Raw genomic sequence first — 111,482 nt, 5'->3', positions numbered from 1 at the left:
AGGGCCGGGCGCAGGACGGATGTGAGCGTCCGCATCATGGGTGCACTCCTTTCGCGAATCCTGCCTCTCCGGCGCGGCCGGCGCCGCGCGTCTCGACCGGATCGACGGGGCGCCAGGCGCGCGGCGCCGGACCGTGCGGCGTCACTTCGTGCTGCGTCCTGCCCTGGGCAGCAGCGTGTCCAGCAGGCTCGGCGGCCCCTCCTGATAATCGGGCGGGAACAGGTTGAAGCGGCGCCAGAGCTCGTACCACAGCGGGACCCGGTTCAGGATGACCCAGCCCATGACCTTGGTGCCCTGGCGGACATGCGCCTGGTCCGGCCACGGCCGCTCGTTCGGGTCGGGCACGACCCAGAAGCGGAAATTCCCCTTCCCGTCGTCCACCTGGTCCACGACCTTGATGACGCCGCCGAAGGTGCCCGCCATCAGCTCCGGCCAGGCCGGCAGCGGAATGGCCGGGATGCCGTAGAAGAGCAGGCGCACCTTGCGGCCGGGGTTCAGCAGGGGCGCGTCGAGGCCGTCCGCGACGAGCTCGACCGCCTTGTCCGCGCTGGTGGGCGACACGCGCACCAGACGATCGCCCTGCCGCACGGTCTCCCCCGCGCCCACCTGGGCCATGCGCACGACGGTCCCGTCGATGGGCGCCAGCACGCGGCTGGCGATCCGGCGCTGGGTCGCGTTGGACAGGCGCAGCGAGACGTCGGCGAGCTGGTCCGCCGCGCGCGCGGCTTCCGCAAACGCCCCCGCCCGCGCGGCCTCGGCGTCGAGGAGCCGCTGCAGCACTTCGGCCTTGACCTGGTCGCGGCCGAAGCTCAAGGCCCGCATGGACTGGTGCGCCGCTTTCAGATTCGCCTCCGCCGCCTGTAACTCGGCCTTGGTCCCGATCGCCGCCTGGATCGACAGCTCCAGCTCGCGCTGGGAGACGAGCCCGTGCTCCGCGAGTTGGCGGTTCCGGTCCACGTTGAGGTTGGCCGTGTCCACGGCGATCCGCGCGGCGGAGACCTTCTGTTCGGCCTCGCGGACCTTGTTCTCGGCTTCCTGCACCCGGGCGCCGGCGGAGGGGACGGCGGCCTTGACGAGGTTCTGCATCTCCGCGATCCGTTTTTCCAATTGATCGGCGCGGTCCAGGGCCGCCTTGCGGGTCTGCTCCAGGGCGAGCTTGCGCTGCTCCAACTGGACGAGCAGGTCTGGCGCCATGTACATGGGGTCCACGTCGTCCAGCTCCAGTATGAGGTCGCCCTGCTTGACCCGCGCGCCCTCGTAGACGTGCCATTTCTTGAGGCGGCCGGTGATCTGGGCCTCGATGTCCTGGGGGCGCTCGTAGGGCGTGTAGGCCGAGAGCTGGCCGGTGGCGGTGATGGTCTGGGTCCAGGGCACGAAGGCAACGAGCAGGAAGAAGAACAGCAGCAGCTTGACGGCCGTCCGGCCGTAGGTGCGCAGATACTGAGGGATGCGCACCAACTCCCAGGCTCGGAGCTGCATCGAGGCGGCGAAATCGTCCACCTCGATATCCTCCATTCCCGTGGGATGGAAGACCAGCGACCGGACCTTCCCCTTGATGGTCTCCTGGATACGCTGCGGCACCGGTGCCTCCGCGCGGACGTGCGCTTCCCCGCATGATAGAAGATTTTGACAACGTGGTCAAATTCGTCCGGGACCGCCGGGGCGTCCGGCCGCGGCCTTGACGCTCCGGGGGAGACCGACTACAGTGGGCGCGCCGGGGCGGGGGGCGACCAGGAGAGCGGGAGGCGGCATGGGGGGAAGACGGGCGACGAGGGCGGGGAAGCTCGCGGCTTCAAACCCGCCGCTGGTGGGGGTGGTGGGCGGCAGCCGGACGGACTTCCCGGTCTTGGAGAAGGCCGTGGCGGTCCTGACGGAGCTGGGCGTGCGCAGCGAGCTGTTGGTCGTCTCCGCCCACCGCACGCCGGACCGGCTGTTCCAGTACGCCGAGGAGGCGCCGGACCGCGGGATCGAGGTCATCATCGCCGGGGCCGGGGGCGCCGCCCATCTGCCGGGGATGCTGGCCGCCAAGACGCACCTGCCGGTCATCGGCGTGCCCATCCCGACCGAGAACCTTCGGGGGCTGGATTCCCTCCTCTCGATCGTCCAGATGCCGCGCGGCGTGCCGGTGGCGACCGTGGCGATCGGCGGCGGCGAAAACGCGGGGCTCCTCGCGGCGCAGATCCTCGCCGGCCGGTTCCCGCTCGTCCGCGATCGGTTGATCGCCTTCCGCCGCGCCCAGACCGAGGCGGCCGTCGCCTCCTCCCCGGAGCGGCAGCGGGCGTCGGGCCGCCGGGGCCGACGAGGCGGCTAGCATGGCGGATCGGATCGAGCCCGGCGCGATGGTGGCCGTGCTGGGCGGCGGCCAGCTCGGCGCCATGTTCGCGGCGGCCGCCAAGCGGCTCGGGTATCGCGTCGCCGTGTGGGACCCGGACCCCGACGCGCCGGCGCTCCGGCTCGCGGATCGGGCGGTCTGCGCGGCCTTCACCGACCCGGAGCCCGTCCGGCTGCTGACCGCCGCGGCGCGGGCCGTCACCTACGAATGGGAGAACGTCCCGGTCGCGGCCCCCGAGGCCCTGGAGCGGGTCCTGCCCGTCAGGCCCTCCGCCAGGGTGCTGCAGCTCCTCCAGAATCGCCTGACCCAGAAGACCTTCCTCGCCGGACGGGGCATTCCCGTCGCGCCCTTCCGTCCCCTCCGAGAGCCGCCCGACCTGCGCGCCGTCGAGGAATTGGGGTTCCCCTGCCTCTGCAAGACCGCGACCTCCGGCTACGACGGCAAGGGACAGTGGCGACTGGACGGGGCGGACGACGTGGCGGCGTTGGCGGACCGGCTGTTCGTTCAGCCGCGAAGCCCGGGGCACAGCGAGTGGGTGCTGGAGCGATTCCTCCCGTTCCAGCAGGAGCTGTCCGTCCTGGTCGCGCGGGGCGTGGACGGGGGCCATCGCGTCTATCCCGCCGTGAGCAACCTCCATGAAGGGGGCATCCTGCGGCTGACGCGCGTCCCCGCCGCCGTGGAGGCGGGGACGGCGGGGCGGGCGGAGGCGCTGGCCCTCTCCGTGGTCGAGGCCCTGGATGCGGTGGGCGTGCTGTGCGTCGAGCTGTTCTTGATGGCCGACGGCCGGCTGTTCGTCAACGAGGTCGCGCCGCGCCCGCACAACTCGGGGCACTACACGCTGGACGCCTGCACCGTCTCCCAGTTCGAGCAGCAGGTGCGCGCGGTCTGCGGCCTGCCGCTCGGCGAGGTCCGCCTGCTCAGCTCCGCCGTCATGCTGAACTTGCTGGGGGAGGACCTCACGCGCGCCACGACCGGCGAGGGCCTGGCGGCGCTCCTGGGCCGGCCGGGCGCCGCGCTGCACGTGTACGGCAAGGCCGCGATCCGGCCCGGCCGCAAGATGGGGCACGTGACCTTCCTCGCCGAGAAGGCCGACGAGGCCTGGGAGGCGGCGACCGCCTTCCGCAGGGTGCTCGGCCATCGACCGGCTTGAAGGGGCGTCGGGGGAGCCTCAGGTCTTCGGCGGGCTCGGCTCGTCGCGCGGCAGGTACTCGTCCTGGTAGATCTGCACGGCCGTCAGGAGCAGGGCGACGAAGATCGGGCCGAGGAACATGCCGATCACGCCGTACACCGCGAGCCCGCCCAGGATGCTGAAGAACAGCGCGAGGACCGGGATCTGCGCCTCCTTGCCGATCAGCATGGGCTTGAGGATGTTGTCCGCCAGCGTGACCACGCCCACGCCCCAGGCCGCCATCGCCAATGCCTGCCACAGCGGCGCGGCCCAGTAGAGGTAGAGCGAGACGGGCACCCAGACGAGCGCGGTGCCGCCGAAGGGCAGGGGAGCGAGCGCCATGGTGACGGCCGTAAGGAATCCCGGGAAGGGCACGTCCAGCATGGCGTAGGCGGCGCCGGCGAGCAACCCCTGCACCACGGCCGTCAGCAGCACGCCCTTGACCACCGCCCGCAGCGTCTGGTCCAGCTTGGTGAAGATCCGTGCCTTGTGGCCGTCCTCCAGCGGGATCACCGCGTACAGCGACTCGTAGAGCCGCGGGCCGTCCCGGAACAGGAAGAAGAGGGTGAAGATCATGACGAGGAAGTCCGCTCCGAGGCGGAAGGCGTTCGTGACGAAGCCCGCGACCTCCGCCACGACGAACTCGCTGAGCGTCCTGGCGCTCTGGAGCAGGAAGGCCTCCAGCTTGTCCTGCGCCAGCGCGGCCTGGGCCAGGGGCTTGGGGATCCTGATGCCGGCGATCGAGCCGGTCCCGAGCTCCGCCATCAGCCGCTGGACGCCGCCCGCCCGGATCCATTCGTCCATCGCCGCGTAGGCCGAACCGGCCTCGCGGACGAGCATCAGGCTGAGGACGGCCACCGGCACCACGCCCAGGGCCATGATCGCCGCGGTCAGCAGCCCAGCCGCGGCCGACTCGCGGCCGCCCAGGGCGTGCGCGAGCCGCCGGTGCACGGGCAGGGCCAGGTGCGCGAGGAGCAGAGCCCAGAGGACGGGGAGCACGAAGGGTTGGAAGATCAGCCCGATCTGCGACAGCAGCAGGGCGAAGGCGGCGAAGAAGCAGAAGGTGAAGAGCTGGCGGCGGGTCATTGGTCGGAGAAGACCGCCTTGCGTTTCTCCAGGAAGGCCGCGGTGCCTTCCTTCTTGTCCGCCGTCTCGCAGAGCTCGCCGAACAGCTCGGCCTCCCGCGCGAGCCCCTCGGCCAGCGGGCTGTCGAGGCCGGTGCGGATCGCCCGCAGCGCCGCCTGCGTGGCGAGCCGGCCCTTGCTCGTGATGATCGCGGCCAGGGCCCGCGCCTGCGCCGTGACCTGGTCGGCCGGGACGACCCGGTTCACCAGCCCCAGCGCCCGCGCCTCCTCCGACGTGACGCTGGCGCCGGTCAGGATCATCTCGGCGGCGCGGGAGGGGCCGATGATCCGCTGAAGCCGCTGGGTGCCGCCGAAGCCGGGGATCAGCCCCAGGTTGATCTCCGGGAGCCCCAGCGCGATCCCCGAGGCGGCCACGCGCATGTGGCAGGCCATCGCCAGCTCCAGCCCCCCGCCGAAGCAGGAGCCGTTGAGCGCCGCGATGACCGGCTTGTCGAACCGCTCGATCCGGTTGAGCAGGGCCTGGCCGTGCATGGAGAACTCGAAGCCCTGGTAGGTGGCCTCCAGCGCGGCGAGGTCCTTGATGTCCGCGCCCGGGCAGAAGAACCGCCCCACGGCCGTCAGGATGACGACCCGCACCTCGGAGTCTCCCTCCAGCTCGCTGAACAGCCGATCCAGCTCGGCCAGCACGGCCGTGCCGAGCAGGTTGACCGGCGGGTTGTCCAACGTGACCGTCGCGATCCGCTCCTCGGTCGAAACCTTGACGAACGCATATCGCCGGTACGGCATGGGCTGTTCCCCCCTGGTTCGAATGCGCGGGGGCATCCTAGCAGAATTGCATTCCCCCGTCATGGCGGGAATGGTAGAATTTTCGCGTCGAGGTGCCCCGCCGTGATCGCTCACCGTCTGGCCGACTACGCACAGGGGCTCTCCTTCGCGCGGCTACCCGCGGACGTCGCCCACGAGGTCAAGCGCCGGGTGCTGGACAGCCTGGGCTGCGCCCTCGCCGCCTGGGACGCGCCGCCCTGCCGCATCGCCCGCCGCCTGGCGGCCTCCGTGCGGACGGCCAGCGGCGCGACGCTCTGGGGCACGTCCGACCGGACGACGCCGGACCTGGCCGCCTTCGCCAACGGCGCGCTCGTCCGGTACCTGGACTTCAACGACACCTACCTCTCGAAGGAGCCCGCCCATCCCTCGGACAACCTCGCCGCGGTGCTGGCGGCGGCCGAGGCGGCCCGCGCCTCCGGCCGGCGGGCGATCGAGGCCCTGGTGCTCGCCTACGAGGCGCACTGCCGGCTCTGCGACGCGGCGGCGCTGCGGCCGCGCGGGTGGGACCACGTCACCTACGGACCGATCAGCGCGGCGCTCGGCGCGGCGAAGGTCTGGGGGCTCCCGCGCGCGCAGACCGTCCAGGCCGTGAACCTGGCGGCCGTCGCGAACGTGGCGCTCCGGCAGACGCGGGTGGGCGAGGTGTCCATGTGGAAGGCGTGCGCCTTCTCGAACGCCGCCCGCAACGGCCTCTTCGCCGCGATGCTCGCCCGCGAGGGCATGACCGGCCCCTCGCCCGTCTTCGAGGGCGAGAAGGGCTTCATGAGGTTGGTCTCCGGCCCCTTCGAGCTGCCGGCCTTCGGCGGCGAGCGCGCCGGTCCCGGACGCGCCGCCGTGCCGTTCAAGGTCCTCGACACCTACATCAAGCACTATCCGGTCGAGTACCACGCCCAGACCGCGGTCGAGGCGGCGCTCGTCGTCCGCGACGAGCTGCTCAAGGCCGAGGGGAAGGGGGCGTTGACGGAGATCGTCGACATCGAGGTCGGGAGCTACGACGTGGCGATCGAGATCATCGGGCGCGACCCCGAGAAGTGGCGTCCGGCCACGCGGGAGACCGCCGACCACAGCTTTCCCTACTGCGTCGCGACGACGCTCCTGGACGGGGCCGTGACGGCGGCGTCCTTCGCGCCGGCGCGGCTCCGCCGCGCGGCGGTCCGGGACCTCATGGAGAAGGTGCGGGTCGTGGAGCTGCCGGATTTCGCCGGCTGGTACCCGCAGGCCATGCCGACGCGGGTCGCCGTCCGGACCGCGGCGGGCAAGGAATACGTCAAGCAGGTGGACTATCCCCTCGGCCACCCGCGCAATCCGATGTCGGACCGCGAGGTGGAGGAAAAATTCCGGGCGCTCGCCGCCGGCAGGCTGGACCGCCGGCGGGCCGGCCGGGTGATCGAGTGGGTCTGGCGGATGGAGCGATCCAAGGATGTCGGCGAACTGGCCGGGCTGCTCAAGATTGCAGGTCGAACCATCTGAGGCGGCTGGTACGGTCCCTCCCCCGCGAGGGGGAGGGTGAGGCGTTCGGGCACGTGACACGCGACACGTCGGCGAGCAAACCGCGGCGGTTGCGGGAGCTGATCGCCCGGGGGACGGTCGTCCTGCCCGGCGCGTTCAACGCCCTGACCGCGCTCCAGGTCGAGCGCGCGGGGTTCGACGCGGTCTACGTCTCCGGCGCGGCGCTGGCCGCGGCCCGCGGCCTGCCGGACATCGGGCTGCTCTCGCCGAGCGAGGTGGTGGCGGACGCGGGCACCATCGCGCGGGCCGTGGCGCTGCCGGCGCTGGCCGACGCGGACACGGGCTACGGCGGGCCGCTCGCCGTCATGCGGACCGTGCGGGAGTTCGAGCGGGCGGGGCTCGCGGGCCTGCACCTCGAGGACCAGGAGATGCCGAAGAAGTGCGGCCACCTGCCCGGCAAGCGGCTGATCCCCGCCGGCGAGATGGCCGCCAAGGTCGCCGCTGCGGTCCGGGCCCGCGAGGACCCGGATTTTCTCATCGTCGCCCGGACCGACGCGCGGGCCGTCGAGGGGCTGGACGCCGCCGTCCGACGCGCGCGCCGCTACGTCGAGGCGGGGGCCGACGCGGTCTTTCCCGAGGCGCTGGAATCGAAGGAGGAGTTCCGGGCCTTCGCCCGGGCCCTGGCGAAGGAGGGGCTCACGGTCCCGCTCCTGGCCAACCTGACCGAGTTCGGCAAGACCCCGAGCCTGACCGTGGCGGAGCTGGAAGACCTGGGCTATCGCCTCGTGATCTTCCCGGTCACGGCGCTGCGGGTCGCCGCCAAGGCGGTCGAGCGGCTGCTCGCCGAGCTGAAAGCGCTCGGCACGTCGCGCGAGTCGCTCGGGGCCATGCAGACGAGGGCCCAGCTCTCCGACCTGCTCCGCTACGAGGAGTACAAGCGGCTGGACGAAGAGCTCAAGGAACGTCATGGACGAGACGACCACGGGTGACCGGCCGGCCTATTCGCCGGGGCTGGAGGGCGTGATCGCGGGGGAGACCGCGCTCTGCCAGCTCGACGAGGGCGGGGCGGGGCTGCGCTATCGCGGCTACGCGATCGGCGACCTGGCCGAGGGGGCGGACTTCGAGGAGGTGGCCTACCTCCTCCTCTTCGGCCGGCTCCCGACCGGGAAGGAGCTGGAGGACTTCCGCGTCCAGCTCCTGCGCGAGGCGGTCCTGCCCGGCCCGGTGGAGGCCTTCATCGGCGTCGTGCCGCCGACCGCCCATCCGATGGATGTGCTCCGCACCGGGGTTTCGCTGCTCGGCATGACGGACCCGGAGGCGGCCGACGGCTCGCGCGAGGCGAGCCTCCGCAAGTCCGTCCGCCTGCTGGCCCAGATTCCCCTCATGATCGCCGAGGCCTACCGGCTGGCCCAGGGCAAGCGGCAGATGCGGCCGGCGCCGGGGCTGCGGTTCAGCGAAAACCTGCTCCTCCTCCTGACGGACCGGCGGGGCGACGACGCGGCGCGGGCCATGGCTCGCGCGCTGGACGTCTCCCTGATCCTCTACGCGGAGCACGAGTTCAACGCCTCGACCTTCGCCGCGCGGGTGGCCGCTTCCACGCTCACGGACCTGCACGGGGCCGTGACGGCGGCCGTGGCCGCGCTCAAGGGCCCGCTCCATGGGGGCGCGAACGAGGCAGTCGCGGCGATGCTCCTGGAAATCCGGACGCGCGACCGGGCCGAGCGCTGGGTGCGGGACGCCCTGGCGGCGAAGCGGCGCGTGATGGGCTTCGGACACCGGGTGCTCAAGCGGGGCGACCCGCGGTCGGCGATCATCCAGCGGCAGGCGGAGGCGCTGAGCCGCCGCTGCGGCGACCGCCGCTGGTACGAGATCGCGACGATCCTCGACCGGATCATGCGGGAGGAGAAGGGGCTCCATCCCAATCTGGACTTCTACACCGCCGTCGCCTACCTCCTGATCGGCGTCCCGCGCGAGCTGTACACGCCGCTGTTCGTCTGCTCGCGCGTCGCGGGCTGGTGCGCGCACATCATCGAGCAGCAGGACCACAACCGCCTCATCCGTCCCCGCAGCTTCTACAGCGGCCCGCCGCCGCAGGCCTTCGTGCCCATCGAGCGCCGGACATGACCGCGGTCTGGCATCCCGGCCCCGAGGTCGTCCAGCGCAGCCGGCTCCACCGATTCCTGCGGCGGCACGGCCTCGCCGACTACGCCGCGCTCCACGCCCGCTCGATCGCCGAGCCGGAGTGGTACTGGCCGGCGGCGCTCCAGGAGATGGGCATCGCCTGGGCGCGGCCCTACGGCCGCGTGCTGGACGTGAGTCGCGGCATCCCGTGGGCCCGCTGGTTCGCGGGCGGGCGGCTGAACCTCTCGGACAACTGCGTGCACAAGCGCCGGGCCGGTCCCTCGGCCGAGCGGGTCGCGATCCGCTGGGAGGGGGAGGACGGCGCGCGGCGGACGCTCACCTATCGGGAGCTGGACGCGGAGGTGCGCCGCGCCGCCGCCGCGCTGCGCGGGCTGGGCGTGGGGCGGGGCGATCGGGTGGCGGTCTTCCTCCCGATGATCCCCGAAACGGCGGTCGTCACGCTGGCCTGCTCGCGGGTCGGGGCGATCTACACGCCGATCTTCTCCGGCTACGGCGCGGAGGCCGTGGCCGCCCGCGCGCGGGACTGCGAGGCAAAGCTGCTGGTGACGGCCGACGGCGGCTTCCGGCGGGGCGCGGTCGTGCCGATGAAGCCCGCCGCCGACGAGGCGGCGGCGCGCTGTCCGACCGTCGAGCACCTGCTGGTCGTGCGACGGGTGGGCTGTCCGGTGTCCTGGACGCCGGACCGCGACCGCTGGTGGCACCGGGAACTGGGCGAGGGCGAGGGCGGGCCACCGGCGGAGACGGAGGCCGACGAGCCCTTCATGATCCTCTACACCTCCGGCACGACGGGGCGGCCCAAGGGCACGGTGCATGTCCACGCCGGCTTTCCGATCAAGGCGGCGCACGACCTCGCCTTCCACTTCGACCTGCAGGAGGAGGACTGTCTCTTCTGGCTCAGCGACCTCGGCTGGATGATGGGGCCCTGGGCCATCATGGGCGCGCTCACCCTTGGCGCGACCTGCCTCCTGTACGAGGGCGCGCCGGATTGGCCCCACGCGGGCCGGCTCTGGGAGCTGGTCGAGCGGCATCGGGTGACGGTCCTGGGCCTGGCGCCGACGGCGGTCCGGGCGCTCATGAGGCACGGCGAGGCGCCGCTTGCGGGGCGCGACCTCGGCAGTCTGCGCGTCCTGGGCTCGACCGGCGAGCCCTGGACGCCGGAGGCCTACCATTGGTACTTCCGGCAGGTCGGGCGGGGACGCTGCCCGATCATCAACTACTCGGGCGGCACGGAGGTGTCGGGGGGCATCGTTGCGGGAACGGTCCTGCATCCGAGCAAGGCCTGCGCCTTCACCGGCCCCTGCCTCGGCATGGCGGCGGAGATCCTCGATACCGAGGGACGGCCGGTGCGGGGGCAGGTGGGCGAGCTGGTCGTCACGAAGCCCTGGCCGGGAATGACCCGGGGATTCTGGCGCGACCCGCAACGGTATCTCGAGGCCTACTGGTCGCGCTGGCCGGGAGTCTGGGTGCACGGCGATTGGGCGACCACCGACGAGGAGGGGTTCTGGTACATCCTCGGCCGGTCGGACGACACGATCAAGGTGGCCGGCAAGCGCCTGGGCCCGGCCGAGGTCGAGGCGGTCCTCACCGGCCATCCGGCCGTGAGCGAGGCCGCGGCGGTGGGCGTGCCCGATCCGCTCAAGGGGGAGAAGCTGGTCTGCTTCGTCGTGCTGAAGCCGGGCCGGGAAGCGAGCGGCGCGCTGGCCGACGAGCTGACGGGCCGCGTGGCCGAGCATCTGGGGAAGGCGCTCAAGCCGGCCGCCGTCCACGTCGTGCCCGAGCTGCCCAGGACGAGGAACGGCAAGATCTTGCGCCGGGTGGCCCGCGCGGCCTACCTCGGCCGGGACCCCGGCGACCTCTCCGGCCTGGAAAATCCCCGGGCGGTCGAGACGATCGCGCAACTCCGTCCGCCGGTGCGCTCGTCGTAGATCCGGCGCGGCCGAGCGGCGCCCTGTCAAGCCATCTGAAAATCTAACCGGAGCCTCAGACGCCCCGGGCTGCCGTGCTCCCCCCTACCTCTCCCTTGGAACGGCACGGCCCCGGTCGGCCTCCCCTGGGCGAGCCTGCTCGCGTTCCTGAGGCTCCTGACCAATCCTCGGGTGTTCGAGCATCCGGAACCGATCGGCTGCTTCGTCCGAGGCCTGGGAACGGCGGGGGCGCGGCGCCCCCGCCGCGCGTTCGGTTACACCTTCTTCCCCGGCGCGTGCTGCTTGATGAAGGTGACGAGCGGCTCGATGTCCGCCTGGCTGTAATAACGCTTCGTCACCCCCGCCTCCAACACGTCGATGGCCTCGCGGACGAACTGCTCGCCCAGCGCCTCGTTCTTCTCGTTGAAGGCCATGGCCGCCTGGTTGAGTCGCTGGAGGACGGCGGCCTGCGGAGTCCGGGGATCGTTCAAGAACATCGCCCGGTAATCCTGCTTGGACAGCTCCTGCTCGACCTCCCTCACCCAGGCCGCGGCGAAGGAGTCGGTCTGGGAAATCCAGCCAGCCGCCCCTGCCGAGGTGGGTACGAGGGCCATCCCGCCCAGGAGCAGGGCGAGGGCACCCGTCATCGCGACGAACGGCTTGAACATGGTTCGTCCCTCCTTTCTCCGTTGGTTGGGATTTGTGGGACCGGCCGGAGGCCCTGCCTCGGGGGCGGGCTCGGCCGGACGCAGTGACCGCTCGACTGACGGCTGATTCAGTAATCCAGAATCGGCGGGAGTCAAGCCCGGCCGAGGGGGGCCGCGCGGCGCGGCGGCGCTTCCAGGCGGCGCAGGGCCTCCCGGCCCTCCGGCGCGCCGTTCTCGACCAGCGTGACGAGGCGGGACACCGCCCGCCCCCGCCGGGCCCGGCCTACTCCGGCGGGTCGGCCACGAACCGGTAGCCCACGCCGGGGTCCGTGAGGATATAGCGGGGACGGGCCGGGTCTCGTTCCAGCTTTTTCCGCAGGTGACCGACGAAGACGCGAAGGTACTGGGCATGCGCCGCCTGGGAGTTGCCCCAGACCGCCGTCAGCAGCATCTGGTGCGTCAGCACCTTGCCGGCGTGCTCGATCATGAACTTGAGCAGGTCGTACTCGGTCGGCGTGAGCTTGACCGGCTCGCCGGCGAGTCGGACCTCGCGGCTCGCGTAGTTGACGGATAGCTCGCCGGTCGTGAACAGGGGCAGCGCGCTCTTGGCACCGGCGGCCCGCCGCAGCACGGACTTGATCCGGGCGAGCAGCTCGACCGTGCTGAAGGGCTTGGTGATGTAGTCGTCCGCCCCCAGCTCGAGCGCCTCCACCTTCTTGGCCTCCGAGGAGACGGCCGACAGGACGATGATCGGGACGGGCGAAAGCGCCCGGATGCGGCGGGTCGTTTCCACGCCGTCCAGGCCGGGCATCAGCAGGTCGAGCAGGATCAGGTCTGGCATGCGGGCCCCGACCTCCGCCAGCGCCTCCTCCCCCGTCGACACGGGCGTGACCGCGTAGCCCTGGGCCTCAAGGTTGACCTGGAGCGACCGTCGGATCTGGCGCTCGTCGTCCACGACGAGGATGCGGGCGCCGTGGCTCATGCGCGATCTCCCGGAGCGGGGGCGGCCGGGAACAAGGGCTCGGGGTCGGGCGTCGGGATGCGGAACGCGACCGTCGTCCCGCGTCGGGGTGCGGACTCCACCCAGATGCGGCCTCCGTGCGCGGTCACCAGGCCCCGGCAGATCGCGAGCCCCAGTCCGCAGCCGCGGACCGAGCGCTCGCGGTGCGTCTGGAGCCGGTAGAAGCGATCGAAGACCCGCTCGGCGTCCGTCGCCGGGATGCCGTCCCCTTCGTTGGCCACGGCGATCTCGAATTCCCCGCCCGCGGTCCGGGCCGTCAACCGGATCGTCGACCCGGGCGGCGAATATTTCGCGGCGTTGTCGAGGAGGTTCACGAGCACCTGCTGGATCTCCACGGCGTCGACGTAGACCGGCGTGACGCCGTCCGGCAGGTGAATCTCCAGCGGGCGGCCCTGCAGGGCCGCCGTCGTGCGGCGCACGGCCCCCTCCACCAAGTCCTCCAGCGGCTGCCATTGCCGGCTCGGGATCAGCGTGCCGGCTTCGATGCGCGACATGTCCAGCAGATTGCTGACGAGCCGGTCCAGGTAGTCCACCTCCTGGTCGAGGCCGCGGAGCAGCTCGATCCGCACCGCCTCCGGGAGGGGGTCCGAGGACCGCATCAGGCCGACCACCGTCGACTTGATGGCCGTCAGCGGCGTGCGCAGCTCGTGCGAGACCGAGGAGAGCAGGGCCGACTTCAACTCGTCGCTCTGGCGAAAGGCCTCGACCCGCTGCGCCTCGCTGCGGCGCAGCTCCTCCTCGGCCTGCTTGCGCTGGGCCACCTCCTCCTCCAGCTTGCGGCTGGTGCGGACGACCTGGCCGCTCAGGAGCATGCCCAGGACCGCCACGCAGAGGCCGAGCGACACCTCCCAGCGGAGCATGCTGGCGACCCGTGCCTCCGAGTTGACAAAGTACAGGCGAGCCGCGGTCAGGGTCACGTCGTTGAGCCGGTCGTTCAAGGCCAGCAGCTCCTGGAGCCCGGCCGCCGCGCCGGGGTCGTCCGGCGGCAGGGCGGCGAAGGCCTCTCCCTTGCGCACCAGCTCGTCGATGAGGCGATGCTGGTCCATCAGGCGCGCTCGGACGTCGACGTTCTCGGTCCGCGGCAACTCGACGGTCTCGGTCTTGCCGAGCAGCACCGCCCGGCCGCCATCGAGCAGCGCCTTGAGCGAGCTTTTCCAGACCTCCGCCGTGTACCGGTAGTTCGCCGGGTGACCCTGCGCGGCCAGCAGCACCTCCTTCAGAAACATCTGGTTCAGCATGCGCTGCCGCCCCGCGATGTTGATCACGACGGCGTCGGACTGCCGGCTGTTCATGGTGAGGATCGTGTAGACCAGAATGCCCGTGATGGCGACGATGAAGAGCAGGGTGATGATGATCAGCGTCTGGCCGATGGTGAGACGTCCGCCCGTCGCGCTCATGGCCGGTCCTCCCTGGCGGGCCGGCCCCCGCGGTGGGGCCGGGCCGCCCCCAGCATAAAGCGATCCGATCGGCGACGGCAAATGGTCTCGGCGGAGGGGAGACGCCGGCATCGAGGGCCGGGGCCCGGAGGAGGGCGGAGGACGATGGGCGGGGGCGTCTCGGCGGGGGAGGCCCGGACCGGGGCGGGCGTCGGGTCAGGTGTTCCGCAGGACGATATCCCGGACGAAGGCGGAAGCCTGTTCTTTCGACGCGCCGACGTCCGGATACCGGCCCAGGAACTCCGCTTCGATTTCGCAGAGGGACTTGGTGCCGTCCAAGAGGCTCAGGAGGAAGCGCTCCGCCTCCCCCTTCCTGGAGAGCTTCGGCATTCGACCGGCCGACAACTTGTGCGCCTCCCCGGGGAGCTGCTCGAACCCCCAGGGCGTCTCTTGGTCGAACCGGCGGCCGTTCACGGCGACCTGCCAGCGCCACAGGCTTCCGTTGCCGGTCGCGAGGACCCGGACGGCGATGCGGTTGCCCCGCTCCACCGGCACCGGCTGATCGAGCGGGAAGAAGGCCACCCCCCAGTGCGACGCGCGTTCCGGCTCGTTCGTCAGGCTCGTGCCGTCGGAGAGCTCCGCCGCGAACCAGCCCGCCAAGCCGTGCAGCCGCCCGCGGCGGGTCGCGTAGAACGAGCACTCGAACGCGAGGTCGGAGCTCTTCGCCTCGTGGAGCGCAACCTGCAGCACCTGAGCGGGGGCGCTGAGAAAGACGTCCGCATGGATCTTGATCGGGTGAAAGTTGTTGGCCGCCAGGTGCCGAACCGGCGAGAAGTCGACCCCCTGGCAGTTGGTGCTCCAGAACTCGACCATGTGCTGGTAGAAGCCGGGTAGCTCGATCGGGACGACGGACAGGGCCAGGGCGCGGGGGATGACGGCGCCGGACGGCTTGAGGAACCGGTCGCGGATGTCGAGGACGGAGCCGACCAGGCCCTCGTCCACGCCGAAGGTCCCCATGGTTTCCGTGACGATCACGTCCACCTGTTCGGGCAGCTCGGCGCGGAAGGACTGGTCGTGGATGAACACGACCCGGTCCTCCAGGCCGTTCTTGGCGCAGACCTGCCGGGCCATCTCGATCACGTCCTCGGCCTCGATGGCGTACACGCGCCCGGCGCCGGCCCGGCAGGCGAGGAAGGCCAGGATGCCCGACCCGCTGCCGACGTCCGCCACCACGTCGCCCGGGCGCACCGTCCGCCCCAGGGCTTGACGATAGGCCTGGATTCGGACCGAGTCGGTCAGCATGGAGAGGTTGTAATTGACGAAATCGGTGTACTTGGTCATGCGACCAACCGGTCGGGTGGGCCATCAAGGCGGAGTGCGGGCGTCCGGGAGGAGCGCAACCCCGCCGTATCAGGGGGAGATTGTATGCGGCGCGCCGGCGGGAGAAGCGTAAATTATTGGTAGCGATTCTGCCGATTTGTATAAACGGAAGATAAACATCAAGCGGGGTCCCGGCGCGCGTCGAGGGCCGCCAGGAGCTCGGGGAGACCCTCGCCCTTGGGGGCGACGGTGCGGAGGACCAGCGGGACCCAGTCTTGTAGGGCGCGGACGGCGGCCTCCGCGCCCTCGTGGTCGGCCTTGTTGACCACGACGAGGTCGGCGACCTCCAGCAGGCCGGCCTTCATCGCCTGCACCTCGTCGCCCAGGCCGGGCGCGACGACGGCCACGACGACCCGCGCGAGGCCGCGCACCTCCACCTCGTCCTGCCCCACGCCGACGGTCTCGACGAGGATGGGGTCGTAGCCCGCGGCGTCGAGCACGAGGATCGCCTCGCCCGTCGCCCGCGCGAGCCCGCCGTGGTGCCCGCGCGTCGCCATGCTGCGGATGAACACGCCCTCGTCCGCCGCGTGCGCCTGCATGCGGATGCGGTCGCCCAGGATCGCGCCGCCCGTGAGCGGGCTGCTCGTGTCCACGGCCAGGATGCCGACCTTCCGGTGTTGCCGCCGGTAGGCCGCGGCGAGCTGATCGAGCAGCGTGCTCTTGCCGGCGCCGGGGTAGCCGGTCACGCCGACGACGAGCGCGCGGCGCGGCGTCGCCTCCAGGCGGCGCAGGGCCTCCCGGCCCTCCGGCGCGCCGTTCTCGACCAGCGTGATGAGGCGGGACACCGCCCGCACGTCGCCGGCCCGAACGCGCTCGGCGAGTCTGGCCGGGGCCTCGTTCATGCGGGCTCCGCCGGCTCGAACCAGACGTCCGTCACCTTGAAGGCGGGCGTGGGGGAGAAACGGGCCACGACCGGGAGGCCGATCCGCACGTCGTCCGGCGCGAGTCCCTTGAGGCGGGAGAGGAACAGCGTGTCGGCCCCCTCGAACTCGACCAGGATGAGCGTGAAGGGCGTCTCCTTGAGGAAGGCCTCGCCGCCGTAGTGGCAGGTGGTGAAGGTGTGGATGCGGCCGCGGAGCGGCAGCTCGTGCCAGGCGGTCGGTCGGCCGCATTCCATGCAGTGGGCCCGGGGCGTCGCGTAGGTGTAGCCGCAGCCCGTGCAGCGGGAGCCGAGCAGCCGGCCCTGGCTCAAGCCGAGGAAGAAGGGCGAGTCCTGGGCGTAGCTGTGCCGGTAGTCGATCTCGTAGTGGTCCTGGATGATCAGGGGCTCGGAGTGTTGAGCGTTGAGTGGTGAGTTATCGGTGTCCAAGGAGGTTCCCCCGCACTCCCCAATCACACAGCGTCAATCAACACGCCGCACTCCTCACACCGCCTCCAGGATCGAGACCGTGATGTAGGTGCCCGTGCCGGCGTGGCTGTGGATCAAGCCGCGCCGGGCGTTGGGGACCTGCAGCCGGTCGTTGCCCAGGTGCTTGGCGATCGTCCCCTGCAGTTGCCAGAAGGCAAAGACCGCCTGCATCAACCCCGTCGCTCCGACCGGGTGCCCGCAGGCCAGCAGCCCGCCGGAGGGGTTCACGGGCAGGCGGCCCTGTCGCGGCAGCTCCAGCCCGTAGTCCAGGCCGGGCATGAAGGGCATCCCGCTCTCGACGAACCTGCCGCCCTCGCCGTAGCGGCAGAGGCCCAGGTCCTCATAGGTCTGGATCTCCGAGGAGGTGTAGGCGTCGTGCAGCTCGACGAAGCTCAGGTCCTCCAGCGGGTTGCCGATGCCGGCCATCCGGTAGGCCAGCTTGGCCGCCATCCGTCCCCCGCGGAACGAATGCACGCCGGGGTAGCGCAGGTGGGCGTAGTCCGACTCCTGCTCGTGCGGCAGGAGGATGACCTTGCCGTGCGGGCGGTCGGCCATCCGCATCGCGTCGGAGCCGGAGCCGACGCCCGTGACCTTCACCGGCCGGTCGCAGACCTTCTCCGCCACCTCCTCGGAGGCCAGGAGGCAGACGGCCGCGCCGTCCGACATGGTGCAGATGTCCTCCATCGTCAGCGGCGTCGCGACCATGGGCGACTCGCGCACCTGCTTGATCGTGAGGCGCTTGGCCTTCTGCGCGTAGGGGTTGTGCAGGGCGTTGAGGTGGTTCTTGACCGAGACCATGGCCATCTGCTCGACCGTCGTGCCGAACTCGTGCATGTGGCGCCGGACCATCATCGCGTAGTAGCCCGAGTAGAAACCGCCGACGGGGAAGTCGAAGTTGGTGTCCGAGGCCAGCGCGATGAACTCGTTGCCCTTCCAGGTGTTCACGCGCGACATGGTCTCGAAGCCGAAGGCGAGGCAGCAGTCCATGCGGCCGGAGGCCACGGCCTCCCAGGCGGACTGAAAGCACAGGCCCCCGGTCGCGCCGCCGCCCTCGACGCGCTTGGAGGGCTTGGGGCAGAGGCCCAGGTAGTCCTGGACCATGCTGGCGGCCTTGAGCTGGCGGGTGAAGTGGTCCGAGAAGTAGGAGCCGACCGCGCCGTCGATCCGGTCCTTCGACAGGCGCGGCACGTCGGCCAGGGCTGCCTCGTAGGCCTCCTTGACCATCAGCCGGAAGTCCTTGTCACGGTGGGCCTTGGCGAACTTGGTGATGCCGCCGCCGATCAGGTAGACGGGGCGCATGGGCGGAGTCCTTTCACGAAGTCCACGATCTCGCTCATCGGCGTGCCGGGCCCGAAGAGCGCCTTGACGCCGGCGGCCTTGAGCCGCGGCGCGTCCTCGTCGGGGACGATCCCGCCGCCGAAGACCGCGATGTCCTCCGCGCCCTGCTCGCGCAGCAGCTCGATCACGCGGGGCAGCAGGTAGTCGTGCGCGCCGGAATGGACGCTGAGCCCGATCGCCCGCACGTCCTCCTGGATGGCCGTCGCGACGACCTGCTCGGGCGTCTGGTGCAGGCCGGTGTAGATGACCTCGACACCCGCGTCGCGCAGGGCGCGGGCGACGAGCTTGATGCCCCGGTCGTGCCCGTCGAGCCCGACCTTGCCGAGGAGGACGCGGATGGGTTTGTCGGCGATGGTCATCGGCTGCCCTCGGCGTCGCTCAGAATTTGTCGCGCGTGACGCGTCTGTCGCGGTTGGAGACCCCACGAACGACGCTTCACGAAGGACGAGCGACGAGTGCTTCCAGACGGTACGTCCCCTCACCGTCCCGACGGACGCGGCCCATCGGCACCTCCGGGTCGTGCTCGAAGATCAGCAGCCACCGCTCGTCGCTCGCCTGCTCCAGGACCCGGCGCTTGGCCTCCAGCGTCTGCAGGGGGTGCAGGTCGTAGCCCATGATGTAGGGCAGGGGCAGGTGGGCGACGGTCGGGATCAGGTCGCCGAGGTAGAAGGCCGTCAGGCCCTCGGACTCGATCTTCACCGCCTGGTGGTGCGCCGTGTGGCCGTGGGTCACGACCACCGACAGCCCCGGCAGGATCTCGGTGTCGCCTTCGACGAACTCCCAGCGGTGGGCCTGGGCGATCGGGACGAAGGTCTCGGCCCGATAGCTGGCCCTGGTGCGTTCGTTGGGCAGCACCGCGTCCTCGTATTCGCCGCGCTGGACGACGTAGCGGGCCCGGGGAAAGGCGGGAACCGGACGCCCGGCCTCGTCCCGCGTGCCGTTGCCGCCAGCATGGTCGAAATGCAGGTGCGTGTTGATCACGAGGTGGATGTCCTCCGGCCCGAGGCCGTGGGCCTTCAGCGACTCGATCAGCGTCGGCCGTCGCTCGACCGCGAAGCGGTCCCGGAACGTCGCGTCCCAGCCCTCCCCGATGCCCGTGTCCACCAGGATGGGCTTGCCGTGGGCCCGGATCAGGAGGGGCCTGAGCGCCAGCGGGATGCGGTTCTGCTCGTCGGCGTGGCAGCAACGCGCCCAGAGCGCCTTCGGCACGACGCCGAACATCGCGCCCCCGTCCAGCCGGAACCGGCCGTCGGACAGGGGGAAAATTTCAAAGGCGCCGAGCTTCACGGGACGTGCCTCGTCGCTCGTGGTTCGTTCGTCGGTCTTGCCGGCCGAGGCGCGGCCGCCTGCTCAGCGGCTCCGTCGCGACCGCCGCGCGTTCTCCATGCTCCCCGCCCGGCAGGAACGGATGCGCGGCGAAGCGATGCGGCATGGCGGGCATGGCCCATCGGTGGCCGCATGGGCGCCGCGAGCCGTTCCGGTGGTCCGAGGGGGCGAGCGGCCAACAGTAGGGTTCTGAACCGCCACCCGACGGCAACGCATCGGGCCGCCAGCGAGCCCGCGCGCCGTTCGTCTGCCGGGACCCCTTCGCCCCAGCCTCGCAAGGGCCGTGGCGGGGCTCGGAGCGACTTTGCCGGAGCGACGGGGCCCCGCCCGGCGTCCGGAGAAGGAAAGCCGGTACTGACCAAGGCACTGCGGTCGCAGACCGCAGCCGCGGGAATACCGGCAGGCTTCCGCTCCGGAGCGCCGTGGAAGGGGCGCTGCGGGAGGCGCGGAAGCGACTGGGTTCCGCCACGGCCCTCACAGCACCACCGGCTCCCGATAGGTCCCGAACACTTCCTTCAACGCCGCGCAGATTTCGCCCAGCGTCGCCTTCGCCTTCACCGCCTCGATCAGCGCCGGCATCAGGTTCTCGTCGGTCGCCGCCGACTCCTGCAGCGCCTCCAGCGCGCCCGCCATCTTGAAGGGATCGCGCGACTTCCGCAGGTCCGACAGGCGCGCGACCTGCTCCTGCTCCACCTCCCGGCCGATCTTCAGGATGGGAATGTGCCGAGTAGCCGGCTCCACGAACTCGTTCACCCCGACGATCACCCGGTCCTTGCGCTCCACCTCCCGCTGGTAGCGCTGGGAGGCCTCCAGGATCTCCCGCTGCGGATAGCCCCGCTCGATCGCGGCCACCATTCCGCCCATGGCGTCCAGCTTGCGGATGTAGTCCAGCGCCGCCTCCTCCAAGCGGTTCGTGAGCGCCTCGACGTAGTAGGAGCCGCCGAGCGGGTCCACGGTGTTCGTCACCTCGCTCTCGTGGGCGATGATCTGCTGGGTGCGGAGCGCGAGCGTGACGGCCTCCTCGGTGGGCAGGGCGAGCGTCTCGTCCATCGAGTTCGTGTGCAGCGACTGCGTGCCGCCCAGCACCGCCGCCAGCGCCTGGAGCGTCGTGCGGACGACGTTGTTCAAGGGCTGCTGCGCGGTCAGCGAGCAACCGGCCGTCTGCGCGTGGCAACGCAGCCGGAGCGAGCGGGGGTCCTTCGGCCGGTGCCGCCGCTCCATCTCGCGCGCCCAGAGGCGGCGCGCCGCGCGGAACTTGGCGATCTCCTCGAAGAAGTCGTTGTGCACGTTGAAGAAGAAGGACAGGCGCGGCGCGAAGGCGTCCACGTCGAGGCCGGCCTGCACGGCGCGCGCCACGTAGGTGAGCCCGTCGTAGAGCGTGAAGGCCAGCTCCTGCACCGCCGTCGAGCCGGCCTCGCGGATGTGGTAGCCGCTGATGCTGATCGGGTTCCAGGCGGGCACGCGCGCCGCGCAGTAGGCGATCGTGTCCGTGATCAGCCGCAGCGAGGGCTCCGGGGGGAAGAGCCATTCCTTCTGGGCGATGTACTCCTTGAGGATGTCGTTCTGCAGCGTGCCGCCGAGGCGGTCGAAGGGGATACCGCGCCGCTCCGCCGCCGCGAGGTACATGGCGAAGAGGACCGCCGCCGGGCCGTTGATCGTCATCGAGGTCGTGATGCGGTCGAGCGGGATGCCCTCGAACAGCCGCTCCATGTCGGCGAGCGAGGAGACGGCGACGCCGCAGCGGCCGACCTCGCCGCGGGCGCGGGGATCGTCGGAGTCCAGCCCCATCAGCGTCGGCATGTCGAAGGCGACGCTGAGGCCCGTCTGGCCCCGGGCCAGCAGGTACGCGAAGCGGCGGTTCGTGTCCTCGGCCGACCCGAAGCCGGCGAACTGGCGCATCGTCCAGAGCCGGCCCCGGTACATCGTGGGGTGGATGCCGCGGGTGTAGGGAAATTCCCCGGGCGCGCCGAGGTCGCGCTCGGGGCTCCAGCCCTTGAGGTCGTCCGGCCGGTAGACGCGCTGGATGTCCAGGCCGGACAGCGAGGTGAACCGCGGCTTGCGCTCGGGCCTGTCGAGGGACTGCGGCAAGGGCACCTCCCGGCCGTCGGCGGTCAGCCGGCCGACCGCTGATGGCTCTCGTACTCGTAGAAGCCCCGCCCGCTCTTGCGTCCCAGCCGGCCGGCCGCGACGTACTGCCGGAGCAGGGGGCAGGGGCGGAACTTGGGATCGCCCAGGTCCTCGTGCAGGACGGTCAGGATCGCCAGCACGGTGTCCAGCCCGACCCGGTCGGCCAGGGCGAGGGGGCCGACCGGCTGGTTCGTGCCGGCGGTCATCGCCAGGTCGATCTGCACCGGCGTCAGCTCCGGCTGCTCCTGGTGCAGGAAGATCGCCTCGTTGATCATCGGCATCAGGAGCCGGTTCACGATGAAGCCGGGGCTGTCGCGGCAAACCACCGCCGTCTTGTCCAGGCGTCGCGCGACCTTAAGCGCCAGGGCCGTCGTCTCCTCGGACGTGTCCAGGCCCCGCACGACCTCCACGAGCCGCATGACCGGCACCGGGTTCATGAAATGGATGCCGATGACGCGATCGGGCCGGCCGGACGCCGCTCCCAGCGCCGTGATCGAGATGGACGAAGTGTTGCTCGCCAGGACCGTCTCGGGCTTACAGAGCTCGCCGAGCCGCCGGAAGAGGGCGGTCTTCAGGGCGGCCTCCTCCGGCGCCGCCTCGAAGATCAGCGGCGAGTCGGCCAGGTCTTCGATCCGGCCGGCCGGCCGCACCCGGCCCAGGGCGGGACCCACCTGGTCCGGCGCGAGGGCGCCCTTCTCCCTGGCCCGGTTCAGGCCCTCCCTGATGCGGTCCAGCGCCTTCCGGAGCGCCGGCTCGGCGACGTCGTGCAGCCGGACCTCCCAGCCGCTCGCCGCGGCGACCTGAGCGATGCCGGCGCCCATCTGTCCCGCGCCGATCACCCCGACGACCTTGATGTGGTCGAGCGTCATGGTCCTAGCCCCGCTCCACCAGCACCGCCAGCGCCTCGCCGCCGCCGATGCAGAGGCTCGCGATGCCGCGCCCGCCCCCGCGTGTCTCCAGCGCGTACAGGAGCGTCGTGAGAATGCGCGCGCCCGTCGCTCCGATCGGATGGCCGAGCGCCACGGCCCCGCCGTTGACGTTCACCCTCGCCGGGTCCAGACCCAGCTCGCGCTGGACGGCCAGGGACACGGAGGAGAAGGCCTCGTTGATCTCGAAGAGGTCGATGTCGCCGATCGAGAGGCCGGTCTGCTTCAAGAGCCGCCGGATCGCCTCGACCGGCGCGATCGTGAACCATTCCGGGGCGACCGCCGCGCCTGCGTAGCCGGCGATCCGGCCCATGGGCGCGAGGCCCAGCGCCCGCGCCTCTTCCTCCGCCATCAGGACCAGCGCCGCCGCCCCGTCGTTACAGGAGGGCGAGTTGCCGACCGTCAGCACCCCATCCGGCTGGAAGACCGGCTTGAGGCCGCGGAGCTTGCCGAGGTCCGCGCGGCCCGGCTCCTCGTCCTCGCTCACGACCAGCGCCCCGCCCTTCCGCTGCGGCACCTCGACGGGGACGATCTCGCGCTTGAAGGCGCCGGAGGCGATCGCCTCGCGGGCGCGGCGATAGCTCTCCAGGGCGAAGTCGTCCAGCTCGGCGCGCGAGAGGCGGTACTTGGCCGCGCAGAGCTCGCCCCCGTTGCCCATGTGAAAATTGTTGTACACGTCCCAGAGCCCGTCCTTGACGAGGCTGTCCAGCAATTCGGCGTGGCCGAGCCGGTAGCCCTGCCGGGCCTTCTCCAACAGATAGGGAGCGCGAGTCATGCTCTCCATGCCGCCGGCCACGACGGTCCGCGCGTCGCCCAGCCCGATCGCCCGGGCGGCCATGATGACGGTCATCAGGCTGGAGCCGCAGACCTTGTTCACGGTCGTCGCGCCGACCGACACGGGCAGGCCCGCCCCGATGGCGGCCTGGCGCGCCGGTGCCTGGCCCAGGCCCGCCGCGAGCACGCAGCCCATGGAGACCTCGTCCACGCGGTCGCCGGGGAGCCCGATGCGCGTGAGGGCCTCGGCGATCGCGAGGCTGCCCAGCTTCGTGGCGGGCACGGCGCTGAAGACCCCGTTGAAGCTGCCCAGCGGCGTGCGGACCGCGCTGACGATGACGGTCCGGGTCCTCGCGCTCACAGGAACGCCTCCCAGTCGCTCTGCTCGATGAAGGCCTTGACCTTGCTCATGAAGCGGTCAGCGGTGGCGCCGTCGATGACCCGGTGGTCGAACGACAGGCTCAGGTAGGCCATCGGCCGGACGGCGATCGCGTCGTTGATGACGAGGGCGCGCTTCTGCACCGCGCCGACGCCCAGGATGGCGACCTGCGGCTGGTGGATGATCGGCGTGCTGAAGAGGCTCCCGCCGCCCCCGTGGTTGGTGATGGTGAACGTGCCGCCCTGCACCTCCTCCGGGGCCAGCCGCTTGCCGCGGGCCCGCTCGGCCAGGTCGGCGATCTCCTTGCCGAGCTGGCCGAGCCCCTTGCGGTCGGCCTGCCGGACGACCGGGACGAGCAGGCCCTCCTCCAGCGCGACGGCGATGCCGAGGTTGATCGCTTTCTTCAGGACGATGCCCTGGTCGCTCCAGGAGGCGTTCAGGATCGGCACCTCGCGCAGCGCGCGCGCGACCGCGTGGACGACGAAGGGCAGGAAGGTCAGGTCCAGCCCCTCGCGGGCCTTCACGACCCGCGAGAAGTCCGCTTCGAAGAAGGTGGCGACGTGGGCGGAGGTCTGCCGGCTCTTGACCATTCGTTCGGCGATGGTCCGCCGCATGGTGGTGAGGGGCAACAGCTCCTCCTGCGGCGTGAGGGGCGAGACGCGAGGCGAGGGGGCCTCCCCCGAGGCCTCCTGCCCGGCCCCCGACGGTTCGCGCTTCGCGAGGAAGTCGAGGACGTCCTTGCGGGTCACGCGGCCGCCCGCCCCCGTGCCCGCGACGAGCGCGAGGTCCACGCCCCGCTCCTTCGCCAGTTGGCGGACCGCGGGGCTGTGGTGCTGGGCGCCCTCGCCCGGCGGGGCCTCGGGCATCGGCTTGACCACGACGCCGCCGACGCGGTTCACGACGCCGGCCGCGGGCCGGGATTCCTCCAGCCGTGCGAGGAGCGCGCCGACCGGGACCGTCTGTCCTTCCTGGACGAGCACCTCGGCCAGGAAGCCGCCGGCGGGGGAGGGGATCTCCAGCGACACCTTGTCCGTCTCCACCTCGACGAGCGGCTGGTCCTTCTCCACCCGGCCGCCGAGCGGGACGAGCCACTTGAGGAGCGTCCCCTCCGCGATGCTCTCCCCGAGCTGGGGCATGATGATGTCGGTCGCCATGCTTCCTCGTGAGACGTGAGACCTGAAACGTGAGGGAAGGGCTAGCGCTCGAGGCCGGCTCCGTTCCCTGCGGCTAACGTTTCACCGCTCACGTCTTCAATACGCCGCCAGCTTCCGCGCGGCGGCGATCACGTCGGCCGCCTTCGGGAGGAAGAACTCCTCCAGCGGCGTGCTGAACGGCACCGGCGTGTCCGGCGCGGCGATCCGGAGCACCGGCCCGTCGAGGTGCTCGAAGCACTCCTCCGCGAGCAGCGCCGCGATCTCGGCGCCGATCCCGCCCGTCTTGTTGTCCTCGTGGAGCAGGATCGCTTTGCTGGTCTTCCGCACGGACTGAAAGATCGTCTCCTTGTCCAGCGGCGCCAGCGTGCGCAGGTCCACGACCTCCAGCTCGACGCCCTCCTTCGACAGGGCCTGCGCCGCCTCCAAGGCGACGTGGACCATGGCTCCGTAGGTGATCACCGAGATGTCGCGCCCCGGCCGCTTCACGTCGGCGAGGCCGATCGGCACGAGGCCGTCCCCCGCCGGCAGCACCGCCTTGATCCGTCGGTAGAGGAACTTGTGCTCGAAGTAGAGGACCGGGTTCGGGTCGCGGACGGCGGCCTTGAGCAGCCCCCGGGCGTCGGCGGGGGTCGAGGGCGCGACGATCTTCAGGCCCGGCGAATGGAAGAACCAGCCCTCCGGGCACTCCGAGTGGAAGGGTCCGCCGTGGACGCCGCCGCCGAAGGGGGCGCGGATCACGAGCGGCACCGGCGCGCCCCAGCGGTAGTGGTTCTTGGCGGCGACCTCGGTGATCTGGTCGAAGGCGCAGGAGATGAAGTCCGCGAACTGCATCTCGACGATCGGCCGCAGGCCCATCATCGCCGCGCCGATGGCGGCCCCGACGAAGCCCGACTCGGCCAGCGGCGTGTCGAGCACGCGCCATTCGCCGTACTTCTCCAGGAAGCCCTCGGTGATCCGGAAGGCGCCGCCGTAGGTGCCGATGTCCTCGCCCATCAGGAAGACCCGCTCGTCGCGGGTCATCTCCTCGTCCAGGGCCAGGGAGATCGCCTCCAGGTAGGTGAGCTCCCGCCCGGTCTCGGGCCGGACGGCCGCCGTCGTCATGGCTGCACCTCCTCGTCGGTCGCGAAGACGCCGGTGAGGGTCTCCGGTCCCTCGGGCAGCGGGCTCCGCTCGGCGAAGTCCACCGCTTCCTCGATCTCCTTGGCGACGCGCTCGCCGACCTGGCGCAGGGCGTCGTCGTCGGCGTGGCCCAGCTCGCGCAGGAGCCGCTCGGCCCGCAGGATCGGGTCCTTGGCCTTCCAGGTCTCCAACAGCTCGCGGGGGACGTACTTCGCCGAGTCGTGCTCCGAGTGGCCGTGCATCCGCATGGTCTTACACTCGACGAAGCTCGGGCCCTCGCCAGCCCTCGCCCGCGCCACCGCCCGCTTCGCCGCCAGGTAGACGGCGGCCACGTCGTTCCCGTCCACGATCTCGACCGGCATGCCGTAGCCGCCGGCTCGGATCGCGACGTCGGGGACGGCCATCTGGTACTTCACCGGCGTCGAGTAGGCGTACTGGTTGTTGTTGCAGAAGAAGACGACGGGCAGCCTGCGGACCGCCGCGAAGTTCATCGCCTCGTGGAAGTCGCCCCGGCTCGTGCCCCCGTCGCCCGTGTTGGTCACGACGACGCGGGGCTCGCGTCGGATCTTGAAGGCGAGGGCCGCACCCGTCGCGACGGGCAGGTTGTCGGCCAGGTGGCTCACGAAGCCGATGACGCCGCGCTTGAGGTCGCCGATGTGGACGTTCCCGTCCTTGCCCCTGGCGGGGCCGTCGCGCTTGCCGAGGTACTGGGCGATGACCTCCCCGGGCGTGATGCCGCGGATCAGGAAGGCGCCCATGTCCCGGTGGTAGGGGGCGATCACGTCGTCCCGCTCCAGCGCGGAGGCGTAGCCGACGGCGATGGCCTCCATGCCGTTGCTGGTGTAGACGCCGCCCACGATCCGGCCCTGCCGGTAGAGGGCCGTGACCCGGTCCTCCAGCGCCCGCGTCAGGCGCAGGTGGTAGTACATCTGCAGCAGCTCGGCGCGCTTGATCGTCGCGGCGTCCTTGCCCGTCTCGCCCATGGAGCCTCCTCCTCTTCAGATCTCCGGCACGTCCTTCCACGACACCAGGGGCTGCCCGGCGCGGCAGAGGGGGCAGTGCGCCGGCTCCCACTGCGGCATCGAGAGGTCCGCCGTCCAGTAGAAGAGGTGGGCCGCGGCCAGCTCGTCCACCAACGGGAACTGCCCGCTGTCCCGCCGCGCGAAGACCAGCATGCCGGCCACGACGCCGCCGTGGTCCGTGACGACCGTGCCGAGCTTGCGCACGCAGTGACCGCGCGTCGTCACGTCGTTCAGGACCAGGAAGCGCTCGCCGCGCCGGATCGCCCCGGTGGCGACCTCCGTGCCGATCCGTCCCGTCTCCCGGTCGTAGGGCGTGAACACGAGCCGGAGCCGCATCTTCTGATGGAGCAGGTCGGCCACGCGCTCGGCGAGCTGGAGCGCATCCGAGGCGGTGGCGACGAGGCCGGTGACCGGGTCCTTGTCGTAGTGCGACCGGATCCAGTCGGCCATGTCCCGCGCGATGAGCGTGACGAGCTGCGGGAAGCGGGCGATGGACTCGAACCGCAGGTAGGTCGCCGTGTGGTGGCCGGACACGACCTCCACGTGCGTGTCGAAGTACACCGACCGCGAGCTGCGCAGGAGGCGGTGCACGTCCCAGTCCGAGAGCTTGGACTGCGGGGCGTCCTTGATGATCGCCCGGAGCTTCGCCTCCACCTCCGGCCCCTCGTACAGGCGCCGGTGCCGCGCGACCAGATCGGCGATCTTCGTCCCCTGCTCGACGGACACGCTCATGAGGCCTTCTCCCGTGCGGCGATCGTGGTGCGCAGGACGCCGATGGGCTGGATCTCCAGCTCCACGACGTCGCCCGGCTTCAGGAAGCGATCCAGCTCCAGCCCGCAGCCGCCGCCGACCGTGCCGGAGCCGAGGAGGTCGCCCGGATGGACGGCCTCGTCCCGCGAGACGTGCGCGATCATCTGCGGGAAGGTCCAGTGGATCGTCCCGAACCGCCCCTCGGACCAGACCGCGCCGTTCACGCGCGCGACCATGCGCAGGGCGGCGAGGTCGGCGATCTCGTCCGGCGTGACGAGGCAGGGGCCGATCGCGGTGCCGAAGTCCTTACCCTTGGCCGGGCCGAGCCGGCAGGCCATCTCCTGGAACTGGACGTCGCGCGCGCTGAAGTCGTTCATGATCGTGTAGCCGGCGATGTAGGCCGGCGCCTCGCGCTCGGGGATGTTGATCCCCTCGCGCCCGATGACGCAGCAGAGCTCCAGCTCGTAGTCCAGCTTCGTCGTCTCCAGCGGCCAACGCAGCTCCTCGTCCGGTCCGAAGACCGTCCGGGGGTTGCCCTTGTAGTAGGCCGGCGCCTTGTACCACTCGGGCGGGATGGGCTGGCCCCGCTTCCGCGAGGTGGCGGCGACGTGGGCCTCGAAGGCGATGAAGTCCCGCAGCGAAGGCGGGTCGGGCAGGGGCGCCCGGAGCCGGACCTGGTCGCGGCGGTACACGATCGTCTCGCCGTCCGGCCCCTCCAGGCGGCCGCCGGCGCGGAGCACGAAGTCCAGGGCCTCGCGGGCCGCGGCCATGGCGGAGGCGCCGCCGCGGAGCAGGTCGAGCATGGACGGCGGCACCAGCGCGTCCGCCAGCCGGCGCGGCCGAGGCTCACCACGGTCGGCCAGGCGGCGGGCCGCGGCCATGTTGAGGTCCACGATCCGCTCGCCGTCGAGCGCGCCGACCCGCAGGAACCGGCCGACCGGCGTGCGCACCTCGAACGTCACGAGCTTCATCAACGGCTCCAGCTCATCGCGTAGTCCTTCAGCTCGGCCGGCTCGAATTCCGGCAGGACGGCGAAGGGACTGCGGGACTCGATCATCACGGCCACCTCGTCGGTCTGCGTCTTGCCCTTGCTCGCCTCGACCGCCTGCGGCTGCGGGCCGTGGTGGATGCCCTGGGGGTGGAGCGTCAGCATGCCGGGCCCGATGCCGGCGCGGCTGAAGAAGCTCCCCGCGTGGTAGAAGAGCACCTCGTCGAAGTCCACGTTGCGGTGGTAGAAGGGCACGCGCAGCGCCCTCGGGTCGCTCTCCAGCGGCCGCGGCGCGAAGGTGGACAGGAGCAGCCCGCCCGCCTGGAACGTCGCATGGACGCTCGGCGGCAGGTGGTAGCCGGGGCTCGTGACGGGCCGGAAGTCGCGCACGTTGAGCTTCGCCGGCCAGAGGTCGCCCTTCCAGCCGGCCACGTCCAGCGGCCAGAAGGGGTAGACGACGCGGGTGAACTCGCCGCGGCGCTTGATCCGGACCTCCCACTCGCGGCCGTCCGCGCCCGCGTCCGGAGAGGCCGGCAGCTCCGGCGCGACGAGCACGCCGGGGTCGAAGAGGGCGTGGCGGCCCAGCAGTCCGCGCTCGGGCAGGACGACCGGCTCGGGCGATTCCACGATGAGGAAGAGCGAGGGACCGGTCTCGACGACGATCCGGTAGGTCGTGCCCTTGGGCAGGAGCAGGTAGTCACCCGGCTCGTAGGGGAGCGTCCCGTAGTCGGTCTCGAGCCGGCCCCGGCCGTCGTGGACGAAGTGCACCTCGTCCCCGTCGGCGTTCCGGGCGAAGCCGGGCATGGTCTCGGTCCGCCGGGAGAGGAAGACGCGCGCGTCCGCGCTGCGGAGCACTTCGAGGGGCGGGGCCTCGGCCGACCGCAGGTCGGGCGTGGGCAGCGACGAGCAGGAGAACGCGCGGGGCCGCAGGGGGCCGTCGATTCGCACCCACCGCGTGGGGGGATGGCGCCGGTAGAGGTGCGACGACGGTCCGGAAAACCCGCGGCGGCCGTGCTCTTCTTCACAGAGGCCGTCGGGAATGTCCACGTGGGCCTGAGCCGGAGCCTGACCACGTTTCAGCAGATACATCTGGCGCCTCCTCCATCCGTCTGGCGTCCGCGGCCTACGCTCAGGAGGCCCGCCGGAACCGCCGGCCCTCGGCCAGGAGCCTGTCGTAGTCGATGATGGTCTGCCGGACCCCCTGAATCTGATCCCTTTCGATGTCCTTGTAAAGGGCCTCGACCGTCTCCCGGACGAAGGTCTTCGACTGCTCGCCGGCCTGCTCGCGCTGGGTCAATTCGAGGAAGACGCCGCTGCCGGGAAAGAGGGGATAGGTGAACCGCTGCTTGAGCGGGCCGAAGCCGTCCCGGCCCTCCTTGAGGGGGCCGCTGAACCGCACGCCCTTCGCCTCCCATTCGGCGCAGAGCGCCTCGATGTCGTCCACCTCGATCGCGACGTGCTGGACGCCCTGGCCGTAGCGTTCGATGAACTCCGTGATCTGGGACTTCACCACCTTGTCCCGCCCCTGGATCAGGGCGATCTTGGCGGCGCCGCGCTGCACGACCACCGTGTCCATGCAGGACTGCTCCGTGCCGACGTTCTTGGCGGACCAGATCGTCTCGAAGCCGAGGATCGTCGTGAAGAGGTGCTCGGCGGCGTCGAGGTTCTCGACGAGGAGGGTGATGTGGTCGATGCCCTTCGCGGTGCTCATGGCGCCTCCTCCCGGGGTGGTTCGTGGTGGACCGGTCTGTCGCTGGTGCGGGAGCGCATGCGCCCCAGTATAACAGGAGAACTGCATTGTGCAATATGAAAATTCTATCGACCGGCGACATGCCAAAATTATCCAGATTCTAGAGTCTGTTATGTCTTCAGAGGCCGGTCTTTTAAGGGAGGAGGACGCGGCGTAGAAGAAAATGTGTTGCGCGGATCATATGAACGCTCTATCATCGGCGCATACGGTGGTCGGCGGGGCGCTCGCCCCCGCCGGGGACTTGGCGAGGAGGTGGGCCATGTCGTTCTATCGCGAGATGCGGGAATTCGTCCTCCGCCACGGGGCTGTCAACAACCCCTACCTGGCCCGGTTCCGGGCCGGCGATCTCGGCGACGAAGACTTCCGGACCTTCGCCGTCGAGTTCTACAACTTCGCCCGCTTTTTCCCGAAGATTCTCGTCTCGCAGCTCGTCAACACCGAGGACGAGGCCGTGGCCGAGGAGCTGACGCGCGTGCTCTACTCGGAGCTGGGCGAGGGGCGTGCGCGGAACCGCCACGAGCTGCTCTACCGGGACTTCCTGCGCTCCGTGGGGGTGGACGTCCACGAGGCGCTGACGCGGCCCATGCTGCCCTCGACGCGGACCTACATCGAGGGCATGGAGCGGCTCTACGGCGGCGGCAACCACCATCTCGCGCTGGGCGCCTCGTTCGGGCTGGAGAACATGGCCATCACCATGTGGGATCATCTGATCCCCGGCCTAAAGCGCCTGCGCGAAACCCGGTACCCGGCCATGGACCCGACCTACTTCACCTACCATCGGGAGCTGGAGGCGACGCACGAGGATGCGATGCTGAGGGCGGTCGAGGCGGTGGACGGGGGCGCGGCGGGCGGCCGGATGACCGAGGCGGAACGGATGGACTTCCGCCGCGGGACGGCCGCCGTGCTGGACTACCTGGAGGGGTTCTGGATGGGGTTGGAGGCGCGCCGCGCGGCGTCGCGGACGGATGCCGGAAAGGTCGCCCTTGTCTGACCTGCCCCGTTACTTGGAGGAAGTCAAGCGTCGCTACAGCTTGACGAGCGACTACGCGCTCGCGGCGAAGCTCGGCATCGCCCAGCCCGAGGCCAACCTCATGCGACGCGGCCGCAAGGTGCCCAAGCCGGAGGTCTGCATCCGCCTCGCCAAGCTCCTGGACCGCAGCCCCGTCGAGCTGCTCCTCGTCGCCCAGCGCGACAAGGCTCCGCCCGCCGAGAAGGAGTACTGGACCCTCGCCCTGACCGCCGTGGACGTGATGCTCCACGTCCCGCGCAGGCCCCGCTACTTGCCCAGGAAGGTCGAGGCGATCGGCCGCGAATTGCGCCAGCTCGAATCCCAGACGCTCGTGTACGAGGGCGCCGCGGCCAGCGCCGAGGCGGTCCGTCTGATGGAATCGGCCGAGCGCTCCGTGGACGCGATCATGGAGCGGTGGAATATCTGGAAGAAGGGCGAGGCGCTCTACCCCAACTACCTGCTCGCGAACCAGGCGGCCGTCGCGCGAAAGGTGACGATCCGGCGGCTGCTCATCCTCTCCCGCGCGCAGATGCGGCGACCGGCCCTGGTCGCCGACGCGGTCCAGGTCATGGACGACCAGCAGCGGGCGGGCATCCGGATCTTCTACGCCTTTCGCGAGGAGCTGGAGCGCTCGCCGGCGTTTCAGCGCATGGCCGAGGACTTCAAGAAGCAGGGCGCCGCCCAGGACATCAACGCCGCGATATTCGACGGGGAGATCCTGATCTTCTCCCGCTCCTACGGGCAGGTGCCGCTCGGCGTGGTCGGCAAGCCGACGCCGATCACGATGATCAACCAGCTTGAGATCACCTGGAAGCCGGAGCTGATCCGCGACCTGGACCCCGCGCCGCTGTTCGACATGACGCGCTACGTCTTCGCGTACGAGGGCGCCAGGCCCTTCAAGGCGCAGGCGGCCCGCTTTCTCAAGGAGGCGCCGTGAGGTTCCCGTCCGAGCCGTTCAAGATCAAGGTGGTCGAGCCCATCAAGCGCACGACGCGCGAGGAGCGCGACCGGCTGCTCCGCGAGGCCGGCTACAACCTGTTCAAGGTGCCGGCGGAGAGCGTCTACGTGGACCTCCTGACCGACAGCGGCACCTCGGCCATGAGCGACGATCAGTGGGCGGGGCTCATGCTGGGCGACGAGTCCTACGCGGGGAGCAAGAACTACTATCACTTCGAGGAGACGGTCCGCTCCATCTTTGGCTACCGCGAGGTCATCCCGACCCACCAGGGGCGGATGGCGGAGAACCTCCTGTTCACCACCGTCGTCAAGCCCGGCATGGTCGTGCCCAACAACATCCACTTCGACACGACGCGCGCGAACGTCGAGCACCAACGGGCCGAGGCGGTGGACTGCGTCGTCAAGGAGGCCTACGACCCGCACTGCGAGCTGCCCTTCAAGGGCAACATGGACCTGGTGCAGCTGGAGGAGACGATCCGGCGGGTGGGGCGCGAGCGCATTCCGCTGGCCATGATCACGATCACGAACAACAGCGGCGGCGGGCAGCCCGTCTCGATGGAAAATATCCGCCAGACCCGCGCGCTCCTGAACCGCCACGGCATCCCGCTCTTCTTCGACGCCTGCCGTTTCGCGGAGAACTGCTTCTTCATCAAGGAGCGCGAGCCGGGCTACGCGCACGTGCCGATCATCGAGATCGCCCGCGAGCTGTTCGGCTACGGCGACGGCTGCACCATGTCGGCCAAGAAGGACGGGCTCGTCAACATCGGCGGTTTCCTGAGCCTGAACGACGAGCGATGGGCCCGGGAGATCACCAACCTGCTGATCCTCGTCGAGGGGTTCCCCACCTACGGCGGGCTCGCGGGCCGAGACCTGGAGGCGATGGCGCGGGGGCTCAAGGAGGTACTGGACGAGGAGTACCTGCGGTTTCGGATCGGCCAGGTGCGCTACCTCGGCGAGCTGCTCGACCAGGCGGGGGTGCCGATCCTCAAGCCCGTGGGCGGCCACGCGGTCTATCTCAACGCCCGCGAGTTCCTCCCCCACATCCCGCGCGAGGCCTTTCCCGCCCAGACGCTGGCCGTCGCGCTCTACCGCGAGCACGGCATCCGCGGCGTCGAGATCGGGACCGTCATGTTCGGGAAGAAGGACGCGGCGACCGGCCGGCCGATTCACCCCGAGCTGGAGCTGGTGCGCCTGGCCGTTCCCCGCCGGGTGTACACCAACATGCAGATCACCTACGTCGCGGAATCCATCGCCGACATCTTCCAGCGCCGCGACCGCCTCACCGGTCTCCGCCTGACCTACGAAGCGCCCGTCCTCCGCCACTTCACCGCGCGGTTCGAGGAGCTGGGGTCGCCTCTCGTCAATCCCTTGCGTCATTCCGGCCAAGGCCGCTGAGCGGCCGCGAGCCGGAATCCAGGGTCGTGGCAAGATCCTGGATGCCGGCCCCGGATCGAACAGGTCCGGGGTAAACCTTCGCCGGCATGACGATGCAACGAATGTGCGGGACGCGACGCTGCTGAGCCGTCCCGAAAGGCCCTTCGCGCTGTCGCGGTGCGTTCCGATCGCACGGAAAGGTAAAGCGCCTCAAGCGGGCGCCGGCCCCCTCGCCACAACCCTCTCCCTCCTTCGGCCTGCGTGCGCCCTCAGTGCGGCGCCATGGGCATCGGGGCGGGGGAGGGGCTCGATGGGGGCTCGGCGGGCCGTCCGACGAGGGTGATCCGGCCGTCGGCGGCGGCGGCGAGCGGGCGGGCGCGCAGCGCGTTCAGGAGCAGGTCGCGCAGGGGGGTCTGGCGCTCGACCCGGTCCTGCGCCTCGGCGAACATTCCATAGCCGTCCCCGCCGTCGGCGAGGAAGGCGTCGGTGGCCACGCTGTAGCGCCGCGCCGGCTCCAGCGGCTTGCCGCCGATCCGCACCTCGCGCACCCGCGCGCCGGGCGGCCGGGAGAGGTCGTAGGCGACCGTGAGCCCGGAGACCTGGAGAAACCGCCCCTCGGCCTTCGGCAGGTGCGCGGCGCTGTGCTCCAGGGCGGCGAGGAGCTGCGCGCCCGTGAGCGAGACGGTGACGGCCGGCGAGTCGAACGGCAGCACCTGGAGGACGCGCGCGACGTCCACCGGCCCGGCCGGGATGCCGTCGCGGATCTGCCCGCCGTTGATCAACGCCACGTCGGACCCGTACTCCCCGCGCAGCAGGTCGGCGAGCAAGTCGCCCAGGTTGGTTTCCCTCGTCCGCACCTCCGTAGTCGTCCCCTCGAGCGCCACCGCCGCCTGGCCGACGACGGTCCCGGTCAGGCTCTCCAGCCGCTTCGCGTAGCCGTCGAGCAGCGCCGCGACCTGCCGGTGCGCCTCGACCTCGGGCGCGACCGGGAGATTGGCCGCCTGCGCGCGGACGACCCGCCAGCCGCCCCCCTCCCGCCGCTCCAGCGTCAGGTCCAGCCGCCCGAGCGTCCGGCCCAGCCGGTGCGTCTTGACGAGGACCGGCCCGGCCGTCGCGGCCTCGGCCACGGGCGCGGCGGCGCCCGGCGTGTAGAGCCCGTCGAAGCCCTCCGTGTGCCCGCCGACGATCGCGGCCAGCTCCGGCGCCTGGGCGAGGAGTGCGAGGTCCTCCTCCGTGCCTTCGTGGGTGACGGCGATGACGAGGTCGGCCCCCTGCTCGGCGCGCAGGCGCCGGGCGAGGCGGCGCACGGTCTCGACCGCGTCGCGGTACTCCAGCAGCTTGACGACCTCGCGGTTGACGCTGTCGGGAAAGTTGCTGCGGCCGAGCAGGCCGATCACGCCGATCGTCAGCGGCCCCGCGCGGACGACCGCGACCTCCCGACAGGGCAGCTCGACGGTCTTGCCGGCGATGTTCGAGCAGAGGATCGGAAACCGGGCCTGCTCCTGGAGCCGCTGGAGATGGTCCAGGCCGAAGTCGAAATCGTGGTTCCCGGCGGCCATGGCCTGGTAGCGCATCAGGTTCATCGCCTGGATGTCCGGCTCGCCGCGAAAGAAGGAGGACAGGGCCGTGCCGATGAGGATGTCGCCGGAGTCCACGAGCAGCAGGGCGTCGGTCTCATGCCGGATGCGCTCGACCAGCGTCGCGCGGCGCGCCAGGCCGCCGAGCTTCGGCTGCCCGCGCGGCCCGAAGGGGAGCGCCGAGCCGTGGTGTTCGCTGCTGTGCAGGATGGTGAGGGTCCGCCGCGCGTCCTCGCCCGCGCCGGCCGGGGCGGAGGGCCATGCGAGCAGGAGCGCGAGCGCGGCGAGGGCCGCGAGGCGGACCGCCCGGAGCCCTGCGGGGGAGGGGGGCGACGGGGCCGGCATGGCTCAGCCCAGCACCCGGTCCATGGGCGGCAGGGCGACGCGGCGTGGGTCCAGGGTCTGGAGCCGCCGGAGGCCCTCCGCCAGGTGGAACAGGCTCTCGCCGGCGAGGGCGCCGTCGGTGAGCAGGGCGTCGATGCGGGCGCGGTCCTTCGTCGAGAGGAAGGTCAGGCCGTCCGCCTCCCAGGCCCGCGCCATCGTCGGGCCGAAGGTCGCCCAGTAGCCCGGGTCGTGGATCGCCAGCAGCATGGCGAACTCATAGCCGCCGCCCAACGCGTTGAGGCCGAAGGCGGTGATCTCCAGGTCGAAGGCCTCCGGATGCGTTCGGAAATAGTCGAGCGCCGGACTGGCGTCGAAGTACCAGTCGAAGCGCCGGCGGCGGTCGTGGGGCGCGACCTCTTCGCCGCCGAACAGCTCCTCGAACAGCTCCCGGTACACCGTCCATTGCAGGTGCACCTCCTCCTCGGCGCCGGCGGTCGGCTGGTGATAGGCCTTCGGCAGGGTCGTGCAGAGGCCGTGACCCTCGCTGACGTGGCCGGACCGCGTCTGGATCGGGATGACGAAGTCGTCCGCCCGGGCCATTGCGACGACGGCGCCGATCCCGCCCGCGCAGACGCGGGCGTCGAGGCTCGCGAGGGCGTCGGCGGTCGGCAGCAGGCGCGCGCGCAGGGGCAGCTCCTCCTCGCGCCGGGCGAGCACCGCCTCCACGTCTCCCTGGCGCCGGACGAGCGCTTCGAGCACCTCGTCGGTCAGGAGGCCGCCGGTGAACCGGTAGTCGAAGAAGTGCGCCGGGGCGAAGCGGGCGGCGACCGGCGGCCGGTCCGGCGGCAAGCCGACCAGCCGATAGATCGGGGCGTTCCAGATGCGCACGTCGAGGGCCGCCAGGCGGGCCGCGGCCCGGCCGGCCCAGGCGCCGCCGACCTGCGGCGTCGGCGGCAGGGGATGGGGGGCGAGCGTCGCGGCCAGGGCCGACGCCGGCTGGGGTGCGCCGGTCCAGGCGTCCCTCGTGAAGATGTAGGTGGACTGCCGGCGGTCGCCCCGGTCCAGCCCGTAGCGCCGGAGGAGGCCGTCGGCCGTCGCGGCGGGATAGTAGCCCTCGAGCAGGGCCCGGACGGCGCCGCTCCGGTACAGCCGGGCCTCCGCCGCGCGCAGGCGGGCGGCGTCGCCGTTCGGCTCCGGCCGCCGGCGCCGGGCCTCCGCCTCGATCCGGTCGCGCCGCTCGCCCGACACGCGGGCGAGGGCGGCCACGATCTCCTCCGGCATGGCGATGGGAGGGGTCACGAATTGCCTTCCCGCCGGGCCCTGTGTTAGAAATCCCGCCATGACCGCGTGGAGTCGCCGTTCCGATGATTACGCCTGACGCGCTGACGAGCTACATCCGCCGGGCCATGCCCGACGCGCGCGTGACGGTGGCGGACCGAACCGGCACGATGGACCATCTCACGGTCCGCGTCGTGTCGGCCGCCTTTGCGGGCAAGACCCTGCTCGACCGGCACCGGATGATCTACCAGGCGCTGGACGAGCCGATGAAGGACGGGCGCATCCACGCGCTGGAACTGACCGCCGCCACTCCCGACGAATGATCCCTCACGAGGAGGCCGGACCATGGCTGACCCGATTGAAGAGGAAATCCAGCAGGAAATCAAGCAGCACAAGATCCTGATCTACGGCAAGGGCACCAAGCAGATGCCCATGTGCGGGTTCACCCGCGAGACCATGCAGTTCTTCGACAAGTACGGCTACCCCTACGAGGTTATCGACGTGCTGCAGAACCCGGCCAAGCGGGAGACGCTGAGCAAGATGACCAACTGGCCGACGCTCCCCAAGGTCTTCATCAACGGCCAGTTCTACGGCGACACCGACATCCTCGACCCGATGGAGAAAAAGGGCGAGGTCGAACCCCTCCTGAGGGCGGCCTTCGGCAAGTAGCGCGGCGTCGGGCGCCGCCGACCCGCCCGGTCGTGGTCGGGCGCTCTCGCCGGTCCCGCCATTCGATGTCCGTCGCCGTGACGACGAGGCTCCTCGGCGGGGCGGCGGTCTTCGTGCTCCGCGCCGCGGCGAACCCGATCGGGCGGCGCGTCAAGCTGGCCGACCTCGAGGACAACTGCGATCTGCCCCGCCTCGCCGACCCGACGGCACGCGACCATGTGCGTGTCGCCAAGTATCGTCGGGCCATCGCAACCCTGCGCCGCCTCCCCCCGTCGTGAAGGGGCCGAACGCCGTGCCGCTGCGGTCAAATCCCCCATCCCCCGCTGACATGGATGTTGGTGCCGGTCACGTAGCGGGCCTCGTCCGACAGGAGAAAGCGCACGGCGGCGACCGTGTCGGCCACCTGGCCGATGTAGCCGGCCGGGATGCGCTTGACGACGCCCGCCAGCTCGCCCGGCGGCGCGCTGCCCGAGTCGATGAACCCCGGCGAGATGGCGTTGACGGTGATCCCGTGCGGCGCGAGCATCTTGGCGAGCGTGCGCGTCAGGATCAGGACGCCGGCCTTCGCGATGTAGTGGGCGGTCACGTCCGGCTGCGCGACCATCTGGTCGGCGTTGGCCATGCTGAAGCTGACGATGCGGCCGTAGCCGCGGCGCTTCATCCCCGGCGCCGCCGCCTGGCCCAGGTAGAAGAGGGGATGGAGGTTGTTCGCGAACATCTCCGCCCAGCCCTCCGGCGTTTCCTCCATCAGATTGACCCGATGGTAGGGGCCGGCGCCGTTGATCAGCGCGTCGAGCCGCCCCCAGGCCTGCTCGACCTGCCGGACGAGGTCGCGGGCCTGGGCGGGGTCGGACACGTCGCAACGGATCGCCAGCGCGCGGGCGCCGCGTTCCTCGGCCGCGTTCCGCGTCTTCTCCGCCTCAGCCTGGCTGGTCCGGTAGCAGATCGCCACGGCCCAGTCGGGCGAGGCCAGGTCCAGGGCGATGGCGCGCCCGATCCCGCGCGCCCCGCCGGTGATGAGGGCTACCCGTTCCGCCATGAGAGCTGTCCTCCCGTCATGAGTCCTTGCCGAGCCGCTCGGGCACCCGTTCCGCGAGCAACGCCAGCACGCCGGCCGTGCGCTTGGTGAGGGCGGGGTTCGCGGGCGGGCGGCGCCCCTTCCGCGCGCCCGACGCCTTGTCCAGCCCGGCCTCCCGGGTGATCGCCAGGAGGTCTTCGATCGTGTCCAGGTCGCGCATCGCCGGCAACAGGGCGGTCTTGAGCCCCAGGGCCTCGGCCTTCGCCCGGGTCATCGCGCACACCCGGTCGGTGGACCAGGGGATGTCCGTGAAGAGCGGGGGCACGGCTCTGGTGAGGCCGATCAGGTAGTAGCCGCCGTCCAGCGCCGGACCGAGCACGAGGTCGTGCGAGCCGAGGAGCCCGTTCGCCTGCGCGAAGATCGAGGTCGGCAGGAGCGGCACGTCGGTTCCCACGAGCACCACCCGCCGGTAGCCCCGCTCGAAGAGCGTCCGAAAGGCCCCCTCCATCCGCTCGCCCAGGTCCCGGCCGGCCTGATCGAGCAGGCGCACGCCGTACCGCTCCTCCATGATCTTGAAGAAGACGTGGTCGGCCGCCGGCAGGCAGGCGAGGTGGCGGTCCATCCCGGCCGCGCCGCGGGCCTTCTCCAGCACGTCGAGCACGAGGCTCCCGTGCAGGCTGGAGGCCTCGTCGGGTGTGAGCGGCGGGCAGAGCCGCGTCTTGACCTCGCCGGGCACCGGCGCCTTGGCGAAGATCACCAACGCGGCCGGAGTGTTGAGCGGTGAGTGGTGAGGGTTGAGTTGATGGACCACACTGAACACTCCGCCCTCACGACTCAAAACGTGTCACCATCATCTCACCTGCGCGTAGAACCGCGCGAGCGACACAGGACTGACCCCCGCCCAGTAGAGGAACCGCAGGAGCCACATCAGGAGGATCGTGCGCACGGGGCCGCAGGCCTCCCACCGACGGAAGGAGGTGACGACCTGTTGGGGCAGGGCCGCGACCCTGCCGGCGCGCTTCAGCCGGCGCGAGAACTCCACGTCCTCCATCAGGGGCAGGGCGGGGAAACCGCCGAGCCGGTCGAACACGACGCGCCGGACGAAGATCGCCTGGTCCCCGGTCGCGATGCCCGTCCAGCGTGAGCGCAGGTTCATCATCCGGCTGACCAGCCGCGCGAGGCCCGTGCTCCGGTCGAAGCGGACGTCGAAGCGGCCGCCGGCGCAGGCCGGGTCGGCCAGGGCCCGCTCGATCGCCTCGCGGGCGCCCTCCGGCAGCGCCGTGTCGGCGTGCAGAAACAGGATCACGTCGCCGCGGCTGGCCGCCGCGCCGGCGTTCATCTGGACGGCGCGGCCGGGCGGAGCCGAAAACAGCCTGACGCGGGGCTCGCCGGCTCCGGCCGCGGCGACCACCTCCCATGTGCCGTCGTGGCTCCCGCCGTCCACGACGATCACCTCGTCGAAGCCGAGCGTGAGCGCGCGCGCGAGCGTCGTCCCCAGGGTCCGTTCCTCGTTCAGCGCCGGAACGACGACGGAGATGCGCATGGGCGGGTTACTTGCTCGAGGCTCCCTTGAACATGAAGAAGCTGACCAGGAGGACCGTCGTCCAGAAGATGACCTGCTTGTGCCAGAAATGGACTTCGCCGTAGTGGAAGAAGGCCAGGCCCAGGACGATCGCCACGGTGATGACCGCGTAGCGGGCCGTGGGGTTGTCGATGGCCGAGTGGGCCCAGATGGCCAGGCCCGCGAAGTAGAGGATGAGCGGGAAGACGTTGATCTCGAACCCCCCGCTGATCGAGAGCAGCACGTTCAGGAAGCCGATGAACATCATCGCCGTCCCGACGAGCTTCTCGGCGGTGGCGAACTGGCGGTCCTCGCTCGACTCCGAGTCGGGGTCGTGCGGGGGCGGCGCCTTGGGCGCGATGGCGGGGTCCCGGCGGCGCGGCTCGTCCATGGGTCCGCTCAGGCCTTGAAGTGCTTGCTCAGGGTCAGGCCCTGACGCTGGTAGGAGGAGCCCAGGGAGGCGCCGTAGAGCTGCGTGGGCGTCGCGAGCATGCTGTCATATACAACCTTGAAGAAGGTTTGTCCATCGTAGATCAGGAAGGGCACGTCGTGGGGCCGCACTTCCAGCACGACCTGCGTGCCCGCGAGCTCCCCGCGCCCGTAGCCGAAGCCGGGGTCGAAGAAGCCGGCGTAGTGCGTCCGCAGCTCGCCGCAGGCCGCCTCGTAGGCGACCATCTCCGCGGCGTAGCCGGGCGGCACGCGGAGGCGTTCCTTGGAGGCGAGGATGTAGAACTCCTCCGGTTCCAGCAGCAGGCTCCCGTTGCGATGCCGGGGGATGGGCTCCCAGAAGTCCCGCGCGGTGTAGTGGCCGATCTTCGAGAGGTCGATGACGTGGCTGTTCTTCTTGGCCCGGTAGCCGACGATGCCGTCCTCGCGGTCCGTCCCCGTCAGGTCGATCCGCAGGAAGAGCCCGCGGTCGGCGCGCAGGTCGCGGGCCGCCACCGGCCGCGCCCCCGGCTGGTTGTGGAAGAGCACGGGCGTCTCGCGGTGCAGGGCGCGCAGCTCGGCGTCGCCCACCGCCGGGGCGCCGCGGACGAGGCGGATCTGGTTCAGCGACATCCCCGTGCGCACCTTGATCGTGAAGGAGCGGGGCACGATTTCCAGGTACAGGGGCCCCCGGTAGCCCGCGCGGATCTCGTCGAAGCCCGCGTTCAGGTCCGTGATGACCCGCGTGAAGACGTCCAGCCGCCCCGTGGTGCTCTTGGGGTTCGCCCGGGCGCGCAGCCCCGTCGGCAGGCGCAGGCTCTCCATCAGCGGCACGAGGTACACGTGGCCGCGCTCCAGGATCGCGCCGTGTCGCAGGTCCATCTCGTACATGACGAGGTCGGACTGGTAGAAGTCGAGCACGTCCGGCGCCGAGCCCGACGCCGCAGCCCGTCCCGAGCCTGCCGCAGGGCCGAGCCGGCTGCGGATCTCCGACTGCTCGGGGAGGAAGCTGCTGATGAGCCGGTAGGCCTTGGCGCCCAGCCGCAGGTCGAGGCTCGCCGGCTGGACCTGGCGGGGCTCGATGGGCGCCTCCGCGCGGATCACGCCCTTCGCGATCAGGCTCCGCAACTGCTGGTAGGGCAGGATGCCCCCCCGCCCCGCGTGGCGCGTCACAGGTCGTCGAGGCCTCCCTCGCAGCAGTCGCTCGCCCGGGAGTGCGCGCCGACCATCGGCAGCTCGCGCGGGCCGGCGGTCCCGTGGCCGCCGGGCGGCTGCGGATAGTGGAAGGTCTGGCGCTCGTAGTTGCGCAACACGGCCCCGTCCCGGTCGAGGCTGACCAGGTAGTCCTGCGGCAGCAGCGGGATCTTGCCGCCGCCGCCCGGCGCGTCGATGACGAAGTGCGGGACCGCCATGCCGCTCGTGTGGCCCTGCAGGGCGCGGATGATGTTCAGCCCGGTCTCCACGCTCGTCCGGAAGTGGTTCGTGCCCTTGGTCAGGTCGGCCTGGTAGAGGTAGTAGGGCTTCACGCGGGCGAGCAGGAGCTGGTGCACGAGCCGCTTCATCACCTCCGGGTCGTCGTTCACGCCCTTGAGCAGGACGGTCTGGGCTCCGAGCGGCACGCCGGCGTCCGCGAGCCGGCCGCAGGCCTCCTTGACCTCCGGCGTCAGCTCGTCCGGATGGTTGAAGTGCAGGTTCATGTAGATGGGATGGTAGCGCCGGACGATCTCGCAGAGCTTCGGGGTGATCCGCTGCGGCAGCGTGCCGGGGACCCGCGAGCCGATCCGGATCAGCTCCAGGTGCGGGATCGTCCGCAGCGCCTTGAGCACCCGCTCCAGCAGGTGGTCGGGCAGCAGCAGCGGGTCGCCGCCGGAGAGGATCACGTCGCGCACCTCCGTGTGCTCGCGCAGGTAGGCGATGGCGCGGTCCAGCTCGCCCTTCTTGAGGAAGCCGGGCTTGCCGACGAGCCGTTTGCGGGTGCAGAAGCGGCAGTAGATCGGGCACTGGTTCGTGACCATGAGCAGGACGCGGTCGGGGTACCGGTGCACGAGATGCGGCACCGGGCTCATGGTGTCCTCCTCCAGCGGATCGTGCGGGGCGTCGAAGTCCTCCATCTCGGCGGGGTCCGGCACGACCTGCTTCCAGATCGCGTCGCCCCGCGCCTTGATCATCCCCAGCACCGTCGGCGTGATGCGCACGGGGTACTCACCGGCGATTTCCTCGACCTCCTTGGGGTCTAGCCCCAGCCGTTCGGCGAGGTCGCTCGGCTTGACCAGACTCTCGGCCAGAATGCGTCTCCAGTCCTCCATGGTCGCTCCCGCTGGGGTGAACGGCTACTGGTTTCCGGCCCCCGGCCGGCTGCCGCCTGCGTACTGCTCCTCCAGGTAGTCCAGGATCTCCTGCGTCTCGGTCAGGACCCTGTCCCCGTCCTTGAGCACCGGCACGAAATACTGGCCCGACACCTCGAAGACCTGCTTGCGGAGGGGCCGGAAGTCCGGGACGACGACGTCCTCGTAGGGCACGCGGAGGTCGGCGAGCTTCCGCCGCACCAGCTCGCACTCGGGACACCAGCTCACGTGGTAGAGGGTCATCATCGGGGTGATCGATCGGATGAGCGATGATCGTTGATCGGGGATGGTCGGGTGAACGCACACCGTTCGACCATCACAATTCTACGGTCGTCAATCAGCCTCCAACTGGTCGGGGGCTACGGCGCAAGGCGCCAGGATCGCGTCGCGCATGCCGTGGATCAGCTTCTTCTCCGGCGAGCAGACGGTCGCCAGGATGCCGGCCAGCTCCGCCCGGTCGCCCCGCACGAAGTAGTAGGGCGAGAGCCGGGCCCGGCCGGCCATCGGCACGATCCGGTCGGCCGTGGGATCGTGGTACGAAAGCTCGAACTGCCGGCCCTTGTGGAACTCCTGCAGGATGTAGGGCGTGGTCGGGAAGGACGCAAGCGCCCGCTCCAATGCCTGGGCCCATTCGGTCTGCGGCAGGTCGTGCCCGACCGACACCCCGCGGCTGCCCCAGGCCAGCTCGGAGAAGCCCGAGGGCTTGATGACGAACCGGCGCGCCTTCTGCGAGACCGAGGCCAGGGCGCGCCAGTCGGTGACCGGGACGCCTCCGACCTCCAAGCCGGGGACGACCGCCGACGGCGGGATCGGGCTCGGGTCGAGGACCCAGGTGCGGGGCAGGAGGCCGGTCAGGACCGCGAAGGCGTCCTCGCCCAGCTCCTCCCGCCAGAAGGGCGCGAGCACCGGATGGTGCAGCAGGGCGAAGGCCAGCTTCTCCTCCAGCCAGGGCTTGAAGGGCGGCGTGACCACGACCCGCTCCTTCTTGGCGGCGTACATGACCAGCTCCGCCTTCGGCACGTTCATGAGGTCGAACAGCTCGAAGAAGCGGTAGAGCACCGCGACGGGCCGCTCGCCCCCCTCGGCGCCCACGAACAGGGCCTCTTCCGTGAAGCGCAGGTCGCGCGGCTCGACGCACCGGGCCTCCAGGCCCGACTCGCGGAGCCGCGCGGCGAGCCAGGCCATCTCGGGCCGGTAGTCGCGGCCCTCCTCGGAGACGACGATCGCGACGCCGCCGGGCCGGCCCTCGGCCTGGTGGCGGAGCATCGCGGCGAAGCCGCGGACCATCCCGTCCGCGCCGCCGACGATCTCGTGCGCGTCGCCGTAGGCCGCGGCGAGCGCGCCGGTCAGCCCCAGGCCCCCCGGCACCGAGTCCAATTCGGTGATCGCCCAGCCCGCCTCGGTCGGGAGGATGTCCGGCCGGATCACGGCGGGCAGCAGGTCGCGGAACCGCTTCATGCGGGCGAAGGCGACGAGGGATTCGGGCTTGCCCCGGTCGAGGTAGGCCGCCACCCAGGCCGGCTGCCGGCCGCGCACGCTCGCCTGGTACAGGCGGTTCAGCGCGCGGGAGAAGGCGAGCAGGCGGCCGCCGAGGCTCTCGAAGAACGCGAGGTCGTCGCGGGAGAGGAGGAAGGGCTCGGGGGCGATGCGCCAGCGCGTGGCGACCCCCTGCGGCGCGTCGGGCGACCCGGGGGAGCGGTCGGCGGCCTCCGGCTCGTAAAGACCGTCCCGGATCAACCGGGCCCTGATCTCGGCGCAGCGGCGGGCGCGCGTCTCCGGTGCGGCGGCGTTCGCGACTGCCAAGGGGCCCCCCATCAGCAGGCCCGGACGCCCGGGGCCGGCGGCGGCGTCCGGTGGGGAGGTCTCGCGGGATGGAGCTGGTCGGTCGGCTGCATGTGGCCCTGGCCGGAGCGCGGAGCGATACCCCCGTCGAATGGCCGGGATCGTAACATGCGATCTCGCGCGGAGACAAGAGAGCGGGCGCCGAGGGACGCAGGCCGACCGTCGCGGCGCGTCCAGGGCCGCGTTCCTTGCCTTGCCCGCGCGCGGGGGGGTATGCTTCCACGTATGGACGCCGGGGCGCAGGCCGGGGCGGCGGAGCGGGCCCGACTCAGGGTGCTCCCGCAGATCGTGCCCAGCCACGTCTGCCTGCGCTGCGACGTCTGCTGCCGGTTTCCCGAGCCGGACAGCGGTCTTCGCCCCTACTTCACCGACGACGAAATCCGCCGCGCCGTCGAGGCGGGGCTGCCGCCCGCCGCCTTCGCCGACGCGAGCGGCGGCCAGGTCCGCGTCGTCCCGAACCCCTTGGGCGAGGGCTACCTGTGTCCCGCGTTCGACCCCGCCACCTCCCACTGCCGGATCTACGAGGCCCGGCCGCTGGACTGCCGGCTCTATCCCTTCGCGCTCATGTGGAGCGCCGACGGGCGTGAGGTTCTGTTGGGCTGGGACGCGAAATGCCCCTTCCTGCGCGAGGGCGGCGGCCACGAGGCCGAGGTTCGGGCCGCGGAGGTCGCGGCGCTGCTGGAGGCCGAGGACTCGCTGGACGAGCTGGCGGCCCATCCGCGACTGATCGGCCGGTTCCAGGAGGACGTCGTCGTGCTCCGGTCGCTGCCGCGGCTCACCGCGCGGCTGCGCCCCGCCGCGTCCTCTGCGCCCCGCGTCCCCGCGTCGCCGTCGTCCGTCGTCCTGGCGCCCCTGGCCCTCGACGACCGCGCCCGCTTCGAGCGGGCGGTCGCCGCCATCGAGACGCCCCTCGGGGCCTACGCCTTTCCCTACCATTTCATCTGGCGGCGGGTCCTGGCCTATTCGTCGGCGGAGCTGCACGGCCACCTCTGCCTCTTCGCCGAGTCGCCGGACGGCCTCTTCATGCCGCTTCCGCCCTTGCCGATCGGGGAGGGCACGGAGACTTTCCCGGCGGCGATCGAGGCCTGTTTCGCCGTCATGCGGGCCAGGAACGGCGACTCGGCCGTCAGCCGCATCGAGAACGTCGCCGAGGAGCTGGTCCCCCGATTTCTGGCCGCCGGCTGTCAAGTCGCGCCCAAGGATGCCGATTACCTCTACAGGGCCGAGGACCTCGTGCGTCTGGCCGGGGACCGCTACAAGTCCCAGCGCGCGGCCTGCAACCGCTTTGCGCGCGGCGGCCGGTTTGCGGTCGCCCCCTATCGCGAGCGGGACCGGGAGGCCTGCCTGGCCCTCTACCGGCGGTGGGCGGCCCAGCGGGAGGCGCGGGGGCTGTCGGCGGCGGCGCGCCACATGCTGGAGGACTCGGCCTCGGCCCATGACGAGGCGCTCACCCACGCGGAGGCGCTCGGGCTCACGGGGCTCGTCATCCGGGTGGAGGGGGCGATCGCGGCCTACACGGCGGGCTACCGGCGCGCGCCCGCGGTGTTCTGCGTGCTGCTGGAGGTGGCGGACCGGAGCCTCCCGGGCCTGGCCTCATTCCTCTTCCGGGAGTGCTGCCGCGAGGCGGCCGCGCACGGCGCGGCGCTCATCAACACGCTGGACGATGCGGGACTGCCCGGCCTCGCCGCCTCGAAGCGGGCCTATCACCCCCTGCGGCTGGCTTCCAGCTTCATCGCCACGAGGCCCGGACCATGAGTCTCTCCCCGCCGGCGGAGTCGCCGGGCGGCAAGCCCTACGGCTGGCTGCCCGGGCTCATCATCGCGATGACCCTCGTCGCGCTCCTGGCGGCCGGCCTGGCGTTGCACTCCATCGAGGCCCGGCTCGTCGCCACCACCGGGGAGAGCCTCTCGCTCGCGGCGGCGGAGATCGCGGACAAGCTGGACCGCTTCCTGCTCGAGCGGGCGGGCGACGCCCGGATGATGGCGCTCGCCTGCGGCGGGCACCTGGACGACGCGGCCTACCTGACCGATTACCTCCTCTGGATGAAGCAGGCCTCCGGCGTCTATCTCTGGCTGGGGGTCGCCGACGCGGACGGGCGCCTGGTCGCCGCGACCGATCCCGCCACCCTCGCCCTGGACGTCGGGCGGCGGGAATGGTTCCTGGCCGCGCGCGGCGGGGCCGCGGTCGTACTGGGCGATGTCGGGCCCTACGAGGCGGCCGGCGGCGTGGACTCCGTGGCGGTCACGGCGGCGATCGCCGGGCCGGATGGGGCCTTCGCCGGCGTCGTGATGAGCCTCGCGGGGCTGCCGGCCGTGGAGGGCGTCGTGACCCGGACGATCAGGGCCTTCCAGGCGCGCGAGGGCTTCTTGGGGACCTTGGAATATCAATTCCTCAACCGTGACGGCCTGGCCTTCGTGGACTCGGACCTGGCGCACAAGGGCAACGTCAACCTGTTGGCGATGGGCCTGCCCTCGGCCCGGCTCGCCCTGGCCGGTGCCGGCGAGCCCGGCTACGTCGAGGAAGAGCATCTCCGCCGCCGCGTGCGGGTGCTGACGGGCTACGCCCGCGTCCGGGGGGAGGACGCGGCCGGCGGCCTGGGCTGGGGCGTGCTGGTCCGCATGGACGAGGCCGACATCCTCGAGCCGATCCGCGACGTCCTGCTCAAGCTGCTCGTGGCCGGCGCGGTGGTCTGGGGGCCGATGTTCACGTTGCTGCTCTGGGCCGTCCCGCGCTTGCGGCGCGAGTACGCGCAGGCGCGGCGGGAGAGCGCGCGGGCCCGCGAGGCCGAGGCGACGGTGCGGGAAGGGGCCCGGCGCCTGCGCGCGCAGTACGTGACCACCGAGGTGCTGGCCGAGGCCCGGACGGTGCAGGAGGCGGGCGGCCGCATCCTGCAGACGATCTGCGAGAGCCTGGGGTGGGAGCTGGGCGCGCTCTGGTTGGTGGAGGAGCGGGCGCGGGTGCTCCGCTGCGTCGCGCTCTGGTGCGCCCCCTCGCGGGAGGCCGGGGAATTCGAGGCGGTGACCCGCCGGGGCACGTTCGCCCCCGGGGTCGGGCTGCCGGGCCGGGTCTGGCAGAGCGGGGAGGCCGTCTGGATTCCGGACGTGGTCACCGACCGCAACTTCCCCCGCGCGCCGGCCGCCGCGCGCGCCGGTCTGCACGCCGCCTTCGCATGCCCCATCCGCGTGCGCGGCCGCGTGCGGGGCGTCTTCGAGTTCTTCAGCCACGAGATCCGGCCGCCCGACGAGGACCTGCTGCTCATGCTGGCCGACATCGGGGACAAGACCGGCCAGTTCATCGAGCACCGGCAGCTCGAGGAGCAGTTCCGGCAGGTCCAGAAAATGGAGGCGATCGGCCACCTCGCCGGCGGTATCGCGCACGACTTCAACAACCTGCTCACGGTCATCAACGGCTACGCCCAGATCATCCTCAGCCGGCTGCCGCCGGGCGATCCCGTGGCGGCGGACGTCGGGGAGATCCAGAAGGCGGGCGGCCGGGCGGCCGCGCTCACGCAGCAACTCCTCGCCTTCAGCCGGCGGCAGGTCCTGCAGCCGAAGGTGCTGGACCTCAACGGGGTCGTGACCGGCCTGGAATCCATGCTGCGCCGCCTGATCGGCGAGCACATCACGTTGATCACCGACCTGGCGCCGGGGCTCGGTCGCGTCAGGGCCGACCCGGGCCAGATCGAGCAAGTCCTGCTGAACTTGGTGGTCAACGCCCGGGACGCGATGCCCGGGGGCGGCCGGCTCACGATCAAGACCGCCGACGTGGAGCCGGCCGGCCAGGGCTTCCTGTTCTCGGACCTCGGCGCCGACGCTGCGCCCGGTTCCCCTGACGCGCCCGCCGGCACCCCCCCGGTCCGTGCCTACGTGGCGCTGGCCGTCTCGGACACCGGCCGAGGCATCGAGCCGCAGGTGCGGGCCCACATCTTCGAGCCCTTCTTCACGACCAAGGAGCGCGGCAGGGGCACCGGCCTGGGGCTCTCGACGGTGTACGGGATCGTGCAGCAGAGCGGCGGCCACATTTGGGTGGAGAGCGAGCCGGGCGAGGGCGCGACCTTCACGGTCTATCTCCCGCGGGTCGCGGCCGAGACGGCGACCGAGGCCCCCGGCGGACGGGCGCCGGACGCCATGCCGTGCGGCCGCGAGACGATCCTGCTCGCCGAGGACGAGGACATGATCCGGACGATGGTGAGCGAGCAGCTCCAAGCCCGGGGATACCGCGTGTTGGCGGCGTCGGACGGCCTCGAGGCCTTCCGCCTGGGCGTGGACACCCGCGAGCCGATCCACCTGCTGCTCACCGACGTGGTCATGCCGGGCATGAGCGGCCGGGAGGTGGCGGAGCGGCTGGCGGCGGCGCATCCGGAGATGCGCGTGCTCTACATGTCCGGCTACACGGACGACGCCGCCGTGCGGGGCGACGGCGACTTGCTGACGAAGCCCTTCGCGCCCCAGGAGTTGGCGCGACGGGTCCGCGAGATCCTCGACCGCCGGGCCGCGTGAGGGGCGGCGGCTCCGCCGCGCGGCTTGTGGGGGCGCGCGACGGGGGCATATAATGCGGCTCGCGGCCGGCGGACGGGTTTGGCATCCCGCCTCAAGGAGGGCGCGTGGCGATGGGGAAGGGACAGGAACAGGAGATCGATCGGTTCCGATTGCGGGAGGAACCCTACTACCAGGAGGTGAACGGGGAGATCGGCCTGTTCACGCTCGCGGCCAAGAACCGGATGCCGGTCATGCTGAAGGGCCCGACCGGCTGCGGGAAGACGCGCTTCGTCCAGCACATGGCCTACCGGCTCGGCCGCCCGCTCGTCACCGTGGCCTGCCACGAGGACTTGACCGCCTCCGACCTGGTCGGCCGCTACCTGCTCAAGGGCGACGAGACGGTCTGGGTGGACGGCCCGCTGACGCTGGGGGTGAAGCACGGCGCGATCGTCTACCTCGACGAGATCGTCGAGGCGCGCAAGGACACGACGGTCGTCATCCATCCGCTGAGCGACGACCGGCGTCTGTTGCCGATCGAGAAGAAGGGGCAGGTCATCGAGGCGGTGGACGACTTTCTGCTGGTGATCTCTTACAACCCCGGCTACCAGAGCGTGCTGAAGGACTTGAAGCAGAGCACCAAGCAACGGTTCCTGGCGATCGAGTTCGACTATCCGCCGCGCGAGGTCGAGGCCCGCGTCATCGAGCGCGAGGCGGGGGTGGACAAGGACCTCGCGCTCAAGCTGGTCCGGCTGGGCGAGAAGGTGCGGAACCTCCGGAACCACGGGCTGGAGGAGGGCGTGAGCACCAGGCTGCTGATCTACGCGGGCACGCTGATCCGCCAGGGCGTGCCGCCGGCGCGCGCCTGCGAGACGGCCGTGGCGCGGCCGATCACGGACGATCCGGATATGCAGGGGACGATCCAGGAGCTGGCGGGAGCGATATTCGCGTGAGGACGACCGACCGGAACGGGCTATCGGGAGGCGCAGGGAGGCGGACATGCGGGTGGCGGGACGGGTGGCGGCGGTGGTCGTGACGGGATGGCTGCTGGCCGGGTGCGGCAGTCTGATGCACCCGAGGGCCGGCGAGTTCCTGCAGCAGGCGACGGGCGCGAGCGGGGTCGAGACCGAGATCAATCTGACGAGCATGATCGAGGCGACCATCACGGGGCTCAAGGGCCGATCGGACTACGAGGCCGGGCTCGCCGCCCTCCACGATCAGCTCTACGCCCTCAAGAAGGCGGGATGCCGGGTCACCGAGGAGCAGGGCAAGACGGTCGCCTACGCCAAGGCCGTCACGCTCCGCCGGGAGATCCGGACGGTTTTCCACCGGCTGTGGAAGACCCGCGAGGACCAGGCGCTGCGCGACATGCACTTAGACTTGCTCGCCGGGCGCGTCCGGGAGCTGCGGGAGACCCTTCAGACCGTCAAGGGCTGACCTGCCGGCCGCGTTTCCCCCGCCGCCCGCGCCACGCCCAGGGACGATGGTGAGGCGCCATGCGCGTGCTCGTGCTCGGAGCCGGCTATGGGGGATTGCGGCTGGCCCTCGACCTCGAGCGGGGGCTCTGGCGGGGTCATTGGACGGGCCAGGTCCTGCTCGTGGATCAGTACCCGCTGCACCAGCTCGTGACCGAGATGCACCAGGTCGCGGCGGGCTCGGTGCTCTCGGACTTCGTCACTGTGCCGCTGGCCAAGGTCCTGGAGGGCCGGCGCGTCGCCTTCCGGCAGGCCGCCGTCACCGGCTTCGTCCTCGCCGACCACAAGGTGCTCACCAGCCAGGGCCCCCTCGCCTACGACTGCCTCGTCATCGGGCTGGGCGGCGAGGTGGATTACTTCGACAGCCCCCAGCCCCTCATCCCCGGCCTCCGCGAGCACGCCGTCGGCATCCAGACCCTGCAACAGGCCAACCGGGTCCAGGTCCGTCTGCAGGAGGCCGTCTATCGCCGCGCGAGGGAGGGCCCGGACGCGGCGCCGCTCACGATCGTGGTCGGCGGCGCCGGCATGACCGGGGTGGAGCTGGCGGGGCAATTGGCCGACGAGGCGGCCCGGTGGCGGCGCGAGTACCGGCTCGGGCCGGGGGCGATCCGCGTGCTGCTCGTCGAGGCCCAGGACCGGCTCCTGCCGGGGCTGCACCCGCGGATCGCCGAGTATGCGGCGGCGGTCCTGGCGGCCAAGGGCGTGGAGATCAAGCTCCGCGCGCCGATCGCCCGCGTGGAGAAGGACCGGCTGCTCTTCGCCTCGGGCGAGACCTGCGCGGCGTCGCTCGTCGTCTGGGCGGGCGGGGTGCGGGGGCCGTCGCTGCTGGCCGACTCCGACCTGCCGCTGGACCCGAAGGGCCGGGTCCGGGTGAACGGCTACCTGCAGGTCGAGGGCTTCACCGACGTCTACGCGCTGGGCGACTGCGCGCTCGTCCTCCATCCCCACACCGGCCGGCCCTGCGCCCCCTCGGCGCGGCTGGCGCTCAACGAGGCCGGCTGGCTGGCGGGGTACCTCATGGGGCGCCGGCGCTTCCCCTTCGTGCCCCACACGACCGGCGTGGTGATCTCCCTCGGCCAGGGCGCCGCCGTCGCGGTCGTCGGCCGGCTGCGGTTTTTCGGGCGGGTAGCCTCCCTGCTCAAGTCGTTGATCTCGTTCCGGTACCTCTATTCCATCGGCGGGCTGCGCCTGATCTTCTACCAGCTCCGCGTCGGCGTCCTGGGGAAGATTTGATGCGCGGGACGCTTCACGAGCGGCGGGCGACGCGGCCATGATGCGCGACACGGCGGAGGGCGTGCTCCTGACCGTCCACGTCCAGCCGAAGGCGGCCGGGACGGCGTTCGCCGGGGTCCACGGGGCGGCGCTCAAGTTCCGCGTCGCCGCGCCGCCGGCCGACGGCGCGGCCAACGACGCGCTCTGCGCCTACCTGGCCGAGTTGTTCGGCCTGCCCCGGCGGGCGGTCGAACTCAAGGCCGGTCACGCCTCCCGCCGGAAGCTGATCCTGCTCAAAGGGGTCACGGCCGGTTTCGTCGGGGAGCGGCTGTCGCTTCCGTGATCCCGGCGGCCGGGACCTCGGGCCGGGCCTTGCGTCGGCCGCCTTCAGGGCTAGATCAAAAAACAGGCGGGGAAGTCCGCGAGCAGACACTGCATGCGGATCGAGAGCCGCTCCAGCCGCCGGACATCCTCCGGGCCCGCCTTCGCCGGGTCCAGCGTGCCCAGCCAGTCGGCGTCCCGCCTCAGCTTGAACAGGGATAACCACGACGTGCCGGGAATGCGGGTGTCCCAGCCGGCGGCCAGCCTCGCCAGCGGCCGGAGGGCGGCCACCTCGTCGGCGAACTCGATCCGGCCGGGCTCGACCCGGTAGGGCTCGCGGTCCTGATCGAGGCGCGCGAGGAGCGCGACGAGCCAGCGGACCGTCGCGGCCATGCGTTCGTAATGCAGCGTGTCCGGCAGGTCGGTGGGCTGGTGATACCGCGGCGTGCGCCCCGCCGAGAGGAACAGAAACGGCACACCCGCGTTCCGGAAGGCGTCGTAGTCGCTGAAGGGCACCCGGCCCACGAGCGGGATCTCCTCGACCAGGTGCAGGCCCACCGGTAGGACAGCAAGGGGTGAGGGGGGTGAGGGGGGAGGGAGGGGAGCGGAGGCATCCGGCCTGTCTTCCCCCCTTACTGCGACCCCCTGACCCCTCACCGATTCCTGGAGGCGCCGGTACAGTCCCGGCGCCTGCTCCGCGCCGGCGGCGAAGATCGTGTCCCTGAGCGGCTCCCAGTGCACCCCGCCCATCAGGTCCATGATCACGACGGCTTGCAGGTTGCCGAGGGCGCCGACCTCCGGCGGGAGGTGGTCGGCGAAGTATTGCGAGCCCATCTCCTTCGTCCGGATGTACGGCGCCTCCTCGGCGGTGAAGGCGACGAAGAGGACTGTGTGGTGTGCAAGCGCGGGGAGCCGCCGCGCGACCTCCAGCAGGATCGCGACCGACGAGGCGTTGTCGTCCGCGCCGAGGTAGGCGTCGCCGAGGTGGTCGTAGTGGGCGCCGAGGAGGAGCATCCGGCCGCCGCCCGAGGCCGACGGCCTCAGGCCGATCAGGTTGTCGCCCAGCGCGGCGCCGACAGGCTGACGGAACCCGCCGAGCGAGGCGAGCGGCGCGAGGCCGACCTCGCCGAATTGCGCCGCGAGGTACTCCGTGGCGGCGCGGTGACCGGGCGTGCCGGGTTTCCGTCCGGCCAGCTCGCGGCTCGCCAGGTAGCTCACGTGGGCCTGGAGACGGCGACCGAGGTCGCTGGAGGGAGGAAAGCTGCGGGGATCGAGGGCGGCCATGGCGGTCAGGCCGGCGGCGAGGGCGAGGAGGCCGGCCGCGGCGGCGAGCCGGGGGCCCGCGCGACGCCGGGGCATAGGAGGCGCCGGCCCCGTCAAGGCCGTCGGGGCGGCGCCTCCGGCGCGGCCCGCTCCGTCGCCCGATGCCGGAGCGCGCGCCCTCGGTCCGGCGTCGGGTCGGGCACGAGGCCGTACACCCGCCGCCCCTCGTGGTGCTCGGGCAGGTACTCGGTGATCGGCATGCCGTCCTCCCGCACGAACAGGAGGCAATGGCAGTACTTATAGATCTGCATCTCGTCGCAGGCGCAGATCCAGCGGCGCAGCTTCGCCTCGGCCCGCTTGTCCTTGTAGAAGTTGCAGGGGCAGAGCGGCTTGCCCAGCTCGTCTACGTGCGCGGCGAGGCCGTGGACCACCGCGTCGGTCACGGCCCTGTTCGGATGGAAGGTCGTCCCGCTCTTCTCGGCGAACCCCTTCACGAACTTCCACATCTTGTCGAGGCTGTCCCGGCTCGGCGCGTCCATCGGCGATCTCCCTCCCGGCGACGAGGAACCGACGCGACGGCAGTTTACAAGCCTTTCCGCCTCCATTACAATCCGCCAATTCACGCGGGGAGCGGGCGGCGTCCGCGCCGCTCGATGACCGGGATGCGACCGTGACGTACCCATGACGTACCCATGACGCGACCATGACGATGGACCAACGACTCATCGCGCGCCTGGCCGGCGCGCTGGGGCAGGCGGCCGCCGCGGAGCTGGCGGGCGAGCTGGCGCGGGCCGCGGGGCCGGAGGCGGCGGGCGCCGTCGCCGAGCTGCTCGACGAGCTGGAGGAGGCTTCGGCCAAGGCCACGGCGGGGGCCCTGGAGGCTTTGCCGGAGCTGCGGCGCCGCGGGGCGCTCGACGCGGTCGCGCCCTGGCTGGACCTCGGCGTGGCCCTGGCCGGCGCCTCCGGCGCGACCGCGCTCCGCTACTTCAAGGAGAGCCCCCTGCTCCTCGGCCTCCTCGACGCCGCCGCGTCCCGCCGCGCCGTGCTCGCCCGGGCCCTGGAGGTGGCCGACCAGGACGCCAACCTCGCCCTGGAGTTTCTGCGGCGCGCGCCGGAGCTGCTCACGACGCTGCCCGCCGCCGCGCTCGGCCCCTGGGTGGACGTCGGCGTCGAGCTGGCCCGGTGGGACTACGTCCTCGGGTTCGAGTTCCTGCGCCAGAGCCCGGTCCTGGCGCGCGTGATCCCGCTCGACGAGGTCCGGACCTGGGTCGGCTTCGGGATGAAGCTGGTCACCCAGAACAGCCTCGGCAAGACGGACTACATCGGCACGCTGGAATTTTTCCGGACGAGCCCGGCCCTGCTCGGCGACCTGGCGGAGCCGGCCGTGCGCCGCGCCGCGATCGCCCTCGGCTCGCTCCTGGCGGACCGCGACCCTGCCGCGGGCACGGCCTGGCTGGCGGAGGCGCCCGGGCTCGCGCGCGCGCTCCCGTCCGAGGAGTGGCGACTGCGGGTCATCCGGTACGGCGCCTTGATCGCGGAGCGGGACGCGGGAGCGGCCTTGGATTATCTGCGCCGCTGCCCGGAGGTCGTCGGCCTGCACGGCGGGGCGGCGGACGCCGCCGAGGCCTTCGAAGCCTGGTTCAAGGGGGGCATGGAGGTGCTGGAGTACAGCCCGGAGGGCGCGCGGGCCTACTTCGCCCTCGAGACGAAGAACGCCCTCGCCTCGGTCGAGCGGGCGTTGAGCGGCGTGCCGCTCCGCCGGGTGGCCAGACCGCTCGCGCTCTTCGTCCGGGCCCTCTGCGGGCGGGAGGTGGCGATCCGCTCCCTGCCGGAGGCGGCCGAGGGCGCGAGCGATCCGGCCCGGCCCGCCGTGAGCCCCGACGGGCGCACGCTTGCGCTGCCCGCGGTCCTGCGGCGCTACCCGACGCGGGCGGACAACGTGCGGCTCTACCACGTGATGGCGGCGCACGAGGCGGGGCACCTGGAGTTCGGGACCTACGACCTCCCGCTCGCGCGGCTGGCCGACCTGGCCGAGGCGGTGCGCCGGCGCTACCCGCGGACGGAGGGCGGCTCGGCCGCGTCCCCGCCGCGCACGCTGGAGCAGCTCTTCCGCCTCTATCCGCAGCCCGGCGTGATCCGCGACCTCTGGGCCCTGCTGGAGGACGCCCGGGTCGAGCACCGGCTCCGCGAGGAGTATCCGGGCTTGAGCCGCGACCTCGCCGCGCTCGCGCGGGAGGCGGTGACGACCCGCTCGCTGCGGCACGGGCTGTCCGTCCGGGAGCTGGTCGTGGACGCGCTCCTGCTCCGCACGACGCTGGGCGCCGAGACGCCGTCCCCGCCCGAGGCGGTCGGAGGGGTGGTCGAGCGGGCCTGGACGCTCGCCGAGCGCGTCTTCGCGACGGGCACGACGGCTGAAGATGCGGTCCGCCTCGCGGATCGCCTGTATGTCCTGCTCGATGAGCTGCTGGCCGTCGGCGTCGAGGGCCCCGAGGGCGAGGGGGCCGACAGCCCCGACGCCGGGGCGGGGCCCAAGGCCTCCGAGGAGCTGTCCGGCCGGTATCGCCCGATGACCAACTGGGCCTACCGCGGCGAGATGAAGGCGGATCAGGTCGGCGAAATCGGGGCGGAGAGCGGCCCGCCGCGGCCTGCCGGCGCCGGCGAGGCCGAGCAGGATGAGGCGGGCCTGGCCGGGGCCGCCGTCGAGGGGAGCGGGCGGGTCGGCGGGACCGGTCGTGGGCACGAGGCCGGCGGCGCCGTGGGCGTCGGGAGCGGGCGGCCGCTCTCGCCGATCGAGCAGATGCTGGAGGTCGGGGACGAGCGCCGCGGGCCGCCGGTCCGGGCCGGCGCGGGGGGGGCCGAGTTCCTCTACGATGAGTGGGACGGCGTGATCCGCGACTACCGGTCCGCCTGGTGCCGGGTCGTCGAGCGGCCCGCGCCGGAGGGCGGCGGCGGGTTCGCGCAGGCGACGCTCGCGGCCCACGGCGGCGCGGTGCGGCTCCTGAGGCGCTACTTCGAAGCGATCCGTCCGCCCGGCCTGCGGCTGGTGCGCGGCCAGGCCGACGGCGAGGAGGTGGACCTGGACGCCCTCGTGACCAGGACAGCGGACCGGTCGGCCGGCGCGGACGCCTCGGATCGGATCTACGTCCGGCGCGAGAAGCGGGAGCGGGAGGTGGCCGCGGCCTTTCTCGTGGACCTGAGCGGCTCGACCGGCCGGCGGATCGACCCCGAGGGACGGCGGGTGGTGGACGTCGAGAAGGAAGGGCTCGTCCTCCTCTGCGAGGCGCTCGACGCCGTGGGCGATCAGTACGCGGTCTACGGCTACTCGGGCCAGGGACGGCGGCAGGTGGACGTCCTCGTGCTGAAGGACTTCGACGAGCCGGGCCGCGGCCGCGCGGCGGAGCGGATCGGCGCGGCGACGCCGCTCGCACAGAACCGCGACGGCGCCGCCATCCGGCACGCGACGCGCCGGCTCTTGGAGCGCCGCGCCCGCGTGCGGCTGCTCCTGCTGCTGAGCGACGGCAAGCCGCTGGACGACGGCTACGCGGACGAGTATTCGCTGGAGGACACGAAGATGGCCCTGCGGGAGGCCCGGATGCGGGGCGTGGACGCCTTCTGCATCACGGTGGACCGGGAGGCCGACGACTATCTGCGGCGCATGTACGGGGACGTGCGGTACCTGGTGATCGACCGGGCCGCGGCCCTGCCCGAGCGCCTGCCGCGCGTGTACCGGCGACTGACGGCGTGATGGGGAGCCCGGTGGTTGAGGGATGGCCGATTGACGATCGTTCGTTGACGCGATGAGGCCGAAGGGGCCGGCTCGACACCGAGAGCCGACCACCGAAGATTCTGCTTATGACGTCCGACCGCACCGTCCCGCCCTGGCTCTACAAGCTCTTCACCGGGCACCAGTATCCCTACGTCCGGCGGCTGGCGAAGTTCGCGCGGCCGGTCGCGCCGGGCGAGGAGCGGCGGGAGCCCACGAAGGAGGAGATCGAGGCGAAGTTCTGGGAGGTCTTCCCCCGTTGCACGGCGAAGGTTCTGGAGGAAGTGAAGAGCGGGATGATCGTGACCTTCCACGAGCTGGGGACCTATCCGCCGGGGGGCTTTCGGGAGCTGATCGAGCGCCCGGAGGAATTCCTGGCCGCGACCTACGGCAAGAAGAAGATCAAGGTGAACTTCTACGACGGCGAGAACTTCGTCTGCACGATCAATTTCAAGGTGGCCGGCTGGACCGAGCACGAGAGCCCGTGAGGGGGGAAACGTGAGGCGTAAGGGAATAGGTACCGCCGCTGCGCTCAGACGTTTCGCGTCTCGCGTCTCACGCCTTACGAGGAGTTAGAGATGGCGCGACCCAAGGTGACGGTGGTGGGGGCCGGCAACGTCGGCGGGACGGTGGCCCAGCGGCTGGCGGAGCGGAACTGCTACGACGTGGTGATGGTGGACGTCGTGGAGGGCCTGCCCCAGGGCAAGGCGCTGGACTTGGCGCAGGCCGGGCCGATCTGCGGCTACGACGTCCGCGTCGTGGGCAGCAACGGCTACGACGAGACGGCCGGCTCCTCGGTCGTGGTCATCACGTCCGGGATCGCGCGCAAGCCCGGCATGACGCGCGATCAGCTCCTGGAGACCAACGCCCGCATCGTGCAGGACGTCGTCCGGCAGGCGGCGGCCCGCTCCCCGCAGGCCTGCCTCATCCTCGTCACCAACCCGCTGGACGCGATGACCTACGTCGCCCACCGGGTGAGCGGCTTTCCCAAGGCCCGGGTCATGGGCATGGCCGGCGTGCTGGACGCGGCCAGGCTGCGCGCCTTCATCGCGGCCGAGCTCGGCGTCGCGGGCAGCGACGTGGAGGCCATGGTGCTCGGCGGCCACGGCGACACGATGGTGCCGCTGATCCGCTATACGACCGTCGGCGGACGCCCGCTGAGCGAGTGGCTGCCGAAGGAGCGGCTGGAGGCGCTCGTCCAACGGACGCGCGACGGAGGGGCCGAGATCGTGAGCCTGCTCAAGATGGGCAGCGCCTTCTACGCGCCCTCCGCGGCCGCCGTCGAGATGGTCGAGGCGATCCTCAAGGACCGGAAGAAGATCCTGCCCTGCGCCGTCCGCTGCGACGGGGAGTACGGAATCGAGGGCCTGTTCGTCGGCGTGCCCGTCCGGCTGGGCGGCGGCGGCGTCGAGCAGGTCGTCGAGTACGAGCTGACCGCCGCCGAGCGCGCGGCGCTCGGGACCTCCGCCGCGGCGGTGAAGGAGCTGTGCGACGCGGTGGACCGCCTGCTCGGCTTCTGAGGGCCGGTACGTATTCGTCGCCGACACGGCCGGCCGTGCACGGCCGCAGGCCGCGCCCGCCGTGAGGGGCCGGCCGCGCTTGACATTCCGAACGAGACTCCTGTACAGAGTTCCCCGGCGGCGACGAACCTGAGGCCGCGTCGGAGGCCCGAGCCGCGGGCGGCGGGCGCGTCCGGCGCGACCTCGGCCATCACTGGGCAAGCATAAAGGATGGTGACGCGATGACGTTCCTCGAGGATCCGTACAAGACCATCGGCGCAGGGGTCGGCCTGACCGTGGTCTTGGCCGGGATCTGGGTCGGGATCGCGGGCATGCCGGAGGGCGGCGCCTGGGCGGAGCAACTGTTCCGCTGGACCCATTTCCTGGCCGGGATCACCTGGATCGGCCTCCTGTATTTCTTCAACCTGATCAACGCGGGCTTCCTCAAGTCGCTCGACGCGGGCCAGAAGGGCGTGGTCATCCCGCGCCTCATGCCGGTCGCGCTAGCCTGGTTCCGCCACGGGGCGACGGTCACGGTGCTGGCAGGCCTCGTGCTGATCTTCATGCTCCATCCCACGCTCGCCGGCACCGGGGACAAGGCGATCTGGATCGGCGGCCTGCTGGGCATCATCATGATGGTCAACGTGCACGCCATCATCTGGCCCTGCCAGAGGGAGGTCATCCGCATGACCAAGGAGGCGGCGGAGTCCGGCAAGCCGACGCCGCCCGAGATGGCCGCCCTCGCCAAGAAGGCCCTCTACGCCTCGCGGATCAACTTCCTGCTCTCGATTCCGATGCTCTTCTTCATGGGCGCCGCCAGCCACCTGCCGGTGAAATAACGCGCGCCGATCTCGGCCTCGCCCCGGTCCTCCCGCGAACGGAGGGCCGGGGCGAATCATTTCGGCGGGGGCCGAAGGGCCAAGCCCGCATGATTCAAGACGGTTCGTGACGAAATCGCGCAGTCGCGTGCGAGACGGGCGCGCGGAACCGCGAGAGAGGGAGGCGTGCTCCCTGCAGCACGGTGACCGCCCGAGCGGCGAGCCCGCCCGCCTGGCCGCGCCGAGGCGTCGGTCAGGCTCGTCGCAGCCGCAAATCCGCGATTGCAGTAGAAGCGATCATGGATCATGCGGGCTAAGTGATTGACTTTCAGGCAAGATGGGGCGATTCAACCTTGACGTCGGGGCGAGGCGGGCTTTATAGTGATCACCCCGACCCGCTCGGTCGGAAACCGACGAGCTGCGATGGAGGATCGGCACGTGACCGCGACGGAACCCCGGCTCCTGCAACCGGTCAACGGTTCCCCCTGGGACCTGGACGCCTACGTCCGCCGCGGCGGCTACGAGGCCTGGCGTACGTGCGTGACGGGGCTCAGCCGGGAGGAGGTCGTCGCCGAGATCAAGCGCTCGGGGCTCCGGGGGCGCGGCGGGGCCGGCTTCCCGACGGGGGTGAAGTGGGACAAGGTCCTGAACCACCGCGTCAAGGAACGGTACTTCGTCTGCAACGCCGGCGAGCATGAGCCGGGGACCTTCAAGGATCGCTACCTCCTCAAGCACTATCCCCATCAGTTGGTGGAGGGCTGTCTGATCGCGGCTCACACGGTCGGCGCGAAGGCCGCCTTCATCTACGTGAACCACGAGTACGAGGAGGAGCGGACGAACTTGGAAAGGGCGCTCGAGCAGGCCCGCGCCCGCGGCTTCCTCGGGAAGAACATCCTGGGCACCGGCCTGGACCTCGACCTGGAGCTCTACACCGGCATGGGCAGCTACGTGGCCGGGGAGGAGACGGCCATGCTCGAGTCCATGCAGGGCCGGCCCGCGATGCCGCGCCAGAAGCCGCCGTTCTACCCCACGGATTTCGGCCTCTACGGCAAGCCGACCCTCGTCAACAACGTCGAGACGCTCTGCAACATCCCGCTGGTGCTCCGGAACGGCGCCGCCTGGTTCGCCTCGGTCGGCACGGAGAAGTGCCCGGGCACGATGCTCTTCTCGCTCAGCGGGGCGGTCCACCGGCCCGGCGTGTACGAGATGCCCCTGGGCACGCCCCTGCGGCGGCTCGTCGAGGAGTTCGGTGGCGGCGTCCCGGGCGGCCGGGGCGTGAAGGCCGTCTTCCCCGGCGGGCCCGCCTTCTCGATGGTGACGGCGGCGGACCTGGACCTGCCCATGGACTTCGACTCGCTCAAGAAGGCCGGCACGGGCCTCGGCTCCGCGGGCGTGATCGTCGTGGACGACGCGACCTGCATGGTCGCGCAGACGCTCAAGTTCTCGGAGTTTTTCAAGAACGAGAGCTGCGGCCAGTGCCCGCCCTGCCGGATGGGCACGATCAACCTCGCGACGCTGATGGCCAAGATCGAGCAGGGCGACGGCACGCAGAAGGACCTCGACACCCTGCTGCAGCTCTGCGGGTTCGTGAAGGGAACGGGGTACTGCACGCTCGTCACGGGCGCGGCCGTGCTCGTGCAGAGCGCGGTCCGGCTGTTCCGCCGTGAGTTCGAGGAGCACATCGCGCTCCATCGCTGCCCGTTCCAGCCCGAGCCGGCGAGGGTCTGAGGCGCGCATGCCGCGGGTCACGTTCCTGCATCCCGAGGGCAAGAGCGGCGAGGTGGCGGCGAACCTGACGCTGCTCGAAGCGGCGCTGGAGGTGGGCTTCCCGCTCACCCACGACTGCGGGGGCAACGCCTCCTGCACGACCTGTCGCGTGGAGGTGCAGGAGGGGGGCGAGAATCTGTCGGAGATCGATTTCGACGAGCAGGACCTGCTGGACCGCGAGGCGCTCACCGAGCCCTGTCACCGCCTGGGCTGCCAGGCCCGGATCCTGGGCGACGTGGTGGTGCGGGTGCCGGAGCACAAATGGGAGCGGCCGGCGGCCGATGGGCGGCAGGCCGGGGCGGCGAGGGGGTAACCGGGAGGACACCATGGTCACGATCACGCAGAAGGCCGGGGAGAAGATCCAGGAGCTGATCAAGGAAGAGCAGGACGTCGTGGGCCTGCGCATCTACGTGCGCGGCGGCGGCTGCCACGGGTACCAGTACGGCATGGCCTTCGAGAACAAGCTGTCCGACGACGACACGGTGATCGAGAAGGACGGCGTGAAGGTCATCATGGATTCGCAGAGCGCGCCGCTGCTCCAGGGGGCGGAGGTGGACTACGTGGAGAGCCTCCAGGGCTCCGGGTTCGCGATCAAGAACCCGCAGGCGAAGACGACCTGCGGCTGCGGCAGCTCCTTCAGCGCGTAGGTCGCCCCGGCGACCGGAACAGCGAAGGGCCGGATTGTCCCGTCGAGGGCGGCAGCCAATCCGGCTCTTTGCTTTCTCGGGCCCCTGCCATGGACGAAGCCAGCGTGACGCGGCGGTACCGGTTCGTGGCGCAGCACCGGCTGCACTCGGAGCGGTACACCCCCGAGGAGAACCGGCGGGTGTTCGGCAAGTGCAACAACCCCAACGGCCACGGCCACAATTACACGGTGCTGGTGACGGTGCGGGGGCCGGTGGAGCCCCGGACCGGTCGCGTGACGGATTTGGACGAGCTGGATCGCGTCGTGGGCGAGACGGTCATCGGCCGCTTCGACCACCGCGACCTGAACGGCGACCCGGAGTTCGCGACCCGCGCGACCACGGGCGAGAACCTGGCGCGGTTCATCTGGGACCTGCTGGTCAAGCGGGTTCCCGTGGGGCGGCTGGCGAAGGTCGGGGTGATCGAGACCCGCGATAACTACTTTGAGTTTGCGGGGTAGCGGCGTGGCGACGAAGCGGCTGGTCGGGCGGAAGATCGAGGCAAGCGGCAACGGCAGTGCTGGGGACCTGCGCGAGCTCGTCTCCCGGCTCCTCGTCCTGCTGGGGGAGGACCCGGCGCGTCACGGGCTGGAGAAGACGCCGGAGCGCGTGGAGAAGGCCCTCCGCTTCATGACCAAGGGCTACGGCCAGGACATCGACGCCCTCCTCAACGGCGCCCTTTTCCCCGTCGAGTACGACGAGATGGTCGTCGTCCGGGACATCGACTTCTTTTCCATGTGCGAGCACCACCTCCTGCCGTTCTTCGGGCGCTGCCACGTCGGGTACCTGCCGAACCGGAAGGTCGTCGGCCTGAGCAAAATTCCGCGCGTGGTGGACGCCTTCAGCCGCCGGCTGCAGGTCCAGGAGCGGCTGACCGTCCAGATCGCCGAGACGCTCCAGAGCAAGCTCGACGCGCACGGCGTCGCCGTCGTCATGGAGGCGCGGCACCTCTGCATGATGATGCGGGGCGTCGAGAAGCAGAACACCCTGGCCGTGACGAGCGAGATGCTCGGCGTCTTCCGCACGCAGAAACAGACCCGCGACGAGTTCCTCAGGCTGATCCGCGGCGGCCCGACGTTCTGAGCCCTCCCGTCAAACTCCGTCCAGGAACTCCGACAGCGCGCGATTGAAGAGGTCGGGCCGCTCCAGGTTGGAGAGGTGCCCCGCGCCGGGGATGACCTCCAGCCGCGCGCCGGGGATGCCCTCCGCGATCACGCGCGCGTCGGAGGGCGGGGTGCCGCTGTCCTGCTCGCCCACGATCACGAGGGCCGGGCGGGCGATGGTCGGGAGCGTCGGGCGGGAGTCGGGCCGGTCGTGCAGGGCCATCAGGTCGCCGAGGATGCCGCTCACCGGGGTGCTCCCGATGATCTCGCGGACCAGCGTGACGAGGTCGGGCCGGCCGGTCCGGGAGGCGGGGCTCAGGAGGATCGGCATCATGGCGTCCGCGACCGCCTGCGGGCCTTCCCGGTGGGCGGCCTGGGCCATCGCGATCCGCTTGGCGCGCCCCGGCTCGTCGTCCGGCGTCGCCCGCGTGTCGGCGAAGACGAGGGCCCTCACCCGGGCCGCGTGCCGCCGCCAGAACGCGAACAGGATGTAGCCGCCCATCGAGAGCCCGACGAGCACGGCCCGCTCGATCCCGAGGTGGTCCAGCAGCCCCGCCACGTCGTCGGCGAACTCATCCATCGAATAGCGCCAGAGCGGCGCGTCGGAGCCGCCGTGGCCGCGCAGGTCCACCGCGATGACGCGGTGCCGCGCCCGCAGCGCCCGCACCTGCGGCTCCCACATGCGTCGGTTCATCGGAAAGGCGTGGAGCAGAACGACGGGGAGGCCCTGCCCCTCGTCCGTCCAGGCGAGCGTGATCCCGTTGATGGTCGCGGTCGTGGCGGTCATGACGAGCCTCCTCTGCGCGCGGTGCTAACACGGGGCGGCGCGCCGCGTCAACCGCATTTGCGGCCCTTCCCCCCGTCGGCTACAATCTCCCCCCATGCCGGACGACGCGCCTCAACCCGACCTCTTCGAGCCCGAGCCGGAGCAGGGCGACGCGGCGGGGGGCGCCGGCGCCCCGCTCGCCGAGCGCATGCGCCCCCTGACCTTCGAGGAGTTCGTCGGCCAGGACGAGGTCCTCGGACCCGACCGGCCGCTCCGCCGGGCGATCGAGGCCGACCGCCTGACCTCCGTGATCCTCTGGGGCCCGCCCGGCTGCGGGAAGACCACGCTCGCCCGGCTCATCGCCCGCCGCACCAAGGCCGCCTTCGTCTTCTTCTCCGCCGTCACGAGCGGCATCCCCGAGCTGCGCCAGCTCATCAAGGCCGCGGAGCAGCGGCGCGCCCTGCGCGGGCAGCGAACGATCCTCTTCGTGGACGAGATCCACCGCTTCAACCGGGCGCAGCAGGATGCCTTCCTGCCCCACGTCGAGAAGGGGACGCTGATCCTCCTGGGCGCGACGACCGAGAATCCCTCCTTCGAAGTGGTGGCGCCGCTGCTCTCGCGCTCCCTCGTCGTGGTGCTCGCGCCCCTGTCCGACGAAGCGATCGGGCTGATCCTGGACCGGGCCGTCGCCGACGAGGCGCGGGGGCTCGGCCGGCTCCGTGTCGCGCTGTCGGCCGAGGCGCGCCGGCGGCTGATCGGCTTTGGCAACGGCGACGCGCGCGCGGCGCTGACCGCGCTGGAGTTCGTCGTCACCCAGACGCCGCCGGGGCCGGACGGGCGCGTCCTCGTGGACGAGCGGGCCATGGACGCGGCGCTGCTCAAGCAAGCGCTCCGCTACGACAAGGGCGGGGAGGAGCATTACAACCTGATCTCCGCCTACATCAAGAGCCTGCGGGACTCCGACCCGGACGGGGCGCTCTACTGGCTGGCGCGGATGCTGGAGGGCGGGGAAGACCCGAAGTTCATCGCGCGGCGGATGGTGATCTTCGCCTCGGAGGACGTCGGCAACGCGGATCCCTCCGCGCTGCTCGTCGCCACGGCGGTGTTCCACGCGGTGCAGGTCGTCGGCCTGCCGGAGGCCCAGATCAACCTCGCGCAGGGGACGACCTACCTCGCGACGCGGCCCAAGGACAACGCCTCCTACGCCGGGCTGCTGGAGGCGCTGGCGGACGCCCGCGCGCACGGGAACCTGGGGGTGCCGCTGCACCTGCGGAACGCGGTCACCTCGCTGATGCGGGACCTGGGGTACGGAAAGGGATACCGCTACGTGCACGAGGACGCGGCGGCGAAGAAGGAGCAGGAGCACCTCCCGCCGCCGTTGAAGGGCAAGCGGTACTATCGGCCGAAGACGGGGGAATGAGGAACGGTCGGGAGTGTGCCACCGTGGCTCCCCGGCGGTAGGGTCAGCGCCCCTGCGGCATGATCGTCGGGATGACCTGGCGCCGGTGCTTGCGATAGATGCGAAAGTCCCTGTCCAACGTCAGGACGCGACTCCGACCCTGTCGCTCCGCCATCCGCACAAGGCAGGCATCGGCCAGGGAGATGGGCACGTTGCCGTAACGTCCCAGGAGGGCGGCGACCGATTCCGCCTCGTCCTCCAGATCGAGGCCGACCTGGATCACGCCGCGATCCACGAGGGCGAGGACAGCCTGACCGCCGCCCGGGTAGGCGCGGAGCAGACAACACGCCTCCGCGAGCACGGCCTCGCAGGTGAAGAACGGAGGACGTACCCGCTCCCACTGAGTCTTCGCCCACTCATGGTGCCGGTCCGTCCGGTTCAGAAAGGCGACGAGCGGGCCGGTGTCCAGCAGCACGACGTCGCGCATGCGCCTATCGTCCGAACCCGCGCAGTCGCGCCTGATTGGTCGAGAGGTCGGGAGGACCGGTCACGCATCCGGCCAGATCCTTGGCCAGGTCCAAGGCGGACCCGACGCGCTTGCCGCGAGGGACTTCGAGGTCGGCGAGGATCGCGTCGCGGACCACCTCCGACTGCGTGGCGCCGCGCCGCTTCGCCACGGCGAGGACCCGCGCGTAGAGGGCGTCATCGAGCTTCACGGAGAGGGTTTTCACGGCGGCGTTCCCCGGTGGACCTTCGGGTATGACGGACGCGTCCGGATTGTATGACTGTGGCGAGGCTCCGTCAAGCCCGCCCGTAACGCGGCCGACGGCCTGAGCAGCAGCGTAGGCTTCTGTCAGGTGGAACGGTGCTCCACGGAACCGAGTATGACGGCCGCGCGGGGACCGGGAGCTCATTGACAAGTGCAGGAGCCTAAAGGAGAATCCGACCTCGGTCGAGCGTGACCCGCAGCGCGTGAGCGGCGAGTGGGTCTTCCGCGGCACACGCGTCCCGCTCGCAGCGCTTGCTCAGAAGCTCGAAGACGGGGTGCAGATGACTCAGTTTGTGGGGTGGTTCCCCGGCGTCACCATCGCGCAGGTTCCTGCGGTGCTTGACCATGCAGCCAAAAGTCTAGCGTCACCCCACCAGGGATCGCCGAAGTCCAGGTCCATCGTGACGGGACATCGGCCTTCGGCGCGGCAGGTCTCAATGAGCCGGCGGTCCAGGGCGGCGTCGCTTCCGCGACGGAGGGTGTGGGCCCGTTCCCGCCCTGGCGGGGCCGGAGCCGTGGGGATTTTGTAGCAGGCCGAAGGGGGAGAATCACCGTCGGTCGGAGGGGATGAGGGGCGGCAAGGCCGGAGGACTTACCCCGCCACGGCGAGCTTCTGCTTGACCTGCTCCAGCTCCTTCGAGAGGCCCTCCCACCGGGCCGTGAGCCGCTCCAGCTCCCGCTTCCAGCGCTCCTGCTCCTCGTACAGCGCGTGCCAGCGGCCGTAGTCCTGGTAGAGGGTCGAGTCGGCCAGCTCCTGGTCGCGGGCGCGGACCTTCGTTTCCATCGCCGCGATCTCCTCCTCGGCCTTTGCGACCTGCTTCTCCAGCCGCGCCTGCGTCTTGGTCAGCTCGCGACGGTCGCCGCCGCCGACGGGACTGCGGGACGCCTGCTGCGCCGTCGGGGCCGGCGTCGCGGCGGGTTTGGCCGCCTTGGCCCCCTTGACCGTCTTGGCCGGGGTCACGTCCGCGCTCGACTCCTTGATGGAGTCCAGCTCCTGGGCCCGCTTCCACAGGTAGTACTCGTAGTCGCCGAAGTAGTCGCGCGCCCGGCCGTCCTCGATCTCGACCACGCGGGTCGCGACGCGGCTGAGGAAGGTCGGGTCGTGCGAGATGAAGACGATGGTGCCGGGAAAGGCCGTGAGCGCGTCGGTCAGCACGTCCACCGAGGCGGGATCGAGGTGGTTGGTCGGCTCGTCGAGCAGGAGCGTGTTGGCCGGCTCGACGAGCATGCGCGCGAGCGCCACCCGGTTGCGCTCGCCGCCGCTCAGGGCCTTGATCGGCTTCTTCTGGTCCGGCCCCGAGAACAGGAACGCGCCCGCGATGCCGCGCAGGAAGTTCGTTTCGGCCTGGTTCGACATCTCGGCCAGCGAGTCGAGGATCGTGTGTTCGGGGTTCAGGCTCTCGGCCTGGTGCTGGGCGAAGTAGTGCAGGGTGACGCCGTGGCCGACGATCCGTGAGCCCTGCTCGAAGGGGAGCACGCCGGCCAGCATCTTGAGCAGCGTACTCTTGCCCGCGCCGTTCTCGCCGACGAGCGCCACGCGCTGGCCGCGCTCGACCGCGAAATCCAGGTTGGTGTAGACGACCGTGTCGCCGTACCGCTTGGCCACGCCGCGCAATTCCAGCACCTGCCGGCCGCTCGCCGGCGGCTCCGGGAACTTGAATCGCACGCGCTTGGGGTCGCGCGTCCGCTCGATCAACTTGACCTTCTCGAGCTGCTTGATGCGCGACTGGACCTGGCTGGCCTTGTTCGCCTGGTAGCGGAACCGGTCGATGAACTTCTGGACGCGGGCGATCTCCTTGTCCTGCCGGTCGGCGGCGGCCGCCTGATGGGCCTCGCGCTCCTTGCGCCACTCGACGTACTTGGAATAGTTGCCCTTGCACTCCAGGATGCGGTGGTGGCGGATCTCCCAGATGTGGGTGGCGATCCGGTCGAGGAAGGCCGTGTCGTGGCTGATGACGAGGATCGTCATGGCGGACCGCAGCAGGAACTGCTCGAACCAAGCCTGCGTCGGCTTGTCGAGGTGGTTGGTCGGCTCGTCCAGCATCAGGACGTCGGGGTTGCTGAGCAGCAGGTGGGCGAGCGCGACGCGCATGCGGTAGCCGCCGGAGAGCGTTTCGACGGGGCGGCCGAAGTCGGCCTCCGCGAAGCCCAGGCCGGACAGCACGCGCTTGGCCTCGTGCTCGGGATACTGGTCGCGGTGCGCGGCGTCGAGGACGGTCTTGCCGCTCAGGGTCTCGAGCTCCTGCGGGAGGTAGCCGATGCGCAGCCGCGGGCGCTTGCGGATCGTGCCCTGGTCCGGCGCGTCCTCGCCGAGGATCATGCGCAGCAGCGTGGTCTTGCCCGCGCCGTTGGGGCCGACGAGCCCGACCCGCGAGCCGGGCCGCAGGTGGGCCGACGCCTCCTTCAGCAGGATGCGGTGCGCGAACTGCTTGCTGACGGATTCGATCTGGAGCATGGCGCTACGGGTGAGGCGCGAGGGGTGAAGGGTGACGAATGGGAACGAGCCGGGCGGGTGGCGGGGGCGTGTCTCCTCTCACTCCTGACGGATCACGGATTGAGTGGTGGAGCTGGCCGGGATTGAACCGGCGACCTCGTGAATGCCATTCACGCGCGCTCCCAACTGCGCCACAGCCCCACCCCTGTCGGTGTCGTGCGGTCTCCGAGGATCGCGGGCAAGCCCGCGAAAGATGGCGCATGCTAACACGCGGCCCGGAGGCAGTCAAGGCGCGGGCGCCGGCGATTTCCGCGTCCCGGCGTTGCTTGACAAACCCCGGGGCCCATCTTAGTATGACCGTCGCCTTGGCTCGTGGGCGGCGGTACGGACCCTGCGGTCAGGGCTCTTTTTTTGGACAGAAGAGGCGGGGGCGATGCCGAATTTGGTGGTCGTCGGGGCCCAGTGGGGCGACGAAGGCAAGGGCAAGATCGTGGACATCCTCGCGCGGGATGCGGACGTCGTCGTCCGCTACCAGGGCGGGTCCAACGCCGGCCATACCGTCGTCAACCGGCGCGACACCTTCGTGTTTCACCTGATCCCCTCGGGCGTCCTCTACCGCGGCACGCTCTGCGTGATCGGCAACGGCGTCGTGGTGGACCCCGAGGCCCTGATCGAGGAGATGGACCGGCTCCAGGCCAAGGGCGTGAAGATCGGCAAGAACCTGGCGATCAGCCAGCGCGCCCACCTGATCATGCCGTATCACAAGGCCATCGACAAGGCGTCGGAGCAGTCCAGGGGCGCGCGTCGGATCGGCACGACCGGCCGCGGCATCGGCCCCTCCTACGCGGACAAGATGGCCCGGATCGGCATCAGGGTGGGAGACCTGCTGAACCCGTCCCTCTTTCGGCGGAAGCTGGAGGAGAACCTCGTCGAGATCAACTGGTTTCTGGAGCGCCTGCACAAGGTGGAGACGTTCCAGCTCGAGAAGGTCTTCCAGCAGTACATGGGCTACGCCGAGCGGTTGAAGGGGCACATCGCCGACACGGCGCTGCTCCTGCACCGGGCCGTCGAGCGGCGGCAGACGATCCTGTTCGAGGGGGCCCAGGGCACGCACCTGGACGTGGACTTCGGGACCTATCCCTATGTAACGTCCTCCAGCGCCTCGGCCGGCGGCGCCTGCACGGGCACGGGCGTCGGACCGACGGCCATCGACGCGGTCATGGGCGTCGCCAAGGCCTACACGACGCGGGTGGGCAGCGGGCCCTTTCCGACGGAGCTCACGGACGAGGTGGGCGGCGGCCTGCAGGAGCGGGGCAAGGAGTTCGGCTCGACGACGGGCCGACCGCGGCGCTGCGGCTGGTTCGACGCGGTGCTCGTGCGCTACGCCACGCGCATCAACGGCCTGAGCGCGCTGGCCGTCACCAAGCTCGACGTGCTCGACGGCTGCCGGGAGATCCGGGTCTGTGTCGGCTACCGGCACGGCGGCCGGCTGTACCGCGAGATGCCCTCGGACCTCCAGGTGCTCACCGAGTGCGAGCCGGTGTACGAGGTCCTGCCCGGCTGGACGACCGGGACGACCGGGGTCACGTCGTACAAGGCTCTCCCGCTTCAGGCCCGCCGCTACCTGAGCCGCATCGAGGAGCTGGTCGGCTGTCCCATCGACATGATCTCCACCGGCTCGCACCGCGACGAGACCATCATGCTGCGCAACCCGATCGGCCGGGCTCGGCGCAAACCGGGGACGACGCGTTTCAGGACGTGATCGTGGTCCTGCACCTTCACCCGGAGGTGCCCGCCGTTTCGATCGAACCATCCACGGACGTGAGCCGGTAGCTCAGTCGGTAGAGCATCGCCCTTTTAAGGCGAGGGTCCTGGGTTCGACCCCCAGCCGGCTCACCACACGCCATCAAGGGGGTGCGGGGTGGCCCGCAGCCCCACCCCCGCTCATGAGCCTTCCGAACCAAGCAACCGTCTTTGAGTGTCAAGTGCCCTGAGACGACCGGAGGACGGAAGGTTCGGCCGACCCACCCGGACGAAATGCTGCGCGAGGGTTTCTTGCCCGATGACGGGCCGACCCTCTGGGGCTTGGCCAAGGCCCGTGGGGTCTCGCCCCAGACCGTGGACGAATTGCTGCGGGCGTTCGATCTCCCGGTGCAGCGCGCGCTCCGCCGACTCCAGGGGGTCTTCGGCGATCCCCGTGCCCGACGGATCACCAGAGTACGGCTCGCCGCTTCGCCCGCCGGCAGGCAGGCGGGGCGGTTCCTCAGTCGCGTGCTGCCGCTGTTCCGGCGCCGGCCCGAGCAGGTGGGGGAGCTGCTCCCGCGGCCGTCCCGGCATGGGCTCGCGCTCGGCGATCTCGATGTGGCGCTGCGGGGTCCGCTGCACGGGGGCGTTTCATGGTGTCCGCCACGACGGTCCGGGAGGCCGCGCAACCTTCGGACCTGCGGGGTGCGACGCCTCAGAAGATGAGCCGATACCGCTGGGGCCTGGCGCGGAAATGCGTTGTGCAGGACTCGCACCGGAAGGGGAAGAGTCCGAGGAGGCTCAGGAGGCGATCCCAGGCCTTCCGCCTGAGCCGCCAGACGCGGGAGCTGTGGCAGTTCGGGCAACGCAACATGGGGGTGATTATAGGTAAGGAGCGGGAGACCGTCTTTCCTCTTTATCGTCCAACCTCCCACAGGGGCATACATGGAGGGGGGCCAAGCGGCTGGGTATCGGACCGGCCTCGCCGGTTCATCGTCGGCGCTCTCCGCTCGTGCTCGGCGTGAGCCCGCTGGGAAGGCCGGCTGCGCCCCCTCGGTTGCAATTCTCGCCCAGGCTGCTACACTGCCCCCTGAATCAGAGGGCACGCTCTCGGGGGAACGGCCGACCCGCCGGGAGCGTCACGCGGCCGAGGCGGCCGATCAACGGAGGAGGCACCGTGAGATCCAAAGCCGTCCTGTTGTTCGTGCCACTGATTTCGGGTTTCGTGGGCGGCGTGCTGGCTGCCATGCTTGTCATGGACCAGCCGCTCTGGGCCTTCGCGCCGAGCACGGCCCCGCGCGTCGTGACCGCCAATTCCTTCGCCCTGGTGGATGAGAGCGGGACGGTCCGCGGGATCTGGACCGCGACCAAGGAGGGGGTCGCGGGGCTCTACATGATGCGCCGGAGCGGACAGGCGGTCGGCGGGCAGTTCCTGGTGGACGCGGTGGGCGAGCCGCAGCTCACGCTCTTCGACAAGCAGGGCATGCCGGTGTGGACGGCGCGCCCGCGGTGACGCGGCCGGCCATGCGCCCATGTGCCGCGGCTCCTGACGGAGGTTCCCGATGGCGACGATCCTGATCGCAAATTCCGATCATCGGTTCACGAAGATCCTCAAGGACGTCCTCTCCGCGTACCGGCACGAGGTCGAATGGGCCCGGACCGGCGAGGAGGCGCTGCGCGCCTTCGAGAACCACCGGCCGTCGGTCGTGCTCCTCGACCTGACGATCCTCGGTCTGCCGGGGTTGGAAGTGCTGGCCAAGATGCGGGCGAGCGATCCGTCCGTTCCCGTCGTGATCCTGACCGGCGACGTGACGGTCGAGGTCGAGGAGCGGGCGCGGGAGATGGGGGTGACCGACGTCCTGCGGAAGCGTCTCAAGATGGACGTGATCATGGAGGCCGTCAATCGGGCCCTGCAGCGGGCCGGGCGGCCGGCCAGGATCGAGGGAACTCCGCCCGGGCCGGCGCTGGTGGGACCGGAGGGAAAGCCGGCGACGATTCTGGTGGTGGACGACGAGGCGGAGATCGGCGCCCTGCTCAGCGAGTTTCTCCGGCGGCGGGGCTACGCGGTCAAGGTCGCGCAGAGCGGCGAGACGGCCCTGCAGATGATCCGCGCCGAACCGCCGGACCTCGTCCTGCTCGACATTTACATGCCCGGGCTCAACGGCGTCGAGGTGCTGCGGCGCCTCCGCCGGGAGGGCTCCAACGTCGGCGTCATCATGGTGACGGCCAGCCAGGATGAGCCCCTGCTCAAGGCGGCCATGGACCTCGGGGCGTTCGACGTGCTGACCAAGCCGGTGGACCTGGGACAGTTGGAGCTGGCCGTCCTCGTCAAGCTCACCCTGCAGGCTTGATCCCTTCCTTGTCCCTTCCATCCATGCCCCCGTTGACAACCGCCGGGGCCGTGATTACAACCCTGGCCCATCTCCCTCGGGCGCGGGGGGCCCCGTCCGAGGGAGGACGTTCCCCACCGAGCGGCGCCGGACCGGCCGATCCTTAACTTGTCGGGCGGGCCGGGGTCGGGCCACCGGCGCCGGCGGGGGAGGGCACGGAGACCGTGCGACCGATTGCATTCGCAGTTCACGGGCGGCCCGTCCTGCTAGAGAAGGGAGGAGGGTATGGAGGGGAGAGGGGTGCGCAGACTGATCGTGACGGGCCTCGTGGTCGGGGCGCTGGCCGCCTGGCCGGCTGGGATGGGGGGGCCGACCGCCGGCGTTGCGGCCGCCGCGGAGGCCTTCAGCGTGGACAACCTGCCCAAGGACCCGAAGGCCTACCGGGCGCAGGTGGATAAGATCATCGGCACGGTGGACGGCCTCATCGCCAAGCTCAAGGGCAACAAGCAGGCCGAAGCGGCCCTGCTGGACCTCATGCAGACCCGCGACAACATCCTGCGCGAGATCTACAAGGTCGAGAACCAGCCGGACGGGGCGAAGTGGACGGCCGCGCAGATGCAGGACAGCGTGACGGCCATGCTGCGGCTGCTGAAGAGCCACTACGAGAAGGCCGCCGAGAAGGCGGGCTGATCCGGGACCGGGTCGGGTCCCGGTTTCGAGGAGCGGGCGCCGGACCCCGCTGGGGCGGACGGTTCGGCGCCCGCGCGCCATCGCGCATTCCCCGGTCCGGCGGGAGCCTCAAGGCTGCGTTCTCTGCCGGTCCTTCTTGCCCTTCCCCTTCTTGAGCTTGTTCAACTCGGCCTCGTGGTCGGCGAGCTGTTTGCGCAGTTCGCTCAGCTCCGCCTTCAGCGCCTCGTTCTCCATGTCCTTCTTGAGCGCGTGGTCCTTGAGCGCCCGGATCTCCTCCTCGCGGGCGGCATCGGTCGGGCGGGGGCGCTCGGGCGGGGCGGCCGTCGTCCGGCCCGCCAGCTCCGCTCCCGCGCCGTCCGTCGCCGGCGGAGCCGCCTCGGGCAGCCTGGCCAGCAGCCCATAATCAACGACCAGGTCCGCCACCTCGCTGAGCCCCAGGAGGCCGGCGGCCTGTCCTTCCGCCGATCGGCGCCGCGCGGCCTCCGGCGCGAAGCGCAGGTCCCGCTTCTCCAGGTCACCGCGCCGATCGCGCTCCAGGACCAGGTGGAGCAGGGACTCCTTGACGTAGAGCCAGCCCTCCGTCGCCCCGTCGCCGGGCCGGGCGGGCGCGACCTGGAACCGGACCCGCTGGTTCGGCTGGGCGGCCGCCAGGGCTTCGGAGAGCAGGGGCGAGAGGAAGGCCGCCGCCTCGTCCGAAAAGGCGCGCTGCGATCCGGGGGGACCGCTGCCGGCCCGCACGCCCCGCAGGACGCGGGCCAGGAGCTCGGGGCGGAGGGCGGCGGGATGGTCGGCGTCGAGTCCCTTAAGCGGCGGGCGATACCGCGACGCCACGCCCCGGTCGGAGATCCGCTCGAGCCGCACCGAGCCCGCCGGGCTCTCGTGCACGACCACGTCCTGAGTGAACCAAGAGCAGGAGGCGGCCAACAGGCAGACGAGCGGGCCGGCCAGGAGGGGGAAAGACCGCAGGCGCCGAGTCGTCATGGCATTGCTCATGGTCGTGTCCCGGCCACGCGGGCGCGCAGTGTAGCACAAGCGCATGGGGGGAAAACACCTGAATCGAGGCCGCGGGCGCCTCTTCCTCGACGCACGCCTTGACACCCGACCGCCGACGACGTATAAGCGGCGCGCCGCGCGGAAGGCGGCGGGAGCGCGAGGGTGAAGACGGAGCGTCGCGTAACGGGTGAGGACGGCCCGACGACGTACGGGCCGACCGACGCGGCGCCGGGCCCGCTGGCCCGGCTCCGCGCCCTCCTGGACTGCACGAGCGAGGGCATCTTCGGCGTGGACCTCGAGGGACGCTGCACCTTCATCAACAAGGCCGGCGCGGCCCTGCTCGGCTACGCCCAGGCCGACATCCTCGGGCGGTTCATGCACGGGCTGGTCCACCACACCAGACAGGACGGCTCGCCCTATCCGGCGGAGCAGTGCCCGATCTACGGCGCCTTCCGTACGGGGCGCGCCTATCGCGGGGACGAGGAGGTGCTGTGGCGCCGCGACGGCACCGCCTTCTCCGCCGAGTGCTCCTCGTCGCCGCTCTACGAGGGCGGGATGCTGAGGGGCGCGGTGATCACCTTCAACGACATCACGGAGCGCAAGCGCGCCGAGGCGGCCCGCGTCCGGCTCCTGGACCGGGTCATCCTGGTCCAGGAGGAGGAACGCCGGCGCATCGCGCACGAGCTGCACGACGAGACCGAGCAGGCCCTCGCCTCGCTGCTGATCGGACTGCGGGCGCTGGACGAGGCGGCCGACCTCGACGAAGTCAGGCGGCGCGCCGCCGAGCTGCGGCGGGTGGCCGCCCGGTCGCTCACCGAGCTCCAACGCCTCGTGGTGGGGCTGCGGCCGATCCTGCTCGACGAGCTGGGCCTGGCCGCGGCCCTGCGACGGCTCTGCGACGACGTGGCCCGGGCCAGCCGGCTGCGCGTCGAGCTCCACGTGGGCGGCCTGGAGGGCCGGCGGCTCCCGCCGGCGGCGGAGACCGCCTGCTATCGGATCGCGCAGGAGGCCCTGACGAACACGTCCCGGCACGCCGGGGCGACCGCGGCCAGCGTACTGGTCCAACCCGCGGGGGCCGCCCTCCGGATGGTGGTGGAGGACAACGGCCGCGGGTTCGACTATGAGGCGGTTCGTCGAACCGCCGGCCAGACCGGCCGGCTGGGCCTCTGCGGGATGCAGGAGCGGGCGGCCGCCTTGGGCGGCGCGCTCACCATCGAGACGGCCGAGGGACGGGGCACGACGCTCTACCTGGAGATTCCCCTGGATCGGGAGGGGGCGTCGTGAGCATCCGCGTCCTCATCGCCGACGACCACGCCATCTTCAGGGCCGGCCTCCGCCTGCTCATCAACGCCCAGTCCGACATGGTCGTGGTCGGCGAGGCCGAGGGGGGCGACCGGGCGCTGGAGGCCGCCCGGACCCTGCGGCCGGACGTCCTGCTGCTCGACCTGTCCATGCCGGGCGGGGGCGGCTTGCCCGTCCTCGGCGCGATCCGCCGGGACTGCCCGGCGACCAGGGTCGTAGCCCTCTCGATGCACGAGGATCCGGCCTGCGTGCGCGCCGTGTTCGACGCGGGCGGGATCGGGTACGTCTTCAAGCGCGCCGCCGACGCCGAGCTGTTGACGGCCGTCCGGATGGCGGCCGCCGGCAAGCCCCACCTCTGCACCCTCTGCCGGGACGTCGTGGCTCAAGCGGCCCTGGGGCTGGAGACCCACGAGGGCGCGGGCGGCCGCGGCGCCGTGCCGCTCAGCCGGCGGGAGCGCGAAGTGCTCCTCATGGTCGCCCAGGGCTACACCAACCGCCAGGTGGCCGAGCGGCTCGCGCTGAGCGTCAAGTCCGTGGAAAGCTACCGCGCCCGCCTCCTGGACAAACTCGGGTTTCAGACCAGGGTGGAGCTGCACCGCTACGCCCTGGCCAGCGGCATCCTGGGCCGCGACGGACTGCCGGAACTTCAACCGCCGTCCCGCTGATCGCCCCTTCCCCGTCGCTCCGCCCCGCCCTCGCGCGATCCGCCCTCGCTGAACGCCTGCCGGGGTTTCCCTCGCATCGCGACGCGCGAAGGCGCGTTTACCCGCTACCGTCAAGCCGGTCGTCCTGGTAAGACGGCGCGGATTGCGGCGGGCGGCGGCCGCGAAGCTTCGCTCCGCCGACGGTGATGGGGGACAACGGCGTTCCCCGTCGCGCAGCCCCGAGCCCCGAAGGACAACGGCGTCCTCGGTTCCCCACGGGACCGGGGGCGTTTTTTTTTGTCCCGGGCCAGGCGCGAGGCGCCCGCACGCGGACGCCTCGCGACGCCTCCCCCTGTCAACCCGGTCCCGACAGGCGCGTGGCGAAGAGGCGGGGGCCGGAACAATCCAGGAGGAGGCCATTGCGATGACAGAACGGAGGAAGACGTGCTGGCTCGTCGCCGGCCTGGTGGGCGCCGGTCTGGCGATCGGGCTCTCGGTCGCCCAGGCGCAGGACGTGGAGGTCGAGAAAAAGGACGTGCTGCCGAAGGTCAAGGCCCAGGAGGAAAGTCCCGCCTCGGTGACGATGGCGCTCCAGGCCGACTCGTTCTTCGGCTTCAACCCCAGCGTGTACGGCACCTACCGCCTGAAGGACAACCTGGCGCTGGCCTGGAACTTCACCTACTGGACCAACGTCTCGGGCCTGGGCGTCCACAACGCCAACACCTGGCTGGAGACCGACATCGGCGTCAACATGACCTTCCTCGACAAGCGGCTGTCGGTTACGCCGATGGTCGGGTTCGTCAACGGCATGCTGCTCTCCTCGCGCGGCGGGTTCTTTCCCAACGGCGGCGGCAGCGTGAACGAACGGACCACCGTCTTCGAGGGCGTGGTGCCCAACCTCACGGTGAACTGGCTGTCCGAGAAGCTTGAGGGCGAGGTCTACGCCGGCTATTACAAGTCCATCCGCACGGAGGGCGGCTCCGCCAACGGCCAGGCGACCGACGCCCAGGGCGCCTGCGGCGGCAGCGGCCAGCGGAACTGCATGGGGCCCACCGAGGGGGGCTTCCGGGGTACCTGGGACTTCCTGCACTACTGGTTCAACGGCGGCTACCGGCTCAACGAGGTCCTCTCGCTGGGCGTGCACTACGAGCAGTTGTTGAGCACGAGGGACAGCAGCGCCCCCGGCGCCCAGCAGGACTACTTCCGGTGGCTCGGCCCCTACGTCGAGGCGAAGCTGCCGGGCGGCATGGCCTTCCGGTTCACGGCCGGCAAGGACCTCGCCAACGACCAGGATTTCTACAAGCTGAAGTTCACCAAGACGTTCTAGCCCGCCTCATGCATGAACGCTTCTCCTGTAACCGCGGATTCGCGGCTGCGACAAGCCGGCATGCGACTGCCGTGCATGCTGGCGGCCCCGCCCGTCTCGCGACGCGACTCCACGGTTTCGCGACGAACCGTCATGAATCATGCGGGCTAGGGCGTCCCACGAGCTCGTGGCCTCGTCATGCCGGCGGAAGGTTACCCCGGACCTGTTCAATCCGGGGCCGGCATCCAGGATCTTGCCACGGCCTGGATACCGGCTCGCGGCCGCTCAGCGGCCTTGGCCGGAATGACAAAAGGAATTGACGGGACACGACACGAGCCCGGCGCGAAGGAGGGTCCTGTGCGGCAGGTGACGCGATACGGCCTCGGATGTCTGGCGACCGCCGCCGGCTGGGCCTGGGGGGCGATCGCCGCCTGGGCCCAGGAGCCGGCCGGCGGGGCGGCGCTGAAGGCGGACCCGGGGGATACCGCCTGGGTCCTCGTGGCCTCGGCCCTGGTGCTGGGGATGATCGTACCGGGCCTCGCCCTGTTCTACGGCGGGCTCGTCCGCAGCAAAAACGTCCTCGGTACGATCATGCACAGCTTCGTCATCCTCTGTCTGGTCAGTGTCCTGTGGCCGCTCCTCGGCTACAGCCTGGCCTTCGGTCCGGACCACGCCGGCCTCATCGGCGGCCTCGACTGGGCGGGCCTCGCCGGCGTGGGGAGGGAGCCCCACCCGACCTACGGGCCCACGATCCCGCACCAGGCCTTCATGCTCTTCCAGCTCATGTTCGCGGCGATCACCCCCGCCCTCATCACGGGGGCCTTCGCCGAGCGCATGAAGTTCGGCGCGCTGGTCCTCTTCTCGGTGCTCTGGTCCCTGCTGGTCTACAGCCCGCTGGCGCACTGGTTCTGGGGCGGGGGCTGGCTCGGGAAGCTGGGCGCGCTGGACTTCGCCGGCGGGGCGGTCGTGCACATCAGCTCCGGGACGGCGGCGCTGGTCTGCGCGCTGTACCTGGGCCCGAGGCAGGGCTACGGGACGGACTACCTGGCGCCGCACAACCTGCCGCTCACGCTCCTGGGGACCGGCCTGCTGTGGTTCGGCTGGTTCGGGTTCAACGCGGGCAGCGCGCTCGGGGCGAACGCGACGGCCGTCGGCGCGTTCGCGGCCACGCACGCGGCGGCGGCCGCCGGGGCGCTCGCCTGGCTGCTCCTGGAATGGCGCCATCGCGGGAAGCCGACGGTGCTCGGGATCGCCAGCGGCGCGGTGGCCGGCCTGGCCGCGGTCACGCCCGGCGCCGGCTACGTCGGCCCGCTGTCGGCCCTGGCCGTCGGGCTGGCGGCCGGCGGGCTCTGCTACGCGGCCGTCGTGCGCTGGAAGGCGACGCTCGGCTACGACGACTCGCTCGACGTGGTCGGTATCCACGGCGTGGGGGGCGTGCTCGGCATCCTGGCGACGGGGCTCCTGGCGTCCAAGGCGGTCAACCCGGGCGGGGCGGACGGGCTGTTCTTCGGCGGCCCCGGGCTCTTCGCCGTCCAGGTCGTGGCGGTCGTCGCGACGGCCTTCTTCTCGCTCGTCGTCACCTCCGGCATTCTCCTCCTCGTGGACCGGGTGGTGGGACTCCGGGTGTCGGCGGAGGACGAGGCGCAGGGGCTGGACCTCAGCCAGCACGACGAGCGGGCCTACTCGTAGCGGCGCCGGCCGGGGCGGCGGGAACCGCGTGGTTTCCCGCCTTGACTTCTCCCCTCGTTTCGGGGATTCTCGCCCCGGCCGCGCGGCCGGAGGCCCCGAGGCCGCGCTCCCGCCGGCCCGGCGCAAGCCCGCCGTTCCGGGCCGCGATCGCGCTGTTCGGCTGCGAGCCCGGCCTCTTCGGCGGCGCCCGGTGGGGGCTCGACGCATGATCCAACACGCATCGCCGACCGCCGATCCCGCCCCGCCGCCGCCCCGCTCGGGGGCCGCGGCCTTCGTCCGCCGGCATCTCCGTCTGCGGCTGATGCTGTGGATCCTCCTGATCCCCGCGCCGCCCCTCCTGCTCACGCTCTGGTTCGCGCAGCGGAGCTATTCGGACCTGGCCGACCGGATGCAGGAGTCGGCCGACCTGCTCGCCGGCCAGACGGCGACGATGCTGGGCCGGATCCTCTACGAGCGCGACCGGGACAGCCTGGTCTTCTCCGCCCTGCCGGCCGTCCGGTCGCTGGACCGGGCGCGGCTCCCCGAGGTGCTCGACCAGGTGGTGGAGGGGTACCACCCCCGCTACCGGCTCATCCTGGTGGCCGATGCCCACGGCAAGGTCCTCGCCGTGGGCGGGACGACGGGGCCGGCCGGGGCGGAGCGACGGCCGGCGGCCGGCGCGTCGGTCGCGGACGAGCCCTGGTTCCGGGAGGCGATGGCCTGGGCCGGCGGATCGGGGCCGCCGCCCATCACGGCGGCGGGGCTCGCCCCCGATCCGTTCCTGCGGCGGCTGGCCGGCGACGAGAGGCCCCTCCTGCGGCTCAGCCTGCCGATCCGCTCCCCGCAGGGGGCGGTCCAGGCCGTCTGGGCGGCCTGGGTGAACGGCCGGGTCTTCCTCGACGCGCTCCGGGCTTCCTCGAACGCGGCCGGCCGTGGGGCCGGGCTCGCCATCGGGCTCTTCGACCGCGAGGGCCGTCCCCTGGGCTTTTCCGTCCACGGTCCCCCCGGCCGTCTCGATCGGCCGTTGGTGGAGCGGCCGGTCCCGCACGGCGGGCTGGGCTGGACCGTGCGGGTCTACGCGGACCACGGGGCGGCCGGGGCGCAGACCCCCTGGACGATCCCCATGCTGGGGGCCGTGCTGGCCTGCATCGTGGGCGGCGCGGTCCTCCTGGGCTGGTTGACCACGCGGCACATCCTCGCGCCGCTGGAGCGCCTGGCCGCGGAGGCCGCCGGTCCGGGAAGCGAGGGCGCCCGCTTCACCGTCGAGCCGGCGCGGCGGGACGCCATCGGGACCCTCCAGCGGGCCCTGGCCGCCATGACGGCCCAACTGGAGACTTCGGCGGCCGCGCTCCGGCGGGAGGTCCAGGACCGTCGCCGGTCGGAGCGGGAGGCCCAGGCCCTGGCGGAGCAGAACCGGCGCCTCGTCGAGACCGGCCTCCTCCTGATGCGGCAGCTCTCGCTCGACGAGCTCCTGCGGGCGATCGTCGAGCAGGGATGCGCCCTCCTCCAGGTCCGGTACGGCGCGCTGGGCCTGGTGGAGGAGGACGGCGGCGTGGCGCGGTTCATCCCCGTCGGGGTGGACGAGGCGACCGCCGCCAGGATCGGCGCGCCGCCCTCGGGCAGGGGGCTGCTGGGCTTGGCGCTCGGGGAGGGCGTCCTCCGGGTGGACCGCATCGCGGCGCACCCGATGGCCAGCGGGTACCCGGCGCACCATCCGCCCATGGAGTCGCTGCTCGCCGTGCGGGTCGCCTCGCGGACCCGCGTGATCGGCCGGCTGTACTTCGCCGACACGCGGCCGAGCGCCTTCACGGAGGGGGACGAACGGCTGATCCTGACCCTGGCCTCGCTCGCGGCCGCCGCCATCGAGAACGCCGTCCTCTTCGAGGCCAACGAGCGCCAGCGTCGGCGGGTGGAAGCGGCGGAGCGTGAGGCGCGGGCCGTCCGCGTGGAGTTGGAGACGCTGCTGGCCGAGGCGCCGGACCTCATCGTCTTCACGGACCCCGGGGGGGTCGTCACCCGGTTCAACCGCGGCGCGGAGCAGTTGCTCGGCTGGCGCGAGGCGGAGATGGTCGGGCGGCCGGCCTGGACGCTCTACGCCAGGCCGGAGGACCGGGCGGGGCTCGTCGCGGAAGTGGCGGCCCGCGGCCACGTCGTGGGCCGCGAGGTGCGGCTCAGGGGCAAGGACGGACGGGTCGTGGACGTGAGCCTGACCTTGATGAAGCTCCCGGACCAGGGGGGGCGTTCCGCCGGCATGGTCGGGTTCGGCCGCGACATCACCGACATGAAGCGGCTGGAGCGGGCGCTGCGGGCGAGCAATGAGGAGCTGGAGCATTTCACCTACACCATCTCCCACGACCTGCAGACGCCCCTGCGCGGCATCCACGGCTTCGCGGACCTGCTGCTGCGGCGCGCCGAGGCTCGGCTGGAGCCCAAGGAGGTCCACTACCTCCAGCGCATGCAGGCCGGCGCCGACCGGATGGCCGCGCTCATCAACGACCTCTTGGAGCTGTCCCGGGTGGGTCGGGTCCAAAACGCGTTCGAGGACTGTGCGATGGACGAGCTGGTGGCGGAGGCGCGGGCGGAGCTGGCGCCGCTCATCAAGCGGAGCGGCGCCCTCCTGCAGGTGGAGGAGCCGCTGCCCGTCGTGCGGGGCGACCGCGTCCGGCTGGTCCGGGTCTGGGCGAACCTGCTCAGCAACGCGCTCAAGTACGCGAAGCCCGGCGAGGCGCCGTCGATCCTCGTCGGCGCGCTGGGACCGAGGCCCCGGGACGGGGGGGAGGAATGGGCTTTCTTCGTGCGCGACCGGGGCATCGGCATCCCGCCGGAGTACCACGCGCAGGTGTTCGAGGTCTTCCGCCGGCTGCACACCCACGAACAGTACGAAGGAACGGGGGCGGGCTTGGCGATCGTGAAGCGGATCGTCGAGTTTCACCAGGGGCGTATCTGGGTCGAGTCGGTCGAGGGCGAGGGCAGCACGTTCTGGTTCACCCTGCCCGCGCGGGCGGAGGACCGGAGCCAGCCGACCGGAGGGTCGGGGGAGGAGGGAGGATGAAGATCGAGCCGGTGGAGATTCTGATGATCGAAGACAACGCCGACGACGTGGAGCTGACCAAGGAGGCGCTCGCCGTCGGCAAGGTCAAGAATCGCCTGCGGGTGCTGGAGGACGGCCGCGAGGCGCTGGAATACCTGTTCGGCCACGGCCGCTACGAGACGCCGCCGGCACACCTCCCCGGCCTGATCCTCCTGGACCTGCGGCTGCCGCGGGTGGACGGCCTCGAGGTGCTCAAGCGGATCAAGGCCGAGCCGATCCTCAAGCGCGTGCCGGTCATCGTGCTCACGACCTCCAAGCGCGACGAGGACATCGTCCGGTCCTACGACCTCGGCGTCAACTCCTACATCCAGAAGCCCGTCGGGTTCGACAAGTTCATCGAGACCGTCAAGAACCTGGAGCTGTACTGGATCCTGACCAACACGCCGCCGATCCTGAACGGCCAGGGCTGAGGGAGGATCGGCCATGGCCGCCGCCAAGGAGCCGCGCGTCCTCATCGTGGACGACCGCCTCGACGACGTGGAGCTGATGGCGGCCGCCTTGGAGCAGGTGCTGCCCGGCCTGCGTCTCACGGCCGTGCGGTCGGCGGAGGAGGCCCTGGTCCAGGCCAGCGAGGAGCCCTGGTCGCTGATCCTCGTGGACTACAAGCTCCCCCGGCAGACTGGCCTGGAGCTGCTGCCGAAGCTGCAGCGGGCGGCGCCCTCCGCGGCCATCATCATGCTGACCGGTCACGGGGACGAGCGGATCGCCGTCGAGGCCATGCGGAGGGGGGCCGCCTATTACCTGAAGAAATCCCCGGCGCTGCTGACCGAGCTGCCGCTGGTCGTCAACGAGGTGCTGGAGAAGTGGCGCCTCCGGCAGGAACTGGACATCGCCCACAGCCGCCTGCACTCGCTCATCAACCACGTCAACGACATCATCTACGAGCTGGACGCGGAAGGCCGCCTGACCTTCATCAGCCGGGAAGTGGAGTGGTCGCTCGGCTACAACCCCGGGGAGCTGCTCGGGACGCACTTCTCCAGCCTGCTGACGGACGAGGACGTCTCCAGAGTGGGGCGCATGTTCGCCGAGCGCCGGACCGGCGCCCGGGCGACCCGCGGGCTCGAGGTCTCGCTCGTGTTCAAGCGCGGCGTGGACGTGCCCGTGCACACGCGCGGCGGCGAGGTGCGGCTCTTCGAGGTCAACGCGGCGGGTCTCTACGACTCGCAGCGCAACTTCCTGGGCACCGCGGGGGTCGCCCGCGACATCACCAAGCGGAAGCAGGACGAGGCGGCGCGCCGAGAGTTCGAGTCGCGGCTCAAGGCCGTGCTCGACCTCGCGAGCGACGCGATCTTCCTCAAGAGCGTGGACGGCCGCTACCTGCTGGCCAACCCGGCGGCCCGACGCCTCCTCGGCCGGCACGAGGTCCAGGTGCTCGGCAAGACCGACGCCGAGCTGCTGGACCCGGCCACCGCCGCGCAGTTCATGGAGACGGACCGGGAGGTGCTGGCGACCGGCCGGCGGGTCGAGCGCCTGGAGAAGGAACGGCGGCCGACCGGCGAGACGCGCATCTGGCACACGGTCAAGACGGTCCATCGGGGCGAGGACGGGCGGCCCCTGGGCGTCTTCGGCATCAGCCGGGACGTGACCGAGCAGATCCGGAAGCAGGAGGAGAGCCACCATGCGGAGAAGCTCCGGGCCCTCGGCCAGCTCGTCGCCGGCGTGGCCCACGAGCTCAACAACCCGCTGACGACGATCATCGGCCACGCCCACCTGCTCTTCGAGCGGTCGTCGGCCGATCCGGAGTGCCGCCGGATGGCGGAGATCATCGCCGACCATGCCGAGCGGACCTCCCGCATCGTGCGCGACTTGGTCGCCTTCGCCCGGCCGCAGCCGCCCAACCGGACCGCCGTCTCGCTGAACGAGTTGGTGGCGGAGGATATGCGCATGATGGGGGCGGAGCTGGCCGACCACGCGATCGAGGTGACGTTGGACCTGGCCTCCGGGCTCCCGGCCGTGTCGGTGGACGTCCGCCAGGTCCAGCAGCTCCTGACGATCCTCGTGACCAACGCGCGGCAGGCCATGTGGGAGCACCACCGGGGCGGCCGCCTCACCGTTCGGACCCGCGCGGGCCCCGCCGGTCCCGAGGCCGGCTCGGGGCCGGGGGTCCGGCTTGAAGTCTGCGACACGGGGCCCGGCGTGCCGGAACAGCTCGCCGGGCAGATCTTCGCGCCCTTCTTCACGACCAAGCCGGTGGGGCAGGGGACCGGGCTCGGCCTCGCCATCGCCTACGCCATCGTCAAGGAGCACGGGGGCTCGATCACCGTGGACCGCGCGCCGGAAGGGGGCGCGCGGTTCACGGTGACGCTTCCGCTCGGCGCGCTCGGCGGGGGAGCGGCGTCGGCCCCGCCGCCCGCGCCCGCGCGCTCCGCGCGCCTGCTGGTCTTGGAGGACGAGAGGCCGATCCGCGAGCTGATGGCCGCGGTCCTCACCCGCGCCGGCCACCGGGTGACGGCCTTCGGCGACGGCGCGGCGGCCCTCGCGTACCTGGAGGGCTCGGCTGCCCCTCCCGACCTGATCCTCTCCGACATCAAGATGCCGGGCATGGGCGGCGAGGAGTTCTTCTCCCGCCTGCAGGCCGCCGCGCCGGCCCTCGGGGCCCGCGTGCTGTTCTGTACCGGCGACACGATGGACGAGGCGACCGCCCGCCTGATCCGGAACAGCGGCCATCCTCCGCTCGCCAAGCCCTTCACGCCGGCTATGCTGCTCGCGGCGGTGAATGCGGCCCTGGCGCGCGCGGACGCGACGGGGGCGGCGGGCGACGGAGCGGGCTGAGCGGCGACGCCCCGAGGCGGGCCCGGCGCGGCGCTCCCTCTGAAATGCGTACATTGACGTAGCAGAGGGGAGGCCGTCCCCCGGCGCGGACGTGCATTTTCCGTCCGGGAGTGCTAGACTGCTCCCCTCGATCGGGTGGCCGGTCTGACCGGTGCGATCCGAACCGAGCGCCAGGGAGGGATGCTGATGAGGAGGGACATCGGCGCCGCCGTGGTCGCGCGCCGGTTTCGGAAACGTCAGCGGACGGTGGCCGCCGTGGCCGCCCTCGCGGCGGTCGGCGTGCCGCCCCTCGGCGCCCTCGCGTTCCTGGAAAGCTCCGGTCCGTCCTATCTCAAGCCCCCCGAGCTGCTGCTCGCCCTGGCGGTGTCGCTGGCCGTGATCGCGCTCAGCGTCTTCTACGTCCTCTACCGTTGTCCGAACTGCAACGCGAGACCCTGGGGGAAGGGCTGGGTCGGCTTCAGCCCGCGCCGCTGTCCCTCGTGCAAGATCGGCCTGGCCGTGCCGACCCACGGTCCCCAGTCGCACGGCGGGCCCCTCGGCCACTGAGAAAGGAGCCAGCATGGAGGCGCTCAAACCGTTCCTCGCGGCCTACCTGAACCCCCTGCCGATCTGCGCCACGCTGCTCGGCGTCGGCGTGGCCCTGCTGTGGCTGACGAACCGGACCAGGGCCGGGACCGTGCTCGTGACCCTCGGGCTCGCGCTCCTGATCCTCTTCGGCGAGGGGACGCTGTCCTCCAGGATGCTCCAGACCCTGGAGTATCAATACCGCGAGGTGGACCCGGACCAGCTCCGCCGGCAGCCCGGCCCGCCCCTCCAGTACGTGGTCGTCCTGAGCGCCGGCCATGTGTCCGACCCCAAGGCGCCGCTCGCCAGGCAGATCACGTGGGTGGCGCTGGCCCGGCTGATCGAAGGGATCCGGCTGCACAAGGTCCTGCCCGGGAGCAAGCTCGTGCTCTCGGGCGACTCGGCCTACGACGCGGTCCCGGAAGCGGCGGCGATGGCGAAGCTGGCGCAGGAGCTGGGGGTGAACGAGGCCGACCTGATCGTGGACCCCTCGGCGAAGAACACGGAGGAGCAGGTGCAGCGGGTCGGCGCCATCGTCGGGGCGGCGCCCTTCATGCTGGTCACGTCCGCCCTGCACATGCCGCGCGCGATGGCCCTCTTCGAGAAGAGCGGGCTCCACCCCACGCCGGCGCCCACCGGCTACTACCTGCGCGAGGGCCTGTCCAGCGAATCCTTCGACCTCGTGGACCACTTGCCGCGGGCCGAGAGCTTCCGGGTCGCCGAGCGGGCCATCCACGAGTACCTGGGGCTGGCCTGGTCGAAGCTACGGGGCAAGGCCTGAGCGCTCAGGGGGCCGGGGCGCCACCGGCGCTCCCGCCGCGCAGGGGGACGAAGGCGACGGGCAGCAGCTCGGCCCGGTGGTAGCCCTGCGGCGTCCGCCGGTAGAGGACCAGCATCTGCTCGCCCTCGCCGACCGGCAGGATGAGCCGTCCCCCCACGGCGAGCTGCTCGAGCAGCGCCGGCGGCACGGCGGGCGCCGCCGCGGTCACGATGATGGCGTCGAAGGGCGCCTCCTGCGGCCAGCCCAGGCTCCCGTCCCCGATCCGGACCTGCACGTTCGCGTAGCCGAGCTCGCGCAGCGTGCGCGCCGCCCGCTCGGCCAGGGCGGGCACCAGCTCGATCGTGAACAGGCGGACCCCCAGCTCGGCCAGCACGGCGGCCTGGTAGCCCGAGCCCGTGCCGACCTCCAGCACCTTCTCCCGCCCGGTCAATTGGAGCGCCTGCGTCATGAAGGCGACGACGAAGGGCTGGGAGATCGTCTGGCCCTCGCCGATGGGCAGGGCGCCGTCGTCGTAGGCGAAGGGCGCCTCGGAGGGCGGGACGAACCGGTGCCGCGGCACCCGGCGCATCGCCGCGAGCAGGGGGCCGTCCCGGATGCCCCGGCCGGCGATCTGCTCCTCCACCATCCTCGTCCGCTCCTGCCGGCGATCCTCGTCCGTCATCGGTGTCTCCCCGAAGAGCCGGTCCTGGCAGCCGGCCAGCAGCGCCACGGCCAGCGCCGTCGCGGCGGCCGGCCCGCCCGACGGGCCGCCTCCCCCTCGTTCCGCGCACCAGCCCATGGGGTCCGCCCCGCCATCACTCCAGCGTGAAGACCCGCTGCGTCCGCGGCGCGCCGTACTCGACCTCGCCGGCCAGGACCAGCAGGTTGGGGAGGACGCGGACCTCGGCCGCGCCGTGCGAGTGGCCGCAGAGGACGGTGAGGCGGCGGTCCGGCCGGGCGCGCATCGTCTCCAGCAGCAGGTCGCCGACGGCCTTGCAGGTGAAGAAGGGCGCCCAGTTGTCGTCCGACGCCCGGCCCCGGTAGCAGCAGGCTTCCCGGAAGGGCGGCACGTGGGTCAGGAGCAGAACATGCTCGAAGCGGGCCAGCGCGTCGGGCAGGACCGACCCGAGATGGGCCGCCGCCTCGTCCCCCAGCCGCTCGAGCGCCTCCCGAAGTCGGGCCTTGTCCAGGCCGGCCAGCCCGCCGATCAACAGGTGATCGTTCAGCTCGACGAAGGTCCCGAAGAAGTCTCCGTGCCGCGCGTCGCCCCAGCCGTCATGGCCGACGAGCCCGGTGGTCGGGGTGAGCGCCGTCACCCCGGCCTGCGAGAGGTAGGTGAGGCGGGGCTCGACGCGGCAGAGGGCCGAGACCGCGGCGCGGACCGGCGGGATCGCGCCCCGGTAGAAGTCGTGGTTGCCGAGGACGAAGTAGATCGGCCGGGCCAGCCGGTCGGCCATCGTGCGCAGGTAGTCGGCGACCGAGTCGGCCTCGCCGATGTCCCCGCCGACGAGGACGACGTCGGGCCGCTCCGCCTCCAGCGCGGAGAGAAAGCGCGCCACGCCCGCCCCGTCCAGGAAGTTCAGATGGAGGTCCGTGACCCACGCCGCCCGGATCATCGCGGCAGCATGGCACAGATCGCCGGGGCGGGCAAGGCTACAGCTTCGCCCCGCTCCTGCCGACAACGAAGGTCGAGCAGGGCGACGGGGCGGGCGCGGCGACCGGTCGGCCGGCGGGGCTGAAGAGGCGAACATGAACCGGCCACAACGGGGCGCGGCGGGACGGAAGGGCTTCCGGTGGACCCTGGCAATGGGCGGGCTGGCCGCGGGGCTGCTCGTCGGCGGCCTGCTCGTCGGCCGAGGCGCGCTCGCGCCGTGGCTGCTCGTCGGCTGCGGGGCGGCCCTGTGGGCGGGGTGGGCGCGCCGCCGGACGCGGCGGCTGGTCCGGGCCTTGAGGGAGCGGAAGGGGCGGGAACGGCTGCTCGCCACGCACTATGCGGTGACGAAGGTGCTGGCCGAGTCGCGCACCCTCCAGGACGCGGCCCTGCGCCTGCTTAAGACCATCTGCGAAGTCTCGGGAGGGGACCTGGGCGTGCTCTGGGAGGTGGACCGGAGCGCGGGCCGGCTCCGGTACGTGGACCTGTGGCACCGGCCGGGGGTGGACGTGGCGGCGTTCGCGGCCGGGACGCGGGAGAGGACCTTCGAGCCCGGCGTCGGGCTGCCCGGCCGCGTGTGGCAGAGCGGCCGGCCCGCCTGGATTCCCGACGTCGTGCGGGACGACAACTTTCCGCGGGCCCCGCTGGCGGCCCGCTGCGGGCTGCACGCCGCCTTCGCCTTTCCCATCAAACTGGGCGAGGCCACGACCGGCGTCATCGAGTTCTTCAGCCGCGAGATCCGCGAGCCGGACCGCCCCCTGCTCGACATGCTGGCGGCCATGGGCAGCCAGATCGGTCAGTTCATCGAGCGGCTCCAGGCGGAGGCTTCGCTCCACAGCCTCGCGCACTACGACCCGCTCACCGGCCTGCCGAACCGCCGCCTGTTCCAGGACCTGCTGGCCAAGGCGCTGGCGCGCGCACAGCGGAGCGGACGGACCGCGGCCCTGTACTTCCTGGACCTGGACCGGTTCAAGGTGGTCAACGATTCGCTGGGGCACGGCGTCGGGGACCGGCTGCTCCAGGCCGTGGCGGAACGACTGCGGGCCTGCCTGCGCACGACGGACGTCGTGGCGCGCCTGGGCGGCGATGAGTTCACCGTGATCGCCGAGGATCTGACGGGACCGGAGGGGGCGGGCATGGTGGCCCGGCGCATGCTGCAAGGCCTCGAGGCGCCCCTGACCCTGGAGGGGCGGGAGGTGCACGTCTCCGCGAGCGTCGGGGTCGCCCTGTACCCGGCCGACACGACGGACGCGGCTCGCCTGATCGCCGCCGCCGACGCGGCGATGTACGCGGCCAAGGAGCAGCGCAACGGCTACCGCTTCTATTCCGCGGAGCTCAACCAGCGGACGTCGGACCGGCTGCTGCTGGAGACGCAGCTCCGGCAGGCGCTCCAGCGGGGCGAGCTGGTCCTGCATTACCAGCCGCTGCTGGACTTCCGCAGCAAAGAAACCGTGGGCGTCGAGGCGCTGATCCGCTGGCGCCATCCGGAGCGCGGCCTGGTCCCGCCCGGCCAGTTCATCCCGCTGGCCGAGGAGACCGGCCTCATCGTTCCGATCGGCGAATGGGTGCTCCGCACGGCCTGCGCCCAGGTGCGGGCGTGGCAGGCGGCCGGTCATGCGGACCTGCGCCTCGCCGTCAACCTCTCGCGGCGCCAGGTGGTCCACGGGGACCTCGTGGACGTCGTGGTCCGCGCCCTCACGGACACGGGCTTCGACCCCGGACGCCTGGAGCTGGAGCTGACGGAGAGCCTGCTCTTCGACCCCTCCGCGGCCGTCCTCGACACGCTGTGCGCCCTGCACCGGCTGGGCGTGCGGTTCGCGATCGACGATTTCGGGACCGGCTACTCCTCGCTGAGCTACCTCAAGCACTTCCCCGTGGACCGGGTGAAGATCGACCGGGCGTTCCTGCGGTCCGTCCCTGGCGACGAGCGGGACGCCTCGATCGTGAAGGCCATCATCGCCCTGGCGGCTTCCCTGAACCTGAAGGTAACCGCCGAGGGCGTCGAGGAAGCGGAGCAGGCGGATTTCCTCCTCGCCCACCACTGCGTCGAGATGCAGGGCTTCCTGTTCAGTCCCCCGTTGCCCGTCGAGCAGTGCACCGCGCAGCTCGGCGCGGCCGCCCTTCCCTGCGCCTGACCGGCCGCCGTCGCCCCCTCCTCCGTTCCCCGCCCGCCCTCCGGCCTTGACGCCGATCGCCGGCTCTGCAATAGTTTCGCCCACCCCGGGGGCGGGCTGCCGTCGCCCGCGGGCGGCCGACGGAGGAGGCATCCATGCGACGCGCGATCTGGCTTGCGGTCGCGACCGGGCTGCTCGCCCTGAGTCTCGCCGTCCCGGCGGGGCAGGCGGCCGAGGTCACCTACGACCTGCTCGCCAAGTACATCCTGGAGACGGTCAAGGCCTTCCGCACCGCCTACGTCCTGCTCGTCGTGGACCATGTCCGCGAGTCCGGCGTGCAGCCGAAGGAGGACTGGGTCAAGGACGTCCACGCGATCCCGCTCCCCGCCCAGTTCGTCAAGGTGGCCGGCGGGGACATCGGCAGCTTCGAGATCGGCCTGATCGGCCTCACGCCCGTCTACAAGTCGAACCTCCCCAAGACCAAGGCCGAGGCGCAGGCGCTCGAGGCCATGATCGCCGACCCTCGGCAGAAGATGCTGACCTTCGAGGACGGGGACCAGTTCAAGGGCCTGTCCGCCGACTTCGCCATCGTCCAGAGCTGCGTGGATTGCCACAACACCCACCCCGACAGCCCCAAGCGCGACTTCCGGAAGGGCGACGTGATGGGGGCGATCATCGTGAGGTTCAGGAAATGAGGCCGGCCTCCGGGCCGGGCCGCGCGGGCCGCTGGGCCGTCGCCGCGCTGGCCCTGCTGGCGAGCCTGCCGGCGGGGGCGGGCGGGGTCCGGGCGCACGCGGCGGACGAGGCGGGGGAGGTGTTCGTTCCCCTCGGCCACGCGGGCGGTGTCATGGCCGTCGCCATCTCGCCGGACGGCCGGCTCGCGCTCTCGGGCAGCGAGGACCAGTCGCTGAAGCTCTGGGAGGTGGAGACCGGCAAGGAGGTCCGCACCTTCACCGGCCACGCCCAGGCGGTGACCGCCGTCGCCTTCTCCCCGGACGGGACCTGGGCCGTCTCGGCGAGCTACGACCGGACGCTCCGCGTCTGGGACGTCCGGACCGGCGCGGAGCGGCGCGTGCTGAGCGGGCACGAGGAAGGGGTCTGGGCCGTCGCCGTGTCGCCGGACGGCACGCGCATCCTCTCGGGCAGCGTGGACCAGACCGTCAAGCTCTGGGACGCGGCGACCGGCCAGGAGGTGCGGACCTTCGCCGGCCACGCCCTCGCGGTCACGGCCATCGCGTTCTCACCGGACGGCACGCGCGTCCTGTCCGGCAGCGTGGACCAGCGGCTGAAGCTCTGGGACGCGGAGTCGGGCGAGGAGCAGCGGACCTTCCGCGGGCACAAGCAGGCGGTGCGGGCCGTGGCGATCTCCCCGGACGGGCGGCTGGCTCTCTCCGGGAGCGAGGACATGACGCTCTGGCTCTGGGACACGGCGACGGGCCGGGAGGTGCGGACCTTCCGGGGGCATACGCAGGCGGTGACCGCCGTCGCCTTCTCGCCGGACGGCCGGTTCGCCCTCTCGGGGAGCGACGACCAGACGCTCAAGCTCTGGGACCTGACGACGGGCCGGGAGGTGCGAACCTTCCGGGGGCCCACGCAGCCGGTCCGGTGCCTGGCCTTCTCGCCGGACGGCCGGCTCGCGCTCTCGGGCGGCGGCGACCAGATCGTCCGGCTCTGGGACGTGGCGACGGGGACCGAGCGCGCGGTCTTCGCGGGCAACCTCAAGGAGGCGCGGGACGTGGCCTTCTCCGGCGACGGCGCCTGGGCCCTCTCCGGGAGCCGCGAGCACACGCTCAAGCTCTGGGACGTCAAGAACGGCCGCGAGCTGTGGACCTTCCGCGGCCACACGGCCACGGTGACCGCCGTGGCCTTCTCCCCGGACGGCCGGCTCGCGCTCTCGGGGAGCCAGGACCGGAGCCTGAAGCTCTGGGACGTGGCGACGGCCCGGACGCTGCGGACCCTGACGGGGCACACCTGGGGCGTGACGGACGTGGCCTTCTCGCCCGACGGGAAGCTGATTCTCTCGGGGAGCGGGGACCAGACGCTGCGCCTCTGGGACGTCGCGTCCGGGCGCTGGCTCCGGACGTTCGGCGGCCACGCGCAGACGGTCTGGGCCGTGGCCTTCTCGCCGGACGGCCGGCTCGCGCTCTCGGGCAGCGAGGACCAGACCCTCAAGCTCTGGGAGATCGCCACGGGCAAGGAGGTGCGGACCTTCCGCGGCCACGCCGCGGCGGTGCGCGCCGTGGCCTTCTCGCCGGACGGACGTTGGGTGCTCTCCGGCGCGCTGGACGAGACGATGAAGCTCTGGGAGACGGCGACGGGCAAGGAAGTGCGGACCTTCGACCACGAGGAGGCGGTCTGGACCGCGACCTTCTCGCCCGACGGGAAGTTCGTGCTCTCCGGGAGCGAGGACGAGACGCTGCGCCTGTGGGAGGCGGCGACGGGCAAGGAGGTGCGGACCTTCACGGGGCACCAGGGCGTCGTGACCGCCGCCGCCTTCTCCCGCGACGGCACGCTCATCCTCTCCGGCAGCCTCGACGGCACGATGCGGCTCTGGGAGGCGGGGAGCGGCCGCCTGGTCGCCACGCTGGTCGGCTTCCGCGACGGCGAGTGGATCGTGCTGACTCCGAACGGCTACTACAAGGCCTCGATCCGCGGGGACGAGAACATGAACGTGCGGATCGGCACTCGCGTGTACGGGCTGGACCGGTTCCGGACGGCGTTCTACCGGCCCGACGTGGTGGAGACCGCGCTGCGGACGGGCAACGGCGGGCCGGCGCCGGCGGGCGCGACGCCCGCGAAGGGCACGGCCCCGGCGGACCTGCGCTATCACCGGATCGAGCCGCCGCACGTGACGGTCGAGGCGCCCGCCGACGGCGCGGTGCTGCCCTCGGCCGACGCCGCGATCTCCCTGCGCGTGGAGGACGAGCACCGGCCCCTGCGCTCCGTCCAGGTGTACGTCAACGGGGCGCGGGTCGCGGAGGCCGGCGACGGCGGCGCGACGCCGCTCGCGGGGGCGCCGGCCCTGCCGGTGGCGTTGCGCATCGCGCCGGGGCAGCAGACAGTCAAGCTGGCCGTGCCCCTGCGCCTGGAGCCGGGCGAGAGCCTCATCGAGGTCGTGGCTTCCAACGGCTTCGCGGAAACGCGGCGCGCGCTCCGCGTGACGGCCGGCGGGGCGGCGTCGTTGGACTCCGCGGCGCGACCGGCCCTCTGGGTGCTCGCGATCGGCGTCGGCGCCTACCAGGACAAGGCGATTCCGTCGCTCCCCTATGCGGCGGCGGACGCGGAGGCAGTGCTGGAGGTCTTCACGCGGCAGCACGGCCGCCTGTTCCGGGAGGTGAAAGGCTGGCTGCTGGCCGATCCTGCCCGGAGCCGGGCGGGGGCCGCCGACGCGGCGCCGACGCAGGAGGCCGTGCTAAAGCATCTGGCACGCTTCGCCCAGGCCGGCCGACAGGACGTGCTGGTGCTGTTCCTGAGCGGGCATGGGATCAGCGACGAGAACGGGGCCTTCGCGTTTCTCCCGGCCGACACGGCGCTGCGTCCCGACGGCGGCGCCTCGCGCCTGATCACGCTGCGGGACCTCAAGCCCCTGCTCGACCTGCCGATGCGCAAGCTCATCTTCCTGGACGTCAGTCGCGAAGAGCTGAGGGGCGTCGGCACGCTCCGGCCCCCCGACGGCGACCGGCTCGTCAAGGACCTGCAGGACTCCAACGCCGTGGTCTTCACGGCCGCCCGGGGACGGGAGCTGTCGAAGGGCGACGAGCGCTGGGGGCACGGCGCCTTCGCGGTGGCGCTCACCAACGGCCTGGGCGGCGAGGGGAAGGGCGACCTGAGCCGGGACCGGCGGGTGACCGTCAAGGAGCTGGACACCTATGTGTCGGAGTCGGTCCCGATCATGACCAACGGTGCCCAGTCGCCCCTGACCCACACGCCGGAGGGGTACGCCGCGCTGCCGCTCGCCGCGGCCGAATGAGCGGGGGACTCGATGGACACGCCCGAACGGCGGACGGGGAGGGATCGGCGAAGCGGCGTGGACCGGCGCCGGGGGGAGCGGCGCCAGCCCTGGCGCGTGAGCGAGGAGCGGCGCCGCGGCGAGCGCCGCCGGGGCGACCGCCGGGGCCGCGCGGCGGCGGGCGACGGGCCCGCGACCTGGACGCCCCCCCGCGGCGAAACCATCCTGGTCGTGGACGACGAGCCGCTGGTCCGCAACCTCCTGCAGTCCGTCCTCCGGCGGCAGGGCTACACCGTGTTGCTCGCGACCGATGGGGCCGACGCGCTCGAAATGCTCAAGACGAACTGGGAGCCGGTCCATCTCGTCCTGACGGACATGCAGATGCCCGGCATGAGCGGGCTGGAGCTGGCGCGGCGGCTGGCGGCGGACTACCCGCGGGCGAAGGTGCTGTTCATGTCCGGCCACCATCCGGAGACGGTGGATCCGCAGGGCGAGGCGCGGGCCTCGGCCCCCTACCTGTCCAAGCCCTTCTCGGTGGAGGTCCTCCTCGGGACGATTCGCCGTGTGTTGGCCACGGCGGATCGGACGCGGCCGAACCCGCCCGGCGCCTGAAGACGGTTCCCTTACCGGCGGGCGCCGGGCAGGTCCACGTGCAGCTCGACGGAGGGCTCGCGGACCTCCGTCGGGAAGGGGGGGAAGGGCAACGACGTCAGTACGGCGCGCAGCCCGGCCTCATCCACCCGGGCATCGCCCGAGCTGCGCTCGACCTGGATGAGCTGGGCGAGCCCGCCGGCGTAGAGCCGGAAGCGGACCCGCAGGCCGCGGGCCCCCTGCCCCTTGCCGAGCTGCCCGAGCTGGACCTGCCAGCGCCGGCTCAACAGTTCCCGCACCGTCCGCCAGTAGAGCGGGCTCTGCGCCGCGGGCGCACCGCCGCCCAAGTCTTCCTCCCGCACCTCCTCGACCGGCAGGACCGGCCGGTCGGCTGGGAGCGCTCCATCGGGCGGGGGCAGGGGCGGCGATGCGGCGGTGGGGGCGGGATCGCCGGCGCTCGGGGCGGAAGGGGGCGCGGCCGGTTCGGCGGGAGATGGCGGCGGGCTGCCGTAGGTCAGGTAGAGCGTCCGCTTGAGGACCGGCTCGATCCGCATCCCCCGAAGCCGGGCGATCGCGACCTCGATTCGCAGGGCCTGCTCGCCGCCCGGCGCGAAGGGACGGGGCTCGAAGACGACGGTCGCGCCGAGGCCCGCCGAGGCGCCGTCCGCCGCCAGCGGAACGAGCCGCCGGGGAAAGGCGGGGCTCTCGAAAATCGCCGCCACCTCATCCCCGCGCGCCGCCGTCCAGTCCGTCAGCCGCAGCGAGAGGGTGAAGGCCTGGCCGGGCACCAGGAGCCCTTCCTCGACGCCGCGCGGCAGGTCGAATTCCAGGGAGGGCGTCCGGGGGGACGCCGCTCCGGCGGGCCGCGCGGCGGCGGGACTCATCGGGCCTGAGACTGCGGCGGCCAGTGCCGCCGCGGCGGCACACGCGACGGATGCGGCGCGAAGCGACCAACCCATCTGCGGCATTCCTCCAGACTGCGCCACTTCTAGCAGAACGGGGAGCGCGGTTCAAGGAAGTGAGCCAGCTCGCCGATGACGGGGAGAGCGGGCGGAGCGCCCGCGGGCCCCTGTTGCGCTTCGCCGGCGATTCCTTTATGGTAGGGGCGCCGTGGGTTCCGCCCACCGCACGTCGCACGCCGCCGGGGTCGTCCCCATCGTCTAGTCTGGCCTAGGACGCCGGCCTTTCAAGCCGGCAACACGGGTTCAAATCCCGTTGGGGACGCCACCTCGCGCGCGCTGACCGGCGAGCTCCTCATTAGGCCACGCCGGAGAGGCACCCCCAGGGAGTCCTTCTTCCGTCCCCTCGCTCGACCGCCGCGCGGCGATTCTGTGCGCGGCGGAGCCGTCCCACGAGTGCCGTTCCGTTTCCTTCTGTAAGCCCCCCATCAATCATCAATGGGGCAGGGCCCACGGCAACTTCCGACCGTCCGCGTTCACCCCTCTGCCCGCTGCGCTGGGCCGAAAAGCTGCCAGTCCGGCACGGCCCAGACATGGGATGCGAGCTGCTCGATATCCCGCCCTCGCGTGACCACCAGACCCAGCCGCCTCGCGTTCGCGCGGACTCCCGGCAATTGCAGGCTCGCCACCAGTTCGGTCAATGCCCGAGCCTCCACGGCATGGGCCCGCTGCCCCGCTTTGGCCTCCAATGCCACCAGACAGCGGTCGGAATGGAGGACGAAGTCCACTTCCCGGCCGGCCGCAGTCCGGTAGAACCGGAGGTGGGGCGGGTCGGGCTGCCAGGACCGCCAACGGATCAGTTCGTCGCACACGTGCGTTTCGAACAGCGCCCCATCGTCGAGGCTGGGCCGCTCTGCCAGCAGCCGAGCCAGGCCGGGGTCGGTCCAGTACACTTTCGGAGTCTTCACGAGCCGGGTCGCCACCGAGGCTGCGCACGGGGGGATCAAGGCGACCTGGTAGGAAATCTCCAGAAATCGGACATACCGTTTCACGGTATTGACGGCCACACCCAGGTCGCGTGAGACTTCCGAATAGGACAGCAACTGGCCGGTCCGTGCCGCCACCAGGTTCTGCGCCCGCGCGAATTGGTCCAGGTCCGCAACTCGCCCGAGGTCGGCAAGATCGCGCTCGAGGTACGTCCGCCGGAAATCGCGCAGCCACACGGTTCGGTCAGCTTCGCTCAGCGGCTCCAGCGCCGGATACCCACCCCACCGGAGCGCTTCCTCGGCATGGCTCCGCCATCGTCGAAGCTGCTCGGCCGGGATGTGCTCCGCCGCCAGCCGACGGAGCGCGGCCTCTCCTTGCTCCCAGACGAGATCAAGACCGCACGACGGAGCCTCCACCGCCTGGACGCGCTCCACGAGCCCCAAAGGCCAGAGTTCCAGGAGGGTGGCTCTTCCCGCCAGCGTCTCTCGTACCTGCCGCAGGAGCAGGATCTGCGACGAGCCGAGCAAGAGGAAGCGATGGCCTTGTTTGCGGTCGGCCAGCAGCTTGACGGTATCGAGCAAGGCGGGCAACTTCTGCACTTCGTCAAGGATCACGAGGCGCTGACCGTGATCCAGCCGCCGGACCGGATCGGCCAGAAGTCGCAGCCGCTCGTCCGGGTCATCCAGCGTCAAGTAGACCGGAGGCTTGAGACCGGCCGCGGGCAGGAGGTCGCGTACCAACGTGGTTTTGCCGGACTGCCGAGCCCCCGTCAGGACCGTAATGGCCCAGCGATCGAGCCGCTCCCGAAGCAGGGGCAGAAGCCGTCGAGGATGGAGTGCCATGAAACCGTATTGATATCAATTCAAATGCAAATTTACAAGATAAAGTTGCAGTGACGGAATGCCGCCTCGTCTGGGCCCCTCTCCTTCTATGTGGCTCTCACGGCTCTGCGAAATTCCGGGCTGGTGAGGACGAGACCGAAATCGACCTGGGGCGAAGTTTGGGAGCCGTTCTGCTGTTGCACCACCGTCCCATCCGTCAGGAGACGGATGGGGGGAGGCGTATTGGGTGGAGTTGGAGGCCGTGCAATTCTTGTCGACGGTGGGACATGCCAGGCCGCTGTTCCACGACCTCGCCGGCCTTGCCCATGTGGGAGCTGTAGGTCGCTGCGTCGTCCTCGCAATCGAACTTGTCCTTGGGAGCGGGGCGGGCGGCAAGAGGGGAGGCGCCGTCTCAAGAGCGCGGCTCGGGGCCAACGGGTTCTTGCCGGCAGTCGGGGACACCGCGCGAGGGCGGCGTCCCTCCGCCGACGGAGAAGACGGCCGGTCAGGACGCCGGGGGCCTGCCGGGCACGGCGGGGACGACGGGTTTCGCCTCCTCGTATCCCTCATACCATCCGGTCCACTTGGCATACCAACGATCCGCCCACCGGCTGACCTCCCCCTTCGTCACGTCGTACCGTCGCTGAATGGCGCCGTTGAACCGGCCCTGGTCGCCGTCGATCTGCAGGATGTCCTCGTCGGTGAGCTTCACCCACCGGCGCTTGAGGTCCCCCTTGATCTGGTCCCAGCTCTGCCTGAATTGCTCCTGGGTCATCTTGCCCTCCGGGTTGTGCGCGTGCGGGCGCGCGATGTTCCGGTCGCTCGCTTCGTCCGGGTCGGTGTCGCGGAGAGGCCGCGCGGATGGTCCATCATCAAGGCGCCGGCGGCCGTGATCGGGAATCGCGCGCAGAGGCGCGAAGAACGTGCAGGACCGGCAGGTCGGCGCGCGGCGCCGAGCATCCTGAGGCACGCTACACGTCGGACGCCTCGGCGTCAACGTCTTTCGTCCGCAGGGCTGTAAGTCCGCGATACTGTGCGGATGTATTTTCCCCCGCGCCGGCACCGGAGGCAGGCCGGGGCGACGGTCGCTGCCCCGCGCCGGTGTCCCGGCGGAATCCGCCGGTCCGCACCGCTTGACGCACCGGCCGCCAGGGCGTAGGGTGAAGGCCTGAGGGGCGAAGCCACGCAGACTGTCCGATCCCTCGCGCGTCCCGTACCGTTCCCGCGCGTCCGATTCCCCGGTCTCCGCCGCCTCCACGCCAACGCGTCTTGGGAGCACGTCGCCGTCCGTGGTGACCGACCGGCAGGGGGGCTCCATGCACTGTCAGCGCTGTCAGGGGTTGATGATGGCGATCAAGATGAAAGAAGCGGCGAGCGGTGACTCCGCTCCGGGGTGGCGATGTTTGCTGTGCGGGGAGACCGTCGATCCCGGCATCGAAGCCAATCGCACCCGCCACGGCGAGCCGACGCGAAGCCTGGCCCGGCCTCCCGGTTCGGTGCCGTCCCGGGCCGGCCGTGCCCGGCGCGGGGAGACGAGCGAGCCGCGCCAGGCTCGGAGCACGGCGACATGAGCCCTGTCTCTGCCGGAGGAAGCCGTCGGACCTTCACCGGATCGCGTCCGATCCTGGCGCTGGCGCTGGTGACGGCCCTGGGGCTGACCGCGTCGGCCGGCGCCGCCGGGTCGGTCGTCATCGCGGGGAACGGGCCTGAGCTCCCAACGATCGAGCGGCTCGCTCGCGCGTTCGAGAAGCGCTATCTCGGACGCGTTGTGGAGGTCCGGTGGGACCAGGACTCCGACCCGGTCGCGCTGGTCAAGACCGGCGTCGCGCAGGTGGCCGTGACCGGACAAGCCGACCCGAGCTTGGCCGCGACCCCCATCGCCTGGGATGGGATCGCCGTGATCGTGTCGGTCGCGAACCCGACGAAGGAGGTCACCCTGCAGCAGGTGGCCGCCATCTTCTCGGGCCGGGCGACGCGGTGGGAGCAGCCGGGCGGACGAGGCGCCACCATCCAACTGATCACGCGGCCGCCGAACCAGAACATCCGCCAGGGCTTTGAAGCGGCGCTGGGCATCGCGGGGCAGATCCCCCGCTCGGCGCGCCTGATCCGATCCGATCAGCGCGCGATCAGCACGGTCGCCGGCAACCTGGGCGCGGTGGCCTATGCGTCGCTCAAGCCCGCGCTCGACGCCGTGAAGTACGGGGTGGACGTCAGCCTATTGCAGATCGATCGGGTGGAGGCCGCCGACCAGACCGTCCGGGACGGACGGTACAAGCTGCGCCGCCCGGTGCTGCTGCTCTCCACGTCGGAGCCGGACCCCGTCGCCGAGGCCTTCGCGGGCTTTGCCCTGTCGCCGGAAGGTCAGGAGCTCGTCGGCGAGATGTACACGCCCTATCGGGCTCCGGAGGAGTCGAAGCCGCGCCAGGGGCCGCCGGTGGGAAGTTCGCCCGGCAACCGGCCGGAATCATGAGGCTCTGGCCGCGCCGCGCCGGTATCGCTTGACTGGGCGGCCGCCGGGGCGTAAGGTGAAGTCCTGACGTGTAGAGCCACGCAGACTGTCCGATCCCTCGCGCATCCCGCATCATTCCCGCGCGTCTGATTCCCCAGTCTCCGCCGCTTGGACGCCAGCATCGTTCCGCAGCGCCGGTCTCGCCGGTCTGGTGCCCGCGGGCCGATCCGCTCCAAGCCCCCCGACCGTCGTCGGGAGGGCGGGAGCCTCGGCGCCGGGGGCCTCCGGCGATTCGGCATCGGACCGCGTCGGATGTCGGTCAACGCAAGGGAGGTCACGACCATGAAGGGTCCATTGTTCCTGAAGACCACGTTCCTCCTCTCATCACCGGCCCTGGCCGCGGCGCTGGCCACGGCGCTGGCCGTCCTGCCGGTACGGGCGGCGGAGCCGGCTCCGCCGGCCGCCGTGCCCGCGGCCTCGACGAAGGGGCTTGGCCTCACGGCGGCGGGCGCCGCCGAGGACACGCTGAAGGCCTGCCTGGCCAGGATTCCCGAGGAGGCGAGCGCCGGCCAGCGCATGATCGCGGAGCAAAGTTGCGGACGGGACGAGCAGGACCGGCACCAGATCCAGGCCGTGCCCGGCCGTTGAGCCGAGCACAGGAGACGGGACGGATCGGGACGGACTGAGAGCCGGCCGCGGGGCGGCCGCAGGAGGACCTTCATGCATAGATGGCGCGATCGGGTCGTCGCAGTCGCCGTGGGACTCTTCGTTCTCGGGGTGGCGGGCACCGCGCTCTGGGCGGCCATCCACACCGGATGACATGCCCCCGTTGCGAGAGCCGGATGGTCGCTTGCCGGTTTGAGGGCGTCGGCGGGGCGACGAGCGGGGACGCCGTCCCCGGCTGGCGGTGTCTGCTCTGCGGGTACGTCACGGACCCGGGGATCGTCGCCCGGCCGCCGGCGCACGCGGGGCAGACGCCGGCGCCGCCCCACCGTCGGTCCGGCCGGGCGCACGCGGCCGGCGGCGGGCCTCCCCCACCGAGGGGGGGAGGGGCGTCGGTCGTCCTGCCTTCGTGGGGGCGGTGGGTGGTCGCCTCGCTGCGCCGGTTGGAATGCGCCTTGTCCTGGCCGCGGCGGTGGTGGCCGCACCGGATCGGGCGAAACGGTTCGGGCGCCTACGGTGGCGGCGCCTCAGCCCGTCTGCGCCACCGGAGAGGGTGATGCGTATGGCAATCAGGAAGATCGTGATCAACAGGAGTTACGGCGAGTTCTGTCTCAGCCATAAGGCGTTCGTGCGGCTGCGGGAGCTGGGCCAGCCGGAGGCGCTCCAGGAGCCGGACATCGCCGGATACTGGCCGAGCGGGGCGAGGCCGGACGACCCCAGCCTGAACCAGTTCGGTGTGCGCATCCCGCGGGACGACCGGAAGCTGGTCCAGGTCGTCGAAGAGTTGCGGTCCGAGGCGAACGGCCACTGCGCGGAGCTCAAGGTGGTCGAGATTCCCGCGGAGGTGCTCTGGGAGATCGAGCGGGCGTCCGGGGGGACGGAGCACGTGAGCGAGGTCCATCGGCAATGGGCGTGACGGACCGAGGAGCGAGGGCGGCCGCGCGGTTCGATCAGGGCGACGACGTCGGAACAACACAGGGAGGGACCGACCATGGCATGGGGAATCATCATGACGGGGCTGATGCTGGGTTCGATGTTGGGGCTGCTCATTTTCGGGCTCACGAGAGACGCCGCCCAGGCCATGCGGGGACTCCCGGCGACCGACTCGGCCGACACGCTCGGACTGCCGGTGAAGCAGGCGCGAGCGGCTTAGGCCGGATGATTCATGCGCACGTCCGCTGTCGGTGTGGATGCGCAGCCGCGGGCAATCCCGCCTGGGGCACCTCGATCGGTCGGGCGGACGTCCTCCGGGGCGCGCGACGTCCCCCTGTGGAGGGCCTCCCGACCCCTCCGGGCGCGCTCGGCCGGGCAGGGCGGCACGGTCCCGCGCGGGTATCGGGCGCGGTCAGCTTCCCTCCGGCAGCGCGGAGGGGAGGCCGACCGCTTCCGGCCGGTCCGGCTGATCCACCCGGCCCCACGCCACACGATAGCCCACCCCGCCGACCATCGCGTGCGCGGCGGACCAGTGGTACCAGAACGGATGGGCGTCGGTCCGCCGGGGCAGGCGGATGAGGACCCAGTGATCGAGTGAGTAGAGGAGGAGATCGCTTCCTTCCAGACGGTGGCCGATCATCCGGCAGCCGTCCCTGCGAGCGAAGGAAGGCTCCCCGTCTGGGCCGCGCTCGATCCGTCCGCTGACGGTGCAGGTGACGCCGCCGGTGAACAGCGCGGCGTCCGCCGGTCGGCCCGGCCACAGCAGCCACAGCAGGATCAGGAGCGCGCGTGCCATCGGGTGCCCCTTCCGCTCCTACTCTCCTTCATCGGCGGCGTTCGCGTAATCCTGAGAAGCGGTCAGGCGGCCGGGGTGGCCGGTCCGGGGGCACCCGGAACAGAGGCCGCCGCCCGTAAGGGGGGCCGGGGTCGCCCGCGTCCCGACACGCCGCCGAGGAGTTGACTTCCGCCCGCGTTTCACCCATTCTCTACCCCGACTTCGTGGCGGCGGCTGTACCGCGTATTTCCTAGCACTTATGCGTGGAGGATGGTCATGGGCGTCATGCGTGCGAGCGGGCGGGCCGGGCTGCTGCTCCTGGCCGGTGTCCTGGCCCTGGGCGCCGGCGAGCCCCCGGCCGGCAAGGACGGCAAGGACAAGGCGGCGGCGGATGAAGAGGGAATGCCGATGGGCAAGGATGGGGCGCCGATGGTGCTCATCCCCGCCGGCTGCTTTAAGATGGGCACCGACAACGTGGGCAACGAGCAGTTCCAGGGTTTCTCCAACGAGGCCCCGGAGCATGAGGTCTGCCTGAAGCCCTATTACATCGACCTCTTCGAGGTGACGATCGTCCGCTACGCCAAGTTCCTCCAGGAGGCCAAGCACGACGCGCCGCCGCTGTGGGACGACGAGGCGGTGGAGACGGCCGGGGACCGTCCCGTGGTCGGGACGACGTGGCTGGACGCCGAGGCCTATTGCAAGTGGGCGGGGAAGCGGCTGCCGACCGAGGCCGAGTGGGAGAAGGCGGCGCGCGGCACGGACGGGCGTCGGTACCCCTGGGGGCACATGCAGCCGTTCGTGGACATCGCCAACTACAATCGCGGCCAGTGGGTCAGCTACCCGATCACGCTCTCGCCCGTCCGGAGCGGCGTCGAGGGGATGAGCGTCCGGCACGGGACCAAGCAGGGAGGCCGGAGCCCCTACGGGCTCTACCACATGGCGGGGAACGCGGCCGAGTGGGTGGCGGACTGGTACGACCGCGAGTACTACGCCAAGAGCCCCAAGGACAACCCCACCGGACCGGCGAGCGGGGACCGGAAGGTCTTTCGCGGCGGGAGCTGGAGCGATCCGCCCCGCAACCTGCGCGTGACCGCGCGGTTCGTCGCCGAGCCCTCCTACGAGGACCAGACCATCGGCTTCCGCTGCGCGATGGACGCGCCGAAGTAAGCGGGGCGACGACTCGGCCGGGCCCGCGATCTCCTCGAAGCGGGGCGCCCTTCCTTGCCCAGGATCATGTCGCTCAGGATGACGAAGGCGATGGCTCGGCCGGGTGTCGGCGTCGTCGGGCGGTCGCGGGCGTGCGAAGGGGCTCCCGCGTCGCGCCGGGGACGGGGGCGCCGATGTTGAGGAGCCGTCGCGGGAGGGTCTCGGCGCCCGCCTCCGGGTTCGTAACGCCCGAGAACATGGCGTTGCTCGCGGACCTCTACGAGCTGACGATGGCCGCGAGCTACCACGAGCACCGGCCGCGGGACCGGGCCACGTTCGACCTGTTCGTGCGCCGGCTCCCCCCCGAACGGTCCTTCCTGATCTTCGCGGGGCTCGAGTCGGCGGTCTTCTACCTGACGCATCTCGCGTTCGGGCCGGAGGCGATCCGCTACCTGCGGGGGACGGGGCTCTTCCCCCCGCGGTTCCTGGCGTACCTGGGCCGGCTGCGGTTCCGCGGCGACGTGGACGCGATGCCGGAGGGGACGGTGTTCTTCCCGAATGAGCCGGTGTTGCGCGTGACGGGGACGCTGATCGAGGCCCAAATCGTCGAAACCTTCCTGCTGAACGCGGTGAACTTCCAGACCCTCGTCGCGTCGAAGGCCGCGCGGGTCGTGGCGGCGGCGGGCGGCCGGCCCGTCGTGGAGTTCGGCCAGCGGCGGGCGCAGGGCGCGGATGCGGCGGTGAAGGCGGCCCGCAGCGCCTGGATCGCCGGCTGCGCCGGCACCTCCAGCGTGCTGGCCGGGCAGCTCTACGGTCTGCCGGTCTACGGGACGATGGCGCACAGCTTCGTCCAGGCCTATGCCTCCGAGTTGGAGGCCTTCCGCGCCTTTGCGGAGAGCTATCCCGACGGCACGACGCTCCTGATCGACACCTACGACACGGTGGAGGGGGCGCGGCGCGCCGGGCTGGTGGCCCGGGAGCTGGCGCGCCGGGGCAAGCGGCTGGGCGGCGTCCGGCTCGACAGCGGCGACCTCGTGGACCTGAGCCGGCGGGTCCGGCGCGTGCTGGACGCACAGGGGCTGCGCCGGGTGGAGATCTTTGCGAGCGGGAACCTCACGGAGGCGCGGATCGCGGAGGTCCTCCGGCGGGGGGCGCCGATCGACGCCTTCGGAGTCGGGACGGACCTCGTCGTGTCGGGCGACGCGCCGAGCCTGGACACCGTCTATAAGCTGAGCGAGGTCGAGCGGGGCGGCCGGTGGTGGCCGGCGCTCAAGCTGAGCCCCGGGAAGCAGACCTATCCCGGGCGCAAGCAGGTCCGGCGGCGCGAGCGCGACGGGCGGTTCGCCGGGGACCTCCTGGCGCTGGAGGGGGAGGCGGCGCCGGGCCGGGCCCTGCTCACGCCGGTGCTCCGCGGGGGGAAGCTCGTCGCGCCGCTCCCGACGCTGGCGGAGGTCCGCCGGCGCGCGGCGCGCCAGGTCGCCGCGCTCCCGCCGCGGCTCACGCGGCTGGAGGAGAGCGCCGCCTATCCGGTGCGCGTGAGCCGGGGCCTGCGTCGGGCCGTGGAGGCGTGCCGGCGGGAGCGGTCAACGGGGGAGACGGAGTAGGCCGTGACGGAACCGACAGGGCCGCGAACGGACGCGGCGCCGCCCACGCGCAAGGCGCGCACGGAGAAGGAGTGGACCGTCATCATCGTGGCGATCGCGCTCGGGCTCATCCTCTTTTCGCTCGTCTACCTCGGGCCGGACCGCAAGAAGGGCGCGACGCAGGACGCCCCGACCGCGCCGACGCAGGTCACGCCGGAGTCGGTGCCCCTGGTCACCGGCGAGGAGCCGCTCCAGGCCATCTTCACCAAGGCGGGGTGCGCCGTCTGCCACACGATCCCCGGCGTCGCCGGCGCCGACGGGCGCGTGGGCCCCAAGCTCGTGCTCGGGACCACGGCGCCGCAGCGGCTGGCCGACCCCACGTACAAGGGGAGCGCCAGGACGGTGCGCGAGTACATCGTCGAGTCCATCCTGAGCCCGGGCGCCTACGTCGTGCCGGGGTTCCCGCCCCGCGCGATGCCGCGCTGGTACGGGCAGAAGCTGAGCGCGACCGCGCTGGACAAGATCGCCGCCTATCTGGAGCAGCAACGGGAGACCGACCCGCCGGCCGGTTCCTGAGCCGGGTGCGGCGGGAAGGAGGGAAGCCATGGAGCGTCTGCGCCTGCTGGTCACTGCCGTGGTCCTCATCGCGGCGAGCCTCGCGGCGGCCCCCGCACGGGCCGCCGGGCCGATCGACCGCGCGAAGATCCTGACCGACACGGGCGTCTACGGCACCTACGCCGTCTTCCGGATCGAGCCGGGCTGGTACGGGCTCGACCGCGCGGCGCGGGACCACGCGATCGTCGAGGCCAAGGCCGCCCTCGCGCGTCACGCCGAGAGCGTGCTCGTCGAGACCTACCTGCTGCGGGGCCTGATGGAGAACGCGGACTTCCTCCTGCGGCTGCACGCCTACGACCTGGCGCGGAACCAGGAGGCGATCGTGGACCTGATGGCGACGGGCCTCGGCCACTACCTGCGGAACGTCCAGACGCTGCACGGCCTGACGAAGCCGCTGAACTATCTCCCCAAGCTGGAGGAGTTGAAGGAGAAGATGAAGGGCGTCCAGGCCGATCCCGCTCCCATGCCCTATGCGATCGTCGTGCCGATCAAGAAGGACGCGGCCTGGTGGCTCACGCCCGAGGACGCGCGGCTGGACATGATGAAGGAGCACACGGAGGCGACGCTCGCCTACCTCAAGACCGTCCGCCGGAAGCTCTACCACTCGACGGGGCTGGACGATTGGGACTTCGTGACCTACTTCGAGACGGCGAAGCTGGAGGACTTCCACAACCTGGTGCTGAGCCTCAAGAAGGTGCGGGAGAACCGGCACAACGAGCGGTTCGGCCACCCGACGATCGTGGGTACGCCGCGCGGCGTGGACGCGCTGTTCGACGCGCTGCGGTGAGCGGGGCTAGAACTTTCTGAACGGGCCGCCGCCGGCGGGCATGCCCTTGATCTGAAAGCCGGGCGCCCTGTCGGGGTCGGCCGCGGCGGCGCTCCCGCCCTCCTCGTCGGTCTTGAGGCCGGCGAGCTTGATCTTGAGCCGCAGGTTGTTCGCGCTGTCCGCGTTGGCGAGCGCCTGGTCCAGGCTGATCTTGCCGTCCCGGTAGAGCTGGAACAGGACATAGTCGAAGGTCTGGCAGCCCTCCTGCACGCCCTGCTCCATCGCCTCCTTGAGACCGTCCACCTCGCCCTTCTTGATCAGGTCTTTCACGCGCGGCGTGTCCATGAGGATCTCCAGCGCGGCGACGCGCTTGCCGTCCACGCCGGGCACGAGCCGTTGCGAGATGATGGCCCGCAGGTTCATCGAGAGCTGCAGGTAGATCTGCGGGTGGCGCTGCGAGGGGAAGAAGTTCATGATCCGCTCGATCGCCTGGTTGGCGTTGTTCGCGTGCAGGGTGCCGAGGCAGAGGTGGCCGGTCTCGGCGAAGGCGATCGCGGCCTCCATCGTCTCGGTATCGCGGATCTCGCCGATCAGGATGACGTCGGGCGCCTGCCGCAGCGTGTTCTTGAGCGCCGCCTGGAACGAGTGCGTGTCGAAGCCGACCTCGCGCTGCGTGATGACCGACTTCTTGTGCCGGTGGACGAACTCCACCGGGTCCTCGACGGTGATGATGTGGCCGGGCGCGGTGGCGTTGCGGTGGTCGATCATCGCGGCCAGCGAGGTGGACTTGCCCGAGCCGGTCGCCCCGACGAACAGGACCAGCCCGCGCTTGCTCATGGCGATGTCCTTGATGATCGGCGGGAGGCCGAGCTTGTCGAGCGGCGCGATCTCCACCTTGATCTGCCGGACGACGAAGCCGACCTGGCCCCGCTGCCGGAAGATGTTCACGCGGAACCGCCCCAGCTCCGGGTAGTGGAGGGCCAGGTTCATCTCCATCTGCTCCTCGAACTCCTTGCGCTGCTTCTCCCGCATGACCGACTGCGCCAGCGCCTCCAGCTCCTCCGCCGTGAAGGGGGTCGTCCCGATGGGCTGGGTGACGCCCTCGATGCGGTACATGGGCGGCAGGTCCACCGTGAGGTAGATGTCGGAGGCGTTGCGCTCGACCATGACCTTCAGCAATTCACGGATGTCCACCATGAGCGTCCCTCAACTCCACACGCATGACTCACGACTCGGGAATCAGGCGACGCCGGCCGCGCCGAACAGGTTCGGCGTCATGCTCCGGGACTGGGCCTCGGCCTTCGTGACGAGGCCGCGCGCGACCAGGTCCTGGAGCGCCATGTCCATCGTCTGCATTCCGTCCTTCTTGCTCGCCTGCATGATGCCGGGGATCTGGTGCAGCTTGGCCTCGCGGATCAGGTTGCGGACCGCGGTGGTCGCGGTGAGGATCTCGATCGCGGCCACGCGTCCGCCGGTCTTCTTCTTGAGCAGCGTCTGCGTGAGGACGCCCTCGATGGACTCGGCGAACTGGGCTCGGATCTGCGCCTGCTGGTTCGGCGGGAAGACGTCGATGATGCGGTCCACCGTCTTGGGCGCGCTGGAGGTGTGCAGGGTGCCGAAGACCAGGTGGCCGGTCTCGGCCGCGGTCAGGGCGAGTTGGATCGTCTCAAGGTCCCGCATCTCGCCGACGAGGATGATGTCGGGGTCCTCGCGCAGCGCGGAGCGGAGCGCGTTGGCGAAGGAATGGGTGTGGGGTCCCAGCTCCCGCTGGTTGACGAGGCACTTCTTGGACTTGTGGACGAACTCGATCGGGTCCTCGATGGTCAGGATGTGGCCCTCGAAGGTGTCGTTTAAGTAGTCGAGCATCGCGGCCAGCGTCGTGGACTTGCCCGAGCCGGTCGGGCCGGTGACGAGGATCAAGCCCTTCTCCTTGTCGCAGAGCTGACGGATGATGGGCGGCATGCCGAGCTGCTCCAGCGGGAGGATCTTCGTCGGGATCGTCCGGAAGACGGCCGCCTCGCCCCGGCGCTGCAGGAAGACGTTGACGCGGAAGCGGGCGATCGTGCCCAGCTCGAAGGAGAAGTCGCACTCGTGCGTCTCCTGGAAGACCCGCCGCTGGTGGTCGTTCATCATGTCGAAGACCATCGCGTGGACTTCCTCCTTGGTGAGGGCCGGGTGGTCGAGCTTCTTGAGGTCGCCGTGGATGCGGAGCATGGGCGGCTCCCCCGAGCTCAGGTGGCAGTCGGACGCGCCCTGTTCGACGCCGAAGGTGAGCAGTTGGGTGATATCCATGGAGACCTCCCCGACGGGTCCCGCGTGACGGCGGCATGATAGCACAGGCCGCAAGGGCGGGCTATTCCGCAGGGGCTTCTGCGCAGCGCGGCCCGTCTCGGCTCATCCGGGGATCAGCCCCATCTCCCGGCCGGCGGCCGCGAAGGCGTCCAGCACCCGGGCGATCTGCTCCGGGCTGTGCTCGGAAGTGATCGTCAGGCGGATCCGGCTCGTGCCCTTGGGCACCGTGGGCGGGCGGATCGCCGGCGCCAGCACGCCGTGCTCCCAGAGCCGCTCCGCCAGCGCCAGGGCCGGCTCCGCCTCGCCGACCAGGACGGGGATGATGGGACTCTCGCTGGGCCCCAGCGTGAAGCCCAGGGCTGCGAGCCCCCCGTGCAGCCGCGCCCGGTTGGCCCACAGTCGCGCCCGGCGTGCCGGCTCCCGCTCCACGACCTCCAGCGCCGCGACGGCGGCCGCGGCGATCGCCGGCGGCGGGGCGGTCGTATAGATGAAGGAGCGGGCGCGGTTCACGAGATACTCGATCAGGCTCCCCGGGCCGGCCACGTAGGCGCCGGCCGCTCCCAGCGCCTTGCCCAGCGTGCCCATCTGAACGGGCAGGCGCGCCTCGACGCCGAAGTGCTCGGCGGTCCCGCGGCCCTCCTTGCCCATCACGCCCGTGCCGTGGGCGTCGTCCACGAGCAGGCGGGCCTCGTAGCGCTCGGCCAGGTCGAGCAGGCCGGGCAGCGGCGCGAGGTCCCCGTCCATGCTGAAGACGCCGTCGGTGACGATGAGGACGGCCCGGCGCGCGGGGCGGCGGCTCAAGAGTTGGTCGAGGTGCGCCAGGTCGCCGTGACGGTAGACCCGGAACTCCGCGCCGCTGAGCCGGCAGCCGTCGAGCAGGCTCGCGTGGCAGAGCCGGTCGGCGAGGATCAGGTCGCCGGGCCCGGCCAGGGCCGGGATGAGGCCGAGGTTGACGAGGTAGCCGGAGCCGAAGGTCAGCGCCGCCTCGGTCCCCTTGAAGCGGGCCAGCGCGGCTTCGAGGTCGCGATGCGGGGGGAGCGTGCCGGACACGAGGCGGGAGGCCCCGGCGCCGACCCCGTACCGCGCGATCGCCTCGGTCGCGGCCTGTTTGAGGCGCCGATGCGCCGCGAGGCCCAGGTAGTCGTTCGAGGCCATGAGGATCGCCTGCCGGCCGGCGATCGTCACGAGCGGCCCGGTCGCCGATTCGACGAGCCGGAGGCGCCGGAGCAGGTGCTGATCGGCCAGCTCGGCCAGCTCATGCTCGAACATGGGGCGTACGCTACCCGCCCGCCGTCGGCCCTGTCAATGCAGGCAGGCGCGGGGCATCAGGCCGATCATGCCGGTAGGGTCTGGGCTGGGGGCAGCGACCGGTGCTCGCGCATCCTTCACTCCGACCGTCCGGACGGGGACCGCCAGCGTCGCGTCCCGCAAGACGGCTCCCGCGCACAGGCGGGGCACGTTCCCGCGCACCCCTCCGGCGCGCGGCGTTGACAAGTCTCGCGGCGGGCGGGTATAACCCGCTTCACCCATGGGCTACAAGATCAAGGTCGAGGACAGGCGCGGACCGGTGGACGAGACCGACCTGCTGAGCGGGGCGGAGCGGTTCCTCCTGTTCGTGGAGCAGAACCGCCGGGCCGTGCTCGTCGGGCTGGTCGTGCTGCTGCTCGTCGGCGGGGGGATCGGCGGGCTCCTGTGGTACGACGCCCGCAACGCGGAGCGGGCCGCGTCGCTCACGGCGCAGGCCGCCCGGCTCCAGGCGGACCGTCCCGCCGACCAGCCGGCCAAGGCAGGCGAGAACCTCAAGCAGGCGATCGCGCTCTACCGGCAGGTCCTCGACGACTACCCGCGCAGCCCCAGCGCGCCGCTCGCGCAGTTCGAGCTGGGGAACGCCCTCATGCAGGCCGACGATTTCGCCGGCGCGGTCCAGGCCTACTCGAAGTTCATCGTGACTTACGGCGCGAACAAGACGATGCTCGGGCTCGTCTATCAGCGGATGGGGTACGCGCACTTGGCGGCCGGGGACAAGGAGCAGGCGGCCAAGGCCTTCTCGGCCGTGCTGGAGGTGCCGGGCTCCGTCAATCGGGACCAGGCCCTCTTCGAGCTGGGGAAACTGGAGGAGGCGATGGGGCGGCCCGAGGGGGCGATGGCCCGCTACCAGGAATTGATGAAGACCTTCCCGGCCTCCCCCTTCGCGGGTGAGGCGTCGGTGCGCTCGAAGTCGCTGGAGGCCAAGAAGGGGCCGGCGGCACCCGCCGAGCCGAGCGCGGACCGGCCCCCGCCGGCAACCGAGCCGGCCAAACCCTGAGGGGTTCTTTCCGCGGAAATCGGGGAGGGGTTACCGCGGCACCGCGATCCGGTCGCCGGGCTTGACCTGCGGGCCGCGAAGCTTGTTCATCGCCATCAGGTCCTTCACGCTCACCCGGAAGCGCTTGGCGATCTTCCCCAGGTTGTCGCCCGCCTTCACCTGATACCACTTGGCCGCGTCGCTGTGCGTCGGGCCGGGCCCCCGCCGGACGAGGGTCGCGGACGTGCGCGCCGGCTTGGCGGGCGACGGCTTCCAGGTCGGTACCCGGTCGAGGGATTGCTCGATCCGCTCCTTCATGTCCACGGGGACCTTCAGAAAATAGACCGGATCGCTCGGCGGCGTGACGTCCTTGCGCAACTCCGGGTTGAGCCGGCGCAGCTCCGCCAAGGGCACCCCGCTCGCCTTGGCGACGTCGCTCAGGTGGAGCGGCCGGCGGACCGCCACCTCCTCGTACCGGTGGAGGTCGGAGTTCAGGGAGGAGAAGCCGTATTCGTCCGGGTTCTTGGCGATGATCGTCGCGGCAAAGTACCGCGGGACGTAGTCCTTGGTCTCCCGGCGCAGGTGGCGCGTCTGGGCGATCTCCCAGAAGGACTCCGCGCGGGTCTTCTCCAGGGCGCGCTGCA

105 protein-coding genes, 3 tRNA genes and 1 pseudogene (2 of these 109 cut by a window edge) are annotated in these 111,482 nt (G+C 71.4%); 58 read left to right on the top strand and 51 right to left on the bottom strand.

Translation table 11 applies throughout. The annotated features are described in order from the left end of the window. Nucleotides 1–38, bottom strand: the start of a protein-coding gene (locus AC1U7O_RS14965) for a TolC family protein (protein ID WP_479895641.1). The gene continues 1,444 nt to the left of window position 1, outside the view; only the first 38 of its 1,482 coding nucleotides appear in the window; the start codon lies at nt 36–38; the stop codon falls past the left edge of the window. A gap of 103 nt (nt 39–141) precedes the next feature. Beyond that, nucleotides 142–1,581 carry an HlyD family secretion protein gene (locus AC1U7O_RS14960; RefSeq protein WP_479895640.1) on the bottom strand — a complete coding sequence of 480 codons (1,440 nt, stop codon included), beginning with the start codon at nt 1,579–1,581 and terminating at the stop codon, nt 142–144. Between the two features lie 169 nt (nt 1,582–1,750). Between AC1U7O_RS14960 and purE the strand changes: the two genes are divergently transcribed. Together purE and AC1U7O_RS14950 are read left to right on the top strand one after the other, a co-directional pair. After that, complete coding sequence (gene purE / locus AC1U7O_RS14955) at nt 1,751–2,311, top strand: 5-(carboxyamino)imidazole ribonucleotide mutase (protein ID WP_479895639.1); 561 nt, start codon at nt 1,751–1,753, stop codon at nt 2,309–2,311. Nucleotide 2,312: 1 nt separating this feature from the next. After that, nucleotides 2,313–3,482, top strand: coding sequence for a 5-(carboxyamino)imidazole ribonucleotide synthase (locus AC1U7O_RS14950; protein ID WP_479895638.1), 1,170 nt, complete (start codon nt 2,313–2,315; stop codon nt 3,480–3,482). A gap of 18 nt (nt 3,483–3,500) precedes the next feature. Here AC1U7O_RS14950 and AC1U7O_RS14945 read toward each other — a convergent pair whose 3' ends face one another. Beyond that, a complete protein-coding gene (locus tag AC1U7O_RS14945; protein WP_479895637.1) occupies nt 3,501–4,586 on the bottom strand; it encodes an AI-2E family transporter in 1,086 nt (361 codons plus the stop codon). Continuing rightward, entirely contained in the window at nt 4,583–5,371 is a 789-nt protein-coding gene (locus tag AC1U7O_RS14940; protein ID WP_479895636.1) for an enoyl-CoA hydratase-related protein, read from the bottom strand. Before AC1U7O_RS14940 ends, AC1U7O_RS14945 begins: the two co-directional genes overlap by 4 nt. Before the next feature lie 102 nt (nt 5,372–5,473). Between AC1U7O_RS14940 and AC1U7O_RS14935 the strand changes: the two genes are divergently transcribed. Genes AC1U7O_RS14935 through AC1U7O_RS14920 form a run of 4 tightly spaced genes read left to right on the top strand, consistent with a single transcriptional unit; the run spans nt 5,474 to nt 10,926 of the window. Further along, nucleotides 5,474–6,880, top strand: a complete 1,407-nt coding sequence (locus AC1U7O_RS14935) for an MmgE/PrpD family protein (protein ID WP_479895635.1) — start codon at nt 5,474–5,476, stop codon at nt 6,878–6,880. A 53-nt stretch (nt 6,881–6,933) separates the two neighbouring features. Further along, nucleotides 6,934–7,848 carry a methylisocitrate lyase gene (prpB, locus tag AC1U7O_RS14930; protein WP_479895634.1) on the top strand — a complete coding sequence of 305 codons (915 nt, stop codon included), beginning with the start codon at nt 6,934–6,936 and terminating at the stop codon, nt 7,846–7,848. Continuing rightward, complete coding sequence (locus AC1U7O_RS14925) at nt 7,826–8,983, top strand: citrate/2-methylcitrate synthase (protein ID WP_479895632.1); 1,158 nt, start codon at nt 7,826–7,828, stop codon at nt 8,981–8,983. Before prpB ends, AC1U7O_RS14925 begins: the two co-directional genes overlap by 23 nt. Further along, nucleotides 8,980–10,926, top strand: a complete 1,947-nt coding sequence (locus tag AC1U7O_RS14920) for an AMP-binding protein (protein ID WP_479895630.1) — start codon at nt 8,980–8,982, stop codon at nt 10,924–10,926. Before AC1U7O_RS14925 ends, AC1U7O_RS14920 begins: the two co-directional genes overlap by 4 nt. Nucleotides 10,927–11,180: 254 nt before the next feature. Here AC1U7O_RS14920 and AC1U7O_RS14915 read toward each other — a convergent pair whose 3' ends face one another. The 19 genes from AC1U7O_RS14915 to AC1U7O_RS14825 all read right to left on the bottom strand — a co-directional run bounded on the left by AC1U7O_RS14915 (nt 11,181) and on the right by AC1U7O_RS14825 (nt 30,291). Further along, entirely contained in the window at nt 11,181–11,573 is a 393-nt protein-coding gene (locus AC1U7O_RS14915; RefSeq protein WP_479895628.1) for a hypothetical protein, read from the bottom strand. Nucleotides 11,574–11,835: 262 nt separating this feature from the next. Continuing rightward, a complete protein-coding gene (locus AC1U7O_RS14910; protein WP_479895627.1) occupies nt 11,836–12,534 on the bottom strand; it encodes a response regulator in 699 nt (232 codons plus the stop codon). Next, a complete protein-coding gene (locus tag AC1U7O_RS14905; RefSeq protein ID WP_479895625.1) occupies nt 12,531–13,970 on the bottom strand; it encodes an ATP-binding protein in 1,440 nt (479 codons plus the stop codon). Before AC1U7O_RS14905 ends, AC1U7O_RS14910 begins: the two co-directional genes overlap by 4 nt. 195 nt (nt 13,971–14,165) lie before the next feature. After that, nucleotides 14,166–15,290: a 50S ribosomal protein L11 methyltransferase gene (locus AC1U7O_RS14900; protein WP_479895624.1), complete on the bottom strand. Its 1,125-nt coding sequence runs from the start codon at nt 15,288–15,290 to the stop codon at nt 14,166–14,168. Nucleotides 15,291–15,448: 158 nt separating this feature from the next. Next, nucleotides 15,449–16,171: a methylmalonyl Co-A mutase-associated GTPase MeaB gene (gene meaB, locus AC1U7O_RS14895; protein ID WP_479895622.1), complete on the bottom strand. Its 723-nt coding sequence runs from the start codon at nt 16,169–16,171 to the stop codon at nt 15,449–15,451. Continuing rightward, nucleotides 16,168–16,638, bottom strand: coding sequence for a Zn-ribbon domain-containing OB-fold protein (locus AC1U7O_RS14890; protein ID WP_479895621.1), 471 nt, complete (start codon nt 16,636–16,638; stop codon nt 16,168–16,170). Before AC1U7O_RS14890 ends, meaB begins: the two co-directional genes overlap by 4 nt. Nucleotides 16,639–16,692: 54 nt before the next feature. Then, a complete protein-coding gene (locus tag AC1U7O_RS14885; protein WP_479895620.1) occupies nt 16,693–17,976 on the bottom strand; it encodes a thiolase C-terminal domain-containing protein in 1,284 nt (427 codons plus the stop codon). Next, on the bottom strand, nt 17,958–18,374 hold the full coding sequence (locus AC1U7O_RS14880; protein ID WP_479895619.1) for a cobalamin B12-binding domain-containing protein: 417 nt from the start codon (nt 18,372–18,374) through the stop codon (nt 17,958–17,960). The genes AC1U7O_RS14885 and AC1U7O_RS14880 overlap by 19 nt, the downstream gene beginning before the upstream one ends. Before the next feature lie 76 nt (nt 18,375–18,450). Continuing rightward, entirely contained in the window at nt 18,451–19,302 is an 852-nt protein-coding gene (locus tag AC1U7O_RS14875) for an MBL fold metallo-hydrolase (protein ID WP_479895618.1), read from the bottom strand. Nucleotides 19,303–19,815: 513 nt separating this feature from the next. After that, the gene (locus AC1U7O_RS14870) at nt 19,816–21,435 is read right to left on the bottom strand and encodes an acyl-CoA mutase large subunit family protein (protein WP_479895616.1); all 1,620 of its coding nucleotides are present in this window, start codon (nt 21,433–21,435) and stop codon (nt 19,816–19,818) included. A gap of 17 nt (nt 21,436–21,452) precedes the next feature. Further along, nucleotides 21,453–22,337: a 3-hydroxyacyl-CoA dehydrogenase family protein gene (locus AC1U7O_RS14865; RefSeq protein ID WP_479895615.1), complete on the bottom strand. Its 885-nt coding sequence runs from the start codon at nt 22,335–22,337 to the stop codon at nt 21,453–21,455. A gap of 4 nt (nt 22,338–22,341) precedes the next feature. Then, a complete protein-coding gene (locus AC1U7O_RS14860) occupies nt 22,342–23,529 on the bottom strand; it encodes a thiolase family protein (RefSeq protein ID WP_479895614.1) in 1,188 nt (395 codons plus the stop codon). After that, nucleotides 23,526–24,701 carry a dihydrolipoamide acetyltransferase family protein gene (locus AC1U7O_RS14855; RefSeq protein ID WP_479895613.1) on the bottom strand — a complete coding sequence of 392 codons (1,176 nt, stop codon included), beginning with the start codon at nt 24,699–24,701 and terminating at the stop codon, nt 23,526–23,528. The genes AC1U7O_RS14860 and AC1U7O_RS14855 overlap by 4 nt, the downstream gene beginning before the upstream one ends. Before the next feature lie 96 nt (nt 24,702–24,797). Next, nucleotides 24,798–25,802, bottom strand: coding sequence for an alpha-ketoacid dehydrogenase subunit beta (locus AC1U7O_RS14850; protein WP_479895612.1), 1,005 nt, complete (start codon nt 25,800–25,802; stop codon nt 24,798–24,800). Then, the gene (locus AC1U7O_RS14845) at nt 25,799–26,803 is read right to left on the bottom strand and encodes a thiamine pyrophosphate-dependent dehydrogenase E1 component subunit alpha (RefSeq protein WP_479895611.1); all 1,005 of its coding nucleotides are present in this window, start codon (nt 26,801–26,803) and stop codon (nt 25,799–25,801) included. Before AC1U7O_RS14845 ends, AC1U7O_RS14850 begins: the two co-directional genes overlap by 4 nt. Nucleotides 26,804–26,818: 15 nt before the next feature. After that, nucleotides 26,819–27,574, bottom strand: a complete 756-nt coding sequence (locus tag AC1U7O_RS14840) for a hypothetical protein (RefSeq protein ID WP_479895610.1) — start codon at nt 27,572–27,574, stop codon at nt 26,819–26,821. Further along, entirely contained in the window at nt 27,571–28,563 is a 993-nt protein-coding gene (locus tag AC1U7O_RS14835; RefSeq protein ID WP_479895609.1) for a fumarylacetoacetate hydrolase family protein, read from the bottom strand. Before AC1U7O_RS14835 ends, AC1U7O_RS14840 begins: the two co-directional genes overlap by 4 nt. After that, on the bottom strand, nt 28,563–29,669 hold the full coding sequence (locus AC1U7O_RS14830) for a homogentisate 1,2-dioxygenase (protein ID WP_479895608.1): 1,107 nt from the start codon (nt 29,667–29,669) through the stop codon (nt 28,563–28,565). The genes AC1U7O_RS14835 and AC1U7O_RS14830 overlap by 1 nt, the downstream gene beginning before the upstream one ends. Nucleotides 29,670–29,709: 40 nt before the next feature. Further along, nucleotides 29,710–30,291 (bottom strand): VOC family protein, encoded by a 582-nt coding sequence (locus AC1U7O_RS14825; protein WP_479895607.1) that lies wholly within the window; start codon nt 30,289–30,291, stop codon nt 29,710–29,712. Between the two features lie 298 nt (nt 30,292–30,589). Between AC1U7O_RS14825 and AC1U7O_RS14820 the strand changes: the two genes are divergently transcribed. The 3 genes from AC1U7O_RS14820 to AC1U7O_RS14810 are packed head-to-tail and all read left to right on the top strand — an operon-like array spanning nt 30,590 to nt 33,691. Then, a complete protein-coding gene (locus AC1U7O_RS14820; RefSeq protein WP_479895606.1) occupies nt 30,590–31,321 on the top strand; it encodes an iron-containing redox enzyme family protein in 732 nt (243 codons plus the stop codon). Further along, nucleotides 31,314–32,276: a helix-turn-helix domain-containing protein gene (locus AC1U7O_RS14815; protein ID WP_479895605.1), complete on the top strand. Its 963-nt coding sequence runs from the start codon at nt 31,314–31,316 to the stop codon at nt 32,274–32,276. The genes AC1U7O_RS14820 and AC1U7O_RS14815 overlap by 8 nt, the downstream gene beginning before the upstream one ends. Next, a complete protein-coding gene (locus AC1U7O_RS14810; RefSeq protein ID WP_479895604.1) occupies nt 32,273–33,691 on the top strand; it encodes a tryptophanase in 1,419 nt (472 codons plus the stop codon). The genes AC1U7O_RS14815 and AC1U7O_RS14810 overlap by 4 nt, the downstream gene beginning before the upstream one ends. Before the next feature lie 248 nt (nt 33,692–33,939). Here the strand turns inward: AC1U7O_RS14810 and AC1U7O_RS14805 are convergent, their stop codons facing one another. Both AC1U7O_RS14805 and AC1U7O_RS14800 read right to left on the bottom strand, forming a co-directional pair. Beyond that, nucleotides 33,940–35,592, bottom strand: coding sequence for a bifunctional metallophosphatase/5'-nucleotidase (locus AC1U7O_RS14805; protein ID WP_479895603.1), 1,653 nt, complete (start codon nt 35,590–35,592; stop codon nt 33,940–33,942). Nucleotides 35,593–35,595: 3 nt separating this feature from the next. Then, nucleotides 35,596–36,870, bottom strand: a complete 1,275-nt coding sequence (locus tag AC1U7O_RS14800) for a hypothetical protein (protein WP_479895602.1) — start codon at nt 36,868–36,870, stop codon at nt 35,596–35,598. 65 nt (nt 36,871–36,935) lie between these two features. Between AC1U7O_RS14800 and AC1U7O_RS14795 the strand changes: the two genes are divergently transcribed. The 3 genes and pseudogenes from AC1U7O_RS14795 to AC1U7O_RS14785 form a co-directional block, all read left to right on the top strand. After that, the gene (locus AC1U7O_RS14795) at nt 36,936–37,172 is read left to right on the top strand and encodes a BolA family protein (RefSeq protein ID WP_479895601.1); all 237 of its coding nucleotides are present in this window, start codon (nt 36,936–36,938) and stop codon (nt 37,170–37,172) included. A 22-nt stretch (nt 37,173–37,194) separates the two neighbouring features. Next, entirely contained in the window at nt 37,195–37,518 is a 324-nt protein-coding gene (locus tag AC1U7O_RS14790) for a glutaredoxin family protein (RefSeq protein WP_479895600.1), read from the top strand. Between the two features lie 110 nt (nt 37,519–37,628). Next, a pseudogene (locus AC1U7O_RS14785) lies at nt 37,629–37,796 on the top strand (GTP pyrophosphokinase); the annotation flags it as partial. A gap of 26 nt (nt 37,797–37,822) precedes the next feature. Here the strand turns inward: AC1U7O_RS14785 and AC1U7O_RS14780 are convergent. The 8 genes from AC1U7O_RS14780 to AC1U7O_RS14745 form a co-directional block, all read right to left on the bottom strand. Next, on the bottom strand, nt 37,823–38,557 hold the full coding sequence (locus AC1U7O_RS14780; protein ID WP_479895599.1) for an SDR family NAD(P)-dependent oxidoreductase: 735 nt from the start codon (nt 38,555–38,557) through the stop codon (nt 37,823–37,825). Between the two features lie 16 nt (nt 38,558–38,573). Continuing rightward, a complete protein-coding gene (locus tag AC1U7O_RS14775; RefSeq protein WP_479895598.1) occupies nt 38,574–39,347 on the bottom strand; it encodes a TIGR04282 family arsenosugar biosynthesis glycosyltransferase in 774 nt (257 codons plus the stop codon). Nucleotides 39,348–39,386: 39 nt separating this feature from the next. After that, a complete protein-coding gene (locus AC1U7O_RS14770) occupies nt 39,387–40,079 on the bottom strand; it encodes a TIGR04283 family arsenosugar biosynthesis glycosyltransferase (protein ID WP_479895597.1) in 693 nt (230 codons plus the stop codon). Between the two features lie 7 nt (nt 40,080–40,086). Then, on the bottom strand, nt 40,087–40,488 hold the full coding sequence (locus AC1U7O_RS14765; RefSeq protein ID WP_479895596.1) for a hypothetical protein: 402 nt from the start codon (nt 40,486–40,488) through the stop codon (nt 40,087–40,089). 8 nt (nt 40,489–40,496) lie between these two features. After that, a complete protein-coding gene (locus AC1U7O_RS14760; RefSeq protein WP_479895595.1) occupies nt 40,497–41,696 on the bottom strand; it encodes a 2'-deoxycytidine 5'-triphosphate deaminase in 1,200 nt (399 codons plus the stop codon). Further along, on the bottom strand, nt 41,693–42,829 hold the full coding sequence (locus tag AC1U7O_RS14755; protein WP_479895594.1) for a KamA family radical SAM protein: 1,137 nt from the start codon (nt 42,827–42,829) through the stop codon (nt 41,693–41,695). Before AC1U7O_RS14755 ends, AC1U7O_RS14760 begins: the two co-directional genes overlap by 4 nt. A gap of 24 nt (nt 42,830–42,853) precedes the next feature. Next, a complete protein-coding gene (locus tag AC1U7O_RS14750; protein WP_479895593.1) occupies nt 42,854–43,114 on the bottom strand; it encodes a glutathione S-transferase N-terminal domain-containing protein in 261 nt (86 codons plus the stop codon). Nucleotides 43,115–43,201: 87 nt separating this feature from the next. Next, nucleotides 43,202–44,671: an ATP-grasp domain-containing protein gene (locus tag AC1U7O_RS14745; protein ID WP_479895592.1), complete on the bottom strand. Its 1,470-nt coding sequence runs from the start codon at nt 44,669–44,671 to the stop codon at nt 43,202–43,204. A 264-nt stretch (nt 44,672–44,935) separates the two neighbouring features. Here AC1U7O_RS14745 and AC1U7O_RS14740 point away from each other — a divergent pair, with 264 nt between their 5' ends. The 6 genes from AC1U7O_RS14740 to AC1U7O_RS14715 all read left to right on the top strand — a co-directional run bounded on the left by AC1U7O_RS14740 (nt 44,936) and on the right by AC1U7O_RS14715 (nt 52,215). Then, entirely contained in the window at nt 44,936–46,465 is a 1,530-nt protein-coding gene (locus tag AC1U7O_RS14740; protein WP_479895591.1) for a phosphatidylglycerol lysyltransferase domain-containing protein, read from the top strand. Next, on the top strand, nt 46,462–49,209 hold the full coding sequence (locus AC1U7O_RS14735; RefSeq protein ID WP_479895590.1) for an ATP-binding protein: 2,748 nt from the start codon (nt 46,462–46,464) through the stop codon (nt 49,207–49,209). Before AC1U7O_RS14740 ends, AC1U7O_RS14735 begins: the two co-directional genes overlap by 4 nt. 110 nt (nt 49,210–49,319) lie before the next feature. Further along, nucleotides 49,320–50,138, top strand: coding sequence for an AAA family ATPase (locus AC1U7O_RS14730; protein ID WP_479895589.1), 819 nt, complete (start codon nt 49,320–49,322; stop codon nt 50,136–50,138). Between the two features lie 46 nt (nt 50,139–50,184). After that, nucleotides 50,185–50,622, top strand: coding sequence for a hypothetical protein (locus AC1U7O_RS14725; protein ID WP_479895588.1), 438 nt, complete (start codon nt 50,185–50,187; stop codon nt 50,620–50,622). A 59-nt stretch (nt 50,623–50,681) separates the two neighbouring features. Continuing rightward, nucleotides 50,682–51,893, top strand: coding sequence for an NAD(P)/FAD-dependent oxidoreductase (locus AC1U7O_RS14720; protein ID WP_479895587.1), 1,212 nt, complete (start codon nt 50,682–50,684; stop codon nt 51,891–51,893). A gap of 37 nt (nt 51,894–51,930) precedes the next feature. Beyond that, nucleotides 51,931–52,215 (top strand): DUF167 domain-containing protein, encoded by a 285-nt coding sequence (locus AC1U7O_RS14715; RefSeq protein WP_479895586.1) that lies wholly within the window; start codon nt 51,931–51,933, stop codon nt 52,213–52,215. Nucleotides 52,216–52,265: 50 nt separating this feature from the next. Here AC1U7O_RS14715 and AC1U7O_RS14710 read toward each other — a convergent pair whose 3' ends face one another. Next, on the bottom strand, nt 52,266–53,552 hold the full coding sequence (locus tag AC1U7O_RS14710) for a M28 family metallopeptidase (protein WP_479895585.1): 1,287 nt from the start codon (nt 53,550–53,552) through the stop codon (nt 52,266–52,268). A 17-nt stretch (nt 53,553–53,569) separates the two neighbouring features. Further along, nucleotides 53,570–53,995 (bottom strand): ferredoxin-thioredoxin reductase catalytic domain-containing protein, encoded by a 426-nt coding sequence (locus AC1U7O_RS14705; protein ID WP_479895584.1) that lies wholly within the window; start codon nt 53,993–53,995, stop codon nt 53,570–53,572. Nucleotides 53,996–54,159: 164 nt separating this feature from the next. Here AC1U7O_RS14705 and AC1U7O_RS14700 point away from each other — a divergent pair, with 164 nt between their 5' ends. The 9 genes from AC1U7O_RS14700 (at nt 54,160) to folE (ending at nt 63,069) form a co-directional block, all read left to right on the top strand. Beyond that, on the top strand, nt 54,160–57,201 hold the full coding sequence (locus AC1U7O_RS14700; protein ID WP_479895583.1) for a nitric oxide reductase activation protein NorD: 3,042 nt from the start codon (nt 54,160–54,162) through the stop codon (nt 57,199–57,201). A 107-nt stretch (nt 57,202–57,308) separates the two neighbouring features. After that, entirely contained in the window at nt 57,309–57,707 is a 399-nt protein-coding gene (locus AC1U7O_RS14695; RefSeq protein ID WP_479895582.1) for a hypothetical protein, read from the top strand. A gap of 90 nt (nt 57,708–57,797) precedes the next feature. Continuing rightward, nucleotides 57,798–58,739, top strand: coding sequence for a malate dehydrogenase (mdh, locus tag AC1U7O_RS14690; protein ID WP_479895581.1), 942 nt, complete (start codon nt 57,798–57,800; stop codon nt 58,737–58,739). Between the two features lie 221 nt (nt 58,740–58,960). Next, nucleotides 58,961–59,557, top strand: a complete 597-nt coding sequence (locus AC1U7O_RS14685; protein ID WP_479895580.1) for a urate hydroxylase PuuD — start codon at nt 58,961–58,963, stop codon at nt 59,555–59,557. A 417-nt stretch (nt 59,558–59,974) separates the two neighbouring features. Beyond that, nucleotides 59,975–61,264 carry an NADH-quinone oxidoreductase subunit NuoF gene (nuoF, locus tag AC1U7O_RS14680; protein WP_479895579.1) on the top strand — a complete coding sequence of 430 codons (1,290 nt, stop codon included), beginning with the start codon at nt 59,975–59,977 and terminating at the stop codon, nt 61,262–61,264. A 7-nt stretch (nt 61,265–61,271) separates the two neighbouring features. After that, the gene (locus AC1U7O_RS14675; protein WP_479895578.1) at nt 61,272–61,616 is read left to right on the top strand and encodes a 2Fe-2S iron-sulfur cluster-binding protein; all 345 of its coding nucleotides are present in this window, start codon (nt 61,272–61,274) and stop codon (nt 61,614–61,616) included. A gap of 13 nt (nt 61,617–61,629) precedes the next feature. Then, nucleotides 61,630–61,950 (top strand): iron-sulfur cluster insertion protein ErpA, encoded by a 321-nt coding sequence (gene erpA / locus AC1U7O_RS14670; RefSeq protein WP_479894720.1) that lies wholly within the window; start codon nt 61,630–61,632, stop codon nt 61,948–61,950. An 89-nt stretch (nt 61,951–62,039) separates the two neighbouring features. Beyond that, complete coding sequence (locus AC1U7O_RS14665; protein WP_479895577.1) at nt 62,040–62,447, top strand: 6-carboxytetrahydropterin synthase; 408 nt, start codon at nt 62,040–62,042, stop codon at nt 62,445–62,447. A gap of 34 nt (nt 62,448–62,481) precedes the next feature. Beyond that, a complete protein-coding gene (folE, locus tag AC1U7O_RS14660) occupies nt 62,482–63,069 on the top strand; it encodes a GTP cyclohydrolase I FolE (RefSeq protein ID WP_479895668.1) in 588 nt (195 codons plus the stop codon). A 9-nt stretch (nt 63,070–63,078) separates the two neighbouring features. Here the strand turns inward: folE and AC1U7O_RS14655 are convergent, their stop codons facing one another. Continuing rightward, nucleotides 63,079–63,876 carry an alpha/beta fold hydrolase gene (locus AC1U7O_RS14655; RefSeq protein ID WP_479895576.1) on the bottom strand — a complete coding sequence of 266 codons (798 nt, stop codon included), beginning with the start codon at nt 63,874–63,876 and terminating at the stop codon, nt 63,079–63,081. A gap of 94 nt (nt 63,877–63,970) precedes the next feature. On the opposite strand from AC1U7O_RS14655, the gene AC1U7O_RS14650 reads away from it, so the two are divergent. After that, nucleotides 63,971–65,275 carry a replication-associated recombination protein A gene (locus AC1U7O_RS14650; protein ID WP_479895575.1) on the top strand — a complete coding sequence of 435 codons (1,305 nt, stop codon included), beginning with the start codon at nt 63,971–63,973 and terminating at the stop codon, nt 65,273–65,275. A gap of 43 nt (nt 65,276–65,318) precedes the next feature. On the opposite strand, the gene AC1U7O_RS14645 is transcribed toward AC1U7O_RS14650, so the two are convergent. Both AC1U7O_RS14645 and AC1U7O_RS14640 read right to left on the bottom strand, forming a co-directional pair. Further along, entirely contained in the window at nt 65,319–65,741 is a 423-nt protein-coding gene (locus AC1U7O_RS14645; protein ID WP_479895574.1) for a type II toxin-antitoxin system VapC family toxin, read from the bottom strand. A gap of 4 nt (nt 65,742–65,745) precedes the next feature. Beyond that, nucleotides 65,746–65,985 (bottom strand): ribbon-helix-helix protein, CopG family, encoded by a 240-nt coding sequence (locus tag AC1U7O_RS14640; protein ID WP_479895573.1) that lies wholly within the window; start codon nt 65,983–65,985, stop codon nt 65,746–65,748. 181 nt (nt 65,986–66,166) lie between these two features. Between AC1U7O_RS14640 and AC1U7O_RS14635 the strand changes: the two genes are divergently transcribed. Next, nucleotides 66,167–66,553, top strand: a complete 387-nt coding sequence (locus tag AC1U7O_RS14635; protein WP_479895667.1) for a DUF433 domain-containing protein — start codon at nt 66,167–66,169, stop codon at nt 66,551–66,553. 62 nt (nt 66,554–66,615) lie between these two features. Here the strand turns inward: AC1U7O_RS14635 and AC1U7O_RS14630 are convergent, their stop codons facing one another. Beyond that, entirely contained in the window at nt 66,616–68,478 is a 1,863-nt protein-coding gene (locus tag AC1U7O_RS14630) for an ABC-F family ATP-binding cassette domain-containing protein (protein ID WP_479895572.1), read from the bottom strand. A 104-nt stretch (nt 68,479–68,582) separates the two neighbouring features. Further along, nucleotides 68,583–68,658: transfer RNA gene (locus tag AC1U7O_RS14625), tRNA-Ala, on the bottom strand. 232 nt (nt 68,659–68,890) lie between these two features. On the opposite strand from AC1U7O_RS14625, the gene AC1U7O_RS14620 reads away from it, so the two are divergent. From AC1U7O_RS14620 to AC1U7O_RS14595, 6 genes are all read left to right on the top strand, one after another. Beyond that, complete coding sequence (locus AC1U7O_RS14620; protein WP_479895571.1) at nt 68,891–70,219, top strand: adenylosuccinate synthase; 1,329 nt, start codon at nt 68,891–68,893, stop codon at nt 70,217–70,219. 61 nt (nt 70,220–70,280) lie between these two features. Beyond that, a tRNA-Lys gene (locus tag AC1U7O_RS14615) sits at nt 70,281–70,356 on the top strand. 156 nt (nt 70,357–70,512) lie between these two features. Then, the gene (locus AC1U7O_RS14610) at nt 70,513–70,926 is read left to right on the top strand and encodes a hypothetical protein (RefSeq protein WP_479895569.1); all 414 of its coding nucleotides are present in this window, start codon (nt 70,513–70,515) and stop codon (nt 70,924–70,926) included. 451 nt (nt 70,927–71,377) lie between these two features. Further along, the gene (locus AC1U7O_RS14605) at nt 71,378–71,713 is read left to right on the top strand and encodes a hypothetical protein (protein ID WP_479895568.1); all 336 of its coding nucleotides are present in this window, start codon (nt 71,378–71,380) and stop codon (nt 71,711–71,713) included. Nucleotides 71,714–71,762: 49 nt separating this feature from the next. Then, nucleotides 71,763–72,551 carry a response regulator transcription factor gene (locus AC1U7O_RS14600; protein WP_479895567.1) on the top strand — a complete coding sequence of 263 codons (789 nt, stop codon included), beginning with the start codon at nt 71,763–71,765 and terminating at the stop codon, nt 72,549–72,551. A gap of 279 nt (nt 72,552–72,830) precedes the next feature. Continuing rightward, nucleotides 72,831–73,220 (top strand): hypothetical protein, encoded by a 390-nt coding sequence (locus AC1U7O_RS14595; protein ID WP_479895566.1) that lies wholly within the window; start codon nt 72,831–72,833, stop codon nt 73,218–73,220. Between the two features lie 108 nt (nt 73,221–73,328). Here AC1U7O_RS14595 and AC1U7O_RS14590 read toward each other — a convergent pair whose 3' ends face one another. Further along, nucleotides 73,329–74,201 carry a hypothetical protein gene (locus AC1U7O_RS14590; protein WP_479895565.1) on the bottom strand — a complete coding sequence of 291 codons (873 nt, stop codon included), beginning with the start codon at nt 74,199–74,201 and terminating at the stop codon, nt 73,329–73,331. 174 nt (nt 74,202–74,375) lie between these two features. Between AC1U7O_RS14590 and AC1U7O_RS14585 the strand changes: the two genes are divergently transcribed. From AC1U7O_RS14585 to AC1U7O_RS14545, 9 genes are all read left to right on the top strand, one after another. Beyond that, the gene (locus AC1U7O_RS14585; protein WP_479895563.1) at nt 74,376–75,497 is read left to right on the top strand and encodes a sensor histidine kinase; all 1,122 of its coding nucleotides are present in this window, start codon (nt 74,376–74,378) and stop codon (nt 75,495–75,497) included. After that, nucleotides 75,494–76,180, top strand: coding sequence for a response regulator transcription factor (locus AC1U7O_RS14580; RefSeq protein WP_479895562.1), 687 nt, complete (start codon nt 75,494–75,496; stop codon nt 76,178–76,180). The genes AC1U7O_RS14585 and AC1U7O_RS14580 overlap by 4 nt, the downstream gene beginning before the upstream one ends. Before the next feature lie 403 nt (nt 76,181–76,583). Continuing rightward, nucleotides 76,584–77,486, top strand: a complete 903-nt coding sequence (locus AC1U7O_RS14575; protein WP_479895561.1) for a DUF6733 family protein — start codon at nt 76,584–76,586, stop codon at nt 77,484–77,486. Between the two features lie 501 nt (nt 77,487–77,987). Next, nucleotides 77,988–79,154 carry an ammonium transporter gene (locus AC1U7O_RS14570; protein ID WP_479895665.1) on the top strand — a complete coding sequence of 389 codons (1,167 nt, stop codon included), beginning with the start codon at nt 77,988–77,990 and terminating at the stop codon, nt 79,152–79,154. 205 nt (nt 79,155–79,359) lie between these two features. Further along, the gene (locus AC1U7O_RS14565; protein WP_479895560.1) at nt 79,360–82,185 is read left to right on the top strand and encodes an ATP-binding protein; all 2,826 of its coding nucleotides are present in this window, start codon (nt 79,360–79,362) and stop codon (nt 82,183–82,185) included. Beyond that, on the top strand, nt 82,182–82,634 hold the full coding sequence (locus AC1U7O_RS14560; RefSeq protein ID WP_479895559.1) for a response regulator: 453 nt from the start codon (nt 82,182–82,184) through the stop codon (nt 82,632–82,634). Before AC1U7O_RS14565 ends, AC1U7O_RS14560 begins: the two co-directional genes overlap by 4 nt. Nucleotides 82,635–82,647: 13 nt before the next feature. Beyond that, nucleotides 82,648–84,996: a PAS domain-containing hybrid sensor histidine kinase/response regulator gene (locus AC1U7O_RS14555; RefSeq protein ID WP_479895558.1), complete on the top strand. Its 2,349-nt coding sequence runs from the start codon at nt 82,648–82,650 to the stop codon at nt 84,994–84,996. 186 nt (nt 84,997–85,182) lie between these two features. Then, a complete protein-coding gene (locus AC1U7O_RS14550) occupies nt 85,183–85,542 on the top strand; it encodes a hypothetical protein (RefSeq protein ID WP_479895557.1) in 360 nt (119 codons plus the stop codon). 13 nt (nt 85,543–85,555) lie between these two features. Then, on the top strand, nt 85,556–86,341 hold the full coding sequence (locus tag AC1U7O_RS14545) for an ElyC/SanA/YdcF family protein (protein ID WP_479895556.1): 786 nt from the start codon (nt 85,556–85,558) through the stop codon (nt 86,339–86,341). 4 nt (nt 86,342–86,345) lie between these two features. On the opposite strand, the gene AC1U7O_RS14540 is transcribed toward AC1U7O_RS14545, so the two are convergent. After that, the gene (locus tag AC1U7O_RS14540; protein ID WP_479895663.1) at nt 86,346–87,002 is read right to left on the bottom strand and encodes a protein-L-isoaspartate(D-aspartate) O-methyltransferase; all 657 of its coding nucleotides are present in this window, start codon (nt 87,000–87,002) and stop codon (nt 86,346–86,348) included. 133 nt (nt 87,003–87,135) lie between these two features. Continuing rightward, entirely contained in the window at nt 87,136–87,936 is an 801-nt protein-coding gene (locus AC1U7O_RS14535) for a metallophosphoesterase family protein (protein ID WP_479895554.1), read from the bottom strand. Between the two features lie 133 nt (nt 87,937–88,069). Here AC1U7O_RS14535 and AC1U7O_RS14530 point away from each other — a divergent pair, with 133 nt between their 5' ends. The 4 genes from AC1U7O_RS14530 to AC1U7O_RS14515 all read left to right on the top strand — a co-directional run bounded on the left by AC1U7O_RS14530 (nt 88,070) and on the right by AC1U7O_RS14515 (nt 94,646). Next, nucleotides 88,070–90,106 carry a putative bifunctional diguanylate cyclase/phosphodiesterase gene (locus AC1U7O_RS14530; RefSeq protein ID WP_479895552.1) on the top strand — a complete coding sequence of 679 codons (2,037 nt, stop codon included), beginning with the start codon at nt 88,070–88,072 and terminating at the stop codon, nt 90,104–90,106. Between the two features lie 134 nt (nt 90,107–90,240). After that, on the top strand, nt 90,241–90,780 hold the full coding sequence (locus AC1U7O_RS14525) for a c-type heme family protein (RefSeq protein WP_479895550.1): 540 nt from the start codon (nt 90,241–90,243) through the stop codon (nt 90,778–90,780). Next, the gene (locus AC1U7O_RS14520) at nt 90,777–94,055 is read left to right on the top strand and encodes a caspase family protein (RefSeq protein ID WP_479895549.1); all 3,279 of its coding nucleotides are present in this window, start codon (nt 90,777–90,779) and stop codon (nt 94,053–94,055) included. The genes AC1U7O_RS14525 and AC1U7O_RS14520 overlap by 4 nt, the downstream gene beginning before the upstream one ends. A 12-nt stretch (nt 94,056–94,067) precedes the next feature. Further along, on the top strand, nt 94,068–94,646 hold the full coding sequence (locus tag AC1U7O_RS14515) for a response regulator (RefSeq protein ID WP_479895548.1): 579 nt from the start codon (nt 94,068–94,070) through the stop codon (nt 94,644–94,646). 11 nt (nt 94,647–94,657) lie between these two features. Here the strand turns inward: AC1U7O_RS14515 and AC1U7O_RS14510 are convergent, their stop codons facing one another. Then, nucleotides 94,658–95,509 (bottom strand): TonB C-terminal domain-containing protein, encoded by an 852-nt coding sequence (locus AC1U7O_RS14510; RefSeq protein WP_479895547.1) that lies wholly within the window; start codon nt 95,507–95,509, stop codon nt 94,658–94,660. Nucleotides 95,510–95,774: 265 nt separating this feature from the next. Here AC1U7O_RS14510 and AC1U7O_RS14505 point away from each other — a divergent pair. Continuing rightward, nucleotides 95,775–95,852 (top strand) — tRNA-Glu (locus AC1U7O_RS14505). A 208-nt stretch (nt 95,853–96,060) separates the two neighbouring features. On the opposite strand, the gene AC1U7O_RS14500 is transcribed toward AC1U7O_RS14505, so the two are convergent. Continuing rightward, on the bottom strand, nt 96,061–97,353 hold the full coding sequence (locus tag AC1U7O_RS14500) for an ATP-binding protein (protein WP_479895546.1): 1,293 nt from the start codon (nt 97,351–97,353) through the stop codon (nt 96,061–96,063). Nucleotides 97,354–97,837: 484 nt separating this feature from the next. Beyond that, the gene (locus tag AC1U7O_RS14495; protein WP_479895545.1) at nt 97,838–98,107 is read right to left on the bottom strand and encodes a CsbD family protein; all 270 of its coding nucleotides are present in this window, start codon (nt 98,105–98,107) and stop codon (nt 97,838–97,840) included. 792 nt (nt 98,108–98,899) lie between these two features. Between AC1U7O_RS14495 and AC1U7O_RS14490 the strand changes: the two genes are divergently transcribed. From AC1U7O_RS14490 to AC1U7O_RS14475, 4 genes are all read left to right on the top strand, one after another. Continuing rightward, complete coding sequence (locus tag AC1U7O_RS14490) at nt 98,900–99,802, top strand: substrate-binding domain-containing protein (RefSeq protein WP_479895544.1); 903 nt, start codon at nt 98,900–98,902, stop codon at nt 99,800–99,802. A gap of 321 nt (nt 99,803–100,123) precedes the next feature. Then, nucleotides 100,124–100,429 (top strand): hypothetical protein, encoded by a 306-nt coding sequence (locus AC1U7O_RS14485; RefSeq protein WP_479895543.1) that lies wholly within the window; start codon nt 100,124–100,126, stop codon nt 100,427–100,429. 571 nt (nt 100,430–101,000) lie between these two features. Further along, complete coding sequence (locus tag AC1U7O_RS14480) at nt 101,001–101,360, top strand: hypothetical protein (protein ID WP_479895541.1); 360 nt, start codon at nt 101,001–101,003, stop codon at nt 101,358–101,360. Nucleotides 101,361–101,435: 75 nt separating this feature from the next. Continuing rightward, nucleotides 101,436–101,597 carry a hypothetical protein gene (locus AC1U7O_RS14475; protein WP_479895539.1) on the top strand — a complete coding sequence of 54 codons (162 nt, stop codon included), beginning with the start codon at nt 101,436–101,438 and terminating at the stop codon, nt 101,595–101,597. Between the two features lie 192 nt (nt 101,598–101,789). Here AC1U7O_RS14475 and AC1U7O_RS14470 read toward each other — a convergent pair whose 3' ends face one another. Then, nucleotides 101,790–102,173, bottom strand: coding sequence for a hypothetical protein (locus tag AC1U7O_RS14470; RefSeq protein WP_479895538.1), 384 nt, complete (start codon nt 102,171–102,173; stop codon nt 101,790–101,792). 255 nt (nt 102,174–102,428) lie between these two features. Between AC1U7O_RS14470 and AC1U7O_RS14465 the strand changes: the two genes are divergently transcribed. The 4 genes from AC1U7O_RS14465 to AC1U7O_RS14450 all read left to right on the top strand — a co-directional run bounded on the left by AC1U7O_RS14465 (nt 102,429) and on the right by AC1U7O_RS14450 (nt 106,283). Further along, complete coding sequence (locus AC1U7O_RS14465) at nt 102,429–103,319, top strand: formylglycine-generating enzyme family protein (protein ID WP_479895537.1); 891 nt, start codon at nt 102,429–102,431, stop codon at nt 103,317–103,319. A gap of 173 nt (nt 103,320–103,492) precedes the next feature. After that, nucleotides 103,493–104,902 carry a nicotinate phosphoribosyltransferase gene (locus AC1U7O_RS14460; protein ID WP_479895536.1) on the top strand — a complete coding sequence of 470 codons (1,410 nt, stop codon included), beginning with the start codon at nt 103,493–103,495 and terminating at the stop codon, nt 104,900–104,902. 3 nt (nt 104,903–104,905) lie between these two features. Continuing rightward, a complete protein-coding gene (locus tag AC1U7O_RS14455; RefSeq protein ID WP_479895535.1) occupies nt 104,906–105,457 on the top strand; it encodes a c-type cytochrome in 552 nt (183 codons plus the stop codon). A gap of 28 nt (nt 105,458–105,485) precedes the next feature. After that, nucleotides 105,486–106,283 (top strand): chlorite dismutase family protein, encoded by a 798-nt coding sequence (locus AC1U7O_RS14450; protein WP_479895534.1) that lies wholly within the window; start codon nt 105,486–105,488, stop codon nt 106,281–106,283. 6 nt (nt 106,284–106,289) lie between these two features. Here the strand turns inward: AC1U7O_RS14450 and AC1U7O_RS14445 are convergent, their stop codons facing one another. The 3 genes from AC1U7O_RS14445 to bioF all read right to left on the bottom strand — a co-directional run bounded on the left by AC1U7O_RS14445 (nt 106,290) and on the right by bioF (nt 109,823). Further along, on the bottom strand, nt 106,290–107,459 hold the full coding sequence (locus AC1U7O_RS14445) for a PilT/PilU family type 4a pilus ATPase (RefSeq protein WP_479895533.1): 1,170 nt from the start codon (nt 107,457–107,459) through the stop codon (nt 106,290–106,292). A 42-nt stretch (nt 107,460–107,501) separates the two neighbouring features. Further along, a complete protein-coding gene (locus AC1U7O_RS14440) occupies nt 107,502–108,554 on the bottom strand; it encodes a type IV pilus twitching motility protein PilT (protein WP_479895532.1) in 1,053 nt (350 codons plus the stop codon). Between the two features lie 102 nt (nt 108,555–108,656). Further along, nucleotides 108,657–109,823, bottom strand: coding sequence for an 8-amino-7-oxononanoate synthase (bioF, locus tag AC1U7O_RS14435; RefSeq protein WP_479895531.1), 1,167 nt, complete (start codon nt 109,821–109,823; stop codon nt 108,657–108,659). A gap of 259 nt (nt 109,824–110,082) precedes the next feature. Between bioF and AC1U7O_RS14430 the strand changes: the two genes are divergently transcribed. Further along, nucleotides 110,083–110,859: a tetratricopeptide repeat protein gene (locus tag AC1U7O_RS14430; protein ID WP_479895530.1), complete on the top strand. Its 777-nt coding sequence runs from the start codon at nt 110,083–110,085 to the stop codon at nt 110,857–110,859. A 30-nt stretch (nt 110,860–110,889) separates the two neighbouring features. On the opposite strand, the gene AC1U7O_RS14425 is transcribed toward AC1U7O_RS14430, so the two are convergent. Then, nucleotides 110,890–111,482, bottom strand: partial view of a lytic transglycosylase domain-containing protein gene (locus tag AC1U7O_RS14425; protein WP_479895529.1) — the final stretch only. Its footprint extends 733 nt past the window's final position; the window shows 593 of its 1,326 coding nt (coding positions 734–1,326); its start codon lies beyond the right edge, outside the window; it ends in the stop codon at nt 110,890–110,892.

The sequence above is a fragment of the Candidatus Nitrospira neuquenensis genome (genome assembly GCF_979578155.1).
Note: the sequence above shows the minus strand (reverse complement) of the source record. Positions and strands in the feature narration are given on the sequence as shown.

Coding starts and splice junctions, on each gene's coding strand:
- purE (WP_479895639.1), top strand. CDS start 1,751: ATGGGGGGAAGACGGGCGACGAGGGCGGGGAAGCTCGCGGCTTCAAAC.
- AC1U7O_RS14950 (WP_479895638.1), top strand. CDS start 2,313: ATGGCGGATCGGATCGAGCCCGGCGCGATGGTGGCCGTGCTGGGCGGC.
- AC1U7O_RS14945 (WP_479895637.1), bottom strand. CDS start 4,586: ATGACCCGCCGCCAGCTCTTCACCTTCTGCTTCTTCGCCGCCTTCGCC.
- AC1U7O_RS14940 (WP_479895636.1), bottom strand. CDS start 5,371: ATGCCGTACCGGCGATATGCGTTCGTCAAGGTTTCGACCGAGGAGCGG.
- AC1U7O_RS14925 (WP_479895632.1), top strand. CDS start 7,826: ATGGACGAGACGACCACGGGTGACCGGCCGGCCTATTCGCCGGGGCTG.
- AC1U7O_RS14920 (WP_479895630.1), top strand. CDS start 8,980: ATGACCGCGGTCTGGCATCCCGGCCCCGAGGTCGTCCAGCGCAGCCGG.
- AC1U7O_RS14915 (WP_479895628.1), bottom strand. CDS start 11,573: ATGTTCAAGCCGTTCGTCGCGATGACGGGTGCCCTCGCCCTGCTCCTG.
- AC1U7O_RS14910 (WP_479895627.1), bottom strand. CDS start 12,534: ATGAGCCACGGCGCCCGCATCCTCGTCGTGGACGACGAGCGCCAGATC.
- AC1U7O_RS14905 (WP_479895625.1), bottom strand. CDS start 13,970: ATGAGCGCGACGGGCGGACGTCTCACCATCGGCCAGACGCTGATCATC.
- AC1U7O_RS14900 (WP_479895624.1), bottom strand. CDS start 15,290: ATGACCAAGTACACCGATTTCGTCAATTACAACCTCTCCATGCTGACC.
- meaB (WP_479895622.1), bottom strand. CDS start 16,171: ATGAACGAGGCCCCGGCCAGACTCGCCGAGCGCGTTCGGGCCGGCGAC.
- AC1U7O_RS14885 (WP_479895620.1), bottom strand. CDS start 17,976: ATGCGCCCCGTCTACCTGATCGGCGGCGGCATCACCAAGTTCGCCAAG.
- AC1U7O_RS14880 (WP_479895619.1), bottom strand. CDS start 18,374: ATGACCATCGCCGACAAACCCATCCGCGTCCTCCTCGGCAAGGTCGGG.
- AC1U7O_RS14865 (WP_479895615.1), bottom strand. CDS start 22,337: ATGACGCTCGACCACATCAAGGTCGTCGGGGTGATCGGCGCGGGACAG.
- AC1U7O_RS14855 (WP_479895613.1), bottom strand. CDS start 24,701: ATGGCGACCGACATCATCATGCCCCAGCTCGGGGAGAGCATCGCGGAG.
- AC1U7O_RS14850 (WP_479895612.1), bottom strand. CDS start 25,802: ATGACGACGGCGGCCGTCCGGCCCGAGACCGGGCGGGAGCTCACCTAC.
- AC1U7O_RS14845 (WP_479895611.1), bottom strand. CDS start 26,803: ATGGGCGAGACGGGCAAGGACGCCGCGACGATCAAGCGCGCCGAGCTG.
- AC1U7O_RS14840 (WP_479895610.1), bottom strand. CDS start 27,574: ATGAGCGTGTCCGTCGAGCAGGGGACGAAGATCGCCGATCTGGTCGCG.
- AC1U7O_RS14835 (WP_479895609.1), bottom strand. CDS start 28,563: ATGAAGCTCGTGACGTTCGAGGTGCGCACGCCGGTCGGCCGGTTCCTG.
- AC1U7O_RS14830 (WP_479895608.1), bottom strand. CDS start 29,669: ATGTATCTGCTGAAACGTGGTCAGGCTCCGGCTCAGGCCCACGTGGAC.
- AC1U7O_RS14825 (WP_479895607.1), bottom strand. CDS start 30,291: ATGAGCACCGCGAAGGGCATCGACCACATCACCCTCCTCGTCGAGAAC.
- AC1U7O_RS14820 (WP_479895606.1), top strand. CDS start 30,590: ATGTCGTTCTATCGCGAGATGCGGGAATTCGTCCTCCGCCACGGGGCT.
- AC1U7O_RS14805 (WP_479895603.1), bottom strand. CDS start 35,592: ATGCCGGCCCCGTCGCCCCCCTCCCCCGCAGGGCTCCGGGCGGTCCGC.
- AC1U7O_RS14795 (WP_479895601.1), top strand. CDS start 36,936: ATGATTACGCCTGACGCGCTGACGAGCTACATCCGCCGGGCCATGCCC.
- AC1U7O_RS14790 (WP_479895600.1), top strand. CDS start 37,195: ATGGCTGACCCGATTGAAGAGGAAATCCAGCAGGAAATCAAGCAGCAC.
- AC1U7O_RS14780 (WP_479895599.1), bottom strand. CDS start 38,557: ATGGCGGAACGGGTAGCCCTCATCACCGGCGGGGCGCGCGGGATCGGG.
- AC1U7O_RS14770 (WP_479895597.1), bottom strand. CDS start 40,079: ATGCGCATCTCCGTCGTCGTTCCGGCGCTGAACGAGGAACGGACCCTG.
- AC1U7O_RS14765 (WP_479895596.1), bottom strand. CDS start 40,488: ATGGACGAGCCGCGCCGCCGGGACCCCGCCATCGCGCCCAAGGCGCCG.
- AC1U7O_RS14755 (WP_479895594.1), bottom strand. CDS start 42,829: ATGGAGGACTGGAGACGCATTCTGGCCGAGAGTCTGGTCAAGCCGAGC.
- AC1U7O_RS14750 (WP_479895593.1), bottom strand. CDS start 43,114: ATGATGACCCTCTACCACGTGAGCTGGTGTCCCGAGTGCGAGCTGGTG.
- AC1U7O_RS14740 (WP_479895591.1), top strand. CDS start 44,936: ATGGACGCCGGGGCGCAGGCCGGGGCGGCGGAGCGGGCCCGACTCAGG.
- AC1U7O_RS14735 (WP_479895590.1), top strand. CDS start 46,462: ATGAGTCTCTCCCCGCCGGCGGAGTCGCCGGGCGGCAAGCCCTACGGC.
- AC1U7O_RS14730 (WP_479895589.1), top strand. CDS start 49,320: ATGGGGAAGGGACAGGAACAGGAGATCGATCGGTTCCGATTGCGGGAG.
- AC1U7O_RS14725 (WP_479895588.1), top strand. CDS start 50,185: ATGCGGGTGGCGGGACGGGTGGCGGCGGTGGTCGTGACGGGATGGCTG.
- AC1U7O_RS14720 (WP_479895587.1), top strand. CDS start 50,682: ATGCGCGTGCTCGTGCTCGGAGCCGGCTATGGGGGATTGCGGCTGGCC.
- AC1U7O_RS14715 (WP_479895586.1), top strand. CDS start 51,931: ATGATGCGCGACACGGCGGAGGGCGTGCTCCTGACCGTCCACGTCCAG.
- AC1U7O_RS14710 (WP_479895585.1), bottom strand. CDS start 53,552: ATGCCCCGGCGTCGCGCGGGCCCCCGGCTCGCCGCCGCGGCCGGCCTC.
- AC1U7O_RS14705 (WP_479895584.1), bottom strand. CDS start 53,995: ATGGACGCGCCGAGCCGGGACAGCCTCGACAAGATGTGGAAGTTCGTG.
- AC1U7O_RS14700 (WP_479895583.1), top strand. CDS start 54,160: ATGACGATGGACCAACGACTCATCGCGCGCCTGGCCGGCGCGCTGGGG.
- AC1U7O_RS14695 (WP_479895582.1), top strand. CDS start 57,309: ATGACGTCCGACCGCACCGTCCCGCCCTGGCTCTACAAGCTCTTCACC.
- mdh (WP_479895581.1), top strand. CDS start 57,798: ATGGCGCGACCCAAGGTGACGGTGGTGGGGGCCGGCAACGTCGGCGGG.
- AC1U7O_RS14685 (WP_479895580.1), top strand. CDS start 58,961: ATGACGTTCCTCGAGGATCCGTACAAGACCATCGGCGCAGGGGTCGGC.
- AC1U7O_RS14675 (WP_479895578.1), top strand. CDS start 61,272: ATGCCGCGGGTCACGTTCCTGCATCCCGAGGGCAAGAGCGGCGAGGTG.
- erpA (WP_479894720.1), top strand. CDS start 61,630: ATGGTCACGATCACGCAGAAGGCCGGGGAGAAGATCCAGGAGCTGATC.
- AC1U7O_RS14665 (WP_479895577.1), top strand. CDS start 62,040: ATGGACGAAGCCAGCGTGACGCGGCGGTACCGGTTCGTGGCGCAGCAC.
- AC1U7O_RS14655 (WP_479895576.1), bottom strand. CDS start 63,876: ATGACCGCCACGACCGCGACCATCAACGGGATCACGCTCGCCTGGACG.
- AC1U7O_RS14650 (WP_479895575.1), top strand. CDS start 63,971: ATGCCGGACGACGCGCCTCAACCCGACCTCTTCGAGCCCGAGCCGGAG.
- AC1U7O_RS14645 (WP_479895574.1), bottom strand. CDS start 65,741: ATGCGCGACGTCGTGCTGCTGGACACCGGCCCGCTCGTCGCCTTTCTG.
- AC1U7O_RS14630 (WP_479895572.1), bottom strand. CDS start 68,478: ATGCTCCAGATCGAATCCGTCAGCAAGCAGTTCGCGCACCGCATCCTG.
- AC1U7O_RS14620 (WP_479895571.1), top strand. CDS start 68,891: ATGCCGAATTTGGTGGTCGTCGGGGCCCAGTGGGGCGACGAAGGCAAG.
- AC1U7O_RS14600 (WP_479895567.1), top strand. CDS start 71,763: ATGGCGACGATCCTGATCGCAAATTCCGATCATCGGTTCACGAAGATC.
- AC1U7O_RS14590 (WP_479895565.1), bottom strand. CDS start 74,201: ATGACGACTCGGCGCCTGCGGTCTTTCCCCCTCCTGGCCGGCCCGCTC.
- AC1U7O_RS14575 (WP_479895561.1), top strand. CDS start 76,584: ATGACAGAACGGAGGAAGACGTGCTGGCTCGTCGCCGGCCTGGTGGGC.
- AC1U7O_RS14570 (WP_479895665.1), top strand. CDS start 77,988: ATGATCGTACCGGGCCTCGCCCTGTTCTACGGCGGGCTCGTCCGCAGC.
- AC1U7O_RS14565 (WP_479895560.1), top strand. CDS start 79,360: ATGATCCAACACGCATCGCCGACCGCCGATCCCGCCCCGCCGCCGCCC.
- AC1U7O_RS14560 (WP_479895559.1), top strand. CDS start 82,182: ATGAAGATCGAGCCGGTGGAGATTCTGATGATCGAAGACAACGCCGAC.
- AC1U7O_RS14555 (WP_479895558.1), top strand. CDS start 82,648: ATGGCCGCCGCCAAGGAGCCGCGCGTCCTCATCGTGGACGACCGCCTC.
- AC1U7O_RS14550 (WP_479895557.1), top strand. CDS start 85,183: ATGAGGAGGGACATCGGCGCCGCCGTGGTCGCGCGCCGGTTTCGGAAA.
- AC1U7O_RS14545 (WP_479895556.1), top strand. CDS start 85,556: ATGGAGGCGCTCAAACCGTTCCTCGCGGCCTACCTGAACCCCCTGCCG.
- AC1U7O_RS14540 (WP_479895663.1), bottom strand. CDS start 87,002: ATGACGGACGAGGATCGCCGGCAGGAGCGGACGAGGATGGTGGAGGAG.
- AC1U7O_RS14535 (WP_479895554.1), bottom strand. CDS start 87,936: ATGATCCGGGCGGCGTGGGTCACGGACCTCCATCTGAACTTCCTGGAC.
- AC1U7O_RS14530 (WP_479895552.1), top strand. CDS start 88,070: ATGAACCGGCCACAACGGGGCGCGGCGGGACGGAAGGGCTTCCGGTGG.
- AC1U7O_RS14525 (WP_479895550.1), top strand. CDS start 90,241: ATGCGACGCGCGATCTGGCTTGCGGTCGCGACCGGGCTGCTCGCCCTG.
- AC1U7O_RS14520 (WP_479895549.1), top strand. CDS start 90,777: ATGAGGCCGGCCTCCGGGCCGGGCCGCGCGGGCCGCTGGGCCGTCGCC.
- AC1U7O_RS14515 (WP_479895548.1), top strand. CDS start 94,068: ATGGACACGCCCGAACGGCGGACGGGGAGGGATCGGCGAAGCGGCGTG.
- AC1U7O_RS14510 (WP_479895547.1), bottom strand. CDS start 95,509: ATGAGTCCCGCCGCCGCGCGGCCCGCCGGAGCGGCGTCCCCCCGGACG.
- AC1U7O_RS14500 (WP_479895546.1), bottom strand. CDS start 97,353: ATGGCACTCCATCCTCGACGGCTTCTGCCCCTGCTTCGGGAGCGGCTC.
- AC1U7O_RS14495 (WP_479895545.1), bottom strand. CDS start 98,107: ATGACCCAGGAGCAATTCAGGCAGAGCTGGGACCAGATCAAGGGGGAC.
- AC1U7O_RS14490 (WP_479895544.1), top strand. CDS start 98,900: ATGAGCCCTGTCTCTGCCGGAGGAAGCCGTCGGACCTTCACCGGATCG.
- AC1U7O_RS14485 (WP_479895543.1), top strand. CDS start 100,124: ATGAAGGGTCCATTGTTCCTGAAGACCACGTTCCTCCTCTCATCACCG.
- AC1U7O_RS14480 (WP_479895541.1), top strand. CDS start 101,001: ATGCGTATGGCAATCAGGAAGATCGTGATCAACAGGAGTTACGGCGAG.
- AC1U7O_RS14475 (WP_479895539.1), top strand. CDS start 101,436: ATGGCATGGGGAATCATCATGACGGGGCTGATGCTGGGTTCGATGTTG.
- AC1U7O_RS14470 (WP_479895538.1), bottom strand. CDS start 102,173: ATGGCACGCGCGCTCCTGATCCTGCTGTGGCTGCTGTGGCCGGGCCGA.
- AC1U7O_RS14465 (WP_479895537.1), top strand. CDS start 102,429: ATGGGCGTCATGCGTGCGAGCGGGCGGGCCGGGCTGCTGCTCCTGGCC.
- AC1U7O_RS14460 (WP_479895536.1), top strand. CDS start 103,493: ATGTTGAGGAGCCGTCGCGGGAGGGTCTCGGCGCCCGCCTCCGGGTTC.
- AC1U7O_RS14450 (WP_479895534.1), top strand. CDS start 105,486: ATGGAGCGTCTGCGCCTGCTGGTCACTGCCGTGGTCCTCATCGCGGCG.
- AC1U7O_RS14445 (WP_479895533.1), bottom strand. CDS start 107,459: ATGGTGGACATCCGTGAATTGCTGAAGGTCATGGTCGAGCGCAACGCC.
- AC1U7O_RS14440 (WP_479895532.1), bottom strand. CDS start 108,554: ATGGATATCACCCAACTGCTCACCTTCGGCGTCGAACAGGGCGCGTCC.
- bioF (WP_479895531.1), bottom strand. CDS start 109,823: ATGTTCGAGCATGAGCTGGCCGAGCTGGCCGATCAGCACCTGCTCCGG.
- AC1U7O_RS14430 (WP_479895530.1), top strand. CDS start 110,083: ATGGGCTACAAGATCAAGGTCGAGGACAGGCGCGGACCGGTGGACGAG.